This is a genomic window from Rhizobium sp. TAL182 (genome assembly GCF_002117725.1).
GTDB classification, from domain to species: domain Bacteria; phylum Pseudomonadota; class Alphaproteobacteria; order Rhizobiales; family Rhizobiaceae; genus Rhizobium; species Rhizobium esperanzae.
Genome location: NZ_CP021029.1, coordinates 341226 through 456568, shown reverse-complemented (window position 1 = coordinate 456568; position 115343 = coordinate 341226). Strand labels below are relative to the sequence as shown.

Genomic DNA, 115343 nt, shown 5'->3' with positions numbered 1-115343 from the left:
GTATCGAGACCGCGATGATGAGGAGATAATGCTGCGCAAACGGCTCGATCGCGGGTGTCGCGCCGAACAGTAGGAAAGATGGAAGCGCGACGATGGCGACCGCGCATGCCGCGCCGAAGGCGACGCCGGCGGCCAGGCTGATGGAGGCAAGCGTGCTCGCGTATGACCGGTTGCCGGCGCCGAGCGCCCGGCCGACCTCGGTCGCCACGCCGACGCCGATGCCTTCGCCGAAGGCAGCGACCAGCATGAGGATCGGTAGCACGATCATGATCGCGGCGATCTGATCCTCGCCGATCATGCCGACGAAGATCATATTGATCGTGTGATGCGCGGCATTGATCGACAGGCCGAACATGGCGGGCAACCCGAGCCGCAGCAGCAGCCGGAAAAGCTGCGGGCTGGCAAGATCTTCCGGTGCAAGCCGCCGTTTCCGCAGGCTGCCGCTCATCTCGCTCATGTCGTTCATGATGCGGGAACCCAGAGATGATCGCCGAAGAAACGCTCGCGGCTCAGCATCACCAGAAGCGCCCGCTTGTGCGGAAAATCGAAATGCTTGACCTTGGCAAAGCCCGAGCGGTCGAGATTGCGGATCTGCTGCTCGTGGCTGGCGCGCGGCTCGCCGACGATGCGCCTGGTGCGGGGATCGTCCAGAAAGATGAAATGCATCAGCGAGGGGAGCCACGCGCTGATCCATTTCTTGCCGCGATAATCGGGCTCGCCGATCGCCACATGCCATCCGCGATCGTAATCGTCGGCATCGTAATAGGGACCGAGCCGGTTCTCCTTGGCCCAGTAGACTTCGAAATAACCGAAGGGAATGTCGGCGAAACTGCCGATCAGCGGCAGGACATGCGGATCGGCGATCCTCTCTTCCAGGATCTCCCGGTGCTTGTCGATCGAGCCCGCATCCTCCCAGATCGTATTAACCTGCTCGTCGTTCATCCAGCGGTGGAAGACGGCAAGATCGGTTTCGGGGTCGGCCACCCTGAAGCTGATGTCCCGCTCCAGCCAAGGGATGAAGCGCTGGTAGACCGTGCCTTTGGGCTTTGCCGGCCGGCGCGGATGGTAGCGGCCGGCGGTCATCTCCTGCACGGGCGGCAGCGGATAGGACATCTGCGGCAGCCATAGCGAGGGCCATTGCCAGAGGATGGCGGAGTCGAGCCTTCCATCGATGGCTGAAATGTGCCGGGGAAGGCTTGTCTGATGCCCTTCGAAAGCGACCGATTTGATCGAGCGGTCTTGTGCCGTCACCGCTTCGGCGGCCGCCATGAGAAGCTCCGCCGATTGCACGGGATTTCCCTCGTAGAAGGTCAGCGAGGCGATGCCGGCTTCGACTTCGAGGGCGACTTCGTGATTCCCGTACACGGTGTTGAGATGGACGATATTGGGGGCAAGCCTGACATAGCTGCGCGCCTGCAGAGCCCGCCTTTGTTTGGCGGCGTCGAAATCCATGATGTTCTCCGTGATCGGCAGGGCTTTTGATGCTGCGAGCATGAAGCCCGCGCCTGCGCTGATTTGGTAGAATGACGATCCATCCCTGGGCGGATTTAGGGGAAACGAAGAAAAAAATTCTCAGCAATTTTCTAAACTCTAGCAGGGGGGATCCGTCATTTGCGCATGACGTCAATCTCTGCTGGAGCTTCGAATGGACAATCTTGAGCCCCGCGACGATCTCTGGATCGTCGTCCACGACACCGAGCATCATTACTCGGTCTGGCCGCAGGACAAGCGGATTCCGGTGAGCTGGCAGGCGGCGGGTTTTGCCGGTTCGCGCCAGGAGTGCCTCGCCCATATCCGTGACGTCTGGCCCGACCCACGCCCGCTCTCCCTGCGCTCGGCCATGGCAGCCGATGCACGTCTCTGAAAACGTCTGGATGGCAAGATGAACAAGCAGATTACCAATTTCGCCGATGCCCGCCCGACCGATGCTGTGGACACCGTCTTCGAGAGCTTTCCGCTGACGATCGCGCAGAAGCGCATCTGGTCGCTGGAGCAGATCGGCAACTACACGGTCTTTCCCGATCAGGTCATCGGGCTGCGATTGAGTGCCGCGATCGACATCGAGACGATTGCCGGAGCCTGCCGTGCGCTCGTGGCTGAGAATCCGTCGCTTGCTACCCGCTTCCGCCGGCTGGCGGGCGGCCGCATCGAGCAGTATCGCGGCGCATCGAACTCCGTGCCGATGGAAATCCTCGGCAAGGAAGGAGCCGCTCTTTCCCAGGCTGAAGCCCTGGCCGCGCGAAAAGCCTTCCGCGACAAGCGCTTCGATCTTCTGGAAGGACCGGGCGCGCGTATCCAGATCATCCGGCTTGCCGACGGGCAGTCGCTGCTGACGATCGTGTTGCATCCGATCATCTCAGACGACCACGAAAAATCCGTTCTTGCCGGCTCGCTGGCGCGCATTCTCGACGGCGCGCCGGCCGGCGACATGCGCTCGGCGGAAATCTCGGCCGGAACGCGGGAGGAAGAATGGCTGGAGACGGATGAAGCGCGCGAAGCGCTGGCCTATTGGCGCGACACGATCGGTCTCGACTATGCGGCCTCGACCTTTCCCACTCGCTTCAACAGCGGTGGGCTTGCCGGCGTGGCGCGCGCTGAGCATCGGTTTGCAATCGAGCCCGAGCTGTGGGGCAAGCTCGAACGGCATGCGCAGGGCAAAGGATTCCAGGTCGAGCGCGTGCTGCACGCCGCCTTCTGCGCGCTGCTGGCACGCTACAGCGGCAACTATGCTTTGCTGACCGGCCTGCTGGTCGCCCGGCCCCGCACGGAGCATTTCGCCAGCCGCGGCCGCGCCGAACAGGTGCTTCCCCTTGTCCTGCCGCTCGCTTCCCGACTATCCCTCGACGATGTCGTCGCGGCGATCTCCTCGGTGGCGGAGGGGGGGCTTGCCCGCCTCGTGCCGCTGGAGCGCATCACGCAGGAATTGGTGGTCGACGAAGCGGCCGCCCAGGAAGCCGTGGTCAAGGCGCTGTTCGAATTCCGCGAACCCTATCCGGTGCCGAGAGATGCGACGAACCTGGAACCATCAGGCGCGCGCGCCGACAGCGAACTTTCTCTAGTCGTCGAGGCGCGTTCGGACGGCGGCGCATTCGGGCTGATCGATTACGCCCAAGATCTTTACGACGGCACGCTGATCGCCCGCGTCGCCAAGCATTTCCGCCTGGTGCTCGAACAGATCGTCGCGCAGCCAAATCTCCGGATCAAAGATATCGAACTCGTCGGCAGCGACGAGCTCGACTGGTTGTCGGCGCCTTATGAGGACGACGTCGTCAACGATGACCGGCCGGTCCACGAGCTGATATCGGCCCATTCGCGCCGGACGCCTGAGAAGACCGCGATTGTCTATGGCGACGAGGAGTGGAGCCATGGCTGGCTGGAGGCGAGCACCAACCGCCTCGGGCATCGGCTGCGGCAGCTCGGCGTTCGCGCCGAGGTGACGGTCGCGATCTTCATCAAGCGCTCGCCGGAGGCGATCGTCGGCATCCTCGCGACGTTGAAGGCTGGCGGCGCCTATATCCCCGTCGAGCCAGACCATCCGCCGGTGCGCAACCACCACATTCTGCGCGACGGCGGCGTCAAGATCGTTCTCACCCATAGCTGGCTGCGCCATCGGCTGCCGGACGAACTCGATGCCATTATCGTCGAACTCGACAAGCTCGATCTCGACGGCGAGCCGGATACGCCGCTCTATATTCCCACGCACAAGGATCAACTCGCCTATGTCATGTACACGTCGGGATCGACCGGATTGCCGAAGGGTGTCGCCGTCGAGCACGGGCCGCTGACCCACCATCTGCAGAATACCTCGCGCGTCTACGGCATGAGCTCGGAATCCCGCGAACTGCCCTTCCTGCCCTTCAGTTCGGATGGCGGCCATGAGCGGTGGATGAACCCGCTGATGGAAGGCGGCAGCATCATCCTTCCCGACCAGCCGCTGTGGACGCCGGAGGAGACGCTGACGGCGATGCGCAAGCACGGCGCCAACAATGCCAGCATTCCCACCACCTATCTGCAGCAACTGGCGGAATGGGCCGATATCACCGATGGCGCGCCGCCGATGCGGCTTTACTCCTTCGGCGGCGAAGGGCTGGCGCAATCGACCTTCGACCTCTTGTCGCGGGCGCTGAAAGCGGAATGGCTGATCAATGGTTACGGCCCGACGGAAACCATCATGACGCCGATGGTCTGGAAGGTGAGGGCCGGCACCAAGTTCCAGGGCGTCTATGCTCCGCTCGGCCGCGCCGTCGGGCTCAGGCGGGTCTATGTGCTCGATCCCGACCTCAATCTGTGCCCGATCGGCGTGACCGGCGAACTCTATATCGGCGGCGAGGGCATCGCCCGCGGTTATCTCGGCAAGCCGGATACGACGGCGGACCGCTTCATCCCCGATCCATTCTCGAAAGAGGGTGGCCGGCTTTATCGCTCGGGCGACCTGACGCGCTGGCGCGAGGACGGAACCGTCGAATTCGTCGGTCGCGTTGATCATCAGGTGAAGCTGCGCGGCTACCGCATCGAGCTCGGCGAGATCGAAGCGGCGCTGCTGCAGCAGCCCGGCGTCGGCGAAGCCTTGGTCGTGCTGCGCGACGACGATGCCGGTGAAAAGGCGCTGGTCGCCTATGTCGTTCCGAAGAAAGACGAGAGGCTTGACGTCGAGACTGTTCGGTCCGGCCTCGAACGCAGCCTGCCGTCCTATATGGTGCCGGCGGCCGTGGTCGAACTCGAAAAGATGCCGACCAATCCGAACAGCAAGCTCGACCGCTTCGCGCTGCCCGCACCCCAGCCGGTCAAACGCGCCATCGTCGAGCCGGCGACCGCGCTGGAAGAGGAGGTGCTGGATGTCTGGCGCCAGGTTCTCAAGCTGGAAGCGATCAGCGTCGAGGATAATTTCTTTGCCATCGGCGGCAATTCGCTGGGCGCGATCCGCATCCTCACGCAGCTCAGGCAGCGCCGGCCGAAGATCCCGCTCACCGTCGCCGATATCTTCAACAACCCGACCATCCGCGCCTTTGCCGGTGTGATGGAGCAGGGGGAGGAGCGCGATCTCTCCGAGGTAATCGTGCTGCGGGCATCAGGCACTAAACCGCGGCTCTATTGCTTCCCGGGGCTCCTCGTCAGCACCCGCGAATATGTGAAGCTCGTCGATTATCTCGGCGCCGATCAGCCGGCGACCGGCTTCATTTGCCACATGCTGTCCGAGAAGAAGGAAGTCGGGGCGCCTGTTGAAGAGATCATCGAGAGCTATGTCGACTATATCAGGAAGCACAGCGGCGGCGCGCCCTGCACTTTCCTCGGTTGGTCCTGGGGCGGGCTCCTGGCTTACGAGGCCGCCCGCACCCTTGCCAACGAGGTCGACGTCAGGATGATGGCGATGGTCGATGTCTGCGACCTCGGATCGGAATTTGCCATCGGCGCCAAGCCGAGGTTCCGGCCCGGCGAACGCGACATGCTGCACCGGGACGTGCAGGCATGGCTGCAAAAGACGGCGATGCGGCCCGAATGGGACCGGCTGCTGTCGATGATGGACGCCGATACCTACGAGCAATTCCTGCGCTTCGTCGGCGACGAGAAGGACCCGCTTCCCACAGACGGGCCCGACATCAGCAGCCGCGAGCATACGTTCTGGGTGCTGATCGACAATGCCCTGATCTTCCGCAAGCATCGGCTCGTTCCCCATGACGTGCCGATCTATCCCTGGGCGGCCGACGACAGCCTCAATCGCGGCCTCAACCTGATCGATTGGCGCCGCCTGTCGCCGCGGGCGCGCGGGGCCGAAATCATCACCGGCACCAACCATCTGCACATGATCGGGTCTCCCGCCTTCCATTCAAGGCTTGCCCTGCGTCTCAAGGAAACAGAGAAGGATAACGCATGACCGTCGCTTTTACCCGCAGGGATGCCCTCAACGAGCCGCTCGATCTTGCCGGCATCGGCATCGGTCCCTCCAATCTGAGCCTTGCTTGCCTGCTGGAATCCGTGCCCGAGGTCCGCAGCCGCTTCTTCGAGCGGCGCGGCGCCTTCGACTGGCATCCCGGCATGATGATGCCCGGCGTCGAGCTGCAATCGTCCTTCCTGAAGGACCTCGTCACGCCGGTCCTGCCGACCAGCCGGTGGTCCTTCGTCTCCTATTTGGTGGCCCACAAGCGGCTTTACGCCTTCCTGAACGCCAACTACGAGGCCGTTCCCCGACAGGAATTCGCGCGTTACCTCGCCTGGGTCGCCAACGGCGTCGACGGCCTGCGATACGCTACTGACATCCGTGACGTCGAGCACCGTGACGACCGCTTCGTCCTGCGCTTCGACGACGGGCAGGAAGAAGCGAAGAACCTGGTGATCGGCACGGGGGCTTCGCCCTTCGTGCCCGATTGGGCGAAACCCTTCCTCGGGCCCGATTGCTTCCACAACAGCGAGGCCAAATCGCGTCTCAAGGATCTTCGCGCCGCCCGCATCGTCGTGGTCGGCGGCGGCCAGAGCGGCGGCGAGGTGGTCGAGGCGCTGCTTGGCGATCCTGCGGCGATGAAGGAACTGACCTGGATCAGCCGGCGCCACAATTTCGAGCCGATCAACGACACGCCGTTTTCGAACCAGGTGTTCTCGCCGGAATATGTGCAGGCCTATCTGAAGCTCAGCGGCGAGCAGAAGCAGGCGGCGCTGAAGAACTCGATCCTGACCAGCGACGGCCTGTCGATCTCGACGATCCACTCGATCTACCGCCGCCTCTACGCGCTGCGCTACCTCGATCAGAGCACGCTGAACGCATCCCTGTCGCCGAACCGCGACGTGATCCAGATGGAGCGGAACGGCAATGCCTATCGGCTGATCGTCCGCAACCATTTCGACGGCGGGATCGAGGTGCTGCATGCCGATGCGGTGGTGCTGGCAACCGGCTACAGGTTCCGTTTGCCGGATGCGCTCGGCTCGCTCAGCGAAAGGATCAGCCTCGACAGAAACGGCTATCCCACCCTGAACGACGACTACACGATGCAGTGGACCGGCCCGCGGACCAACCGGCTGTTTGCGCAGAATGCCGGCCGATACTCGCACGGCATCGCCGATTCTCAGCTCAGCCTCATGGCCTGGCGCAGCGCCGCCATCGTCAACACGCTTCTCGGCCGGCAGCATTTCGATGCCGAGCCCGACAATGCGCAGCTGGTCTGGGCGACGGAGGCAGCTTCTGCCATGCCGCATCAGCTGCGCGCCGGCTATTCGGACGGCCTGCTCTCGTCCTGAAACATCCGGAGACGAATGCCGGGGGCGCCGGATTGGCAGCGGACGGCCAGCGCGACGACGTGCTGGCTGCCGCTTTCGAGCAGACGGTGATGCCATTGCCGGTCGGGTTCGCCGCTCTGAACCAGGACAGGAATGCCGTCCTGCCAGGAAAAGGAGACGCTGCGGGGATCCCGGCGCAAGCCCACCCCGAGCGCCTTGAGATGGCTCTCCTTGAGCGTCCAAAGGGCAACGGCCGCACGCGGCCGTTCGCCCGCAGGCATTTGATCGAGCCAGCGCCGTTCGTCCAGACTGCAATAGCTCTCCAGCGCCGCCGCTTCGATTTCGGCATCGGCGCGTTCGCAGTCGGTCCCGACGCGCTCGCATTCTGAAGTGATCGCGACCGCCACCAGCCCGTCGGCATTGGAAAGGTTGAACTGCAGCCTGTCGCGGCCCTCGACCGTCAGCTTGCCGTACGCATCCGCCAGCAATACGATCTTGTCAGGCTGCGTTTCGGTATGCGCGCTCAGCAGTTGCCGCAGCAGATAGCGGCCGGCAATGAACGAGGTCCGGTCGCGTTCGAAGCGATAGGTCGCGGCGCGCTCCCGCTCATTCGGTGAAAGCGCCCGCAGCCAGCGCTCCCCATCGCTCCCGTTCTTCGGATATTGCCAGAGCACGACATTTATGGCGGCCGGTGGATTATCTGATCGCTGCATCGGGCCAGTATGCGTAACGCGGCCCGATTGGCAATCGCGGCGGGGTCTACTCCGCGGCTTCGATGAAGCGGTGGCGTTCGTAGAGGAACTTCAGCACGGCTTCGCGGCATTTGAGATATGTCCGGTCGGAGGCGAGTTCGATGCGGTTGCGGGGGCGGGGCATGGTCACGTCGAGCACTTCGCCGATGCGGGCTGCCGGGCCGTTGGTCATCATCACGATGCGGTCGGAGAGCAGTACCGCTTCATCGACATCATGGGTGATCATCACCATCGTGTTGCCAAGCCGGGCGTGGATTTCCATCACCGCATCCTGAAGATGGGCGCGCGTCAGCGCATCGAGCGCGCCGAAGGGCTCATCGAGCAGCAGGATCTTCGGCTCCATGGCAAGCGCGCGGGCAATGCCGACGCGCTGCTTCATGCCGCCCGAGATTTCCGCGGGCCGCTTGTCTCTCGCATGCGCCATCTGCACGAGGTCGAGATTGGCCATGACCCAGTCATGCCGCTCGGCCTTGGTCTTCGTTCGGCTGAAGACCTTGGAGACGGCGAGATTCACGTTCTCATAGACCGTCAGCCACGGCAGCAGCGAATGGTTCTGAAAGACGACGGCGCGTTCCGGGCCTGGCTCGTTGACCTCTCGATTTTCCAGGAGCACGGCGCCTGAAGACACCGGCGTCAGACCGGCGATGAGATTGAGCAGGGTGGATTTGCCGCAGCCGGAATGGCCGATGATCGAGACGAATTCGCCCTCTGATATTGTCAGGTTGATATCCTTCAGGACTTCGGCGCGCACGCCGCCGCGATCGAAATGCTTGTCGATATGATCGAGCTTGAGATAGGCGTTCATCAGAATGGTCCTCAGTTGGCCATGGCGCCGCGGGTGACGAGTTTGCCGAGCGCGGCCACCAGCTTGTCGAGGGCAAAACCGACGATGCCGATATAGGCGAGCGCGACGATGATGTCGGGAAGGCGCGACGAGTTCCACGCGTCCCAGATGAAGAAGCCGATTCCGACGCCGCCGGTCAGCATTTCAGCCGCGACAATGGCGAGCCAGGAGAGGCCGACGCCGATCCTGAGGCCGGTGAAGATGTAAGGGGCTGCCGACGGCAGCATGATCTTCCAGAAGAATTCGAGCTGGTTGAGCCGCAGCACCTCGGCGACGTTGCGATAATCCTGCGGAATATTGCGGACGCCGACGGCGGTGTTGATGATGACAGGCCAGATCGAGGTGATGAAGATGACGAAGATCGCCGAAGGATTGGAATCCTGGAAGGCGGCGAGCGACAGCGGCAGCCAGGCGAGCGGCGGCACGGTGCGCAGCACCTGGAAGATCGGATCGAGGCCGCGCATCGCCCAGACCGACTGGCCGATGATCGCCCCGACGATGACGCCGGCGACAGCGGCGAGGCCGAAGCCGTAAGCGACGCGCTGCAGCGAAACCAGCACGCGCCAGCCGAGCCCGATATCCTGGGAGCCGTAGTTGAAGAACGGGTAGGCGATGAGGTCGTAGCTATCCTGCCAGACCTGGTGCGGCGAAGGCAGAGAGGCGTCCGCCGATGAACAGAGCGCTTGCCACAGGAGGAGGACGAGCGCCAGCACGACGGCCGGCGGAACGACATTTTGAAGTGCGGTCAGCGCCGCACGGCGAAGATCGATCCGCGAGCCTTGCTTGCCGGAGAATGACAGCACCTTCGCCGCCGGGTTGGCGGAGGCGACGATCGAGGGAGTTTCTTTATTTGCCAGGGCGGACATCAGCGCGCTCCTCACGGGAATGGAAGGCCGGCGCGCTGCTCGCGCGCCGGAGGCGGGATCAGGAAACGGCCTTGATCGACAGGCTGTCGAGATAGGCGGAGGAATTTTCAGGATCGAAGACCTTGCCGTCGAAGAAGGTTTCCTTGCCGCGCGACGAGGAGGCGGGAATGTCGGCCGCAGCGACGCCCAGATCCTTGGCGGCCTCGCGCCAGATGTCCTCGCGGTTCACCTGATTGACCAGCGCCTTGATGTCGGTTGTACCAGGCAGATTTCCCCAGCGGACATTTTCGGTCATGAACCAGGTGTCGTGGCTCTTGAACGGATAGGAGGCGCCGTCCTTCCAGAATTTCATATAGAGGTCGGTGGCCTTGGCCTCGCGGCCGTTGCCATAGTTGATGTCGCCCTTGAGGCGGCCGAGCACGTCCTTGGTCGGAACGTTGAACCATTGGCGCTTGCCGAGGATCTCCGCCATCTCGGCCTTGTTGTCCATGCTTTCGCACCATTGCTGCGCCTCCATGACGGCCATCAGCAGGGCCTTGGCGGCGCTCGGATTCTTCTCGATCCAGTCGGCGCGCAGGCCGAGCGCCTTTTCGGGATGCCCCTTCCAGAGCTCGCCGGTGGTCGCCGCGGTGAAGCCGATGCCCTGGTTGACGAGCTGCTCGTTCCACGGCTCGCCCACACAGAAGACGTCCATATTGCCGACCTTCATGTTGGCGACCATCTGGGGCGGCGGCACGACGATTGTGGAAACATCCTTGTTCGGATCGATACCGCCGGCGGCGAGCCAGTAGCGGATCCAAAGGTCGTGGGTGCCGCCCGGGAAGGTCATGGCGGCCTTGACCTCCTTGCCTTCCGCCTTCTTTTTCTCGAAGGCGGCCTTCAGCTTGGACGCATCGAGCTGCACGCCGGTGTCGGCATATTCCTTGGCGACTGAGATGCCCTGGCTGTCGAGATTGAGCCGGGCAAGGATCGCCATCGGCACCGGCTTGTTGTTCTGCGTCACCTTGCCCGTCTGCATCAGGTAGGGGAGCGGCGAAAGGATGTGCGCGCCATCGATGCCGTTGGCTGCGCCGCCGAGCACCAGATTGTCGCGGGTGGCACCCCAGGATGCCTGCTTGGCGACGTCCGTTTCCGGCAGGCCGTGTTTGTCGAAAAAGCCTTTCTCCTTGGCGATGATCAGCGGCGCGGAATCGGTGAGAGCAATAAAGCCGAGCTTGACGCCCTTGACTTCAGGACCCGTCCCGGCCGCAAAAGCGCCGGAAGGAAAGGCAGTCTTGACGGCGCCGATCAGGGCGGCTGCCGCAGTCGTTTTGAGCATGCTGCGGCGGGTGATGCCGGTTGTCGAAATGCCAGTCGTCGAAATCTTTTTCATCTGCAGGTTCCCCTCTGCTTGCTGAGTTCGGACGCAAAAAAACGCCGCCGGCATCTGCGTTCGGAATGGGAGATCCCGGACAGCAAAAACCTTGCGACGTCGGTGTCGAAATCGGCGCCTATGCCGCGCCTCTCTGCCTCAGTCGCCGTTGACTGGGCGTTTGGGAACTTGCAACCCGCGTGCCAATTCAGAGGAGGGCAAGTAACAGCAGGAAGCGAAACAAGAAAATCGGAAATTTCAGAAGTGATTATTTAATGTGCATAAGCAGAATGTGATTACGATTTGTGCGAATGCGAATGCGGGCGTACGCGCGAAGCGCCAAATTTGTGCAGCGCACATAAAGTAGCCACGCGAATTAAGCCCTCCGGATCCGATCGAAGGCTGCACTGTGCGGTCGACTGCCGAAGGCATCAAACGACCCATTATCATGTTGGCGGTCTGACGAATCGCAACGCGGCGGCAGTCTGGCGGCGCCCGCAGCACTGAATTTCCGCGTCCGGCAAAGTCGTAATTCTGCTTATTTTCCAGTAACTTTGAGTGGAGGCGGCTTCGAATTGATCGCGGAAGTAATTGCGCCCACCAGAGATTTTGAAAACCGAACGACTCTCCTCGTTTAGTTAATACTAAATTATCGAATCCGATGGGAAATTTCGCATTAACCGGCAGCGACCGTCCCAAGAGGAGACCCGCATGAAGCGCCCGAGTATCAAGCAAGCTCTCATCCTGAACCTGTCCATCATCAGCATGTTCATACTTGGTCTGTCCTATGTCTCGCTGGACACCATTTCCTCGCTTCGCGCAAATGCCGAACAGGTGGGTACGTTCTGGGTGCATCGGCTGGTGACGGCGCGTGAGATCAAAGCGAACTTTCTTGATCTGAAACTTGCCCACGCCCGGTACTTGCTCGAAGACACCGCGGAGAACGACAAAACCGAAAAGCAGGCGATCGCGGCCGCTTCATCGGGGCTCGATACGGTGGTCGGCGAATACGAAAAGGGCGTGCGCACGGAGCGCGGGCGCCAGTTGATCCATCAGATAAAGCCGGAACTCGACAAATATCGCGTACTGGCGGAGCAAATGATTGCGCTCGAAGATAGCGGCAAGACAGCTGAGGCAGTCCGGCTTTTCAAGGAGAAGATGGAGCCGCAGGCCGAGTTGGTGAACAATGGGGTAGCGGATCTGGTGGCATTCATTCTCAGCCAGACCGAAGGCTTCGTGGCGGCAAGTGATGCTTCCGCGAAATCCGCTTTCATGCTGACTGCTGCGATCGCCTCGCTGGCCTTGCTCGTGGCTATCGCGGGTATCGTCTTTGCGATTTCCGGCATTGCCAATCCGATCCGCAATACGGCGTCCGCCATGAAGCGGTTGTCGGCTGGAGATCTCGACAGCGATATTCCTTATGCCGGCCGTGCCGACGAAATCGGCGAAATGGCCGGCGCAGTTGAAGTGTTTCGTCAGAATGCTCTCAACGTTGTCAGGCTCGAGAAGGAGGCTGCCGAATCCCGCAGCGAGAGCGAGGTGGCGCGCGCCGCAGCCCAGCAGCGTGCCGAACGCGAAGCCGAGCAGTTGCGCTTTGCGACCACCACCTTGGGCGAAGGTCTCCGGCGCCTTGCCGCGGGCGATATATCCTTCCAACTCTCGGAACGATTTGCCGCTGAATACGAAGCATTGCGCGACGATTTCAATACTTCGCTGCGGCAATTGGGCACGACGATCGGCGCGGTACTTCAGACGGTGCACAGCATAGACAACGGCACCGGTGAAATAGCATCCGGGGCCCAGGACCTGTCGAAGCGCACGGAGCAACAGGCGGCTTCGCTCGAGGAGACCGCCGCCGCGTTGGACGAAATTACGTCGAATGTCGCAATGGCGACGAAGCGCACCGAGGAGGCTCGCAACATCTCCGTGGAAGCGAATGTCAGCGCCCAGCGCTCGGCAAGCATTGTGTCGGAGGCAGAGCAGGCCATGCGACGTATCGAGGACAGTTCGCAGCAGATTTCCAACATCATTGGCGTCATCGACGAAATTGCTTTCCAGACGAACCTGCTGGCGCTCAACGCCGGCGTCGAGGCGGCGCGCGCAGGTGAGGCAGGAAAGGGTTTTGCGGTCGTCGCACAGGAAGTCCGCGAGCTCGCCCAGCGTGCCGCGCAGGCGGCCAAGGAAATCAAAGGTCTCATTCAGAAGTCATCGACCGAAGTCGAGCACGGGGTCAAACTGGTTCTCGAAACCGGGACGTCACTGAAATCGATCGGCGAACGCGTTGCCGAGATCAACCGAGCCATGGAGGCGATCGCCACCTCGGCGCGCGAGCAGGCGACCGGGCTTTCCGAGATCAACACGGCGATCAATCACATGGATCAGGCAACCCAGCAGAATGCGGCGATGGTCGAGCAGTCCACGGCCGCCGCCTCTTCGCTAGCCTCCGAAGCAAGCCGCCTGCGCGAGCTGGTCAATCAGTTCCAATTGGATGGTCATAGAGGTCCGGCGAATGCCCAGTACAATAAGCACTCGTTGGAAAGCAGCATGCCGTCGCAGGTGGTCGCTCTGCGGCCCGTGATGCAAAGGTAATTTGTGGCCGTGGAAGGGAAGATTCCCGCTGACGAGACGAGCGGCAGCAGCTTCGGTCGAGCAAATGGTTCGGTTGCGCTTGCCGGGACTTATCAGCAAGATCGGCGCTTGTTCGGCAATGGCTGTTGAGCGGAGATATGCGATTGGTCGGATTACGCCGGCGGGTTGCTCTCGATTAGCACTCTTTAAAATGTTCGATGCGACATTCGGGCGAACGAAACAGCGAGATCGCCTTGAGCAACAAACGATCCAGGACAAATGTCGAGCTTGAGAACCTGCTTCGCCAGCTTGGACTGGCCCTTGAAGCCTCCGGGATTGGGATTTGGCAGCACAACATCCCCAAAAACCAGACGCGATGGGATGAACAGCTCAAATCGATCTATGGCGTTCCGAAAGCGCCGCTCGATGTCATCTGGCTCGACAGTATCCACCCCGACGACCTGGTGCCGACAAACGAGATATTTCTGCGCGCGATCGAAACGAAATCGGATTATGCGTCCGAGTTTCGCATCATTCGGCCGGATGGAGCGACCCGCTATCTGCGTTCGCGGGCTCGTTATTTCGTCGATGCCGCCGGCGACCCATGCTTTGTGGGCGCCGAATGGGATGTGACGGACGACGTGCTTCTCAACAAGGAACTGGAGAGGAGCCGGGCGGAGGCGCGGTTCGCGGCCGATCACGATCACCTCACCGGTCTGTTGAATCGGCGCAGCTTCGATTTCGCCCTGGCCGAACTTTCCAGGCAGGAGAGCGTCGAGGTTGCGCTTCTTCATATCGACGTGGACCATTTCAAGGAGATCAACGACCGCTTCGGGCATGCGGTCGGCGACCTCGTTCTCTGTCACGTCAGTAAAATTCTGCTGGAGGCCATTTCAGCCGGTGACGTCGCGGCACGGCTCGGCGGCGACGAATTCGCTGTCGTCATCACCGAGGACGGGTGCGACAAGACGATAGCTGTGCTCGATCATATTCAGAGACGTCTGGAAAGCCCGCTTCCTGTCGGCGATCAGACGCTCATCGTGCAGTGCTCGATTGGCGTTGCCAGCGCCATGAGCGCCGATTTCGCCAGACTGCTCTCCCAATCCGATCTGGCGCTGTACCATGCCAAACGCAACGGCCGGAATCGGGCCGAGATTTTTTCCGACGAAATGGCGTCGACGCTGGCGAACGAAAGGCAGCTGGCCCAGGATCTGCGGTCCGGGCTGGCGCTCGGCCAAATCCGCCCATTCTACCAGGTGCAGGTCGATGCCAAATCTTTCCGGGTGAACGGTGTCGAAGCTCTGGCGCGGTGGCATCATCCCACTCGAGGAATTCTCGCCCCGGCGCATTTCCTGTCCATCGCCTCGTCGAATGGACTGGTTGCAGAGCTTGACGACGTCGTTCTGAAGGCTGTCCTGTCGGACATGAAATCATCGGCGCTGCTCGAAGGCATCCGCGTGTCTGTCAATCTGTCCGCCGATCGTCTCGACGATCCCGAGCTGGCGGCGAAGCTCGACGTCTATGACATCCCATCCGGTCGATTGAGCTTCGAGCTGATCGAGACGATATTCCTGGACAGCCTGAGTGATCAGGTGCGGCAGAACATCGAGGCGATCAAGTCTTTCGGTATCGCCATCGAAATCGACGATCTCGGGTCCGGACACGCTTCCTTGCTGGGTTTGCTCGAGCTGCGGCCGGATCGGGTCAAGATCGATCGCCAGCTGGTGACGCCGATCCTGCAATCGGTGCCCAGCCGTCGGTTGGTCGGCTCATTGGTCGACATAGCGCGGGCGCTGGATATGGAAGTGATCGCCGAAGGCGTGGAAACGCTCGAGCATGCCAACGTGCTTGCCGCGCTCGGCGTCCACACCCTCCAGGGTTATGCGTTCGGACGACCGCAGTCGTTTGCCGACCTGTCGGCGCGATTGGAGCAGGAGACATTCGATTGCCAGCGGGCCGAAGTTGTTGGGGCCGGTCGATAACGAGTGGTTCTGCGCTTTGCTTAAAAGCGGAGCCGCTCTAGCTTGCTTTCCAGTTCGCATTGTTGGGGATTGACCGCTGAGGCACGACGACTTGGATGATGGACGGACTGTTCAGGTTTTCTTTTGCGGCGTTTATGGCGTCCTGCAGTTCGCCATAGGTGTCCACTTTCCAGCCCCGGCAGCCAAAGACCTCTGCCAACTTGCTGTAATTCCATCGGTGCAGGATGCAGGAATTGTAGAACGGCTTGTTGCCATGGAAAACCGATGCATCGGCAAGCCATTGCTCCACGCCGTAGATGCCGTTGTCCATCACGAAGATGATCGGGTTGAGATTGAAGCGGGTTTGTGTCGAGAGGCATTGAGCGGTCATCTGAAACCCGCCATCTCCGGCAAAGACCAGCAGCCTCTGTTTAGCTTGCTTCGCCAGCGAAACCCCGGTCGCGGCCGGGCCGATATAACCGATCGCCGAATAGGATGATTGGACAATGAAACCGCGGCGAGCCCCCACTTCGAGAAGCAGGCTCCCGAAATAATTCAAACTGGCGTCGGCACCAACGATGGTATTGCCGTCGATCTGCTGCTGAATGAAATCGTAGAAGCCCTGATAGGTGATTTCGCCCGCCGGATTCACGATTGGCGCTTGTCGGGCCGTTTTCGCCGGAAGGCTTTGGGCTTTGCATGTCAGCCTTTTGTCGATCAAGCCGTTGACGAGATCCGCCAGCGAAACCTGTGAGTTGAAGATCGTGCCGTATTTCACCGCATCCCAGGAGGCGAATGCGGTTTTGTCGAGATCGATGGGCCAGCCCAAATCGTTGATATCGGTCAACCAGACGCCCAACGCCAATACGAAGTCGGAGTCTTTGACCAGAGACTGGACATAGGGTGACGACGATTTGCCGTCAAACACGCCGGCAAATTGGACATTGTCTTCCGACAGGATGGCCTTGCTCAGAAGTTCGGTCACGTAGGGAATTTTGAGGTCCCGGATAAGCCGCTCCGCCTGGTCGTGAAGGCCGAACCGGTCGATCTCGACCCCGATCCAGATCAGCGGTTTGGTGGCATTTTGCAATCTTTCGCTGATTTGCGCGATCGACTGATTGAGACTGTCCTCGTCGGATATGTCAGGCGCCGCTTTCAATGCAGTCGACGGGCGCGTGCATTCCAGGTCGACCATATCCTCGAGCAACTCAATATAAACAGGACGTCTTTCCGTGATGCACTGTGTCAGCGCATAATCTATCAGCATTGGCGCAAGATGAGGGCTGTCGATGCGAACAGTAGCGGCCGTGATGTATTCGAACACCTGACGATCCGTTTCGCGCCCGCTGATGAAGTGATGCGAACTATAGCCGGTTTGTTCGAATCTGAGCGTTTTCTGGATGCTTGGCGCACCGTTGATCAGGACGACCGGCACTTTCTCGACGTAGGATCCGGCGATCGCATTTGTCGCACAAAGCGAGCCTGCGGAATAGGTGACGCACAGCGCGCCAATTCCTTTCAGTCTCGCATAGCCGTCGGCCGCATAACCGGCATTCAGTTCATTCACCTCTTCGATGACCTGAATATCGCTTTTCTCGACATAGCTGTTTACCCATTCGATCGAATAATCGCCCGCCACGGAAAACAGGTGTCCCAGGCCCAGTTCGCGAAGTCTGTCGACCAGATATTGTCCAACCGTGTATGTATCGACCATGTTCCGACGGCTCCCCTGTTGAGGACAATTGACGTATATTAGAACTCGCTCGCGTTATCGAATAAGCGCGGTATGTATATGTCGAATATTCCGGGGCATTTTCGCTCGGGAAATCTTTCCAGCAGGAAGCGCTTGAACGCATCATTGGTGAGTCCGTTGCCGGCGGCCTCCATGGCGACGGACAAATATTCTATATTTTTGGCAACCTCGTTTTTGTCAGCCGGGAAGCCGTGACCGGGAAGGAACAGGTCATAGTCGGACAGCAGCATGCCCTGCAAAATCCCGATCCAATGCTCCATGTATTTCGTCAGATAAAGGTGCGTTCCGCTGTAGATCAGGTCTTGCGCAATAAAAACGCCCACATCAGGAAGACCTATGGTGAGGAGAAAATCGATCTCCGTATCAACGACTTCATCAAATACGTATTTGACTCCGTCGATGATCTCGTGGCCGGCACGGACGGTTTTTTCGGGAATGACCAAGCTCGTCGGAGCGAGGTTGCCAAGTTTCCAATGGTCATTCAGGGAACCCTGGCCATGCTGCCTCAGGAACTCCTTCGTTTCCGACAATGCATGAATCGGAATGTCGCTGAAGGCGGCTCCCAGGCCGAACCAATGGTCGGGGTGCCTGTGCGACAGGTAAATCCGGTCGATCTCCTTGCCGAGGCTGTCGGCATAGGCCCTGAATTGCAGCGCATAAGGAACGAGGAATTGCCCATCGACAAGAACAAGCTTGTTCCTGCTTTCGATGATGTGCGTTGCATTGGCGATATTGTCATCCGTGAAAGCTGAAATGAAAGTATGAATACGGACATCGCCTGCTCGCCTGACGATTTTAATGGGATCCGGCAATTGCGTCACCATCGGTATCTCCCTGTTTGAAGGTCGTTTGCTGAGGTTTGACGTTCACCCGGGCATGGCGGAGACTTGGATCCCCAGCATTCCCGGGCTGTTTCCAACATTTGCGCGCCGCAGCGCCATCACGGATGAGATCGACGGCCGTGGGACGCGATCTTTTCCTCCAATGTCCTCAGGGCGGCGCGCGCAACGTCGTAGGCGCTGTCGACGCCCGCCTCCGGCGCATCCTCGCCCGGCCGCCAGAAGCGTCTGCGCGTCATTCGCATCGAGCTCTCGAAGGGGGGAATCGCGTTAAAGACTTCGACGAGATAAGGGCCGGAATAGACCGGCTCGATTTCGTCCAGCATGATCTCCCAGGGAATCCAGCTATCTCTGACCGCACCCCGGTCCGGCGCTGAGATGTGAACGTAATTCAGCCGGTTTTGCTGTACTGCTCGGGCGACATTTTTCCTGAAGATTGCCGGCCCCTGGCTTTCCATCACGACCTGGGCTGTATCGATCGTGACACCACAGACCGGAATGTCGGCGCTTTCGAGAAAATCCAGGGCTTCCGAGACCATGGTCGGCCCGGGCGTTTCCCAATTCTTGACGGGTTCGATGGCGAGCTTCACCCGCTTCTCGGCAGAATATTGCGCCAATTCCCGGAAGATCGAGGCCGCCGCCGCATATCGTGGCTTCATCCAATCCTGGAGCGCGTCGCTCCATATCCCTTCACCGTCATCCGTCAGCGGAAAGATACCATAGGGGTAGAGGAAGGGCCCCGACATGATCGTATTCTCCCCGCCCAGCACCGAGGTGATGTCGACGCGGGATTTGAGATAGGACAAGGCCTGCTTGCGCTGTTCCTCGTAGGGCGAGGTCGGATCGAAGGTCCGCGTGGTCCCCACATTCGTTGTGAACTTCACATCCCGGAAGCCGGCCTGATCGAACGCTCGTCTGAGGCTGATATAGCTTTCGACCTCAGCATGATGACCGACATGGGCCGGTCCTGAGGCGATATGCACATCGAAGCCGGTGTAGCCGATCTCGGTAAGAGCTTTCAGATGTCTGACGAGAACCTGGGTATAGGCCGCGTCATTCGGCCTCAAGTCCGCTGTAAACATAAAGAAGCTGAAATATATATCTCGCCTGCGTGCCTCTTCCATCTTCATCGCTCCAGCTGTGGCTATCCAGGAATGCGTGGTTCAGAGTGATGTCTCGCCCGGCATTGTGATGAGGCGAGATCCGTCCCCCGCCTCCTTCACAGCGTCATCGGGCTGCAACAAACGGTCCGCGCCGGGCTACCATCCAAGCAGCTTGCGCAGATATTCGCGGCCCATTTTCGCGTATTGCAGCGGATTGGCCTTGGCCGGATCCTGCTCCGCCTCGATGCAGATCCAACCGGCGAAATCCGCCTCGGCCAACGCATCGAGGATTTCCGGAAAGGTCTCTATGGAGCCGTCGCCCGGCACGGTGAATATCCCCGCCTCGATCCCTTGCTGGAAGGACAGTTCTCTGTTGTGAATGTTGGTAACCACCTCGGCGCGAATGTCTTTCAGGTGAACATGCTTGATGCGGTGGGCGTATTTTCTGGCCAACGCCAGCGGATCGACACCGGCGGCCGCCTGGTGCGCGGTATCGAGAAGCATGTTGACCAGGCGAGGATCCGTCTCGTCCATGAGCCGGTGGATCGCTTCCGTCTTCATCACCCCGGTTCCGAGATGCGGGTGATAGCAGAGCCGGCGGTTGCGGGCCCTGGCTTTCTCTCCGGCCGCATGCAGGCCTTCGATCAGCTGTTTCCACTGATCCTCGGAGAATTCGGGGCAATTGGGAAACAGGGCAACCGGAAGCGGATTGACCGCTCCGCCAAACTCGGAGACGACAAGATCGGCCCTGCGCGGATCGTCGCTGCCGCCTTCCATGGCTTCGAGGAAGTCGAGCTGAGCATCGACGCTTTCAAGAGTGTGACTATTCATCGCCTTGATGGTGAAGTAAGTGCTCACCCAAGGCTCCGAAATCCGCAATCCCCTGAGTTCGAGGACGGGGCGCAAGATTTTCGGATCCGTCGGATATTTATGGCCGACGCCGCACCCGACATAGCCGGCGAGCGCCATTTCACTCAGAGCCTGCTCGTAGGGGATGCCGATGTCGATGTTGATGAAATCGTCATTCCACCAGAGCGTGGGGATGACGCCGAGCCAGACCTTAGCGGGCGTCAGTCGATGCAGATAATTCGTCATGGCGTTGATCCAGTTCTTTGAGGACAAGCGGAAGTGGCGTCAGCTCAGGTTTTGGAACGGAGGCCGGAGCCGGAATTTTCGGTGGAGAGGCCCAGGAGCCGAAACCCTGCCCCTTGGCGCCTGCAGGGTGAGCTCCGATCGCCTTCCAGAGCAGACCCTCGATATAGGCATCGGGAGAAACGACGAAGGTGGTATTCGCAGGCCTGGGGCCGAAGCGCTCCGTCCAGGCGGAGGACAGCTCGAACCAGGTGCCGGAATACCAGAGCTTGATCAGCGCGCGGGCCACGTCTCCCAGCAATTCATTGCCGAGAATGGTCGTGCGCACGGCGTGGATACGGGCCTCGCTTTCCGGCGGTGGCAGGGCGGTGAAAGCGGTCAGCAGCGCGTCGGTGATCTCGCTGCCGACCACCGTGTCGAGCGTGGCGAGATAGCGTTCCGCCAGGCCGGTTCCCAGAAGATCAAAGTAGGAGAAGGCCGTCAATTCGACGGAAAGACCTAGAAATGGCTCGAAACGGCTGCTCATGCGTTCACCTCCGCCTGCCGGGTGACGGCTGGCTGTTTGATACCGCCGGGGATCTCATAGGTGGGACTGCCATTCTTGCCGGGATGCCCCGGCAGCGGATTGCGGATGAGTTCGAGGATCATGTTGCGGAATTCGAACATCATCGGAACGGCTTCCAGCAGCAGGTTTGGCTGGCCGTTATAGGCACGCGTCAAAAGCTGGAGAAATTCGCCATAGCGCGTGTTGAAAGCGATCGCCGCCTCACGCAGTCCCGAACCTTCGAGTATATCTTTTACTTTCAGGTTCTGTTTTACGGGATAGGCGCCCTCCCAATCGACCTGCAAGTGTGGACCCGTGGGCTGGCCGGGCTGGTCGCCCTTCTGGTAGTAGCGGCCTTTGACCAGTTCCTCGAAACGATAGTAATGGGCCAGTTCGTGGTCGTCATCGTCGTAGATACCGCCGCCGTCGCCCTCGCCCTGTTCGATGATGAGCTCGACGGCTTCCAAGGCAGTCTTCAGATCGGTCACCGGAAACAGCTCGCCGCCGCCGGAGTAATAATATTCCGAGGTGATCTGGCGCGACCTGTCGCCGGTAAAGATGGTTGTGCCCGCCCCATGCGCTTCGGCTTCCAGGTATTTGATACCTTCCGCGATGGCCGAGTAGAACTCGCCGATACTGTAGAAATGGAGATCCTCATGCCTCGGATGGCTGGCAAGCGCGGTGATGTCAGCGGGAGTTTTGCGGTACATCAGGCCCTTTCCGACGAGATGTTTAGGGCGCTGGGCCGGCCGCTCGATTTTCAGGAAAGTCGCCAGCGCCTCACGGCCGAATGCCTGGATGCCGACCTTGAAATCGGTCTCACCGTCAGGCAGGGCGGCCGGATAGCTGGCTACGAAGTCCGGCCTGACAAGATCCGGCTTGCCGCCGATGGCATTGAGAATATTGGCCGCGATCGTCAGATGCAGCATTTCTTCAACGACGATCACGCGCAGAACCTGGGTCGCATCCTGGTTGACGCCGGGCTTGATCGAGTAAAGCGCCGTCAGATACGGCGGAATCGTCGCATGCTCGAGCTGCATCGCCCGGTAGAGAAACTCTTTCAGCTCATCGAGCGTCTTGATACTGTAGGAATCCATGCTCATGCTCCGTGAAAGATAAGTTGGGTGCACTGGCCGACTGTCACTTGCATCGAACCCATAAGTTCGTGCCGCGCTGGATGCCGGTCTTCGTTCAATGCAGAGACTTCAGAATGTCGCGACCGCTTCGGAAGCACATGGCGGCCAGCGTCAAGGTGACATTGGCCGTGCCGATCGTCGGCATGCTGCCGCCGCCCACGAGATAGAGGTTTTCGTGGTCCCAGCTGCGCTGGTTCTTGTCCACGACGGAATTGGTTTTCGTCGTTCCCATGATATGGGTGCCGGCCAGATGATTGCCGCCGCGGATCGCATAGCCTTGTCCCTCATAGGCCACATAGCCGTAATCGCTGGGGGCGTAGTGGGTATGGTCCTGCGCGCCCAGGCGCGTAAAGACGGTGCGCGCAAACTGGCGGCCATAGGCGGCACCCTTCATGGTATATTCCGGAACCGTGAAGGACAGGATGGGCCGCATGTTGCCCAGAGCATCGGTATATTGCGGATCCACCGTGATGCGGTTGCTTTCGACGGGCATGACCTCGATCATGAACGCCAGCAGCAACTGCCGCGAAACCTGGTCGACCATGCCGCGCCGAAGATCCGCGCCGTAGAGGTTGCGATCATCCACCAGTTCCAGAAGGTCGGAGGTCGGCGCACCCGTGGCCCAACCCCAGCCGTCATTATGGATATCGATGGCGAAGGCGGCCTGCTTTTCCCGGAAAGGGCCGTCCCGCAGGTCGACGATACCGCCCGTCGAACTGGTTCCGCGCATCGTGCCGCAGATCTCAGGCATCAGCGCCCAGTTCAGCAGGTAGGCGTGGTCCATCAGATTGCGTCCGACAAGACCGCTGGTGCTGCGCAGGCCGGAGGCCAGCATAAGACGCGCGGTTTCGATGGCGCCTGCCGCAAGCACGAACACCTTGCCCTTGACGGTGATGGTCTCGTGAGCCGGTGAGGCCGGGTCCTTGTAAATCTTGACCTCGAGGGAGCGGACTTTCCCGCTATCCGGATCAATGTTGACCTTCGAAGCGACCGCCTGCGGCAGCAGTTCGACAAGCCGCTCGCCGCCTTTCCCGTTTGCCGCGAACGCCTTGGCAAGCGTTTTGCCGGAGTGGTAGCGCGCTTGCACGGGACAGAGCGGTACGCAGTTGGTGTTGCCCTGGCACCGGCCGCCCTCTTCGACCTGATGCGTATCAACGGCGCCGATTGGACGATAGCCCTTCCCACCGTCATAGGCCGGGTTGGGTATGCCATTGCGACCCTGCGGATAGGGCCTGACCTTCAGGGGATAGGTCTTGTCGTAAAGTTCGACACTGGTGCCTTCGATGCCCTTGTTGACCTGCTGATCCAGATAGGAAAGCGGCAGGCCGCGCATGGGAAAGACATAGTCATCCGGGAAGGTCTGCCCGAGATATTGCTGATCTTCGACATTCGCCGATACACCGATTTCCCGCTCGGCCAGGCGGTAGTCCTCCTCGACTTCCTCAAAGCTCAGCGGCCAGTCAAGCCCGTGCCCAAAAAGCGTGCGCGTCTTGAAATCCGAGCGAAGCAGGCGGGGCGTTTTCGCCTCCCAGTGCATGGTCGTTCCGCCGAAAATACGGGTATATACCGTATCGCTGACATAAGGGCCGGATTGAACGATGTAGTTCGAACTATCGGTTTCTCCCGCCTGCAGCTTGCGAAGCTGCGGGCTGCGGGGTATGGCCGCGTTCGCATTTAGCGGAAAGGGCGACTGGTTGTCCTTGGAGGCTGCCGAATAGAAAGTCGTCAGCAGATTGTCATAGCCTGCCAGAGTGACATTGGAACCGGTTCCGGCTTCAAGGATAAGGACACGTTTGCCCGCTTCCGCAGCCTGCTTGGCAATGATTGCTCCGGAAATGCCGCTGCCGACGATCACGATATCATAGTCGCCCGACTCTGCGGCGGTCTTGGGATCGGCTCTTATTGCCGACTCGAGGGGAAAAAGCACTTTGGTCCTCCATTAATCCCGGAAAGCCGATCAGGGCTTTGCGAACCATGCCGTTCTGGACTCAATCGCGATTTCAGGTCCTACGGGCCTTCCATCGTCATGATTTCGAGCCGCGAGAGTTTCGGGGCTTGGCCTTGGCGGCCGGGGCGGCGGAGCGGGCTCTGACTGCCGAGAGAAAGGAGGCATAGCTCCAGGTCAGGTTCCGGACGCTTTTCTCGTAGCCAACGGTTCCATCGAACTGTTCGCTCAGCTCATAGTGATCGCTGTGATAGACGATGGCGCGCAGCATGGCGTCAGAGGAAGCCCGCAAGGCAGCCGACGCATCGGCGGCGCTGCTGGATGCGCCAAGTCCCAGTTCCGTGAAGAAGGGTTCGGAGAACTGATCGAGGGGGATGGCGCCGCTGGCCTCGATGGCATTGGCAAGCCGATATTGAAACTCGGCGAAGTTGGCGGTGCATAGAGCCCAGGGATGCCCGCCGGTAACCGGAGCCGCCACATCGCCATCGTAATGATCGCCTGGATAGCGCCCGAAGAGCGGTCCGAGCCCCTTGGCCGCGTCGGCGCCATTGACCGGGTAATAGTTCGAAGACGAAGGATCGGCCCACTGGCGCCGCAGGATGGCCGCCGTTGCCAGAAGCTTGGTATCGGTCGGCTCGATCCCGCCATAGCAGACCGAAGAGACGATATCGATGTTCGCGTCGTAACCGGCTTGCTCCGCGGCGTCCAGAATGCTCACATAGAGCTGCCCGTTCCAGTGGGTGGCCAGCTGGCTTTCCAGCCAGGAGACGGCATCGGCCACCCCGGCAGGCACCGCAATGCCGATTGTGTTTGTGGAAATTACCCGGAAAAAGCGCAGCTGTACGGCTCGTGCGAAAAACGAATAGCCCTCATATTCCTCCCAGAGATTTGTGGTCTTGTTCTGGTAAACTTCGAGAAGATAAGAGAGGTTGGCCTCGACTAGTTGTTTGGCGATCGTCTGCGTGGCGCCATCCAGCTGATCGAACAGGGTCAGGATCGCGATCGACTGAATGGCCGGCCCGTCATTCTGCTCCGACCACGGACGAACCTCGCCGGTGATGGTGAAGCAGGCGTGGCCAAGGGTGACGGTCGCGGAATTCTTCGCATTCGCCTGGCAGAGCGCGGCGAAGTTCACGTAGTCGACCAGGCTCGGCAAAACTCCGCCCGGAACGGGCAGCAAGCCGGCAAGCGCGATCTCGATGGCCGTAATGGCCCCGTCGCGGACCCAGTTGAAAACATAGTCCTGGTCGACCCCCGGCGTGTTCGCTGGATAGGAGGGTGCGGCGATGACGCAGCCCGGGGCCGAAAAGACGCCGGGCGATGTGGGATCCTCGATGACATAGCCATCGCTTGTGATGTTGCGCATCATCAGAAGAGAAAAATAGCGCGACAATGCGACCAGATCGGTCTGCGCGAAGGCAGGCCTCGGTTTGACTGTCGGCGCATTGGCGCCGATATGGGCCGGGTTCGCACCCGTCATTGACTGACTCCAAAGCGCAACTGTCATTGACTGACTCCAAAATCGGTTGAGACTTGCCGGGACCAGATCGAGAAAATATTCCGGACCCGGATGGGAGAAATATTGCGGCCGAACGGGCGTTGAGAGTGAACACAAGGTCTCTGCGGCGAGGGGCAGGTTGGCTGGCCGCCCGCCGCCCCGCCCTCGCCGCCGCTGAACCTTTAATTAGAAAGATCGCCGAGGATCTGCTTTTTATCAACCTAAACGTGTTGATCTCAGGTCAAAAAATCTCAGGGAATTGCGCTTGGCGTTACGGGGTGCTCCGGCGGGATGGATTCGACCAGCCCGACGAGATTGGAGCGTGTTGCCGCAGACCGGTTGCGCAACGCCAGTATTATTTGCAATTCCGTGGCGGAGATCGCGCTGTTCCTATGCCAATCCATCGTGCCGCGCCCGAGCAGCAGCCAATCGAGGGAGACATCCAGCAGATCGGCGAGCGCGCAGACGCTTTCCAGCGAGGTATGACCGCCATTCTGCCAGCGTGAGACGGCAGCGACGGACACGTCTAGTTCGGCCGCCAGGGCGTGAACTTTCCGGAACTTGCCGCGGGATATCGCCTCTCGAATACGTTTACCGCGTGCCATGTCGTGGGTCATCAACAATCCTCCCGTTGTTGCGTTAAAATTGGCAATTACCAAGAGCTTTCGATCGACGAACATCAGAAACTTCTTATGGAAGGGGACGGCAAAGCCAAGCACCGGTCAACCTGGTGAAATATCCAGATTGCTCCCGCTCGGCCTCCTGTTGTGAAACGTCAGAACATCAGGAGGGACGGATATGTTGCGGATACTCACCAAAGACATGCTCGAGACCGATCGACGTGCTTTCGATGAAATGTTTCGGGCTCGTGCCGCCGTTTTTCGCGATCGGCTGGGATGGCAGGTCGATGTCCGGGATCAATGGGAGAGGGACCGATACGACGAGGCTGAGGATCCCGTCTATCTCGTCACGCAACGACCTTCCGGCACGCTGACCGGTTCGTTGCGCCTGCTGCCGACCACGGGAGCGACAATGCTCAAAAGCGAGTTCCAGCATTTCTTCGATCAGCCTATCGACGTCGATAGCCCGACGACCTGGGAATGTACTCGTTTTTGCCTTCATCCGCATGCCGGACACATGGAGCAATCGCGCGCAGTCGCCACGGAACTGCTCTCAGGGCTTTGCGATCTTGCGCTCGACACCGGTATCGAGAGCATTGTCGGCGTCTATGACGTCGCGATGGTCGCCGTATACCGCAGGATCGGCTGGAGGCCGACGCCGCTTGCCCGATCCCGGCCCGAGATCGGCAAGCTGTATGTCGGACTATGGGATGTGACGGCGGACAATTGTCGCACACTTCGGGCCAACCTGTCCCGACTTCTGGAGCAAGCCTCTCCCTATCCTGCCGAAGCCCTTGTCGATGGCGGCATGCGGTAAGCGCAGTCGCTGTCCCGCCCGGCATGGGATAGGTCTCGTCGGTCTTTAACCCGTTCTTCATGTCACGCCATGGTTGCTAAAAAATATGCTGTTCTCGGCAGTTGCGAAATGTTACCATTGCGAGCAGTTATGAAATCGCGCAACCACGAGTCCATCTCATGCTGAGCAGTTCTCGTTTTTTCTACTGTCTGGACAGGATCTCCGCAGCGCCGACATTGCAGGATCTGGAAACGACGCTGGACGAAGTCCGCCACATCTATGCGATATCGCACATGGTTCTGCATGTGACCCGCTCCTCGGGGATGGCGGACAGCAATCCATTGCTGATGCTGACCTACCCGCCCGAGTGGGTGAAGCAATATCGTGACCGGGACTACTTCAGTATCGATCCCGTTGTGCGTCTCGGCCGGCGCGGCTTCCTGCCCGTGGAATGGTCCGCATCAAAATGGGATTCAGGCCGAGCCTATGGCTTCTTCAAAGAGGCGATGGCCTTCGGTATCGGCCGGCAAGGCGTTACCCTGCCGGTGCGGGGACCTCAGGGGGAGCGATCGCTGTTTACCGTGACCTCCAATCATCCCGACGCCTACTGGCGGCAGTTCCGGATCGACAGCATGCGCGACCTCCAGTTTCTCGCCCACCATCTCCATGACAGGGTCATGGTGCTGTCGGGCATGAGGGAGATTGCGGATTTTCCGCAATTGTCGCGCCGCGAACTGCAATGTCTTGAAATGACGGCCAGCGGTCTAATGGCAAAGCAGATCTGTGCCCGCCTGTCCATTTCGGTGAGTGCGGTGCAACTCTATCTCGCCTCCGCACGCCGGAAGCTTACTGTCGTCACGACGAGCGAAGCGGTCGCCAAGGCCACGGCGCTCGAATTGATATGAGCGTGGGGATCGCGGTTCAGCGCCGGCTCCGCGTGCGCGTCGCCAGAACGTTGCGGATCGAAAAGCTGGAATGAATCCTGAGGACGCCGGGCAGGGTCGACAGGATCTCCTTGTGGATGCGTTCGAACTCGCCGGCGCTGGCGACCTCGACGCGCAGCAGGTAGTCGGAGCCGCCCGTCATCAAAAAACATTCGCGGATCTCGGGATGCCGGCGGACCGCCGCCTCGAAGCGGTCGAGATGGTCCTCCGTCTGCCGCTCGAGGGTAATGTTGATGATCACGGCGATCATCTCATCGGCATTGCCGGTGTCCACCAGCGCCGTATAGCCACGGATCACGCCTGATTTTTCCATGATCTTGATGCGTCTGAGACAGGCCGACGGCGAAAGGCCGATCTCGGCGGCGAGCTTGGCGTTGCTCATACGCGCATCAAGACGCAACAGCCTGAGGATATTGCGGTCGACCGTGTCGAGGGCGGGCATGACGGTTTCCTTCACATCTTGGCTGATTATGCGAATAATATCCAATACGCGCAATAATCAACGACAAAATCATCGGCAATTTCGCTCATTATTTCATAAGCTTCTGATATCGAGATGGGGTGGACATGGATAGCGATATTTTGGTTTCCCGCGCACGCACCGCGACGATCATGCAGGGAGCCACGGGCTATCTGACGATCGATCTTGCGGCACTCGGCCGCAATTATTTGAAGCTCGCGTCGATGCTGGCGCCGGTCCGCGCGGGAGCCGTCGTCAAGGCCGACGCTTATGGCCTCGGTGCCGAACGGGTCGCCCAAACGCTCTACGATCAGGGCTGCAGGCATTTCTTCGTCGCCCAGTTCGTCGAGGCCGTGAGGCTGCGGCCGGCCCTTGCTGAGAGTGCCCAGATATTCGTGCTGAACGGCTTGCAGCCCGGCAACGAGCTCGCCTGCGCCGAAAGCGGCATCGTTCCGGTTCTCAATTCGCTCGCGCAGTGGCGGCAGTGGTCGGCGACGGCGCGCCGGCTGAAGCGCTGCCTGCCGGCCGTTCTGCAATTTGATACCGGCATGTCGCGGCTCGGCTTTCCCGAGGAGGAGCGAGCCGAATTGGCGGCAGCCCTTCGCGACGGCGCCAATGTCGAAATCCTGTTTATCATGAGCCACCTGGCCTGCGCCGACGACCTGGAGAGCAGCCAGAACGGCGAACAGTTTGCCGAGATGGCGCGCATTGCCGATGAATTTCCGGGCTTCGACATCTCCTTCGCCAATTCCGGCGGTGTCTTTCTCGGCGATGCCTATCATGGCGTACTCGCCCGCCCGGGCATCGCCCTTTATGGCGGCGCACCGAATGCCGGCGGCACGAACCCGATGGAACCGGTCGTCAGGCTGGACGTCGCCGTCGTGCAGACGCGCACCGTACCTTCAGGCGCCAAGATCGGTTATGGCGGCGCGCATGTGACGCGCAGCGAAACCCGCCTTGCCACCATCGCCGCCGGTTACGCCGACGGCCTGCCGCGCAGTCTCGGCGACTGCGGCGCCGTTTATCACAAGGGCATCCGTCTGCCGATCGTGGGGCGCGTGTCGATGGACAGTGCGACCGTCGATATCACGGCCTTGCCCGAAGGGGCGCTGAACCTCGGGAGCCTTGTCGAAGTGCTTGGCCCCAACCAGACGCTCGAAGACGTGGCTGGCGATGCCGGAACGATATCTTACGAAATACTAACCGGTCTGGGCGATCGTTACGCCAAGCACTATTGCTGAGAGCCGGCCGGCATTGTTCTTGAGGAAATCATGAAAGTCATCGTTCTGGGTGCCGGCATCGTCGGCGTCACATCCGCCTATCAGCTGGCCAAGTCAGGTCATGAGGTTACCGTCGTCGATCGGCAATCCGGGCCGGCGCTGGAGGCGAGCTTTGCCAATGCCGGCGAGGTCTCCTTCGGTTATTGTTCGCCTTGGGCAGCCCCCGGTATTCCCGTGAAGGCCATGAAATGGCTGTTCATGAAACATGCGCCGCTCATCCTGCGCCCGAAATTCGACATGGCCATGCTCGCCTGGATGACGAGGATGCTGTCGAACTGCACCTCGGAACGTTACGCGATCAACAAGAGCCGCATGCTGCGGCTTGCCGATTACAGCCGCATCGCGCTCGCCGAGCTTCGCGCCGAAACCGGCATTGCCTATGACCAACGCATGCAGGGAACCCTGCAGCTGTTCCGCACGCAGCAGCAGCTCGATGCTTCGGCCAAGGACGTCAAGGCGCTCGCCGCCGACGGCATTCCCTATGAGGTACTGGACCGCGACGGCTGTATTCGCGTCGAACCGGCGCTCAGGCACGTGCGCGACAAGATCGTCGGCGGGCTGCTGACGCCGAAGGACGAAACCGGCGACTGTTTCAAGTTCACCAATGCTCTCGCCGCCAAAGCCGAGGCGATCGGCGTCCGCTTCGCCTATGGGACGACGATCAAGGCGTTGGACGTCGAAGGAGGCCGCGTGCGCGGGATTGTCACCGCTCGCGACCCCGATCGCGACCACGAGCGGATGAGCGCGGAGGCTGTGGTGGTCGCGCTCGGCAGCTATTCGCCGCTGCTGCTCAAGCCCTTTGGCATCAGCCTGCCGGTCTATCCGGTCAAGGGCTACTCCCTCACCATTCCAATCACCGATGCGTCACGCGCGCCGGAATCGACCGTCATGGACGAAACCTACAAGATCGCGATCACCCGGCTCGGCGACCGCATCCGCGTCGGCGGTATGGCCGAAATATCAGGCTACACCAACGATCTCGGTCTCGCCCGCCGCAGCACGCTCGAACATTCCGTCACCGATCTCTTCCCGGGCGGCGATGTTTCCAAGGCTTCCTTCTGGTCCGGCCTGCGCCCGATGACGCCCGATGGCACGCCGGTCATCGGCCCGACCAAGGTCGCCGGCCTGTTCCTCAATACCGGTCACGGCACGCTCGGTTGGACCATGAGCACCGGTTCGGCGCGGCTGATCGGGGATCTCGTCAGCAGCCGTTCGCCTGAAATCGACGCCAAGGACCTTGCAGTCAGCCGATATGGCTGAGCAGGGCAGGACAAAAAGGAATTTGTATTACAATTTAAATCGGCTATGCCAAGCGTAGATCGTCTTGCGGGGGGCACGCATGTCCGTTGATTCCGATAGGCATATTGCCGGCAGTTCAACCCGGCAGCCGGTTCTACCGAGCATGACGGTTCGAGAAACTGCGCGGAGCGGAACGGACGTGGACGAGCTCTCGGACGCATTGTCCACGCCGAAGGCCGCGATCAAGATGACGGCGCAAGGCGATGCGCCCATTGCATATCGCTGCAATTTCATCTCGGTGGACGATGTCAGCGTTGCCGATTGCTCTTATGAAGGCACGATCGTCGGAAAGCGGGACGGGGTCGTCGACAGGATGGCTATATTCCTGCCGACGGAGGGGAATATGACCTTCGGAGGGAAATGGGAGCCGATATATTCGGTGCCCGGTCGAGGTCTGATCCTGGAGCCGGGCGATGCCAGGGGCACCAGCATGTTCGGTCCTCGCAGTCACCTCTGCATGTTCATCGATCAGGCGAGGATCACCAAGCGCCTCACGCATATGTTCGAGCGGACGATCGGCGGCGACCTCGATATTCATCCCGATATCGATCTTACATCAGGTGCGGGGCTGGTACTGCAGCAGATCGTGGCAAATCTTCATGGCGGTCTTTCCGAAAACGGACCGCTGCGACGATCGCCGCTGGCTTTCAACTCCCTCTGTGACGCGGCGATCTATCTGCTCCTGGAAGCCTGTCCCAATCGCTATTCGAACGAGCTGGCGCAGGCGGCCGCGGCGCCGGCCCCGCGCCATGTGAAATGGGCCATCGACTACATGCAGGAACACATTGCCGAGCCGATTTCACTCGACGACATTGCGGCGGCAGCCAAGGTAAGCGTTCGGACTTTGCAGCAGGGCTTCCGTCAGTTCAGGAACACCACTCCGATCGCCTATCTGCATGAAATCAGGATGATTGCCGCCCATCGTGATCTGCTGGACGCCGACTCGACGCAGGCCGTCGCCGATATCGCGCTCAGATGGGGATTTACGCATCTCGGACGCTTTGCCGCCGAATACAAGAAGCGTTTCGGTCAGCTGCCGTCACAGACCTTGAGGGATTGATCGAGGCAGACTGAAGCGCGTCGCCTGCCGCGCTTCAGGTCCTGTTTTTATGCATGTCGTTATCGAAAAACCGCGGGCACTTTTGCGCAACATGCTCTGGCCCATGACCAGCCGCGTTCGCGCGGACGGTCATGGGCACAGCTGAGCTCAGTGTTCGGTCAGAGGTGACGGTCTTCGGCGTGCCTGCGGTCGACCCCATCTGCCCCCCGACTCCTGCTGCGTTAACGATTAACCACCACTTTGGGGTCACGGGGTTAATAAAGATTTACTTCCTTTCAGCGCCGCGCCGAACGTAGTTTCCTTCCCCATGCGTGTGCCGCAGCCGCCCGAGCTTGTCATGTCGATGTTTCCCATCGGCAGGCCTGTTGCAGCCGAATGAAAGGCGTTCGGTCAATTGCCGTCGCAGATCTTCAGACGCCGAGCTTCACAACCTTCGCGTATCAGCTTGATGGAAGCCGCCGGCGTGCAATTCCGGCATGGAAGTTCGCGCCGTGCAGGAGGCCGTCGTCGTTGAAATCATAGGTCGGGTTATGGAGCGGCGGCGAGTGCTCACCATTGCCCAGGAAGACGAAGCAGCCCGGCACTTTCGCGAGGAGCTGCGCGAAGTCTTCCGATCCCGTCATCGGCTTGCTCGCGACGGCAACATTCGACGCGCCGTAGAGATCGCGCGCGACGGTAAGCGCTTCCTCCGTCAGGGCAGGGTCGTTCATCAGAGGGACGAATTCCCTGGTGTAGAAGACCTCGGCCTTGACGTTATAAGTCGTGGCCGTACCCTCGGCGATGACCCGCATCTGCTTTTCGATCTGCTCGCTGATCTCGGAGCGGAAGCTGCGGGCATCGCCGAGAATGCGGGCGAGGCCGGGAAGCGCATTGCGCGTGCCGTCGGTGATCAGTTCGGTGACCGAGACGACGCCGATATCGGCCGGGTCGAGCCGCCTGGAGACGATGGTCTGCAGGTTGGTGACCAGCGCGCAGGCGGCGACGAGCACCTCATTGCCGCAGTGCGGCCGCGCGGCATGGCCGCCGATGCCGGTCAAGGTGATCTCGAAATTGTCCTCGGCCGACATGATCGCTTCCGGGCGCGTGCGGAAATTGCCGACGCCGAGCCCCGGCATGTTGTGGAGTCCGTAGATCTCGTCGAAGGGGAACCGTTCGAAGAGCCCGTCGGCGATCATCGCGAGCGCCCCCTTGCCCCATTCTTCGGCCGGCTGGAAGACGAAGCGCACGGCTCCGTCGAAACCGCCTTCCTCAGCCAGGATTTTTGCCGCGCCGAGCAGCATCGTGGTGTGGCCGTCGTGGCCGCAGGCATGCATGATGTCCGGGTTTCGCGAGCGGTGCGGCAGGTCCGATTGTTCGTTAATCCTCAGCGCATCCATATCCGCGCGCAGCGCAATGGCGCGATTGCTGTTGCCGCGCTTCAGCGTTGCGACGACGCCGGTGCCGCCGACGCCTTCGGCGACCTCGTCGCAGCCGAATTCCCGCAGCTTGGCCGCAACGAAGGAGGATGTCCGCTGCTCCTCGAAACCGAATTCGGGATGGGCGTGGAGATCGCGTCTCCACGCCGTCATCTCGGCATGAAGCGTGTTCCTATCGATGCTCATGCCGGCGCTCCTTCCGTGGCGAGGCGACGGACGACGTCGAGCAGGACGTTGGCGCCTGCGACGAGATCTTCGTCGGCCGTATATTCCCTAGGGTTATGGCTGATGCCGCCGGCGCTCGGCACGAAGATCATCGCCGACGGGGCAATCCTTGCGATCATCTGCGCATCGTGGCCGGCGCCCGATGTCATTCGCCGGCAGGCAAGACCCCGTTCCCGCGCAGCCGTTTCGATGAGCTGTACGATGCTCTGATCGAATTTTACAGGCTCGAAGCGAGCAAGTCTTTCCACGGATATACCGACCTGCTCCTCGGTCGATAGCGTGTCGAGGAAGGTTGCAAGTGCCGCTTCCTCTTCTCTCAGCCGATCTTCGTCGGGATCGCGGAGATCGACCGTGAAGATCGCCCGCGACGGGATCACATTGATCGCGTTCGGTTCGAAACTCATGCAGCCGACCGTGGCGACGGTCGGCGTATTGGACGCTTTCGCCCGCTCACGCAGGAAGGTGACGACCCGAGCTGCGGCGTGGCCCGCATCGCGGCGCATGGAGATCGGTGTCGTTCCCGCGTGGTTGGCGTCGCCGGTAATGGTCACCCGCTGCCAGGAAATGCCTTGAAGATCTTCGACGGCGCCGACCGGAATGCCCTCGCGCTCAAGGACCGGTCCCTGCTCGATATGCAGCTCGATATAAGCGTGCGGCTTAAGGACACCCGGTTGATGCTCGCCGGCGTAGCCGATCCGCTCGAGTTCGCGGCCAAGGATCGTTCCATCGGTGCCGATGGTGGCAAGCGCGGCATCGATATCAAGGCCTCCCGCATAGACCAGAGATCCCATCATATCGGGCGCGTAGCGCACGCCTTCCTCGTTGGTGAAGGCGGCCACGGCGATCGGCCGGGATGGCGCCAGGCCCTCCGCTTTCATCATCTCGATGACTTCGAGCCCCGAAAGCGTGCCGTAACAGCCGTCATAGATGCCGGCGCCGATGACGGTGTCGATGTGCGAGCCGAGCAGAATGGGGGCTTTGTTCGCCACGCCGTCAGGCTTCCAGATGCCGAAAATGTTGCCGATGCGATCGACGGCGACCTCGAGCCCCGCCTCCCTGATCCATGCCACGAATTGGTCGCGGCCGAGCTTTTCCGTATCGGAAGCCGCCAGCCGCACGAGCCGGCCGTCGCTATCCCGGCCGATTTCGCCGAGCGTTCTGATACGTTCGAGAAGACGCGCCGCGTCGATGGATGGCCTGGTCATATCAAGGCTCCTTCGCGGTTCTTGGCGGCGACTGCCGCGGGCGGCAGTCCGGTGATCTCTTCATATTTGCCGGGGTCGGTCGCGCCTTCCGTGTTGACGACGAAGATGCGGGAGCGGCTCTCGATCGAGAGCGCCGCCTTGATCGCGGGATCGGCGGCGGCCTTGATAGCGGCTGCGAGGCCGACGCCGCCGCTTTCGCCGGCGACGATGGCGGGATCACCGGCAACGGGACGGGCAAGGCGGTTCATCATCGCGGTCGCATCCGTCTCGTCCACCGTCATGAAAGCGTCGGCGGCGCGGGAAAGGATCCGCCACGCGACGAGGGAGGGCTCGTAACATTCGAGCATCGCCATGACGGTTGGCTCGCCATGGGCGATCGTCACGGGATGGCCGGCACGGGCGGTCTCGAAGAGGCATGCCGCGCGGGCGGGATCGACGACAGTGAAGACGGGACGCCGCTCCCCGAGCGCGATCGCCAGATGGCCCGCGACCGCCGCGGCAATGCCGCCGACGCCGGATTGAATGAACACATGTGTCGGCGGCTCCGGCATCTGCCGGAGCGCTTCCCGGACGAGTGAGGTATAACCCTGCATCACCAAGCCGGGGATGCGTTCATAGCCCGGCCAGGAAGTGTCGGAAACAATAGTCCAGTCCTTCGCCTCGGCCACGCGGGCCGCCTCACGTACGGAGTCGTCATAGGTTCCCGCAACCCGGATCATCTCGGCGCCAAAGCGGGCGATGGCGGCGACCCGCTCGTCGCTGACGCCGGAATGGACGAAGATTGCGGCTCGCGCCCCGACGAGCTGTGCTCCCTGCGCAACGGAACGGCCATGATTGCCGTCGGTGGCGCAGGCGACGGTCATTCCGCGCGCAATGGCGCGGACTTCTTCCGAATGCAACTCGGCCATATCGACTGCGCGCCCAAGCCGCCGCTCCGCCTCTTGAAGAACGAGGCGGATCACCGCATAGGCGCCGCCGAGCGCCTTGAAGCTTCCGAGACCGAGGCGATGGCCTTCATCCTTGATGTGGATTGCGGCAACGCCGATCTCGCGCGCCAATCCCGGCAGGGCGACGAGCGGTGTTATCGCATGGTCTTCACGGAAGCTGAGGTAGCGCTCCACCTCCTCGGCGCCGGCGATGCCGAGCGTCTTCTCATCGCGTGGATCAAGCGGCTGACGATAGTCGGCGGTTGTGTTCAACAGAAACATGGCAAACCTCGATTTCGTGCGGTTGCTGAACTCTATTGCATCGCTCACGAAAAAGGCGCTGATATTGGGCCGTCAGTTTGCAATTTTGTTTCGTCGGAGTCCCCACTTGAACAAGCGCGTTCAGCACTCGCCGCTCGATCTCTTTGATCGCAAGATCCTCGCCATTCTCCAGCGGGACAACATGACCCCGCAGCGCACGATCGGCGATGCGGTGAACCTGTCCGCGCCGGCCGTTCAGCGCCGGATCAAGCGGATGCGGGAGGAGGGAGTGATCCGGGCGGATGTCTCGGTCGTCGCGCCGGAGGCTGTCGGGCAGTCGATCACGATCTTCGTCGAGGTGGAGGTGATCAGCGAAACCGCCGATCAGATCGAGCGGGCGAAGACGGAGTTCGCAGCCGCGCCGGAAATCCAGCAATGTTATTACGTCACCGGCGAAGCGGATTTCATCCTTGTCATCGTCGTGCCGTCGATGGTTGATTACGAGGCACTCACCCGGCGGCTCTTCTTCGGCAACAACAACGTCAAGCGCTTCCGCACCTTTGTTGCGATGGACCGGGTCAAAGTCGGGCTTGGCGTGCCTCTGGAGTAAGCCGATGCGGCGGCCGGGTCGCCACCGCATCGGCAGGAAACGGAGGGATTATGCCGCGCGCTTCAGTGCATCGCCGATCGTCGAGACGATCGTGTCGATCTGGTCTTTCTCGACGATCAGCGGCGGAGAAAGCGCGATGATATCGCCGGTCACGCGGATCAGCAGGCCCTTCTTGAAGCAATCGACGAAGACGTCGTAGGCGCGGGTTCCCGGTGCCCCGTCACGCGGAGCGAGTTCGATTGCGCCGACCAGTCCGAGATTGCGGATGTCGACCACACCAGGCAGGCCCTTCAGCGAATGGAGGGCGTCCTGCCAATACTCGGCCAGGTCGGATGCACGCGTCAGCAGCCCTTCTTCCTCGTAGATTTCGAGGGTCGCGAGCCCCGCGGCGCAGGCGACCGGATGGCCGGAATAGGTATAGCCGTGGAAGAGTTCGATCGCATTGTCAGGTCCGACCATAAGTCCGTCATGGACCTTACGGCTGGCAAAGACTGCGCCCATGGGGATGGCGCCGTTGGTCAGGCCCTTCGCCGTGGTGACGAGATCGGGTACGACGCCGAAGTAATCCACCGCGAAAGGCGTGCCGAGACGACCGAAGCCGGTGATGACCTCGTCAAAAATCAGCAGGATGCCATACTTGTCGGCGGTGGCGCGCAGTTTTTCCAGATAACCCTTCGGCGGCAGGACAACACCGGCCGATCCCGACATCGGCTCGACAATGACGGCTGCGATGGTTTCGGCGCCATGCAACTGCACCAGGCGCTCGAGATCATCCGCCAGTTCAGCGCCATGGGCGGGCAGCCCCTTCGAAAATGCGTTGCGCTCGATGTCGAGCGTATGGCGCATGTGATCGGCCGGGATCTGAGGGAAGACCCGCCGATTGTTGACGAGACCGCCGACGGAAATGCCGCCGAAGCCGACGCCGTGATAGCCCTTTTCCCGGCCGATGATCCGGGTGCGCGTCCCGTGGCCGATCGCGCGCTGGTAGGCGATGGCGATCTTCAGGGCCGTGTCGACCGATTCCGAGCCCGAGCCGGTGAAGAAGACCCGGTCGAGCTTGGCGTTAGCCCCGCCCGGTGCGTTGGCGGCGAGTTTTGCGGCGAAGTCGAAGGCGATCGGATGCCCCATCTGGAAGGTCGGCGCATAGTCGAGCGTGGCAAGCTGCCGTTCGACCGCCTGGGCGATCTTCCTGCGGCCGTGGCCGGCGTTGCAGCACCAGAGCCCGGCCGTGCCGTCCAGCACCTGGTTTCCATCGACGTCGGTGTAATACATCCCTTCGGCAGCGGCCAGCAGGCGCGGCGCAGCCTTGAATTGCCGGTTGGCGGTGAACGGCATCCAGAAATTTTCGAGTACGGGCGCGTTCGTCTTGCTGATCTGGTCCATCCTGGCCTCCTTTGAAATCGCCTGGAGAATGGCAATTTCCATCCTTCAAACAAGTCCTTTTCTTTGCCGATGTAAGTTATTGAAATTGAACAGAGAAGAAGATAGATTTTGAGGTATTCTGGACAACGCAAACGGATCCATCATGTCAGTCGACATCGGCAGCCGCCTTCGCCATCTGCGCCTCGCCCACAAGCTTTCCCAGCGTGAGCTCGCCAAACGCACCGGTGTGCCGAACTCGACGATCTCGCTGATCGAATCGAACGCCTCCAACCCTTCGGTCGGAGCGCTGAAGCGAATTCTCGACGGCATTCCGATCGGGCTGGCGGAATTCTTCGCCTTCGAACCGGAGCGTCCGAAAAAGGCCTTCTACGCCGCCGAGGAGCTGGTGGAGATCGGCAAGGGCGCCATTTCCTACAAGCAAGTCGGTGAAACCCTGTTCGGACGCAGCCTGCAGATACTGAAGGAATGCTACCAGCCGGGTGCCGACACCGGAAAAATTCCCCTTGTTCACGAAGGAGAGGAGGGCGGGATCGTGCTCTCGGGAAGACTCGAGGTCACGGTCGACGACGAGCGGCGTATCCTTGGGCCGGGCGACGCTTATTATTTCGAAAGCCGGCGCCCGCATCGGTTCCGCTGCGTCGGACCGGTGCCCTGCGAGGTTATCAGCGCCTGCACGCCGCCGACCTTTTAGTTCGATTTCGCAAAAGCGCGCAGTGACTGCGGAAAGACGGTCCCGGAGGCGGACCGATAAACGATCCGCCTCAGGCAATTGATCTTGACTTAGTCGTTCGCCGATACCTTGACACCGAGCACCGTGGGAATGGTGTTCGGCGCGCCCATGGCTGCCCCCACGATCATCGGCACGGGAACCGGCTTTTCCGGGGCGGCGCGGACGGTCAGGCTCTTGGGCCTGTCGAGATAGGTGTCAAGAGCTGCGGATATCTGATTTTGCAGTTCCGGCATGTTGAGTTGCGCCATCATCATCGGAACCAGCGCCTTCAGCGATTGCGCCAGCTCGTCGCCCGTGACGCCTTGCTTGGCGCCGGCATAGTCGAGCGCCTTTTTGGTGATCGAGGCGTCGTCGAAGCGGATCGAGGCGCTGTTGAATGTCAGCTGCTGCATCAGCCCCATCATCGCAAGTCCAGCGGCCTGGTTGGCCTCTTCCTTATTTGGATTGGCTTCGGCTGTCTTGACCGCCTCCTGTAGCGATTTGATGAAGCCGAGCGTATAACCGGAGAAGTCGATGGCGAAGTTCAGCCGGCCGACATTCTTGAAATCGAAAGCATATTCGTCGAGGACAACCTTGCCGCTTTCGACTTCCCAGCTTCCCTTCATCGTCATGGTGCCGTCGAGCGTCGCCAGTCCGAGCTTCTCGATGGCCTCCTTCGCAGCCGCGTCCTCGACCTCAGACAGGTCGGCCTTGAAGCCGGCGACATTGGCATCATAAGTAAAGCCGCCGTCCCGGCGCCCCATGTTTGCCTCGACGCCTTCGATCGCAAACACGTCCTTGCCCTTGATGTTGAGAGCGATTGGCCCGGTGCTGGCGGTTTCATAGAGGAGGATGTCGTCCAGCGTCTCGCCGGTCGCATTGGCGGGAATCGTCAGTCCGGTGAACAGAATCTCCTTGGCGGAAAAGCGCCCTCCCTCCTGGCTGATATCGACATCCGGGAAGGAAAGGCTCTTGGCGTAATAGGCGCCGCCTTCTTTTTCCTCGACGCCCTCGAAGGTGAGGTCGCCGATCTTCAGCGCATCGCCGGGCAGGTTCGCAAATCCCACCTGGACGCCCGTTGCCGTCACCGTGTCGCCGGCGACTTCGGCCTTCTCGAAGGTGATGACCGTGCCGCCGGCATTGGCCGCGGCGCTGAGCTTCTTCATCATATCCGCGCCGTCGAGGGCGAGCGCCGGGCCGGCCAGCGTCAGGAACGCCGTGCTTGCCATCATCAGGTGGAAATTGCGCAGATGCTTCATGGAGATGTCCTTGTGTTGAAAGTAGATGCGGGGGAATACATGGAACATGCGCCGGCGGCGCTCTGCTCGCAGAGCGGCGGGGACGTCACGGTTCGTCAGATCAGCTAATTGGAGGGAATGCGATCGCGATCGGCCGGAACCGGCAGGCCGGAGGCATTCGGCCACCCTGCCGCCGGCGGCCGGGCGAGGATATTTTCTCTAGCAAAAGTAGTTTCGTGACTCATCGTCAGAGCTAAATTGCATTTCTTCGATTATTGCAACCGCGATTTTTGATGGCGGAGCGGAAATCAGTCAGGCTTGGCGGCGACGCCGACGCATTCCAGAATTGTGGTGCGGCAAACACCCGCCTCCCGCTGTGGGCGAGGCTTGGCGCGCCAGTTCTGGTAGGCGATCCGGAATTCGATATCCTTGTAAAAATAGGTCCTGGCCTTTTGTCGCGAGCGGCTCCTGTTCAACGCATCCGCCGTCACTACGACATGGGTGGCAAGCCGTTTGAATTGCCATGGCGGCGTGCGTCGCTCCTTCTCGATCACCTCGACGTATAGGGATCGTCTTCCCCGGGATCGGGAGCCGTGTGGACGGTGGCCCAACGGACGGTCCGAGGTGAGACGGAGAGAATGATGGCGGAAATGGTCGGTCGCTCCACCGGTTCGGCGCGGGCTAAAATCGCCTGGCCCAAAATCGCGGCGACTGTGAAAAGGACGGTAAGGGATGTTCGCTTAGGGTGCATGCGCTTCAGTTGCTGCGGCCCTCGATGCGGGCGAGCACACCGTCGAGTGCCGCGGTCAGCGCAGCAAGGCCGCCCTTCTTGTCGACGTCGGAGAGAACCTGCTCGTTCAATCCGCCCTTGGTGGCGAATTCGCGGCTCAGCGCGCTGAACGGCTCGGTGCCTGGGCTGTTGGCCTTCTGCGCCAGGCTTGCGAAAAGCGGCGCGATGTAGGCATTTGCTTTAGGCCTTTCGAGGCCGCTCTTTTCCAGCCAGCCGGCTGTAGTTTCCATGATGCCGAAATAGGTCGACATCAGTGCGCTCGCCGCCGCGAGCAGATCATATTCCTTTTTAGACTGACACTCGACGGCGGTTCCGAGCGTATCGAACAGCGCCGCGACGGCGGCATCCGGCGGGAGGATGGCGGTGACGCCTTGCCGCTGCGCAACGAAAGGCAGGGGGATGGCCTGGACGAGGTGCACGTCGGTGCCGATCCAATCGAGAAGAGCCTGGCGCTCGGTCGCGGCTACGAGGCTGACGACCACCTGGCCGGTTCTGAACGAAAGCGCCCGTACGACCTCCTCGGCGATCTGCGGACGGATTGCCAGGAACACCATGTCGCTGCGATCGACGACAGTCTGGTTGTCCCCGGCAATCCTGACGGCGGCGAACTCCTCTGCCAATGTCGCGGCAATGTGTGCGCTCCGCGGCGATACGTGGATCTCGGAGGCGTAAGCCGGTGCGGCCAGAAGCCCGCGAACCATCGCTTCGGTGATCGCGCCGGTGCCGACGAATCCAATGCTGTTGATCATCACTGTTACTCCGCAGCCCGCAGCGGTCCCAGCGCGACATCCGTCGTGTAGTTCTCGCGCATGAAGTTGATGAAATTGTCCTGGAACTGGCGCGTATGGGCGTGGGCGAGCTCGTCGGCCAAATCAACGTTCTTGTCCCTGATGGCGTCGAGCATCAGCGTGTGCTCATCGGTCAGCAGATAGCCCTCATGCGTCCGCTCCAGATATTCGAAATGCAGGTGCAGCATGCGCTGGCCCTGCGACAAAAGCTTCTCGTAGAACGAGGCGAGATACTGGTTTTTTCCGGCATGGGCGATCGCCATGTGGAATTCCTTGTTGGCTTCCGACATGGCGAGGTGATTGCCTGTCCTGACCGCCGCCTCGAACGATTTCAACCGCTTGGCGATGATCTTCAGGTCGGCCTCGGTTCTGAGTGCCGCGGCCAGCCGCGTATTCATCCGCTGGGCGATGTCGAGCGCCTCGACATATTTCGGAAAGGTCGCCACTTCGATCGGCGCGACGATCGTGCTGCGGTTGGAAAGCGTCACCACCAGCTCGTCGGCACCGAGTCGGATCAGCGCTTCGCGCACCGGCGAGCGCGACATGTCGAAGCGTTCGGCGAGCGTCATCTCGTCGAGAAGCTGACCGGGCGGCAGAGCGAGCGACAGGATCTCGTTGCGCAGCGTTTCATAGACGCTCTTCCAGCCGGTCCCGCGGATGCGTTTCACTTCCGATTCTTCAGACACTTAAGTCCCTTTCTCTCGACGACAGGTCCATTGGGCCAGAAAAACAGCGTGTCGGCAATGTAATTTTTCCGCTTGACTTTGTCGACACGCTGTTGACATATTCTTGCCAGTCGACACGCAGCCGACAAGAAAACAACAGAAACGGCCAGAGCCGACGAGTGGAACCGCGCGCTTCGCGCACAACAAAAGAGGAATGCCCAATGCTTTCTTTGATAACGTCCGCCCTGCGGGCGCTGCCCGCGCTCGCCCTGATGGCAGGTCTTTCCGCAACCGCCGCCCACGCCCAGACCGCCGAGGGATATTGGCAGGGCGTGCAGAAGGCAGGCGCTTTGCGTTGTGGCGCGGCTGTAGCGCCGCCCTATGTCATGCGCGATCCGGCGACGGGCGAGTACACCGGCTTCTTCGCCGATCTCTGCAAGGAGTTTGCCGACGTCCTCAAGGTGAAGCCTGAATTCGTCGATACGACCTGGGACAATATCGTCGCCGGTCTGCAGGCGGGCAAATGGGATCTGTCGCTCGCGCTTAACCGGACGCCGGCGCGCGCCATGGCCGTGCAGTTCTCGATCCCGGCGATGGAGTACCAGATCTCGCTCGCCTACAATAAAAACAATCCGAAGATCGCGGCCGGCGCCGCTTCGGTGGCCGATATAGACAAGGCGGGCGTAACTCTTGCGGTCATGTCAGGCACGGCCCAAGACAAGGCCATTTCCGCGGCGGTCAAGAACGCCACGATCATGCGCCTGCCCGGCAACGACGAGACCCGCCTGGCGGTCACCTCGAAGCGCGCCGACATCCTGGTCGACGCCTCCGACACCAACCAGCTCTTCACTCAGTCGAACCCGGATTGGGCGGTTGCGCTCAACCCGACGCCGGCCCTTGCCAAACAGGGTGTCGCTTTCGGCCTGCCGCATCAGCTTTCGGCTGCCGACGTCGAAGTGATCAATATCTTCCTCGAAGAGAGGGTCGCCACCGGCCATGTCGACGAGCTGATCCGCAAAGCCGTCGACGAAGTCCTCAAGGGCGCGAAGTAGCCTCGCCGGGGCCGGTGCGACGATCGCCCCGGCCCTTTCAAGCTTCGATCATCGGAGATTGGCCATGACCACGTCCTTCAGCCTTCCCCTCGTGAAAATGCAGGCGCTCCACAAAAGCTATGGCGGCGGCGCAATCCAGGTGCTGAAAGGCATCGACATCGAAATGAAGCCCGGCGAACGCGTCGTCGTCATCGGTCCGAGCGGCGGCGGCAAGAGCACGCTGCTGCGCGTGATGATGGGGCTGGAACAGATCGACAGCGGTTCGATCAGCTTCGATGGCAAGCCCTATATTTCTTCCGACGGTGCGGCCAGCAAGACGCAGATCGACACCAATGTCCGCCGCTCGATCGGCATGGTCTTCCAGCACTACACGCTGTTTCCGCATCTGAACGTCACCCAGAACCTGATCCTGGCGCCCTGCAAGGTGCGCGGAGAGGCCAAGGCGAAAGCCACGGCCCGCGCCCAGGCGCTGCTCGAGCGCTTCGGGCTCGGCGCCAAGGCCAACGCCTATCCGGCCCAGCTTTCCGGCGGTCAGAAGCAGCGCGTCGCCATCGCCCGCGCGCTGATGCTCGATCCGAAACTGATGCTGTTCGACGAAGTCACCTCGGCGCTCGATCCGGAGCTCGTCAGCGAGGTCGAGCAGGTCATCCTGCAGCTCGCCGCCCAGGACATGCCGATGATGATCGTCACCCATGACATGTGGTTCGCCAAGAACATCGCCTCGCGCGTCATCTTCTGCGCCGGCGGCGTGGTCGTCGAGGACGGCCCGCCCGAACAGGTGCTCGGTGCCCCGCGCGAGGAGCGGACCAAGGAATTCATCGACCGCGTCTTCCACATCAAGCAGTAGGAGGGGCAGGCCATGAACTACACGTTCGACTTCCACGCGGTGACGCTTGCGCCGCTCTTGCAGGGCCTGTGGGTTTCGCTGCAGCTGACGGCGGCGGCGAATATCATCGGCATCGTCTTCGGCTTCGCGCTCGCTCTTTTGATCATGAGTCCCTACCGGGCCGTGCGGCTGCCCTTCATGCTGTTCGTCGAGTTCTTTCGCTGCACGCCGGCTATCGTCCAGATCGTCTGGATCTTCTACTGCGTGCCGATGCTGTTCGACGTCTTTCTCGATCAGATGACGATGGGCATCATGGCGCTCGGGCTCAATCTGATGGCGTTCAATGCCGAAGCCTATCGCGCCGCAATCCAGGCGGTGCCGCGCGAGCAGCTCGATGCCGGCATCGCGCTCGGCCTCAATCCGCTGCAGCGGGTGCTCTATATCGTTTTCCCGACGGCCTTCCGCGCCTCGATCCCGGTGCTTCTGACCAATGGCATCGTCATTTTCCAGCAGAGCGCCCTGGTCGCGATCGTGGCGATCCAGGACCTGATGTACCAGGGCAAGACGCTGGCGACGGAAACCTACCGCCCGATCGAGACCTTCACGGTCGTGGCTCTCATCTATTTCGCCGTGTCCTTCCCGATCACCCAGATCGTCGGCCTGCTCGAACGCCGGCGCCAGATCCTCGTCAGCTAGGAGGCCAGCATGATGACGCTCGACTTCTCGATCCTGCTGCGCTTCGAAAACGCGCTGCTGCTCGGCCTGTGGATGACGATCAAGCTGACGATCATCTGCATCGTGCTCGGATGCTCTCTCGGCTTCCTCGTCGGCTTGGCCCGTGCATCGCGCAATCTGGCGCTTCGCGCCATTGCGGGCACCTATGTCGAATTCTTCCGCGGCACGCCGGTCCTTATCCAGCTCTTCTGGATCTTCTTCTGCCTGCCGCTCATCCTCGGCGTCGAGCTTTCGAATCTCGCATCGGGCGTCATCACGCTGACGCTCTACATGGGCGCCATCACCAGCGAAACGTTCCGCGCCAGTCTCAAATCCATCGGCCGGGAGCAGTTGGATGCCTGTGTCGCCCTCGGCCTGCCGCAGAGGGTCCAGGTCGTCAACGTCGTGCTGCCGCAGGCGGTGCTGCGGGCCGTCCCGACGCTGCTGTCGAACTGCGTCAGCCTGTTCAAGGAAAGCGCGCTGGTCTCCGCCGTCGGCATGGCCGACCTGATGTTCGTCGGCCAGAACATTTCGAACAATACCGCCCGTCCGGTCGAAGTGCTGACGGTCGTCGCCCTGATCTATTTCGTCATCGCCTTCCCACTCACGCGGGCGGTCTCCCTCATCGAGGGGCGCATTCTCAAGAAGCTCGCAATCTGAAAACCGTCGTTCCCAGGACAGGAGACATCCCATGAAACTTTCCGGCGTCATGCCCGCCCTCATCACGCCCTTCGACGCGAACAACAGGATCGACTTCAAGGCATTCGAAAAGCTTCTGACGCATCTGCGCGAGGCAGGCGTCACCGGCTGGGTTCCGAACGGGTCGACCGGTGAATATTTCAGCCAATCCAGGGAAGAGCGCCGTGACGTGCTGCAGTTCGTCAAGGAATTTGCCAGGCCGGGCGAAATCCTGATCGCCGGCACCAATGCGCCCGCGACCCGCGAGGTGATCGAGCAGACGGCGATGGCGAGAGATATCGGCTATGACACGGTCCTGCTGGCGCCACCGTTCTATACCCGTCCGACGCAGGCCGAACTCATCAAGCACTATGAAATGGTGCTCGGCGCCGTCGATGTGAGCCTCGTCCTCTATTCCTATCCGGCCAAGGACGGTTCGGACATCAGTTTCGACCTGATGGACCACTTTGCCGATAATCGGCGGGTGATCGGGATCAAGGAAAGCTCCGGCATATTGCAGCGGGCGATCGACATCGCCAGTCGCTATGAGGGCAAGATCCAGCTGGTCAGCGGCTCCGACGACATCGCGCTCGATTTCATGTTCTGGGGCGCGGAAAGCTGGATTTGCGGTCCGTCCAACTGCATGGCCAAGGCCTGCTGCGATCTCGACCGCACGTTCAAATCCGGCGATCTCGACAAGGCGCGCAAGCAGATGAAAACCCTCTATCGGGCGATGAACATCCTCGAAAGCGGCAAGTTCGTGCAGAAGATCAAATATGGCTGCGAGCTTCAGGGCCTGCCTGTGGGGACGTGCCGCGCGCCGCTTGGCGAACTGACGGCGGAGGAAAAGGCCGAGTTCCGGGCGGCGATGGAGCCGATCCTCAACTGGTAGGATTTCTCACATCGATATCGGGATCGGTCAAACCGATCCCGTGTTTTCCATGAGGAGCAGGGAGGCTGAAGCGATGCGATTCAAGAAGGTTCTGTCCGTCGTCGATTGCCATGCGGAAGGCGAGAGCGGCAAGGTGATCGTCGGCGGTGTCGGCCAGGTCAAGGGCAAGACCATGTTCCACAAGCGGACCTATCTCGAAACCCACATGGACGATATCCGCAAGATGGTTCTGTTCGAGCCCCGCGGCGCCGTCTGGCACAACGCCAACATCGTTCTGCCCTCCAATCATCCGGAAGCCGATTTCGGCTATGTGATCCTGGAGACGACGGAATATCCTGTTATGTCGGGTTCGAACACGATGTGCGTGGCGACCGTGCTGCTTGAAACCGGCATTCTGCCGATGCAGGAGCCGGTGACGAATCTGACGCTGGAATCGCCGGCCGGCCTCATTCGGGTTCGCTGTGAATGTTCAGACGGCAAGGTGACGAGTGTCCGGCTCGTGAACCAGCCGGCCTTCTGCTACCATCTCGGCAGCCATATCGAAGTCGAAGGTCTCGGTACTGTTGAGGTCGACATCGTCTATGGCGGCATGACCTATACGATGGTCGATGCCGCGGCTCTCGGCTTTTCGATCGATCCCTCCGAAGCCCGCGACCTTTGCGAGATCGGGCAGAAGCTCAAATTCGCCGCCGCCGAGCAGCTTGCGGTGGAGCATCCCGACAACCCCGCGATCCCCGGCATCACCAACACCCAATTCATGGGACCGCTGCGCCGCGAAAACGGCCAGCTGATTTCCAACAATTGCGTGGTCGTCTCTCCCGGCCGCTGCGATCGCTCGCCCTGCGGCACCGGCTCTTCGGCCCGTCTTGCCCTGCTGCATGCCAAGGGCCTGATCGCGCCCGGCGAAACTCTCATCCATGAATCCATCACCGGAAGCCGCTTCACCTGCGCCATCGACGGGCTGGCGAAGGTCGGAAAATACGATGCCGTCATTCCGGCAATCTCAGGACAGGCATGGATCACGGGCTTCTATCAGATGGGCATGGATCCGACCGACCCCTATCAGGAGGGGTTCACCGTCGCCGACACCTGGATGACTGCTGCTTGGTGTTGAACGATCTGGAATGGATATGAGTGCAAACAAAGCCCCCCTGGTGGTCGTGGGCGCCGGCATCATCGGCGTCGTCATTGCGTATGAGCTGCAAAGGCGCGGGCAAAGTGTCGTGCTGGTGGACAGGGCGGCCCCCGGCATGGGCGCCTCCTACGGCAATATGGCGAGCATCGCCGTCACCGAATTCATGCCGGCCTCGCGCCCCGGCATCTGGGCGCAGATGCCGAAATGGCTGCTCGACCCGGAAGGGCCGGTGCGCATTCGGCCCGGCTACCTGCCGAAACTCGTGCCGTGGTTCCTGAGATTCCTGGCTGCCAGCCGCCCCTCAAAATTGAGGGAATTGGAGGCGGCCGGCGCCGTGCTCTGCCGGCGCGTCTACCAAGACCTGGATGCGCTGCTGAAGGAGACCGGGCTGAAGCATATGCTGACGGCCGAGGGGTGCCTGAGCCTTTATACCGACGAAGCCGAGTTCAGGGCCGATCGCGAGCATATCGAAATCCTGGAGCGCTTCGGCTTCCGGCACGAAATTCTCGGCGGCAATGCCATCCGGGATCTCGAGCCGGCCTTGACCACGAAGATCGGCAAGGCCGTGCTCTTTCCCGACAATCGGTCGATCACCGATCCGCACAAGCTCGTCCTCGCTCTTGCCGAAAAGTTCCTGGCGCTCGGCGGCAGGGTGGTTCAAGGCGATGTCGCCGGTTTCGAGCAAAGCGAGACCGGCGTCTCGGCCCTCCGCCTGGCGGATGGGCGCAGTGTCGAGGCCGATAAGGTGGTGCTTGCGGTCGGCGCCTTCACCGCGAGGCTTTCCGCCCTGCTGCGGGAGCCGATCCCGCTCGAAACCGAACGCGGCTACCACACGCAGATCATGGAACCCGGCATTTCGATGCGCCATTCAATCATCTGGCCGGCGCGCGCCTTCATGGTGACGCCGACGGCGGGCGGCATCCGTGTCGGAGGCACGGTCGAAATGGCCGGTCTCGACGCGCCGCCGGATTATCGGCGCGCAAAGATCCTGGTGAAGCGGGCTCGAGAAGCGTTGCCGGAGCTGAAGGCCGAAGGCGCGACGGAATGGATGGGGCACCGCCCGGCACTGCCCGACACCGTACCGGTCATGGGTCCATCCGCCAAGCGCCGCAACGTCTGGTACGCGACGGGTCATGGGCATCTCGGTCTGACTTATGCCGCCACGACCGGCCGCTTGATGGCCGACCTCGTTACGGGCGTCCAGCCGCCCGTGGACATGAAACCTTATCGCGTCGACCGCTTCTAAGCGCGGCGCTGACGCAAGGCAAAAGGGAGTGAACATGCGAAGCGAACTCTACATTGATGGACAGTGGGTGAAGCCGGTCAAGGGCGGCACCTGCACGGTGACGAACCCGGCAACGGAAGAGGTGATCCAGACGATCGGCGCCGCAACGGCCGAAGATGTCGACCTTGCCGTCAAGGCAGCGCGCCGCGCCTTCGACACGGACGGCTGGCCGAAGTTGACGGGCGCTCAGCGCGCCCGATATCTCCGGGTCATCGCCGATGGCATCCGCGCCCGCCAGGCCGAGATCGCCCGCCTCGAAGTCCTCGACAACGGCAAGCCGTTCCCCGAGGCCGACTGGGACGTCGCCGACGCCGCCGGCTGCTTCGATTTCTATGCGGGGCTTGCCGAACAGCTCGACAACAATCCCGAGGAGACGATCGCGCTTCCCGATCAGCGCTTTACCTCCAAGGCGGTGCGCGAGCCGCTCGGTGTCGCCGGCGCGATTATCCCCTGGAACTATCCGCTGCTGATGGCGGCTTGGAAGGTCGCCCCGGCACTGGCCGCCGGCTGCACGGTGGTGCTGAAGCCCGCCGAGCTGACATCGCTGACGGCGCTTGAACTGGCGGCGGTTGCCGACGAAGCCGGGTTGCCGCCCGGCGTACTCAATATTTTGACCGGCGCAGGGTCGGTCGCCGGCCAGGCGATCATCGATCATAAACAAGTCGACAAGCTCGCCTTTACCGGCTCGGGGCCGGTCGGCTCGAAGATCATGGCGGCCGCCGCCCGCGACATCAAGCGGGTCAGCCTCGAACTCGGCGGCAAGTCGCCTTTCGTCGTCTTCGAGGACGCCGATATCGACAAGGCTGTCGAATGGATCATGTTCGGCATTTTCTGGAACCAGGGCCAGGTCTGCTCCGCGACATCGCGGGTCCTCGTGCAGGACACCATCTACGAGCGGTTGCTCGCGCGGCTGATCGAGGAAACGAAGAAGATCAAGATCGGCAACGGCTTGGACGAGGGCGTTCTGCTGGGGCCGCTGGTTTCCAAGCGCCAGCACGAGCAGGTCGTCGCCGCGATCGAAGCGGCGCGGCAGGCGGGTGCGACGGTCGCCTGCGGCGGAGCCCGCCCGGAAGGATTCGACAAGGGCTATTATCTCCAGCCGACCATTCTGACCGAGGTTCCGCTCGACAGCGCCGCCTGGGTTGAGGAGATCTTCGGGCCTGTCGTCTGCATCCGGCCATTCAAGACCGAAGAGGAGGCGATCGAACTCGCCAATGATTCCCGCTTCGGCCTCGCCGCCGCCGTCATGTCGAAGGACGACATGAGGGCCGAGCGCGTCGCGGCCGCCTTCCGCGCCGGCATCGTCTGGATCAATTGCTCGCAGCCGACCTTCACCGAGGCGCCCTGGGGCGGCTACAAGGAATCCGGCATCGGCCGCGAACTTGGCCGCTGGGGCCTCGACAACTATCTCGAGACCAAGCAGATCACCCGCTTCGTCAGCGAGGATCCCTGGGGCTGGTACATCAAGCCGGAGGCGGCCGAATGAACTGGGACCGCAGCCTCGATCTGTTGCAGGTCCACTGCCAGGGCGAGATCGGCAAGGTCATCATGGCGGGAGCGCCCGAGATACCGGGCGCGACCATGCTCGACAAGATGAACCACATCAACACGGTCGACGACAGCCTGCGCCGCTTCGTCACCTTCGAGCCGCGCGCCAATGTCGCCATGTCGGTGAACCTGCTGGTCGCGCCGACCCGCGCCGATGCCGACGCCGGCTTCATCGTGCTGCAGGCCGACCGCGCTCACCCGATGTCGGGTAGCAACTGCATCTGCGTCGTCACCGCGCTTCTCGAAAGCGGGCGGTTGCCGATGTCAGAGCCGGAGACGGTGGTGCGGTTGGACACGCCCGCCGGCCTGATCGTCGCGCGCGCTGCCTGCCGCGACGGCCGCTGCCTGTCGGTCAGCCTCGACAACGTGCCGAGCTTTGCGGAAGCGCTGGACAGAGAGGTGGATGCGCCGAAATGGGGCCGGCTCAAGGTCGATGTCGCCTTCGGCGGCGTCTATTATGCGCTGGTCGATGTCGACCAGCTCGCCCTCGATATTGCGCCGGCCAATGCCCGGCGGCTGGCGGAGGCAGGCATCGAGCTCAAGGCGCTTCTGGCTAGCCAAGTCTCGGTCGCCCATCCGGTCCTGAGTGGCGTCAACGAAATCGCCTATGTGATGTTTCGCGGGCGCGAGGCTGACGGTGCGGTCAGGACCTGCACGACGCTGCAGCCGGGCCGCGTCGACCGCTCGCCCTGCGGCACCGGCAGCTCGGCCAATCTGGCGACCCTTTATGCTCGCGGTGAGGTCGCCGTCGGAGACTCGAGGACGTCGCGGTCGATCATTGGCGGCGAATTCCTAGCGGAGGCGATCGGCGAAACCGAGGTGGGCGGCCGCCGCGCCGTGTTGCCGAGAATAACCGGCCGGGCCTATGTCTATGGCCGTGAGCAGCTGCGCATGTCCGGCGACGATCCCTTCGCCGCGGGCTTTGCGCTCGCTGACACATGGGGGCCGCAGGTCGGCCTGCTCGGATAGGAGCCTGCAATTGTCTCACCTTCAACCTCTGGCCGGCCAGACTGTCCTCGTCACCGGAGCATCCGGCGGTATCGGCGCAGCCATCGTCGAGCGCCTTTCGGCCGAAGGCGCACGACCGGTCATCCATTACGGCCGTGACAGGCAGCGTGCGGAAGCCCTGCTCGGCCAGCTCGGCGGAAACGGATTGATCGTTCAGGCCGACCTCTCCAGTCCGGACGGCGCCTTCGCGCTTTGGCGCGACGCGCTTTCGGTGGCGGGACGGATCCATGCCGTCGTCAACAATGCCGGGGTCCGCAACGAGATTTCGATCGATGCCGATCCGGCCGACTGGCGGGCGGCCTGGCAGAAGGAGTTTCAGGTGAACTTCTTCGCGGCGGCGATCTCTGCAAAGAGGCGCTCGTGCATTTCAAGCAGCATGGCGGCGGGCGGATCGTCAATATGGCCAGCCGCGCCGGTCAGCGCGGCTACGCAGCCGACGCCATGCCTTATGGGGCGACGAAGGCGGCGCTCACCAATCTGACAAAGTCGATCGCGAGGAGCTTCGGTCGCGACGGAGTGGTCGCCGTCTCCGTCGCGCCGGGATGGGTGCGGACCGAAATGGCCGAGGATTTCGTGGCAAGGCACGGGAAGGAGGCGGCGGTTGGCGATATTCCGATCGGTGAGATGGCCGAGCCGGGCGAGATCGCCGAACTGGTTGCCTTCCTGCTTCGTCCGTCGCAGGCATCGGTCAACGGCGCGACATTCGACGTCAATGGCGGCAGCTACATCAGGTAGAGCAATTCCAGCGGTGCGGCAGCGCTAGTGCGTCCGCAATCGCCTGAGGACAAAGGGAAGGGGTTCGTTATGAAGAGATTTTTGGGCAAGGTCGCCGTCGTGACGGGCGGCGGAGGCGGCATCGGGTCGGCCATCTGCAGGAGGCTGGCCGATGAGGGCGCCTTGGTGGTGGTGACGGACGCGAACGCCGAGGCGGCCGGTGACGTCGCCGCCGGCATAGAGGCCGTTGGCGGATCGGCGATTGCCATCGCGGCCGATATTTCGCGGAAATCGGAATGCGTCGACCTCATCGAGAAAGCCTTTGCGATCAAGGGGCGGCTCGACGTGCTGGTCAACAATGCCGGCATCAACCGGCGCGGAAATCTGCTGGCGCTGTCGGACGAGGATTGGAACACGAGCTTCGCCGTCAACCTCGATTCGATGTTCCATCTCTGCCGGGCCGCACTGCCGCATATGATCGCCGCCGGCGGCGGCGCGATCGTCAATACTGCCTCGCAATGGGGGCTCTACCCGGCGCCGAATCACATCGCCTACAACACGACGAAAGCAGCGGTCGCCGCCTTCACCCAGAATCTTGCCCGCGACTACGCGCCCGACAAGGTCCGGGTCAATGCGGTTTGCCCCGGCGAAATCCATACGCCGATGCTCGAAGCGGGCGTCACCCGCTCCGGCCGGACGATCGCCGATCTCGACAAGCTCGTTCCCTACGGCCGTATCGGCAGGCCGGAGGAGGTGGCAGCGCTCGTTGCCTTCCTGGCATCGGATGAAGCGGCCTTCATGTGCGGCTCACTGGTGGAAATCACCGGAGCGCAAGCCGTGGCTTGAAGCGCCGATCGGCCTTGAGCAATGAGATCGTCTACGATATCCCAAGCATCTTCGCGCCCCGCAGAACAAGAAGGAGCTTGGGCCATGCCTTTCAACACCGCTCAGGTGACCAATCTCGGGAAGGCCCCCACCGCCTCGGATGTCATCCTGAAGTTCATCCGCGATTCCATCGCGGACGGCTCGCTGGATGAAGGCGAGCCGATCCGTCAGGACGATGTCGCCCGCCTGTTCAATGTCAGCAAGATCCCCGTGCGGGAAGCGCTCAAGCGGCTGGAGGCCGAAGGTCTGGTGGAATTCCACCGGAACAAGGGCGCAATCGTTACCAGTGTCTCGGAGCCCGAGATCGCCCAGATCTTCGAGGTGCGAGCGATCCTGGAATCCAATGCCATCAGGCTCTCGATTCCTCATATGACGGAGGAAACGTTCGAAAAGGCGCTCGCCTATTGCGACGCCTTCGCCAAGGAAACGGATGTGGCGCGCTGGTCGGAATTGAACTGGCGGTTTCACAGCTGTCTTTATGAGGACGCGCAACGACCTTTCCTGGTCAACACGATCCGTTCCGTCAACGACCGGCTGGAACGCTATCTCCGGGTGCAATTGACGCTGTCGCACGGCCAGCAGACGGCGGACCGCGAACATCGGCAGATCATCGAAGCGTGCCGGGCGCGTGACGAAGAAAAGGCGGCCGGTCTCGTCTATGCTCACATCATGAGCGCCTGCCAATCCCTCCTCGAACATCTTCCGGCAAAAAAGCCGCGCTGAACGCACCCTGAAATCGATGCCGGTCCGTCAGGCGTCCGCGATCTGCTTGATGGTCTCGAAGACCGCGCGCGGCACTTTCAGGCTCTGGGACGGCGATTTTGGATATTCGATCCCGTCGACGCCAGGTATGAACACGCCGTGTTGCTGGAGCCGGGTTGCCTGGCGATGCGCGCGCTCGACGAGGCCATCGTCGGGGCGTCCGGGCATCATTGCGATGACGGTCAATCCCACCGCCGGGCTGGCGTTTCCCGATCTGAAAGATGGCGTGTCCAGCGACCAGGGGCCTCCGGACAGTCCGGCCGACAGCATTTCCACCATCAGCGCCAAATTGGCGCCCTTGCGCCCGCCGAAGGGAAGGAGAGCTCCGGCCAGTGCTCTTGCGGCATCCCGAGTGTCCATGCCCGTCTCGTCGACCGCCCATCCCTCCGGAATGCTGCGCCCCTCGGCTGCGGCTGCGACGATGTTGACATAGGCCGTTGCGCTCGAGGCCTGGTCGATGATGAGCGGCAGCGAGCCTTCTCCGAGCGGGAAGCCGAAGGCCATCGGGTTCGTGCTGTAGACGGCGGGACCGCCCGCTTTGGCGACCACCATGGCATTTGCATTGGTCGCGGCGATGCCGGCAAGGCCTTCGCCGGCAAGCCGACGAACATAATAGCCCAGCTCTCCCGCGGTGTAGCTGTTCGTTTGCGTGAAGATGGCGACCCCGAAAGTTCGCGCCGCTTCGGCCAGATCGTTTAACGCCAGATCGAAGCCGAGCTGCGCGATACCGCGATCGGCATCGGCGATGAAGAAGGCGGGAAACGGTCGCTCGCAGGTTGGCGTTGGATGGCAGTTGATGCGGCCCTCGCGAAAGCTGTCGAGATAATCCAGCATGTGCGGAAATCCGAGGGTCGCAGGGCCAAAGAGCGCGGCGGACAAGGTGGCGTCCACCAGGGAGCGGGCGGTGGATTGCGCTGCGCCGGCTGCCCGACAGGCCCGTATCGCCAAGGTCTCGGCTTCAGACTGATCGAGTAAAACCTCATCCGACATCTCGGATCTCCATTCGTTGTTTTGTCCTCGGATGCCTTGCGGGCATCCGCCAGCTTTGACGCAGCGTTCAGGCCATGCGGCGTTCTAGCAAAGCAGGCAAACGCCGACAGGCCAAAATGTACAATGGTGTCTATGGCCATCACTTTGGCGATTGACAGGTCTGCATCTTTGGATATCGTATACGATATTACAAAGCAATAGCGATCGCGGGTCATTCGTCAGGCTCTCGCGGACGGGCACGACGGTCGCTTGAGGTAAACGCGCCGAAAAGCTGGCATTGGAGGAAAAAATGGGTTTCAAAAGAACGATCCACGCAGTCGATACCCACGCGGGCACGCCGATGCGCGTGGTCACAGGCGGCATTCCGCATATTCCCGGCAATTCCGTCTATGAGAAGATGAAATGGCTGGAGAGCAACGACGATCAGCTGCGCAAGCTGATGCTGCGCGAGCCGCGCGGCTATCCCGCCCATTGCTGCAACATCATCGTGCCGCCCTGTCACCCGGAAGCCGATGCCGGCTATATCATTCTCGAGCAGGTCGAATATCCGATGATGTCCGGCGGCAATACCATTTCGGTCGTGACCGTGCTTTTGGAAATGGGCATGCTTCCGATGAAGGAGCCGATCACCGAGCTGGTGCTCGAGGCGCCCGCCGGCCTGATCCGCGTCAAAGCGGAATGCAGCAACGGCAAGGTCAAGAACGTCACCTTCAAGAACGTCCCGGCCTTTGCCGCCCATCTCGATGCCGTTATCGACGTGCCGCATCTTGGAAAGGTTACGGTCGATGTCGGCTGGGGCGGCATGTTCTATGTCATCGCCGATGTCAGGCAGTTCAAGGGGCTCGAATTGATCCCGGCGCACGGGCGGGAGATCGCGCGTGTTTCCGCGATGATCCGCCAGGCGGCCATCGAACAGTTGCCGGTTGCCCATCCGCATTATCCCGGCGTCGGCATCACGATCTCGCAGCTGTCGGGGCCAACGGATGATCCGAACGCCGACTGGAAGAACACGGTGACGATGGCGACGGGTGATCTTTCCTGGGACGATCCCGCGACCTGGACGGGAGCGCTCGATCGCTGCCCCTGCGGCACTGGCACATGCGCGAAGATGGCCGTTCTGCATGCGAAGGGCGAGTTGCCGCTCAATCAGGATTTCCGGCATCAGGGGATTCTCGGCAATATCTACACCGGCAGGCTGGTCGAAGAAGCAAGGATCGGTGATAGATCCGCCGTCGTCCCAACGCTGACCGGCACCAGCTGGATCTCCGGCCTGAACACCCTCGTTCTGGACAATGACGATCCCTTCACCGAAGGGTTCACCCCAGGGGACATCTGGGCCTGAGCTAAGGGGCGCGACGCATCGCCTGGGCGATGATCCCGCTTTCGTTTCGGACGTCATGTGTTTACAAGCGCAAGCTGTAAAGATTCGACCGAACGGAGGCATTGATCTTGCATATCGTGCGTCGCGCGCTGTTGGGGTCTCTATGGGCCCTGATCGGCTGGAAACCTTCTTTCGCTATCGACACCAGCCCGGAAACAGTCGCCCAGGAGGAGGCGTCGTCGGTGACACCCCGCCATGTCCTCTGTTTTCTCGGGAGGGATCGCGACCTCAGCCGCTTGTCCGAAGCGGCAGCCCAAGCGATCCGTGATTTCGCCACCGGGTTCAGCGTCGATGAGGACTATTCGCAGGCAGAGCCGGATGACCGCATGAGCCGGTCATTCGATGTCTGCTGGGATCGAGTCGAACCCGATGCATGGAACGAGGCGGACGAGAAAGCCGTCGCCGATCATCAATCCGTCCTCTATGTCCTCGGGCCGAGCATGGCGCGAGCAGACACCGTCGAGGTGTCGATGACGGCCCTGCGCCTCGTCGAGCGGTTGATCGAGGCGGGAGCGGTTGCCGTCAAGGGCGAAAGCGCCGGTATCGCACATGGATTGGATCGATGGAGAGTGCTGATCGGCCAAGGCGTCGAAGCGCAGAAAGCCGGCAATCCGCTCGCCCAGCAGCGCGTCGGCCGGCTGGCCTTCGCGAAGCGGCCGCTCTCGGCGCGGGGATATCTGGAAAGCGTCGGCTTCCATCTCGTGGGGCTGCCGGAGGTTTATGTGCCGGAGACGGCCGGTAGCGAAAGGCAGGCCGTTGCCATCATGGATGCAGTTGCCGACGAGATCGGTAAGCAGGGTCTCGATCCGACGCTCAAGGCGCGGGGCGCAAGCCTCTCCTTTGATTCCACCTATGAAGTGGACGAATTCAAGTTCAATCCCTACGGCATCGTCAGGCTCGCGGGGTGAGCCGGCTCGATCTCGCGGTTATCGGCCTGCGACAGGGCCAAGCGCTGAATCGCCGTTGCAGCGACGCGCTCATATGCATTAGTTGTAACTGATCGTGTCGCTCACGCGTGGGCGATTGAAGAAATGGTGGTCGAAGCTGTAGCCGTTCTGTCCGGTGAAGTTCGAGAAAAATGACGACACCGGTGTCGTCAATGTGTATTGTACCCGCGTCAGCACCACCTGGACGCCCGTCTCCTGGATCTTCGTCGGTATGTCGATCGCGCTTGCCGTGCCGGAAGCAAGCGACGAGGTGTTGAACGCGGCGGACCAGTTGACGGTCGCCTTGCCGCTGTTGTCGACATCATTGACCGTGACCGTAATCGTCAGCCCGGTGGTCTCATAGGGCTGCAGGATGAAGCTCGCCCCGGAAAGAAGCTTGGCGACGTCGGTCTTCGTCCAGGTGCTCTGTTGCGCGATCATATCGCCTGTACTGGAGGCAATCTCGTCTATCTTGCGGCTGACGGTGAGGGCATGGCCGAGATCGACGGTGCCGAACAGCAGCACGATCAGGATCGGCAGCACCAGTGCGAATTCCACGCCCGAAGCGGCCGTGCGGTCGCATGCGAGGCGACCGATGCAGGATCGGGCGAGGCTGAGAAGGGGGAGGTTCCGTTTCATGATCATCTCAAAAGGGCTCATTGCGAAACAGAGCGGAGGACCCAAGGAGATAGCGGCCGTCCGAAAGCTTGGCGCTCGACAGGCTGAAGAAATTGACCGAGGCTTCCCAGGGCAGAAACGCCTGTACCAGAATGTAATCGCTGCCCTTGCCGATATCATAAGTCTCGGTGACGGCGAGATTGCCGCTGTCGTCGATCGGATCAGCGCTGGTGGCGGACGACAGATCGGAAAGCACGCTGACCTTGACGACGAGGCCGCTCGAGCAGCTGAAAGATAGAAGCATGTCGTCGCAAATTTTGCTCTTGAAAGTGGCCAGTGTGATCTTCGATGACGCCACCTCGCCGGTACGGATCATCCGAGAGATTTTATGAACGGAAGCGTCCAGCGAGGAGTTGACGAAGAACATCAGTGACACTTCGATGATGCCGAAGATCATGATGAAGAGCGGCAGGGCCAGGATCGCAAATTCGATCGCAGCCACTCCCTTGCGATCGCCGAGCAGGCGGCGAAGCAGTGCAAAGCGGTTTCTTGCGATCATTGGGTCAGCCGGACGGAAGAGAGATATTGAGTGAAGAGCGTCGACAGGCCCGCCGTGATTTCCGTCGACGACGATGCCGATATGAACAGGCTCTTCGACGATGCGCAGTCGGCAAGCGCGTAGGGAATATAATCGCGTCTCGTAATGCTGGTCGACACGCCGCTGTCCATGGTGCCGCCCCAGGTGCTCTTCCAGTTGGCGCTCGCCATGGTCGAGCCGACGGTCGCGTTATAGCCCCAGTCCGTGGTGATCGGCAGATATTCGGTGTAGAGCACGGCCATCGTGTTGGATTGATTTTTCAGATAGTCGCACCAGGCGGGGTTGAGGGGCGCTACTTTAGGCCAGTACTTTGAGCCATTTGTCACCCATTCACGCTGCGATTGGACACCGTCCGTCAGCAGGAGAACCAGCTTGAGCGGCGAGCCCGAGGAGGTTCCGTCCCCTCCGGCGCCGACTTTCTGTTTGAGGGTCGCAAGGGAAACGTTGAAATAGGTGGCGGCCTTCGAGGTCGCGCTGGTGAGGCCGTAGCTGCTGTCCGCGAGGCGGGTGCGCGCCGTATCCGTGCTCAGAGTCGGGGCGAGAACCTCCGAAAGCGTATCTCCGAGGCTGTATAGCCCGACCTTGATGCGTTCATGATTCTCATCGGATTCGTCGATCATGTCGAGCACTTCGCGCACGGCGTCGCCGGCGACATCGGCGCGCAGTTTTATCTTCTTTTCCTTGCTGTAGTCATAATTGGTCGCGTATGTCGTCTTGCCGATGGTGTGTGAATCGCCCGTGTGGCAGGCGAACTGGCATTTGATGCCGGTATACATGGTCGACTGACCTGACGTCGTTGCCGCCAGCAGCATCGACGGCGATGTGTCGATGACGATATAGACATTGAGATAGGACGTGGCAGGGCCCTTGACGGCGCTTGCCACGCTCACGGGAACGGTCTCGATATTGGCGATCTTCATGAATGTCGTCGGAACGGTGCCGTTCGCCGTCGCCGTGATGTTGTGGTTCAGGGTATCGATGTCGATATCGCCAAGCGTGTAGCTATTGTCCACCTGTGCGTGGAACCAGTCGGCAACCTTCTCTTTGAGAGCGTCGGTATCCTCGGTGTTGTTGATCTGCTTGACCGCTGCGATCAGGGCCGCGTCAAGGTCGCTCTGCATCCTCTGCCGGACATTGTAGCTGCGGATATAGTCGAAGCTCGCACCGACGGCGACGAGCATCGGAACGAGGCTGAGGGCGACGACGATCGCGACGTTGCCGCCCCTATCCCTTCCGAGACTGCGGAGGGCGCTCGTAATTCGAGCAAGTGAGTATGAAAAAGCCGACTGCAAAACACACCGTGACGCAAGACAAAAAATAGCAAAAGCAAGATGTAGCTGGAAAACTTGAGGGTTTGTTAATTTCCCAGTTTCCGGTAGAAGATGCACTGTCGGCACGCCGTTTGCTGCGCTTATTGGACATGGTTGCGAATTATGGATATTCGCTGCGCTGTCGGCGTGTGCGGAGTGAGCCTCTCTCAGCGCTGCATCAGCAGATCGTGCAAGCGTCTTTGAACCTCTTGCGAAGACATGTTCCTGTCGTTGAAAAAGTCTCCCACCACGGCAATCCAGCCTTCCGACATCTAGGTCGGCATGGCCTGCGACTGGGCGCTGACTTCACCCTTCTTGGCCTTGATCATCTCCAATCCGAGCTTGCCGCAATGATCGAGCCCGGACGAAGCGACGTCGGTGCGGACCGGCAGCGATCCCTTGATCCGGCTGAACGCAACCTGATTGTTGCGATCGACATCCGGGCGAAGGCTTCCTGCCCCCCGGTCGCGCCATTGCGATTGGTGAGCGGGAAGGTCTTCTTATAGACATGTCGTTGAAGATGAGAGACACCTCCCATCGCGCACCGCCGAGCGCGACCGGCACGCGTCCCGCAGCCTTGATCCTTTCGGCGGCTTCGACGATCTCGTCGCAGGACTGCGGCACCGAGCGGGCGGGATTTTGCCGACGAAACTATCCACTTTGCGCCGGGATGATCCGTATCGCGCGCCGAAAATTGCAGCGCCGCCGCAGACGGAGCGATCTCTTAATTTTCTGACCGCAGTGTTCCGGGTCGAGCGACGTGCTTGATGTAGCGGATCCGCGCCCCTCAAATGACTTGGGCGGCTTTCTTGGAAGAACACGCAGCCGGTGGATGAGATATCCGGTTGTTACTCATAGTGGTAAACGCATGACGAAGTCCTCGTTCCAGTCGCCTCGGCAGCCCGTCAGTCTTATGCAAGATGGAGAGGGCGAGGGAAAAGGAATGCAACATCAGGATGTCGCAATTGACGGGGAAGCGCTTCTCGAGGCTTTGCTGGGGCCATTCCCCCTTCCGCTTTTTTACAAGAACCCACATGGCCACTATCTCGGCTGCAACAAGGCTTTCGAAGATTTTTGCGGCTACCGACGCGAAGAGATCATCGGGAAAACCGATTTCGATCTCAGTTCGAAACACCTGGCTGAACTCCATTTCGTCGATAATGAGGCGCTCCGCGAAAGAGGTGGAGCCCAGCGTTCCGAACGAAAGATGCTGACCGCGAACGGTGCGGTGCGGAATGTCGTTTTCAACAAGGCGGTGTTGCCAGGGGAAAACGGCGCTCCGTCCGGCCTGATCGGCGCCGTTGTCGATATTACCGAGCACAAGCAGGCGGAGCAGGAACTCAAGAAGGCGCTTGAATTCGCGGAAGGTATCCTCATCGCCATCCCGGATGTTCTTTTCGAGATGGATGAGGACGGCCGCTATCTCCAGGTCTGGACTAGAAGCCCGGAACTGCTGGCTCTACAGAAGGAGATGCTGCTCGGCAAGACGGTCAACGAGATTCTTGCGCCCGATCAGGCAGCCATCGCGATGGAGGCTCTTCGCACCGCCGGCCAGGAGGGCGTTGCCTACGGCCGATGCATCTGCATCGCCCTGCCGAACGGCGAAACGCGGTGGTTCGAGCTTTCCGTGGCGAGACGACCGAGCGCCGATCCGATCGCTGCCACCACGCTCCTGGCATTCTCGCGAGATATCACTGAGCGAAAACAGGCTGAAGACGCCATCAATTCGGTACGGACGCAGTTGCTCAGCGTGCTTCAAACCATGCCCGACATGATCTGGGTCAAGGACATGGATGGGTTCTATCTCCTGTGCAACCACACCTTCGAGCGGCTGACCGGATTGGCGGAAGCCGAGGTTGTCGGAAAGACGGATTTCGACCTCTTCGATATCGAAAGGGCTCGGTTTTTTCGGGAATCGGACAAGGCGGCGATCAGGGCCGGCGAGTGCATCCTCAGCGATGAGGAGTGGGTGGTTTCGCAGGAGAATGGCCAATCCATTCTTCTTGAAACACGCAAGGTGCCGGTCATGGATGCGGCGGGAGAGGTCGTCGGGGTTCTTGGCGTGGCGCGTGACGTGACCGAGCTGAATGCCTCGCGCCAAAAGATCCACCAGATGGCCTTCTACGATCCCTTGACCGCGCTGCCGAACCGGTCGCTGTTCAACGATCGGCTGCGGCAGATGATCACCTCGGCCGGATCGCGGGGCGAGCGCGCCGGCGTGATGCTGATCGACATCGACCATTTCAAGGTGGTCAACGACACGATGGGCCATCCTGTCGGCGACGAGTTGCTCTGCCAGGCGGCCGCACGCCTCAATGCGAGTGTGCGCGATTACGACACCGTCGCCCGTCTTGGCGGCGACGAGTTCGCAATCCTGCTGCCGGATCTCAGGCAAGGCGATAATCTCGGCCGCATCGCCAGCAGCATTCTCGAGAAGTTCAAGGACGGCTTCCTGCTGGATGGCAAGGAGGTCTTCATTTCCTGCAGCGTCGGCATTGCGCTCTATCCCGGTGACAGCGCCGACGCCAATGACCTGGTGAAATACGCGGATTCGGCGATGTATCTCGCCAAGCGCTCGGGGCGAAACAATTTTCGTTTCTATTCCAAGGACCTGACGGCGAACGCCGAGGAACGCATGCGGCTGGAATCGGAATTGCGCCGGGCGATCGAGCGCGAAGAGCTGGAACTGCATTACCAGCCGAAGGTGCTTCTGGACAGCGGCGCGATGGTCGGATCCGAAGCCCTGCTGAGATGGCGCCACGCCGAGATGGGCATGATCCCGCCCGACCGCTTCATTCCGGTCGCGGAAGATACGGGACTGATCGTCGAGCTTGGGCGATGGGTGCTGCGCGAGGCCTGCCAGACCGCGGTCGAATTGAATGCCGGCAGCCAGGCGCCGCACAAGGTGGCGGTCAACCTGTCGGTCAAACAATTCCAATCCGCCGGACTGGTAAAGTCGATCGCCGAGATTCTCGGCGAGACCGGTTGCCGCGCCGAATGGATCGAAATCGAAATCACCGAAAGCCTTCTGCTCGATCAGAAGGACGAGACGCTGCAGACGCTCTCCGAACTTCGCAGCATGGGATTTTCGATCGCCATCGACGATTTCGGCACCGGCTATTCGGCGCTGAATTACCTCGCGCGCTTTCCGATCGACACGCTGAAGATCGACCGGTCCTTCATCAACAGCGCCGACAGGCGCAATGAGGAACTGGTGAAGGCGATTCTCTCGATCGCGCGCTGTCTCGGCCAGAATGTCGTGGCGGAAGGCGTCGAAACCGCCGAGCAGGCTGCCTTTCTCGCCGCAAACGGATGCGGCTCGGCGCAAGGGTTCCTTTACAGCAAGGCAGTGCCGAAAGCGGATATCATCGCCCTGAGGCTGCACTCTCCGGTGGGCGGCTCCAGTCCCAACGAGATGTGGCCTCGCGGGTGAGCGCCCGCCCATCAACTATTCATCGCGGCGGCGCCGGATCGACGTCATCCTCCTGAATTCCACAGGCCCGGCCCCGGTCAGCAAGCCGAGCCTGCAGTCGTGGGTTGCGCTATCCGATTGTCGCAGCTCTGTCCAGTTGGCGCAGCAAAGCCGCAAAGTGAGGTGCGAGACGTGCGAAAGTAGGGATTTGTTAAGGCCGATCCGGCGTTTACTGCCACACGAACAATGCGCAACTCATTGAAATACATGGCGAACTGTTCCGGTTGACCGGCGATGAAGCAGGCCGCAGCCCTTGAGCCATCGGATACGGAGACATGAGCGTTTCCCGTCCTCCAGAATATGAAATAATGAAATGCAAATTGCCGAAATCATCCCTTTTCCAAATTCAGTTTCCAAACTCTCGATAGGCTCCAACGAGTCGCAGGCCACAGGTGAGCCGTCCGGCGCTGCAGACATCGATCAAATGCTTCAGGCACGCGCCCGAATTCGGAAGGTGTTGGATGAACTCGATAGATTGAACGGCGAGCTAAGCCATCTGATCATTGAAGGTTGATAGCGGGCGGCGGAATTCACCGGTCCCGCCGCTTGCCCCATGCACGGAAGAACCTCGCCGTCGGCGCGGGCAAGGTCGAGGGGGTCAGCGCCGCCGTCTGGAATGCTTGATGATTTCGAGAAGGCATACGGCCTGCCTGCCTCGCGTTGCAGCGTCGAAGCAAGCGCGTGCTGATGCCGGATCTCACGATCTCTGGCGAAGGGCTGCGATGACGCGATCGCCCATGGAGGCGCAACGAGCGCCGTCGAAGGGAAACAGCGCGGAGAATGCGCCGGAGAGCTGTTTCTCGATCGACTGGCGCATCAGCCTGCGCGCCCGATGCAGCCGGGTCTTGGCGGTTTCAGGCTTGATGCCGAGATAGGATGCGGCCTCCTCGGTGCTCATGCCCTCGACCTCGCGCAGCACGAAGATGGCGCGAAATTCGTCCGGAAGGTCGTCGACGGCCTGTTCGAGAAGATGCCGCGCCTGGCTTCGCGACAGCTCGCTTTCCGGGTCGGTCGCGGAGAGCGAGGAGGGGAACTGGAGGACTTCGCCGCCCCGCGATGTCGTCTGCATGTCGATTTCCTCAAGCCCGGTGGTATTCTTTCGTGCGCGCACACGGCCCAGCGCCTCGTTGAGCGTTATCCGGGTCAGCCATGTCGAAAGCTCGGCCTCGCCCCGGAATGTCGCCAGATTGGTGAAGGCCTTGACATAGGCGGCCTGCACGACGTCTTCCGCTTCCCAATCGTTGCGGATGATGGCGCGCGCGGTGCGGAACAGGCGCTGATTGTGACGCTGGACAATGGCGCGGGTGGCGGGCTCGTCACCCTGCTTTGCAAGGGACACGAGCTCGGCATCGGGGAGCGCTGATATATTCTGCCGGCGTTGCGCGACCGGAACCGCAATGGCTGTCATGCAAATCTCCGCATTGCTTTGGATCGGAGCCCGGCCTTACGGCCGGACGTCCAGTTTGCCCGTCATGGCGGGATGAAAGCGGCAATAGAAATCGACCGCTCCCGCTCGGCCGACCGTCATCCGCGCCTCCGATTTCGGCGGCAGATCTACATCGAAGCTCTTGTCGCGAGCCGTCGCCGTATGCCGGAATATATCATTGTTTCGCCAGACGATCACATCGCCGACATGCAGCTCGGCAGGCGGCGCACCGAATTTCATGCCTGCGATGGTGACCTGATATTCCGCCGCTGAGGCGACTCCGCTGCTTGTCCAGAGCAGCGCCAACAACAGCGGCGCCAATTTCATCAGCGATCCCATCGCGACCCTACTTGATCATCGAAGCGAGATGCTCGGCATGCGTCTGGTGTTGCTTGAACAGGGTTAGGCCCGTTTCCAGCAGCGATTTCAGCTCCTTGTTCTGAGCCGAAGGGATCAGCACCTTGGCAAGGGCATCGTTGACCGACTTGTGATAAGCGACTTCGTTTTCGACATAGGCCTTGTCGAAGGCTGCACCGTCGAGGGCGTCAAGCGTCTTCAGTTCCTTGCTCGCCTGGGTCGAGAGCGACTGGCTGATCTTGTTGTCCTCAGGCGTCACCTTCAGCTTCTTCACGAGGGCGAGCGCCTGGTCGTTGACGGCCTTGTGGTCGCGCTCCATGGTTTTGGCGAATTCGATGACCTCGGCATTCTTGCTTTTCTTCAGCGCCTGCTCCGCGGCGGTGACATCGATCTGCCCGGCCGTATAGGCGATATGGGCGATCTGAGGGTCGGTCGGCTTGGCATCGGCGGCGATCGAGGCCGTGCCGAGCAATGCCGCGATGAAGGTTGCGCCGAGAATTCGTTTGAACATGATCTGTCTCCTATGTCGGATGAATGCGAGCATTGGATGCAGATCGATCGAAAAGGTTCCCGGATATTTTCGCAGGGGAAATGGTTGTCGGGCCGCTTCAGTTGTCGCCGATGAAGCGCTGGAGCACGATCGCGTGGTTGTGGTGTGGATCTTTTGCCGCATAGAGAAGTGTGACGTCGTCCGATTCCCCGATCCGGCGTCCGAGCTCCTCCACAGCTGACGAGTTCTTTCTGAGCTCGTCGCAATAGCGGCGCTGGAACTCGCTCCATTTGGCGGGATCGTGGCCGAACCATCGGCGCAGCGCCGGACTTGGCGCGATCTCCTTCAACCAGACATCGACGGCCGCCTCCTGCTTCTTCAGGCCGCGCGGCCACAGCCTGTCGACCAGAATACGCGTGCCGTCCTTGTCTTCTTTCGGCTCGTAGATTCGTTTGATGTGCAAGGCCATCTGCTCACCCGCTATGAAGGTAATTCAGAACGAATACGCCGATGCAGGATTTGGTTCCACTCATGGCCTATGGTGCCAATTAGTCACACTGTACTGCCTCTGAGCTGTCACAGTTGATTTTTCGCGTGCAACTGCGTCAACCGCCGCCGTTTCCAGGTACGTTTAGGTCAGCGCGCCCTATGACTCACCGACAGGCGCATCACCTCGCATCAGGCCAAGCGATTTCAGGTCCTCCCACAGCTCGTGAGGGATATGTGTGTTCCGCGCGCGTTCGTTTGACGCCACTTGATCGATCGACTGGCCACCCGGGATGATAGAAACGACAGCCGGATGGAAGAGCGGAAAGTTGAGAGCCGCGTCTGAGAGGGCGACATTGTATTTCAGACAGACGTGCTCGATGCGCCCGACTTTATCGAGGATGTGTGACGGGGCGTCAGAGTAATTATACTGCGCGCCAGCAACCGGGCCTGTCGCGAGTATGCCGGAATTATAGGGCCCGCCGAGCACGATGCCGATATTGCGGGCGACGCACAGGGGAAGAAAGGATTCCAACGCCTCCTGCTCGAGCAAAGTATATCGTCCAGCAAGAAGAAACAGATCGAAGTCGCCACGCTCGGCAAGCGTCTGGCACATCTCCCACTCGTTTATCCCGCCACCAATGGCTTTCACCACTCCCTGGTCGCGTAGTGAGGTCATCGCCTGATACCCACCGCTCATGAATTGCTCGACATAATGGTCACAGGCCGCCGGGGTGCCGTGATTGAAGACATCCAGATCGTGCACGAACAGGATATCGAAGCTGTCGAGCCCGGTGCGCTCGAAAGAGGCTTCGAAAGATCGCATGATGCCATCGTAGCTATAGTCAAAAACCTCTCGGCGATTGGGAGTATCGAAGAATTTGCCGATGCCGGTCCGCTGTTCGGGTCGGCAGACCTTGAGGAGCCGGCCGACTTTTGTCGACACGACGAAGTCTTTACGCTGTTTCGTTGCGAGGAAGCGGCCAACCCGCCTCTCTGCGAGGCCAAGTCCATAGAGCGGCGCGGTGTCGAAGTAGCGGATGCCGTATTGCCAGGCTGCATCCAATACCGCTGCCGCCTCCTCATCGGTTATCGCCTGATAAAGATTGCCGAGCGGCGCGGTGCCGAACCCCAATTCCGTAAAGGTAAGCCCGCCGTCTCCCCTGCGATCCCAATGTCGCGTCTTCATGTCAAGTACCCGCATCCCATTCGTTTACCGTTCGTGCCCGACACTGCATTCTAACCAATAACGCTTCTGGGTGGAATCGAAGCTAAAATGACAAACCTTGGTCTGCGATGGCGTCTGCGATGGCCCGGGCAAGGGTGCCAACCCAGCGAGCATCCGTAGACGAGCGCGATATCCGGTGCATTAGCCGGTGAATGGCGCATCCAGCTGCCCGATTTAACGAAGCCCAAACCACTCTGTCGTATGACAGGGTTGTTACATGGTTTGGAAGGTGGACCCAACGCGGTGAATGGCATCTGGACGCAATTTGGTGGCAACCTTTCCTTCGTGTCTCTGGCAATGTCGCTCTGGGCGCTTTTTTCGATCCAGTTTCAACGTCATTCCTTCAGGCAGGAGAAGATCGCCTTCGGGATAATAGCCGGCGGCGCCTCCATCGGATCCATATTGCTGGCAATTGAATTCCATCCCGGCATCTATATCGACCTGCGTTTTTCGCCGCTGGCATTGGCCGGCATGTTTGGCGGGCCGATTGCGGCGGCCTTTGCCGCGTCGATGGCGATCGCCTTTCGTTTTGCCGTCGGCGGCACGGCGATGGTCGATGGAATCATCACAATCGCATTTGCAACCAGCGTCGGCGTGGCCGGCCATTTCTGGACTCGCAAGAGATCTCCCGGTTTCGCAGACGTTGTTCTGCTGAGCCTCGCCCTCGGCGGCGCGCTGGTCGCATCGATGGCTCTGCTTCCCACTCTGGTGACCGCTCATGTGCTGGCCGGCGTCGGTTTTCCGCTGACGGCCTTGAATTGTCTGGCGACCGTGCTGGGCGGCTTTGTCCTCTTGAAGACGCAGCAATGGGAACTCGAACGAAGCATCCTGGTGACGGCATTTTCGCAATCGCCGGACTATCTCTATGTGAAGGACCGAAACAGCCGGTTCATTACCGTCAATGAAAACATGACGCAGCTCTTCCGTTTCAGAACGACGGCGGAGATGACCGGATTGTCGGATTTCAATCTGATGTCGCAGCCGCTCGCTGAAGAATTGTATCATCTCGAGCAGCAGGTCATGGAGACAGGGACGCCGCTGATCGACTCCAACGAGCGGATCGAAGGCCGCTTCCTGCTCGCTTCCAAGGTGCCACTCAGGGACAAGCAGGGACGGATCATCGGTCTTGCGGGCGTGACGCGCGATGTGACCGAGCGCACAGCACTGGAGCGGGAGCTGCGCGAAAGCAAGAACCTGCTGTCGCATGCGATGGCGAACATGTCCGATGGCATCGCCATGTACAACAGCAAAGGCTTTCTTGTCTTTTGCAACGAACAGTACCGCAACGCCTTTCCGCTCTCCGGAGATGCCCGCGTTGTCGGCGCGCATATCAGCGACATCCTGCGCCGCGTCGTCGAAACCGGCGAGCGGCCTGCTATCGCAGAGGGTAATCTGGAAGAGTGGATCAAGACCGCCAGCGCGACCCTGCACAGCAATAAGGATGAGGAGATTCAGCTTCACAACGGTGATTGGCGCAGCATCCGCACAAGGATTGCCGGAGACGGCACGGCGATGGCCGTCGTCTCGGACATCACAGCGACAAAACAGGCGGAAATCGCGCTCAGGCTGTCGGCGGAGCAATTGAAGAATCTTGCCGAGACCGACGGGCTCACCGGCATTGTCAATCGCCGCGCTTTCGACGAGGCCTTCGCACGCGAGACGGCGGGCAGCACCAGGAAAAATACGCCTTTCAGCCTGCTGATGGTCGATATCGACCGCTTCAAAGCCTATAACGATACCTATGGCCATCCCGCCGGCGACCAATGCCTGCGCGTCGTCAGCAAGTGTCTGCGCCAGTCCGTCAGTCGGCCTGCGGACATCGTTGCGCGCTACGGCGGAGAGGAATTCGCCGTATTTCTTCCCGACACCAGCGCCAAGGGGGCGATGATTGTTGCCGAACAATTCGCGCGTCGCCTGGCCCAGGAGAATATCATTCATTCCGGCAATGAGTTCGGCCGGGTCACCGCCAGCATCGGCATATCCTGCGCCACAGGCGCGACCCTGCGGACCAGCCCGAATCGGCTATTGGCAGAGGCCGACGCCGCGCTCTATGAGGCCAAGACGCAAGGTCGCAACCGTATTCTGGCGCATTCCCGCGAGAACGGGCATGCCCTGAAGGAAACCGGTTAGAAGCTACGCGCTTCAGCTCTCTCGATAGGTTTCTTCTATCGAGTCATCATTCGTACGCCCTTGATGTTTAGCGCCCTTCGTCAATACAGGGCGCATGGACACAAAATTCATTGGGAAGAAATCGGCGGCAGCCGGCGGCTGGGGCGCTCTGAAAAGCTGCGGCAAACAATTGCTGCAAAGCGGCATGCCGGTCTCGGGGGCGCGGACGATGCTGAAGGCGAACCAGCCGGACGGCTTCGATTGCCCGGGCTGCGCGTGGGGCGATCCGGAACACGGCTCGTCGTTCGAATTTTGTGAAAACGGCGTGAAGGCCGTCGCCTGGGAGGCGACGGAAAAGCGGGCGACACCCGCCTTCTTCGCGGCGAATACGGTCTCTGAGCTTCGCCGGCTGTCGGATTACGAACTGGAACTCAACGGCCGCCTCACGCATCCGATGCGTTACGATGCTGCGAGCGACCGTTATCTGCCGGTGGCGTGGGAGGATGCTTTTGCCGAGATCGGCAGCATTCTGAAGGGCCTCGAGAATCCCAATCGGGCGGAGTTCTATACGTCCGGCCGCGCCAGTAACGAGGCTGCCTTCCTCTATCAGCTGTTCGTGCGCATCTATGGCACCAACAATTTTCCCGATTGTTCCAACATGTGTCACGAGGCAAGTGGAATAGCCCTGAACCAGGCGATCGGCGTCGGCAAGGGCACCGTGCTTCTGGAGGACTTCGAGGAGGCCGATACGATCTTTGTGATCGGCCAGAATCCCGGCACCAATCATCCCCGAATGCTCGGCGACCTGCGCCGGGCGGCGACGCGGGGCGCGCGGATCGTCGTTTTCAATCCGATCCGCGAGCGCGGGCTGGAGCGTTTCTCCGATCCGCAGGACAAGATCGAGATGCTGCGCGGCGGCGCGACCGATATCGCCGGCCTCTATCTGCAACCGCAGCTCGGCGGCGACATGGCCGCTGTGCGGGGAATGGCAAAGGCGGTGCTGGCCGCGGAAGACGCTGCGGTTGCCGCCGGTCTGCCACCGGTTCTCGATCATGCATTCTTGGCCGAACATTGCGCCGGGTTTGCGCAATACCGGGCATTAGTCGAGGCGACGGCCTGGGCTGATATCGAAGACCAATCGGGACTAAGCCGACAGGAGGTCGAACAGGCGGCCGATGCCTATATCAGGGCCGAACGGGTCATCTGCACCTGGGCAATGGGTGTGACCCAGCACCTGCATTCGGTGGCGACGATCCGGGAGATCGCCAACTTCATGTTCCTGCGCGGCAATATTGGCAAGCCTGGCGCCGGTCTTTGCCCGGTTCGCGGCCATTCCAACGTCCAGGGTGACCGGACCGTCGGCATCAATGAAAGGCCTGCGGACGGTTTCCTCGATGCGCTGGAGAAGCATTTCGGCTTCTCCGTGCCTCGTGACCATGGCCACAATGTTCTTGCCGCGATCGGGGCGATGCTTGACGGCTCGGCCGAGGCCTTCATCGGGCTTGGCGGCAATTTTGCCCGTGCGACGCCCGACAGCGCACTGGTCGAAAAAGCGCTTCGCCAGCTGAAGCTGACGGTGCACATCGCCACCAAACCCAATCATTCACATCTGATGCCCGGCCAGGCGTCCTTCATTCTGCCCTGCCTCGGGCGTACCGAGATGGATCTGAACGCTGCCGGCAACTCTCAACTCGTCAGTGTCGAAGATTCGATGAGCATGGTGCATGGATCAGCCGGCATCAACCGTCCGGCCTCGCCGCATCTCCTCTCTGAGGTCGCCATCATTGCCGGCATTGCGCAGGCAACGGTCGGCTCCTCCGTGGCCGACTGGGCAGAACTGGCCGACGACTACGACCGCATCCGCGATCATATCGAGGCGACCATTCCCGGCTTTGAAAACTACAATGCCCGCCTGCGCAAGCCGCGCGGTTTCCATCTGCGCAACCCGGCCGCCCATCGGGAGTGGCAGACGCCGGCAGGCAGGGCATCATTCTCTTGCCAGCCGCTTCCTGCGGAGACCGTGCACCAGCGTGCGCGAAGGGGCGAGGGGCGTTTCGCTCTGCAGACGTTCCGGTCGCATGACCAATACAATACGACGGTCTATGGTCTCGATGACCGATATCGCGGTGTCTACGGAGAGCGGCAGGTTATCTTCATTCATCCGGCGGATCTGAAGGCGATGAATGCCGAGGCCGGGGACCGTGTCGACGTGATCGGCGAGTACGATGACGGCATCGAGCGTATCGCCGGGGATTTCCGCTTCGTGCCCTATGATATTCCGCGGGGCAGCATTGCCGGTTACTACCCTGAACTGAACGTGCTCGTGCCGCTTGGCAGCGCCGGCGAGGAAAGCGATACGCCGACCTCGAAATCGATCATGGTTGCCTTGCGCAAGCGAGACGCCGCGTGAGCAACGAGGCTATCGGCGCAGACCGGTTTCTTGCCCTTGTCGCTGCGGCGCAGGATAGGGACATTGGACTGACCTCCGTACAAGCCGGTCTGCTCGTCGCTGCCGAGCTCGGGATCGCGTTCGACAGCCGCTCCTTTGCGCGCATGCTGGGGATCGCGCATGCCCTTGTGTTGCGGGACCTCAGCGCTCTGGCGGAGCGTGACGATATGCTTCAAATCGTCAATCGGGATCCGAGGACGATGCGAGTGCATTACAGCTTGGCCGCGCTCTAAAAGACAGAAGGTGCAGGAGCGAAGCTTAAGAATCGCCGCGCGCTTCAGCTGGAAGTTACCGGCGACTTACGCGCTTCCTCGTTTCGGAGGGATATTCGCCATAAGTCGCCTTGTAGACCGCGGAAAAGCGGCCGAAATGAAAGAATCCCCATTTCAGGCAGACGGCCTTCATCGTCTCCTTGCACTCGGGATCGAGCAGATCCCGGCGCGCCGCGCGCAGACGAAGCGTTAGTAGGTAAGCGGCGGGGGACGTTCCCTTGAATGCGCGGAAACCGGTTTCGAGTGCTCTGCTGGAGACGCCGGCCGCTTCCGCCACCTTTGGCATGGTGATCGGCTGATCGATATTGGCCTGCATGAACTCGATCGCCCTGCGCACATGCTTCGGAGCAATCAGAGCGGGTCCCTTTTCAAGGAAGTGCGACAGCCGGTGCGGCACCATGCGTACGACGAGATCGGCGAGCGCCTGCGTCATGTGCGCCATGGCGATCGGCGACTGCAGCAGCGGGCCGTCATCGCGCATCCCTGATATGATTGTTTCGGTGAGATTGTCGATCGTCCGGCCGGCCGGCGTCGACAGATCCAGTTCGGGCAGAAGGTCGAGCGAGCCGCTGAACGGCATTTCGAACGTCTGGCCGATCGTCTGGAGGATGACGGGCCAGTTGATCAGCAATTCGTCGATGACATTGCCTTGCCCATGCATGAGAACGCTGTCGGGTTCGAAATTATTGTAGAGAAGCAGTTTGCCTTGCCCGGCCTCAGCCTTGCGCGCCCCATAGGTAACTCCCATGCCGCCGCGACGCGGCACGACGAGCGACAGATACTCCGCCGTGCTGACAGTCGGCTCGACGTTGAATTGGAACTCCGCCTCATGATAGCCCGTCAGCAGGACGGCGCTCTCGGCCACGGAAAAATCTAATCCCCAATGAAAGTCCTTGGCGCGGCCGACAGGCTCGGCATCAAACGCGCCGAAAGCGCCGCCGAGGGTTTCCACCATGTTGTCGAAAGACGAACCGTGGAATCGGAAGGAGAATGGCTGGGCGCTGTTTTCCGTCATACTTTCCCCCTTTATTTCATCTGGCGCCGGACACGGCGTGATGCCTCGGCCGCATCGTCGGCGTGGGCGTCGCCGAGCTCATCTTTCTTCTCGCGGCTTTCAGGATCCGATGCAGGGCATGATGAACGAGGCGTGGCCGTATATTAGCGAATAAGAGGCGAAAGCGCAGTAAGGAGGCAGCGAAGCGGGCAGATTTCAAGGTGATGCGGGCGTCGGTATCGCTGGATAACGCAAGCCGGTCCGGGCCGAGCCTGAGCCTGGCCGGCGTCGGAAATACAAACCTTTTAAATGCCTTATCTAAAAATCCCATCTGGTGGATCTTCCTAGCCGGTCGGCAGGAACTGACAGAAGCGGCAGCACTTGGCAAGGTCGCGGGGCTGCTGCTTTGATGGTAATCCGGTGATGAAACGTTTAGCCATCCTGCGCAGATGGCGCGTTTGGGTGCGCCATCCGAAAGTCGCCTGCCGAAGGTTCTAAAGTGGACCGCTCGAGATAGCCTTCGGCAGGCTGACAGGCAGTTGGCATACGCACGGGATGGGGTGCGTATGGATGTAATCCCCTTCCACCATTTTGGGGGTGATCGATGGAGGGGAGCTTCCGGACCGTAAGCCATCATGGCTCCGGTCGGATCTACTTTAGTGTTCCGTAGCGATGGAGCAATTGTCGGGCACCGATATTGTCGGCCAATCGGCTTTTCGTGACGCAGTCTGGACTGGTCCTGCGCAAAACGTATAGGCTTGGCGCTGTCTGCCCCTTCTTTTCAAGGCACGGGATCAAAGCTCCAAATCCGACTCACGCCAGAAATGAGGGACCACGCTGCAGTCATCGGGACGAAAATTCCGCGGGTCAGTATGGTGGCGGGATGAGCCTGCATCGGCTCGACCACGATCATCCCGGCGCCGTCGATGGCGCGCCGGCGTGACGTGCTGGTCACGCGGCACGCCGTTCTCGGCCGTGTTTGCGGTACGCGTGCCGAAGACGATCCTGTTGCGCAAGCTGCGCCCGCGCAAACTGACCGGCGAAAACAGACGCGGAAAAGCTTCGACATGGTGGTCCCTCAGGCAGCCGGCTTGCCCGTTGCAGTGCGTGTGACGCGCCGAACGTCAATGTCGCCGGGCAACCGAGAGGCGTACGTGGAGCTTCAGAGCGCCACTGAAAGGGCACTGTCGCGCTGGGGAGCCACCTCCTGCGAATTCACCATTGCGCCTGCGAGCTGGCGGAAGGTGACGAGGCCCAAGGTTTCTCCCGACGGGGAAACCACCCTGGCATTGTCGTCCGGCGTCGAGGCCAGCATCCGGACGGCCTCTTCCACCGTCGTGCCGGCTGCGATCGTCGGCCCGTTTGCCGCCGCGGCGGAATGGAGCGGCGTCATGACGGCTTCGACATGGACGACCCGGCCGCGATTGACCTCCTTGACGAAGTTGGCGATGTAGTCGTCCGCAGGGCGCAGCACGATATCCTGGCTGGTGCCCTGCTGGATGACCTCGCCGTCGCGCAGGATCGCGATCTGATCGCCCAGCCGCAAAGCCTCGTCGAGATCGTGGGTGATGAAGACGATGGTCTTCTTGATCTCCTTCTGAATGTCGAGAAGGACCGTCTGCATATCGGTGCGGATCAAAGGGTCGAGGGCCGAATAGGCCTCGTCCATCAGAAGCACCGGTGCGTCGTTGGAGAGCGCCCGCGCCAGACCGACGCGCTGCTGCATGCCGCCGGAAAGCTGATTGGGGTATTTCTGCTCGAAGCCCTTCAGCCCGACGCGCTCGATCCAGCGCATGGCGACGTCGACGGCCTTCGCGCGCTCCATACCCTGCACTTCGAGACCGAACATGGTGTTGTCGAGAACGTTGCGGTGCGGCAGAAGCGCGAACTTCTGGAAGACCATAGCCGTCTGCTGCCGGCGGAACGTCCGCAATTCTGTTTCGTTCATCTTTACGACATCGACGCCGTCGACGAGCACCTCGCCGGCAGTTGGGTCGATCAGCCGGTTGATATGGCGGATCAGCGTCGACTTGCCCGATCCCGAAAGGCCCATGACGACCTGGATGCAGCCGGAGGGCATCTCGAGATTGATATCCCGGAGGCCGAGCACGTGGCCGTACTTCTGATTGAGCTCGGTCTTCGTCAGGCCCTTCTGCACCGCATCGACATGGGCGGCGGGGTTGGGCCCAAAGATCTTGTAGAGGTTGCGGATCTTGATACCGCCGAAATGATTCTCAGCCATGGACGGTCTCCCGATGTTTCTGGAGCCTTTTGCCATATGCCTGGCTGACCCGGTCGAAGATGATAGCGATGCCGACGATGGCAAGGCCGTTGAAAATGCCCAGCGTGAAGTACTGGTTGGCGATCGCTTTCAGCACCGGCTGGCCAAGGCCCTGGACGCCGATCATCGAGGCGATGACCACCATGGCGAGCGCCATCATGATCGTCTGGTTGATGCCGGCCATGATGGTGGGAAGCGCCAGTGGCAGCTGCACCTTGAAAAGCTTCTGCGCTCTCGAGGTGCCGAAGGCATCTGCGGCCTCGAGCACGTCCTTGTCGACGAGCCGGATGCCGAGATCGGTGAGCCGGATCATCGGCGGGATCGCGTAGATGACGACGGCGATCAGACCGGGCACCTTGCCGATGCCGAGCAGCATGACGACGGGGATGAGATAGACGAAGCTCGGCATCGTCTGCATCACGTCGAGGATCGGATTGACGATGCGCTGCAGCCGGTCGGAGCGCGCCATCAGGATCCCGATCGGAATGCCGATAGCGATGGAAAGCACCGTGCAGACGAAGATCATCGAGACCGTCCGCATCGTGTCGTCCCACATGTCGAAATAGCCGATCAGCATCAGGGTCACCAGACAGCCGGCGACGATCTTCAAGCTGCGGCTCGCAAACCAGGCAATGACCAGGATGATCAGGGTAATGATCGGCCACGGCGTTTGCGTCATGAATCGCTCGGCAGCGATGAGGAAGTGCTGCAGCGGGACGAAGAGGCTTTCGATGCCGTCGCCATAGCTGCGCGTAAATCCGCGAAAGCCGTCATCGATCGCTTTCTTCAGGTTGCGAAGCGCGTCGTCGTTCATGTGCGGGAATTTATAAAACCATTCCATCTCGGTTCCCCTTTCGTCAAACAGCCGTGGCAGTCTTTTGATTTTGTCGGCGCGTGAGAAGCGGTGCGCTTTTGGCGCACCGCAATTTTGGCTTAGAGAGCAGCTTCGATCTTCTTGGCTGCCTCAGGCGAGACCCACTTGGTCCAAATGTCCTTGTTTTCTTCCAGGAAGTGCTTGGCGCCGTCTTCGCCGGTCGCCTGATTGTCCGTCATCCAAGCCATCAGCTTGTTGACGGTGTCGTTGCTCCAGGAGCGCTTCTTCAGATAGTCCATGACCTCAGGCCCAACCTTTTCGGAGAAAGGCTTGGCAACGAGAGTCACGACGTGATCGACTGGCCATGCCGCCGGCTTCGGATCGGGGCAGTCGGCAACCGTGATGCAGCGCTTCCATTCGGCAGCATCTTCCGGCACGCCGGCTTCGAGCTTGACCATCTGATACTTGCCGAGCAGCGCGGTCGGAGCCCAGTAATAGCCGACCCAGCCTTCCTTGCGCTCGTAGGCCTTGGCGATCGAACCGTCGAGACCGGCGGCAGAGCCGGTGTCGACGAGGGTGAAGCCCGCCTTTTCGGCATCAAACGCCTTGTAGAGCTGCGAGGTGACGACCGTGCCGCCCCAGCCCTGCGGGCCGTTGACGATGGCGCCCTTCTTCGCGTCTTCCGGATCGGGGAAGAGTTCCGGATGCTTCAGCGCATCGCCGATGGTCTTGATGTCGGGATGGGCGTCGGCGAGATATTTCGGTATCCACCAGCCCTGTACGCCGCCATCCGGCAGCGGCGAGCCGACCTGCACGATGCGGCCTTCTTCCGTGCCTTTCTTGACGACATCCGGCAGCAGGTCGATCCAGGCTTCCGGGGCGATATCAGGCTGACCCTTTTCGGCCATGGAGGTGATCGTCGGGACGGTGTCGCCGACGGTGATGTCGGCGCTGCAGCCGTAACCTTCGTTCAGGATGAACTTGTCCAGGTTGGAGAGAACTTCGGCGCTCTGCCAGTTCATGCTGGCGATGGTGACGCTGCCGCATTCGGCGGCGCTGGCGAAAGACGCGCCGCCGAGCAGGCCGAACGTCAAACATGTCGATGCAAGTAGTTTCTTCATTCTCGTTCCCTCTATTTAGCGGCTGATCTAGCTAGACGGGGTGCCGCAGTACCCGCCCTCAACGGTTGTCAGGAAACAGCTCCCATACTCACCGATTTCTTGAATGCTGCCGATAGTCCTTCTGTCACCGCAGCGTCGAACCCGGCGGCGCGCATGCCTTCGATGGCTGCCGCGGTGGTGCCGCGATAGTCGAGAAAGGTTTGAACGACGCCGTCGGGACAGTCGCTGCGGCGCTCCAGCAGCCGGCCAGCGCCTGATATCACCATATTGACGGCGCGGCGCGCAACCTCGGCCGGCAGGCCGCGGGCGACGGCATCGCGCATCATGGCGGCGGCGAGCAGCGCCGGGAATGCCGGCCCGGAGCCGGAAAGGCCTGTGAGATAATCGATGTCGCTTTCCCTTGCGACCTCGTCCTCAGATCCGCAGGTTTCGAAGATCGCGCGGACGACGGCGCGATCGTCGCTAGTGATGTCGTTCGCGCCGATCCAGGGGGTATAGGATCTCCCCACTTCGGCAGCGGCATTCGGCAGGGCGCGGACAACGCGGCCTGTCTTGTGGCGCTCCGAGAGGACGCCCAGGCGAATGCCGGCCATGACCGAAATCACGAGCTTGTCGGAAGCATCGAGCGCGAGTGGATACCAGTCATCGGGGCGGATGGAGAGAAGGATCACATCCGAGCGGTCGGCAAGTTCCTGGCTGTCGGTGGTCCAGAAGGAATCCGGGAAACGGTCGGGCTGCCGGCTGCGATAGGAGAGGCAGAGATTTCGAGGGTCGATCAGGCCGGATTCGAGGATCGAGCCGGCAATGGCCCCGCCGAGCCAGCCGCCACCACCAATTATACCGATCCTCAAGGAAACGCTCATCTCGGCTTCCTCAGCCGGGCCTATAGCTATGCCGCGCGAAGAAGCGATCGAGCTCCCTCTGCTGCGGCACTTCGCCCGTGTAGATCGCAATATATTCCGGAATCCGTTTCATGCGGATGGCGAGTTCCTCCTTCGACTGCATGGAGATATAGCCGATCTGAACGAGATAAGTTGTCCGCGCTCTGACATCTGATGTCGTTTCTGGTACCCCGAACCGCATAAACATTCGTTTAAGCGCCTCCAGCCGGATCTGATCGGCCTTGTGGACCTCGGCCAGAAGCTCGTCCGACTGCAGCGCCCAACTGCGCACGGCAAATTCGAACTTGGCGTCGAAGAGATCGGTGTTCAGCCAGCAATCGAAAACGTTGAGCATCGCTTCGGCCAGCGACTCCGCATAGGCTTCGGACTGCTTGACGATATTGCCGGTGTTTTTATCGCGCCAACGCGCCACCAGCGCGCTCAACAGTTCCTCCCGATCCTTGAAAAACCAGTAGAAGCTCGTTCGCGAGAGATTGAGCTTCTTTGCGAGCGGCAGAATTTTCACCGAGTCAACGCCCGACTCGAGCAGGGAATGGTAGGCTGCTTCGAGCCATCCCTCCTGCGATCCGCGCCAGCCAGTGTCGTTCAAAGCCTGATCCATGAATTAACTCCTATCAAATTACGACACGGCGCACAAGAAAAATGTACATATGTGTCGAAAATAACGACCCGTCTGTTTTCTTCGTTGACACCTATGTACATTGCGCATAGCGTTCCGTTGTCGTTTTTAATCCGGAACCACGGCCCATGTCGAATGATCCTCTCCTTCAGCCTTACCAGCTCAAGCATCTGAAGCTGCGCAACCGTATCATCGTGACCTCGCACGAACCGGCCTATCCGGAAGACGGTATGCCGAAGGAAAAGTATCGCGCCTATACGGTGGAGCGGGCAAAGGGCGGCGTGGCCCTGACGATGACGGCGGGTTCGGCGGCCGTCTCCAAGGACAGCCCGCCGGTCTTCAACAACCTGCTCGCCTATAAGGACGAGATCGTCCCGTGGATCAGGGAAATGACCGATGCGGTGCACGAGGAGGGGGCGGCGATCATGATCCAGCTCACCCATCTCGGCCGGCGCACGCGCTGGGACAAGGGCGACTGGCTGCCTGTTGTGGCGCCGTCGCATCATCGCGAGGCTTCGCACCGCGCCTTCCCGAAGAAGATGGAAGACTGGGATATCGAGCGCATCATCAAGGATTTCGCCGACGCGGCCGAGCGCATGAAGGCGGGCGGCATGGACGGTGTCGAGCTCGAGGCCTATGGCCACCTCATCGACCAGTTCGTGTCTCCGCTCACCAATGAGCTCGATGGTCCCTATGGCGGTTCGCTCGACAATCGTCTGCGCTTCTGTTTCGACGTGTTCAAGGCGATCCGGAAAAGGGTAGGCGACGAGTTCATTCTCGGCCTGCGCTATACGGCCGACGAATGTCTTCCCGGCGGCACGGGCAAGGCCGAAGGCCTCGAATTCTCCAAGCGCCTGAAGGAAAGCGGCCTCATCGATTACCTGAATGTGATCCGCGGCCATATCGACACCGACGCGGGCCTGACCGACGTAATCCCGATCCAGGGCATGGCGAATTCGCCGCATCTCGATTTCGCCGGCGAAATCCGCGCCGCCACCCAATTCCCGACCTTCCATGCGGCGAAGATCCCCGACGTCGCAACCGCGCGCCACGCGATCGCGGCCGGCAAGGTCGACATGGTCGGCATGACCCGCGCCCACATGACCGACCCGCATATTGTCCGCAAGATCATCGAGAAACGGGAAGAGGATATCCGCCCCTGCGTCGGCGCCAACTACTGTCTAGACCGCATCTATCAGGGCGCCGCCGCCTATTGCATCCACAATGCCGCCACCGGCCGCGAACTGACCATGCCGCATATCCTTGATAAGGCCGATGTAAAGAAGAAGGTCGTTATCGTCGGCGCCGGTCCGGCCGGTCTCGAGGCGGCGCGGGTTGCCGGGGAACGCGGCCACAAGGTGGTCGTTTTCGAAGCGGCGAACAATCCCGGCGGCCAGATCCGCCTCACCGCCCAGAGCGAACGCCGCAGGGAGATGATCAGCATCATCGACTGGCGTATGAGCCAGTGCGAAAAATACGACGTGACCTTCCACTTCAACAGCTGGGCGGAAGCCGACACGATTGAAGCCGAAAACCCCGATGTCGTTATTATCGCGACCGGCGGCCTGCCGCATACCGAGGTGCTTTCGACGGGCAACGAGCTGGTGGTCTCCTCATGGGACATCATCTCCGGCGACGTGAAGCCCGGCACCAACGTGCTGATTTTCGACGATGCCGGCGACCATGCCGGCCTTCAGGCGGCGGAATTTCTCGCCAAGGCGGGCGCCAAGGTCGAGATCATGACGCCCGACAGGTCCTTCGCGCCTGAGGTCATGGCGATGAACCTTGTGCCCTATATGCGCTCCCTTCAGAAGCATGACGTGACCTTCACCGTCACCTATCGCCTGGAAGCCGTCGAGAAGAGCGGCAATCAGCTTGTTGCCCATGTCGGCAGCGATTACGGCGGGATTGCCAAGCAGAGCAGCTACGACCAGATCGTCGTCAATCACGGGACCATTCCGCTCGATGAGCTCTATTTCGAGCTGAAGCCCAATTCGAGCAACCTCGGCGAGATATCGCATGACCAGCTCCTGGCCGGTGAACCGCAGTCGGTCGTTCGCAATCCCGAGGGCAAATTCCAGCTGTTCCGGATCGGCGACGCTGTCGCTGCGCGCAACACGCATGCCGCCGTGTATGACGGCCTGCGCATCGCGAAGGATATATGATTGCGGCAGAGGCCACCGGCTGGCAGGCCTAAAATCGTCCTGTTCTAAAGCGTGTCGCGATCTTTCGGATTCGCTTGTCACGCTTTAGGTCTTTGTTTTTACGCATGTCTTTTATCGCAAAACCGCTGCACACTTTTGCGAGACATGCTCTAGGGAGGGATGGCATGAGTTTACGCGGGGGGAGCCTGCAGCTTTTCTTGGACACAGCGTCTCAGGCTTTCCAGGCATTTGCGATAGCCCCGGAGGCCCGACGCTCGATACGGCAGTTTGTCGCAACGCTGGAGCAGCCGGGAACCGCACGTGCCGGCGACGGAAGCCGGTTGCCGGTCTGCGCTTACCTTGATGTGGCGCTCGCGATTGATACCTCCTATGATCCTTCGCTGGGGCGATTGGTCGAGGCGTTCAAAGGCATCGAGCCAATGCTTGAATGGCGTCGGCGCACCAAGTATGACCACTCGGCGAGCGACAATTTTGCCGATGGGCATGCCAATGCGATGATCATCGGCCCCGGCGGACTTGAGGAGCGGAGCGACCTGTGGCTCGGGGTGACGTTGATGGCGCCGCATGTGCGCTATCCCGATCATGATCATGCGCCGGAGGAGGTCTATCTCGTGCTTTCCGAGGGGGAGTTCAAGCAGGGGGAGGGGAACTGGTTTTCGCCCGGCATCGGCGGATCGTTCTATAATGTCCCAGGGATCAAACATGCCATGAGGTCGGTCGATACGCCGCTTTTCGCCTTCTGGGCGTTGCTTGCCGATCGACCGCACCAGTGGCGCGATGAGCAGGTTTAAACCTTGCAGCGCCCTGTGCGCGTCTGAAAAGACGTCCGGCGCTGTAGGGATCAGCATTCGGAATAACAAAGGGGATTGCAAATGAAGATTCTCGTGCCCGTCAAGCGGGTTGTCGACTACAACGTGAAGATCCGGGTGAAGCCGGATGGTTCGGATGTCGAGCTTGCCAATGTGAAGATGTCGATGAACCCGTTCGACGAGATCTCGGTGGAAGAGGCGCTGCGGCTGAAGGAAGCCGGCAAGGCGGAAGAAGTGGTGGTGGTGTCGATCGGTCCGGCCAAGGCCGAGGAGACGCTGCGCACCGCGCTCGCCATGGGCGCCGACCGGGCGATCCTGGTCGAGACCGACGAGCAAGTCGAGCCGCTCGCCGTCGCCAAGATCCTGAAAGCGGTGGCCGATGCCGAACAGCCGGGTCTTGTCATCGTCGGCAAGCAGGCGATCGACGACGATTCCAACCAGACCGGCCAGATGCTGGCGGCACTGCTGGGTTCGGCCCAGGCGACCTTCGCCTCGAAGATCGAGATCGGCGACGGCAAGGCGACGGTCACCCGCGAGGTCGACGGCGGCCTGCAGACGATCGAGATCAAGCTGCCGGCGGTCGTGACCACCGATTTGCGCCTGAACGAGCCGCGTTATGCCTCACTGCCGAACATCATGAAGGCGAAGAAGAAGCCGCTCGACAAGAAGGCTCCTGCCGATTTCGGCGTCGACACGACGCCGCGGCTGAAGGTGTTGAAGACCGAGGAGCCGTCCGGCCGCAAGGCCGGCGTCAAGGTCAAGTCGGTCGCCGAACTCATCGACCGGCTGAAGAACGAAGCCGGCGTGCTGTAACGGGCAAGAACAGGAGCAACTATCATGACCATTCTTCTTCTGGCCGACCATGACGGCAATCACCTTTCCGACCAGACCGCCAAGGCACTGACCGCAGCAAGCCAGATCGGCGCCGACGTGCATGTGCTGGTTGCCGGCAAGGCTGCCAGAGCGGCGGCCGATGCGGCGGCAAAACTTTCCGGTGTGACCAAGGTGCTGCTCGCCGAAAGCGACGCGCTTGCCAACAATCTCGCCGAACCTCTGGCCGACCTGATCGTCTCGCTTGCCGGTTCCTACGACACGATCGTCTCGGCCGCCACCTCGGTCGGCAAGACCGTGCTGCCGCGAGTGGCCGCCCTGCTCGATGTCGCCCAGATCTCGGAGATCATCGAGGTCGTCAGCCCCGATACCTTCAAGCGACCAATCTATGCCGGCAATGCCATCCAGACGGTGCAGGCAAGCGACGCCAAAAAGGTGATCACCGTGCGCACCGCCTCCTTCGCCTCCGCGGCTGATGGCGGTTCGGCAACGGTCGAGGCGATCCCGGCCGTCTCCGATCCGGGCCTGTCGCGTTTCGTCTCCGATGCGCTGTCGGCTTCGGAACGTCCGGAACTGACCTCGGCCAAGGTCATCATCTCCGGCGGCCGGGCGCTCGGCTCGGCCGAGAAGTTCAGGCAAGTCATCCTGCCGGTTGCCGACAAGCTCGGTGCTGCCGTCGGCGCATCGCGAGCGGCCGTCGATGCCGGTTATGCCCCGAACGACTGGCAGGTCGGCCAGACCGGCAAGGTGGTGGCGCCCGATCTCTATATCGCCTGCGGCATCTCCGGCGCCATCCAGCATCTGGCCGGCATGAAGGATTCCAAGGTGATCGTCGCCATCAACAAGGACGAGGAGGCGCCGATCTTCCAGGTTGCCGACTATGGCCTCGTCGCCGATCTGTTCGACGCACTGCCGGAATTGCAAAAGGCGCTCTGAGCGAGGGGGACCGAACGTGGCGCGCATGGCGGGACGTCCAATCAGACCTGGTGCCGACCTTCTCCTGAACGATGAGGAAAAGCCGGCCTATATCAGGCTGCACGACATCGGCAGGGAACGGCGTCCCCGGCCGCTGCAGGAATTTCTCAACGATATCGGTGGGCTGATGCTATCGGCCGACGCTCCCGCCGTGGCCAGTTTCGTTGCGGGCAAGGTCCTTCAGAGGCTGCTCAAGACAGGCAAGGTGCACCCGGAAGGAGGCCCTCTTCCCGGTGTGCCCGAGGGATTGGATGAGGCCATCAGTCATCTGGCGAAGTCGGGACGGAAATACGAGGCGATCGCCGGCCAGTTCAAGAGCCTCGCCGACAGGCTGCTCTGGAGGCGCGGCCGCACCGGCCCGTTTGCCAGCCTCAACTTCGGCAATACGCACTCCCACGCCGTTCTGGTCGGTCCTGGCGGCATGGAGGAGCGCGCCGATCTACGGGTCGGCGTGATCTACATGGATCGCTACACCCGCTTCCCCGATCATGTTCAGACCCAGCCGCGCGCCTTCATTCTGCTTTCGCCAGGAGAAATCTGCCTTGGTGATTCCCAGTGGTTTTCTGCCGCGACCGGAACGGTCTTCGCAAATGATGCCGGACAATCCTTTGCGATAAGATGTACGGCCCAGCCGCTTCTTGCGGTGTGGTGTCAGGTCGAGCCCGGATGATCGAGGTGAGGCCGAGGCAGATCGTTTCGATCGCGCGGTCGTATCTTCGCATATTTTAACAACCGAATTGAATTAACAGGAGGGATTATCAAATGGACGTTCGCGCCGCCGTAGCCGTTCAGGCCGGAAAACCGCTTGAAGTGATGACCGTGCAGCTGGAAGGGCCGAAGGCCGGCGAAGTGCTGGTGGAGGTCAAGGCGACCGGCATCTGCCACACCGACGATTTCACCCTGTCGGGAGCCGATCCGGAAGGCCTGTTTCCGGCGATCCTCGGCCATGAGGGCGCCGGCATCGTCGTCGATGTCGGCCCGGGTGTGACCTCGGTCAAGAAGGGCGACCACGTCATTCCGCTTTATACGCCCGAATGCCGCGAATGTTATTCCTGCACGTCGCGCAAGACCAATCTCTGCACCGCCATCCGCGCCACCCAGGGTCAGGGTCTGATGCCGGACGGCACCTCGCGCTTCTCGATCGGCAAGGACAAGATCCATCACTATATGGGCTGCTCGACCTTTGCCAATTACACGGTGCTGCCGGAGATCGCGCTCGCCAAGATCAATCCGGACGCGCCCTTCGACAAGGTCTGCTACATCGGCTGCGGCGTCACCACGGGCATCGGCGCGGTGATCAACACCGCCAAGGTCGAGATCGGTTCGACGGCGATCGTCTTCGGGCTCGGCGGCATCGGCCTCAACGTGCTGCAGGGCCTGCGCCTTGCCGGCGCCGACATGATCATCGGCGTCGATATCAACCCGGATCGCAAGGCCTGGGGCGAGAAGTTCGGCATGACGCATTTCGTCAATCCGAAGGAGGTCGGCGACGACATCGTTCCCTATCTGGTCAACATGACCAAGCGGAATGGCGACCTGATCGGCGGCGCCGACTACACCTTCGACTGCACCGGCAACACCAGGGTGATGCGCCAGGCGCTGGAAGCTTCGCATCGCGGCTGGGGCAAGTCGGTCATCATCGGCGTGGCCGGCGCCGGCCAGGAGATCTCCACCCGGCCGTTCCAGCTGGTGACCGGCCGCAACTGGATGGGCACCGCCTTCGGCGGCGCGCGCGGCCGCACCGATGTTCCGAAGATCGTCGACTGGTACATGCAGGGCAAGATCCAGATCGACCCGATGATCACCCACACCATGCCGCTCGACGACATCAACAAGGGCTTCGACATGATGCACAAAGGCGAGAGCATCCGTGGCGTGGTGGTCTACTGAGCCATGAAAACCCTCTCGATCGACAAGTCTTACGGCGGCACTCAGGGCGTCTACGTCAGCCGCTCCGAAGCCTGCGACTGCGACATGACCTTTGCGGTCTTCGTGCCGCCGCAGGCGGCCGAAGGCAAGCGCCCGGTTCTGTGGTACCTGTCCGGCCTGACTTGCACGCATGCCAATGTCATGGACAAGGGCGAATATCGGCGGCTTGCCGCCGAGCTCGGGCTGATCATCGTCTGCCCGGATACCAGCCCCCGGGGCGATCACGTTCCGGACGAACCGGACAATTGGCAGTTCGGCAAGGGCGCCGGCTTTTACGTCGATGCCACCGAGCCGCCGTTTTCGGCGAATTATCGCATGTACAGCTACATCACCGAGGAGCTGCCACGGCTATTGGCTGCGGAATTTCCTGTCGACATGGATCGCCAAGGAATTTTCGGCCACTCGATGGGCGGACATGGCGCGATCACTATTGCGCTCAAGAATCCCGACCGCTTCCGGAGCTGCTCGGCCTTCGCGCCGATCAGCCACCCCTCGGTTTCCGGCTGGTCGAAACCGGCCTTGCGGAAATATCTCGGAGCCGACGAAAAGACCTGGCGGGCCTATGACACCTGCTCGCTGATCGAAGATGGGCATCGCTTCGCCGAGCTCCTCGTCGACCAGGGAACGGCGGACAGCTTCCTGGAGGACGGCTTACGTCCCGACGAGCTCCGGCAAGCATGCGAGGCGGCAGGCATTCCGCTCAGGCTGCGCATGCAGGAAGGCTACGGCCATTCCTACTTTTTCATTTCGACATTCATGGAAGACCATCTGCGCTGGCACGCGCAGAGGTTGGGGAACTGATTTTAACGAGCTCGGCCGGGCATAACGCAAACGGCCAGGGAGGGAAGGAGAGAAGCAATGAGCAGCATAGCCATTCATCCGGCAGTGGATTCAGGCTTTCGAGCGACTGACGCTGCTTTCACAGGCGGGACGCTCGTGTGCAAGTGCACGAGCAATCCGGTAAAGGTCAGGATCAAGGGTGATATCGCCCACAATCACGCCTGCGGCTGCACCAAGTGCTGGAAGCCCGAGGGTGCTGTCTTTTCGGTCGTGGCGGTCGCTCCGACCGAGAGCGTCGAAGTGCTCGAGAACGGCGACAAGCTCGCCGTCGTCGATCCCGCTGCTCTGATCCAACGGCACGCCTGCAAGCAATGCGGCGTGCATATGTATGGGCCGGTCGAGCGCGAACACCCCTTCCAGGGATTGTCGTTCGTCCATCCGGAGCGCTTCCAGGAAACCGGCTGGGCAAAGCCGACCTTTGCGGCCTTCGTGTCGTCAATCATCGAAAGCGGCTTCGATCCCGCCAGGATGGATGCGGTCCGGGCGCAGCTGAAGGCGTCGGGTCTGGAGCCCTATGATTGCCTGTCGCCCGGCCTGATGGACTATATCGCGACCTGGACTGCCAAGAAGAACGGCGTGCTTGCCGCTTAAAGCTCCCCGGGGAGCGCCGACCCCGGCGCTCCCCGATCATTGGACGACCAATGTCCCATGACGGCCGCGCTCGGCCGCTTCCCACACATTGCTATCCACCATCAGCTTGACCGCGCCCTCATTGAGCGTCGCGCGCCCGGAATCCTCACGTTTACGGACGGCTTCGCGTTCGATCACGGCAAACTTTCGTCGCGCCGAAAGAATTGTGTTTTTCTCGAATACGAATTGTGTACGCAGAGTACACAATTATTGACTCCTGCTGGAAGGCGTGTCATCTTCCCGGCAGTAGAGCAACGAATGGCCGGAGATCGACGATGGCGAAGACACCCAAGAGCAATCTCTACGAAGATTTGAAACGCCAGATCCTGACGATGGAGCTGGACCCGGACGCCGATCTGGACGAGGCCAGTTTGAGCGAAAGATACGGGCTGTCGCGGACGCCGGTGCGGGACATATTCCGCCGCCTTGCCGGTGAAGGCTATATCGACATCCGCGAGAACAGGGGTGCACGGGTCATCCCGATGAACCACTCCACGCTGCGCAATTTCTTCCTCGTCGCGCCGATGATTTATGCGGCGATCGGTCGTCTGGCCGTGCAGAACTTCAAGCCCGCGCAGCTGTCGGACCTGAAGCAGACGCAGGAGCGGTTTCGCGCCGCCAGCGAGAACATGGACGCTCTGGCGATGGTGCTGGAGAATAACCGCTTTCACGAAATTTTCGGCGAGATGTCGGGCAACGTCTACATGCAGCCGAGCCTCGGCCGGCTGCTCATCGACCATGCGCGCATCGGTCATACGTTCTTCCGGCCGAGAAACGAGGACATGCGGCGGCGGCTTCGATTGGCCGTCGAGCATCATGACGGCTTTATCGCAGCGCTCGGCGCTCACGATGAGGATGCCGTCGTCGACCTCGTTTTCGAACACTGGGAATTGTCCCGCGAGAACATGGAGATGTTCATCGCTCCGCAAGGCCTCAAGGCGGACGCCTTCGTCGGCGGTCCCGCCACGCAATTATTGGAGAAATCATCGTGAAATTTGAGGGGATTTATACACCGGCGGTGACGCCGCTCGATCAAAATGGGCACATCGACCGACCCGCATTCGCTGCCGTGCTCGAGTCGCTGATCGAGGCGGGCGTGCACGGCATCATCGTCGGCGGCTCGACGGGCGAATACTACGCCCAGAGCAGCCAGGAACGTTACGAACTTGCAGCCTATGCCAAGGCAGTGATCGGCACACGGCTGCCGCTCATCATCGGCACCGGCGCCACGCGGACCGAAGATTCGGTTGAATACGCAAAATCGGCAAAGGAAATCGGCGCTGATGCGATCCTGGTATCGTCACCGCCCTATGCGCTGCCGACCGAACGCGAAAACGCCGTGCATGCGCTGACGGTCGACCGCGCCGCGAACCTGCCGATCATGCTCTACAACTACCCTGCCCGGATGGGTGTGGTGATGGGCGAGGAATATTTTTCTCGCGTCGGCAAGTCGAAGAACGTCGTCGCCATCAAGGAAAGCTCCGGCGACATGGGCAATCTTCACCTGCTCGCCCGGAAGTTCCCGCACGTCTCGCTCTCCTGCGGCTGGGACGACCAGGCGCTCGAATTCTTCGCCTGGGGTGCGAAGAGCTGGGTCTGCGCCGGCTCCAATTTCCTGCCGCGCGAGCATGTCGCCCTCTATGAGGCCTGCGTCGTCGAGAAGAACTTCGACAAAGGCCGGGCGATCATGAGCGCGATGCTGCCGCTGATGGATTTCCTCGAATGCGGCAAGTTCGTCCAGTCGATCAAGCACGGCTGCGAGATCATCGGCCTGAAGGTCGGCCCGGTACGCGCGCCGCTGCGCGGACTGAACTCCGAAGAGAAAAGAACCCTTCAGACCGTCGTTTCCACGTTGAAGCGCACGGTCGGCCAGATCACGTCGGGAGCCAACCATGCATGAACCTTTGACCGCCGCCGAATACAAGGCACTCGCCAAAGAACTCCATCTGCCAACCAATGCCTTCATCGACGGCGCGTACCGTCCGGCGAAGTCGGGCAAGACCTTCAAATCAACCAATCCCGCAACCGGCGAACTCCTCGCCGAGATCGCCGCCTGTGATACAAGCGACGTCGACTATGCGGTCGCCAAGGCCCGCGAAGCCTTCGACGATGGCCGTTGGCGTCAGCTGACGCCTGGCGCACGCAAGGAAACGCTGCTCAAGTTCGCAAAGCTGCTGGAGCGCAATCGTCACGAGCTTGCCGTCATGGAAAGCCTCGACAGCGGCAAGCCGGTCCGCGAGTGCCAGACCGTGGATGTCCCCGACACGATCCACACGATCCGCTGGCATGCCGAGCTGATCGACAAGCTATACGACAACACGAATTCCGTCGGCCCCAATGCGCTGGCGATGGTGGTTCGTGAACCTATCGGCGTGGTCGCTTGCGTCCTGCCATGGAACTTCCCGCTGCTGATGCTGGCCTGGAAAATCGCGCCGGCGCTTGCCGCGGGCTGCTCGGTGATCGTCAAGCCCGCCCAGGAAACCACGCTGACGACGCTGCGTGTCGCCGAATTGGCGCTCGAGGCCGGCATCCCGGCAGGCGTTTTCAATGTCGTCACCGGCAGCGGCAAGGATGTCGGCGAACCGCTTGGCTTGCATATGGATGTCGACATGGTCGCCTTTACCGGATCGACCCCCACAGGCCGTCGCTTCCTCCACTATTCTGCCGATTCCAACCTCAAGAAGGTGGTGCTCGAATGCGGCGGCAAGAACCCGGCCGTGGTGCTTGAAGACGCTGAAGATCTCGATCTCGTCGCCGAGCAGGTGGTCAACGGCGCCTTCTGGAATATGGGCGAGAACTGCAGCGCATCCTCGCGCCTTATCGTTCACGCCAGCATCAAGGATGAACTCCTCAAGCGGATCGGCGCCTATATGCGCGAGTGGAGGACCGGCGATCCGCTCGATCCGGAAAACCGCATCGGCGCGCTCGTCAGCAAGAGCCATTTCGACAAGGTGAGGTCGTTCCTCGACGACGTGAAGAGCGAGAAGCTTTCGCTGGCCTTCGGCGGGCAAACCCAGGACGGCGTCTTCATCGAACCCACGGTGGTTGACGGCGTCACGCCTGCCAGCCGCCTGTTCAAGGAGGAGATTTTCGGGCCGATCCTGTCGGTAACGACATTCGAGACCCTCTCCGAAGCCGTGGCTCTCGCCAACGACACCAATTACGGTCTGACCGCGTCGGTCTACACGGGCAGCCTGCGCAATGCGATCCGGGTGTCGCGGGATATCCGTGCGGGTCTGGTCACCGTCAACTGCTTCGGCGAGGGCGATGCGAGCACACCGTTCGGCGGCTACAAGGAGTCCGGCTTCGGCGGCCGCGACAAGTCGATCTTCGCCCACGACAATTACTGCGAGCTCAAGACCATCTGGATCGACGTATCCGAACGATCTGTCGACGAGACGATCCGATGAGCCGTCATGTGATCAAGCACCTGCCGACGGATACCGGCGTCTCGGGATGGGAGGCGACCAGCGAGCGCGCCTTTCCCGTGACGGCGCTTGAACACGACATCACCGCCGACTGGCTGATCATCGGCGGGGGATTTGCCGGCCTGTCGGCGGCCCGCCGCCTTTCGCAGTCGCGGCCCCAGGAAAAGATTGTCATCCTGGAGGCGCGCGAACTCGCCAAGGGACCGGCCGGCAGAAATTCCGGCTTCATGATCGACGTGCCGCACAATCTGTCGTCGGGCGAATATTCGGTCGCCGACGAAGCGGCGACGAAGGACGAGATTCGCCAGAACCGTCTGGCGATCTCCTTTGCCGCCGACGCCGCAGCCGAATACGGCCTCTCCGCGGAGACCTTCGATCCGGCGGGCAAGGTGAATGCCGCGGCTTCCGAGCGGGGGCTGGGGCTCAACGACAACTATCGGAAGTCGCTCGAAAAGATCGGCGAGGAACATCGTGTTCTTGACGCTGATCAGATGCGGGAGATGACAGGCTCGCGTTACTATCTCGGCGGGCTCTACACGCCTGGTGCCGTGATGATCCAGCCCGCCGATTATATTCGCGGCCTGGCACACGGGCTTTCCTCGAAAGTCACGATTCACGAGCATTCGCCGGTTCTGGAGCTTGCGCGCGATGGCCGAACCTGGAAGGCGAAGACCGCGCGTGGTTCCGTTTCTGCGGCCAAGGTCATTCTGGGTGTAAACGGCCATATTCAGAGCTTCGGCCACTTCCGGGGCCGGCTGATGCACATCTTCACCTATGCGTCGATGACATCGGCCTTTTCCCAGAATGAATTCGGCGGCGATGTCACCGGCGTCGATCGCTGGGCGCTGCTGCCGGCCGATCCGATGGGCGCAACGGTGCGCAAGATCACCAAGAATGGGCTTTCGCGGATCGTCGTCAGGACCAGGTTCACCTACGACCCGAGCCTCAAAGTATCGGAGAAGCGGGTCGCCGGCATCGCGGCCGAACAGCGCCGCTCGTTCGATGCCCGGTTCCCCGGGCTGGAGCGCCTTCCGATGGAATACAGCTGGGCGGGTGCGCTTTGCCTCAGCCGAAACCATGTGCCGGCGTTCGGTGAGGTCGAGGAAGGGCTCTTTTCCGCCTGCTGCGAAAACGGTCTCGGCACCGTCAAGAGCACCTTTGCCGGCATGATGGCCGCAGATCTTGCGACAGGAGCCGCAAGCCCCGAGCTCGACACATACAAGAACCAGCCGGAACCGACGAGATTGCCGCCCGAGCCCATTGCATGGCTCGGAATCAACTCGGTCATCCGCTTTCAGGAATTGCGAGCCGGCCGCGAGGGGTGATCCCTCGGCCGGCGCAATATGAAGACTGCCGTCCGCAGGCTTCAATGAGAATGGGAACGAAAACCAGGAGTAACAACAATGAAGGCTTTATGGAAGGCGCTTTGCGCCGCTGCGGTGATCGGGATGAGTATCCTGCCTGCCCGCGCGGAAGAGAAGACGATCAATCTGGGCACGATGGCATGGGAAGACCTGACCCCCATCACCGGTATCACCAAGAAGGTTCTTGAAGACGCCGGTTACACCGTGAAGGTCACCGAATTCTCCGAATGGGGCATTGCCTATGCCGCTCTTGCCAAGGGCGACATCCAGGCACTCACCTCGCAGACCGACTACGTCGCGCAAGATTATTGGGACAAGAACAAGAACCGCCTGGAGAAGATTTCTCCGGTGTCGCACGGCCTTTATCAGGGCGTGGCCGTTCCGAAATATGTTCCGATCGACTCGCTCGAACAGCTCAATGAAAACGCCGACAAGTTCGGCGGCAAGATCATCGGCATCGAACCGGGCGCCGGCCTGATGCGCGATACCGCGAATGCGGTCAAGGAATACGGCCTCAAGCTCCAGCTCGTCGAAGGCAGCACGGCTGCGATGACGGCGGCGCTGAAGTCTGCCTACGACCGTCAGGAATGGATTGCGGTGACGATCTGGGAACCGTCGTGGATGGTCCAGAAGTACGAGGTCAAGTACCTCAAGGATCCGAAGGGCGTCTTCCCGCCGCCGCAGAGCTACTACTGGATCGGCCACAAGGGCTTCTCGGAAGAGTACCCGCATGCCCGCGAAGTCATGGCCAGCGTCTACGTGCCGATCGCCGACATCACCACCATCAACGGTGCAGTCAAGGACGGCAAGACCATGGACCAGGCCGTGCAGGATTGGATCGGCGCCCATGCCGACCTGATCAAGCGTTGGGAAAACATCAAGAAGAAGTGAGCACCTCCTGGCCGCCCGAGCCGTCGGGCGGCCATCTTGAAACCTAATGAGAAGCCAGCGCCATTGGCTCAAAGGGGATCGCTATGAAAACCGTCAATATCGATGCCAAGGATGTCCTGATCGATTGCCAATCCCTCTGGAAGGTCTTCGGAGGTAAGTCCGCTGCGGCGATGAAATCGATCAAGGAGCGCGGCCTCGGCAAGAAAGAGGTCCTGCAGGAGTTCAATTGCGTCGTCGGCGTCTCCAATGCGAGCATTCAGGTCCGGCGCGGCGAAATCTTCTGCATCATGGGACTGTCGGGAAGCGGAAAATCGACGCTCATTCGCCTTCTCAACAAGCTGATTACGCCGAGTTCCGGCAAGGTTCTCGTCAAGGGGCGCGATCTCGCCAGCCTGTCGCCGGTCGATCTCCGGCAGATGCGCGCCAAGAATATCGGCATGGTGTTTCAAAGTGTCGCTTTGCTGCCGCACCGGACAGTTCTAGAAAATGCGGCCTTCGGCCTCGAGGTCCAGGGAATTGGAAAGGCGGAGCGAAACAAGACCGCCGCGGCCGCCCTCGAGAAAGTCGGCCTCGCCGACTGGCTGAGCCGTTATCCCAGCGAACTTTCCGGCGGCATGCAGCAGCGCGTCGGCCTTGCCCGCGCGCTCGCTTCCGATCCCGAGATCATTCTGATGGACGAACCGTTCAGCGCGCTCGATCCGCTGATCCGGCGCCAGCTTCAGGACGAATTCCGCCAGTTGACGAAAGCGCTCGGCAAGTCCGCCGTCTTCATCACCCATGATCTCGACGAAGCGATCCGCATCGGCGACCGCATCGCCATCATGAAGGACGGTGTCATCATCCAGACCGGCACGGCCGAGGAAATCATCCTCAACCCGGCCGACGCCTATGTCGCCGAGTTCGTCGCCGGCATATCCCGCCTGCATCTGATCAAGGCGCATTCGGTCATGCGCAGCGTTGCCGAATTCCAGCAGGGCGCTGCGAATTCGGATATCGCATCGCTGGCGCGCACGACGCCGGACGCCGACATCGACGAGCTGATCTCTTTGACGATGCAGTCGGACCGCGACGCCATCGCCGTGGTGGATAATGATCGGGTGGTCGGCGTGGTTACACCGCGCAGCCTCCTGATGGGCGTCAAGGGAACCTCCGCCCACGATCTGACGGCGGCGTGATCCCAACTGGAGGTATTGATATGGATACTTCAGCCTTCACCGACCTTTTCGACGAATGGACGGACTCCGCGCTCGAATGGGTGAGCGACAACGGGGAATTCCTGTTCGACTATATCAGACAGCTTCTTGAGGGTCTCTATGACGGCATCCTCTGGCTCCTGGAGCTTCCGCCGTTTTACGTGGTCGCCCTGATCGTGGCGCTGATCGGCTGGCGGCTGGTCAATGTCTGGTTCGCGCTCCTCAGCGGCGTCGCGCTGGCGCTCTGTTTTTCGATGGGGCTGTGGCCGGAGACGATGAGCACGCTGGCTCTGGTCCTGACTGCCACCACGATCGCCCTGGCGATCGGCATTCCGATCGGCATTGCCGCCGGCTTCTTCACGGCTCTCGATCACTTCATGGAGCCGGGCCTCGATCTCATCCAGACGATGCCGCCGTACATCTACCTGCTGCCGGCAATCGCTTTGCTCGGTTACGGGCCGGCGACGGCGCTGATCGCCACAGTGATCGTTGCCGTGCCGCCGGCCATCCGCCTGACGTCTCTTGGCATCCGCATGACGCCCAAGGAGTTCATCGAGCTCGGCGAGGCACTTGGGATGACGCCGGGGAAGATGTTTTTCAAGATCCGCCTTCCCTTTGCACTGCCGAGCATCATGGCGGGCATCAACCAGAGCCTGATGATGGCTTTCGGTATGGTCGTCATCGCCGGCATCGTCGGCTCCGGCGGGCTCGGAGAGACGATCTATGGCGCGATCAGGACGCTCGATATCGCGACCTCGATCAATGCCGCGATCGCAATCGTGGTACTAACCATGGTGATTGACCGGATAACCCAGAGTGCTGCCCGGCTGGGAACAGGGAGGAAGTCATGAATCCTGCGGACCTGCAGTTTTCGCCGGGCGCTTTCCTGGCCCCGGCCGTCGATTGGCTCAACACCAATCTTCATCCGCTGTTTGCGGCCATCAGCACCGTGGTCGAAACGGTCCTGTCGGCAATCGAGACGGCACTCCTCTTCGTGCCGCCTTATGCTCTGATCGCTATCATCATCCTGCTGGCATTCTTCGCCGTCAGCCTGCGCGCCGCCATCCTCGCTGGCCTTTGCCTCGGCTTCTGCCTTCTTGTCGGGCTGTGGACGGCGTCGATGCAGACGCTTTCGCTGGTGACCGTCGCCGTCGCGATTTCCGTTCTCATCGCCTTCCCGATCGGCGTGCTTTGCTCGCGCTACAAGACATTGGAGGCTGTGGTGCGCCCGGTTCTCGACGTGATGCAGACCGTGCCGCCATGGGTCTATTTGATCCCTGCGGTGATGATCTTCAGCCTCGGGCGGGTGCCTGCCATCATCGCCACCATCGTCTACGGCATTCCGCCGATGCTGCGACTGACGACGCTGGCTTTCAACCAGGTACCGAAGGTGTTTATCGAGCTCGGCAGCGCCATCGGCGCGCCGCCCCGCTCGATTCTCTGGAAGATCGAAATTCCGCTCGCCAAGCAGACGCTGCTCGTCGGCCTCAACCAGTGCATCCTTCTGTCGCTTGCCATGGTCGTGCTCGCCGGCCTCGTCGGCGCAGGTGGTCTCGGCGCGGAAGTGACGCGGGGCCTGACGCGCATGGAGATGGGGCTCGGCCTGAGAGCAGGCCTGGCGATCGTCGCAGTCGCTCTTCTGCTCGATCGGCTGTCCCGCGGCCTGCTCGACCGCGGCAGTCTGCCGAAGGCGAGATGAGCAAGGAGATGGTGGAATGAGACACAGCTTCTTCTGCATCGATGCGCACACCTGCGGCAACCCGGTTCGTCTCGTTGCCGGCGGCGGCCCCCTGTTGCCGCACGTGCCCATGGGCGAACGACGCGAGATCTTCGTCCGTGACCATGACTGGGTGCGCAAGGCGCTGATGTTCGAGCCGCGGGGGCATGACATCATGTCGGGCTCGATCATCTATCCCGCCTATCGGCCCGATTGCGACTTCGCTGTCCTGTTCATCGAGGTGAGCGGCTGCCTGCCGATGTGCGGCGCCGGCACCATCGGCACCGTCACCGCCGCAATCGAGGAAGGGCTGGTCAAGCCGCGCGAGCCCGGAAAGGTCGCGATCGAGACGCCGGCGGGCAGGGTCGACGTAACCTATAAGGAGAAGGATGGATATGTCGATTCCGTCCGTCTCCACAACGTCGCGAGCTATCTCCATGACGCCGATGTCGCGGTGGATGTGCCCGGAATGGGCCGCCTGCGCGTCGATATTTCCTATGGCGGCAATTATTATGCAGTCGTCGAGCCACAGGAGAACTGGAGCGGACTCGACGGCATGAGCGCATCCGACATCGTCGCCTGCAGCCAGAGGCTCAGGACAGTGCTTGCCGATATCTGCAATCCCGTTCATCCCGACGATGCCAGGATATCGGGCGTGCATCACGCGATCTGGTGCGACCGGCCGGTGAACGACGTGTCGGATGGGCGCTGCGCGGTCTTTTATGGGGAAAAGGCCATCGATCGCTCGCCGGGCGGCACCGGCACCTCAGCGCGCATGGCGCAGCTGCATGGAAAGGGACGGCTTACCGTCGGATCGAGCTATCGTCATGAAAGTCTGATCGGAACCATCTTCGAGGGGCGGGTGGAGGCCGAGGCAAACGTCGGGCCTTATCGCGGCATTCTCCCAAGCATTGGAGGCTGGGCGCGGGTCATCGGCCACAACACCATTTTTGTTGACGACCGCGATCCGCTGGCGCACGGTTTTCAGATCAGATGAGCGCATTCAGGAACGGTGATGAGATGAATATGCGACCTGGGCAGCATCGGCAGGCAGACGGCGCCGCAAAACCCGCCGCCCGGCTTAAGGTTGGTTTCGTTCTGTCGCGGTCGTTCACGCTGTCCGCCTTTGCGCTGTTCGTGGATACGCTGCGGCTTGCCAGCGACGAGCAGGACCGTTCCGGAAGAGTGCTTGCCGACTGGCAGGTGATCGGCAGCACGCGGCACCTGATCACTTCGAGTTGCGGCGTCCAGGTCGCTCCGACGTCGGACTTCGTCGATCCCACACGTTTCGATTACATCGCCGTCGTCGGCGGCCTTCTGAGCGTGGAGAACCCCGTCGATCAGCAGACCATCACCTTCCTCAAGCAGGCGGATGCCAAGAAGGTGCCGCTGATCGGCGTATGCACCGGTACGTTCATCCTTGCCGCGGCGGGCCTGATGAAGCGGCATGAATCCTGCGTCAGCTGGCTGCATTACAAGGAATTTCGCGAGCGCTTTCCCGATCTCAGTGTTCGCTCCGACCGGCTCTTCAATCTCGATCGCCAGCGCGGATCCTGCGCCGGCGGCAGCAGCAGTGCCGATATGGCGGCGCTGCTGGTCAGGAAATACATCAGCCGCGATGCCGAACGAAACGCGCTTGAAGTGCTGCAGATCGAGAAGGCTCGCGCTCCGGCCGACATTCAGCCCCGGCGTCCGCTCTACGACGATTATGACGATGCCCGCGTCAAGGCGGCGATGATCACCATGGAGCAGTTCGTCGACGGCAGTATGCCGATCGAGAAGCTCGCCGCCATGGTCGGGCTATCCAGGCGCCAGCTGGAGAGAATCTTCATCGAGAAGACCGGTATGTCGCCCGCCAAGGCCTATAATCGTGTCCGCATGGAGCGGGCAAAATCGATCCTGGCTCAGTCGAAGGCGCCGCTGATCGAGATCGCGCTCGATGTCGGCTTCGAAAACGCCTCGCAATTCACGAGGACGTTCAAGCGCACATTCGGGCAGACGCCCTCGCAGCATCGCGCGGCCGCTGCGAGAGCGCACTGAACATAGCGACCGTTCAGATATCTTCCCACGGAAAGCTGTCCAGCCGCTCCGCGCCCGTCGCTGTGATCAGGGCCTGGGTCTCCAGCTTGATGCTTTCGGAGCCGGCCTCGGCGATCAGGCTTTCGACGTTCAGCACCATGCCTTCCTCGATGATGCCGCTGAAATCGGGATCGAAATCCGGATGCAGCAGCACCCCCGGCCACTCGTCCGCCATGCCCGTCCCGTGCAGGGCGAGCGTATAGCGATAAGGCTGGTATTTCTCCGGAATCCGCCACGACAATTCGTTGAATTCGCCGAAGGTCATTCCTGGCCTGATGACGGAAAGATTGTGCTCGATCTGATCCCTGGCTGCCGCGTAGAGCTCCTTCTGCTTGGCGTTCATGGCGACATGGCCTGCCGTCCATGAGCGCGAGAGATCGGCGCAATAGCCGTAGGGGCCGATCATGTCGGTATCGAAGGAGATCATCTCGCCGCGCTTGATGACGTAGTCCGAACATTCCTGATACCAGGGATTGGTCCTCGGACCCGCGGTCAGCAGCTTGGTTTCGAGCCACTCGCCGCCGCTGCGCGCATTTTCGAAGTGCAACTCTGCCCAGATCTCCCGCTCGGTGCGGCCGGGCTCCGAAATTTCGTACATCCGCGCCATGCCGGCTTCGCAGACACGGATCGTCCACCGCATCAGCTCGATCTCCTCGGCGCTCTTGATCGATCGCGCCCGTTCGGCCAGTTCCTGGCCGTCGAGCAGCATTAATCCGCGTTCCCTGAGTTCGAAAGCGCCTGCCGGCTCGAGCCGGTCCACCGCGATGCGCCTGTTGCCGCCATTGCCGGTGACGAGGGCGGCGATCTCGTCGGCCCAGGCTTTGATCCGGGGCTCCGTGAGGTTTCCTGCCGTGAAGAATGTCCACGACTTCGCCGTCCGGATTTCATCGATGCCGGGCAGCCCGTCATTGACGTGTTCGGCGCCTTCGAATTCGAAGAGGATCGCCGGACCGTCGGTGAGGATCAGGGCGTAGCGCGACGGATTGTGCATCGTCCAGATGCTCATGTTCGAGGAATCGAAAGCGTATCGGATGTTGACGGGATCGTAGAGCAGCAGGGCGCCGCAGTCCCACTCGCGCATCTTCAGCCGCAGCCGCTCCAGCCGGTAATGGCGCGCCCGGTCGAGCGTTGCGGCCGGCACGGGGCTGATCAAAGGCCGGTCAGCTCCCTCGGGATTGAGATAGGCCTGCTTTCTCTCGTCCTTGAAAACCGTCGAGCCGGACGGCTCGGCGGAACAGCTTTCGTCTCGCAGCATCCGAGTCGATCCTTCTTGTCCGTGAATGGCGTGGGGTGAGCGAGCGCTCAGCGCTCGATGACGAGATCGCTGAGCGGCTTGGAGCAGCACGGCAGGAAGAAACCGGCGTCGATCTCGCGTTGCCGGATACCACCATTATGGTTCATCTCCACCGAGCCGGACACGAGCTTCGACTTGCAGGTCCCGCAGACCCCGTTCGAACACGAGGAGGGCAGGCGGACGCTGCCTTTCTTTGCGGCTGAAAGCACGGTCTGGTCTGACGGGACTTCCAACGTTTTCTTCTGTTTCGAGAATTCGACCTGGAAAGTCCTTGCCGTCGGCTGTGCTTCGACGTCGAGGACCGGCTCGTCGATGACCGCGGCGTCGAAGCTCTCTTCGATATAGTTTTCTGCCGGCACCCCGAGAGCCGCCGTGATCGAACGCGCCGCTGCCATGAACGGCGCGGGACCGCAGCACATGACGACGCGTTCGGCGATGTCGGGAACGGCAAGCTTGAGGAATTCCGGCGAGATCCGGCCGGTCAGCCCTGGCCATGATAATTCGCCGGCGACCGTCTCGGGAAGAAATTGGAGACGCAGTCCCTTCATCCTCGCTGCGAGCCCCGAAAGGTCCTGGCGAAAGATCAGATCGGCAGGGGTTCTCGCCGCGTGCAGGAAGACGATGTCCGACACTTCGTAGCGGTCTGCCAGATCACGCGTGATCGACATCACAGGCGTGATGCCCGAACCTCCGGAGAGGAGCAGAAGCTTGATCTTATCGCCCTTGGGCCGGATGAAATGACCAAGCGGTCCCTGACCCTTGACGGTCATGCCTGGCGCCATGTGGTCGTGGAGCCAGTTCGATATCCTGCCGCCTGGCACACGCTTGACCGTCACCGTAAAGGCGTTCGTTCGATGGGGCGACGACGAGATGCTGTAGCAGCGCGCCTCGCCATCCGAACCCGTGGGGAACTCGAACAGAAAGTACTGGCCGGCATCGAAGTGGAAATGCTTGCCTTCGGGCGACGCGAACGTGAAGCTTTTCACGTCATGCGTCTCCTGATGGACGTCGAGACAGACGAGGGTCTCGTCGGTCTCAGGGTCCCAGATCTGCTGCGCGCTCTGGCCTAGGCGCATGGATGTGAGATCAATACCCATGAGCGCGCATCCGGTCGATGTACCAGGTGGCGAACTTGTCGAGGTTCGTCTCGGAGAAGCGGGAATAGGGGCCTGGCTGATAGGCGGGATCGAGAGCGCCGGCATGGGAACGGGCGACGAGGTCGGCGTCCTGGTCCGTCGTTGCGATCCAGACATCCGTCAGCTTGTCGAGGTCGTAATCGACCCCTTCGACGGCGTCCTTGTGCACCAGCCACTTGGTCCTGACCAGCGTCTTGCCTGCCGAGAGCGGAATGACGGTTGCCACGACCGCATGGTCGCCCATGAAGTGGTTCCAGCTGTTATGACCCCACAGATGCGTGTCGCCGAGATCCTTGCGGGTCATCTGCCCGAGCAGCTTGGAGGATGCAGCGGTGGCGTCATGGGTCTGGGACTCGCCGGCGCCTGCTATGATCAGCCGCTGTGTGCGGAAGTTTGTGGCGCAGTCGGTAAGCTGCTCGATGGCAGCCGAGGGGAAACCGTCGGCCTCCCAAGCCTGCGTGCGTTCCTCGTAAAGCCGGAAATGCTCCTCCGCCTGCTCACGGTCTTCCGGGCTTAGCGTTTCCGGATCGAAGCCGAAGTCGAGATCGACGAAGGAGACGCAGAGCTCCGGGTGGTTGGCGGAGCAATGGTAGCATTCGCGATTGTTTTCCATCGTCAACTTCCAGTTGCCGTCCTCGATGACATCGGTCTGGTGAGCGATCTTGGCGTTGCGGATGTCGTAGGGAGCGAGGCGCTCGACCATCGCCTGTTCGAGGCCGGCAATATCCTCGGGCGGATTGTCGGAGAGGCAGACGTAGATCAGGCCGCCGATCGATTTGAAGATGACCGGCTTCAGGCCGCGACAGTCCTTGTCGAAATCCTTGCCCATATGAGGGGCGTAGCTGAGTTCGCCGGTCAGTTCATAGGTCCAGGTGTGGTAGGGACAGACGAGCTTCGAAACGATCGTCTTGCCCGCATCGAGAAGGCGGGAGCCGCGATGGCGGCAGACATTGTGCAGCACGCGGATTTCGCCTTCGTCGTCGCGCAGCAGGATCAGGCTCGTCTTGCCGATATCGATCACCGTGGCGTCGCCCGGCTCGGGAACGTCACAGTCGAGGCCGACGCAGATCCAGTGCTTGTGGAAGAAGACGTCGACATCCGCTTCGAACACGTCTTCGCGGATATAGAGGCCGGCCGGCAGCGAATGGCCTTCCGCGCGGGAGTCGAGCAGCGCCGAAATGGAAGAAGGAAGCCTGTTTAGCATGAGAACCTCTTATGTGAGAGTTTCCCTAGATTGCCCTTGCAGCACTTGTCTTTCAACGGCATAAAAAATCACGCTCGCATAATATTTTCTCATGTGAAGAGGATTTCGAGATGCAGTTTCGAAGACGGCTTCCATCGCTGACGGCGCTGGTGACGCTGGAAGCGGTGCTGCGCCGGAAAAGCTTCACCACGGCTGCCAGCGAACTCGGCGTCACCCAAGCGGCCGTCAGCAGGCAGATCGCCGCCTTGGAGGAGGAACTCGGGCAGCCGCTCTTCCTGCGCAAGCACCGGGCGATCGAGCCGACGGCGGCCTGCGTGAGCCTCGGCGCGACGCTGGCCAAGAGTTTCGCCGATATCGCCGAGAGCGTGGAGGCGATCCAGTCGCGCAGCCAGGACGTGGTGACGATCGGCGCTACAGTCGCCTTCTCCTCCTTCTGGCTGCTGCCGCGGCTTGCCGAATTCCGCCGGGCCAATCCCGGTATTCTGGTGCGGGTGATATCCCAGGATAATCCGATCACTCTTGATGGCGGAGAGATCGACGTGGCGATCCGGTACGGCGTGCCTCCCTTCAGCGACGGAACCGTCATTGCCTCGCGCGGCGACGTCGTCTGCCCGGTCTGCTCGCCCGACCATCTCAAGCGCCGGGGAGATGGCCCGCTCGGCTCCGCCGATGAATTCATCGAAACGGATGTGGTCGATCGTTCCTGGTATGGCTGGGCGCAATGGGTGTCGCTGACCGGCGGCAATATCGAGGTCAAGCCGTCGCTTCGCTTCAATCACTACACCGAAAGCATCGCGGCGGCGCGCGCGGGGCAGGGGATCGCTCTTGGATGGCGCATGCTGATTGGCACCTTTCTGGAGGACGGAACCCTGGTGCCCGCCTCGCAAACCGAGCTTGCAGCCGAAGGCCGCTACAACGTGATCGTGCCGATCAAAGCCAAGCGCAGCCATGCGAGCGATCTCGCCGCCGCCTGGCTGACGGCCTCGCTGCACGGCTGATCAGAGGCCGAGCCCCGGAGTTGACGTCCGGTGAACCCCCTTGGGGACAAAGGCGAACTGGTCCGCGAGGCCGAGGAAATCGGCCGCCAGGTGAATGACCGAAAGCCACATCTCCGTTCCCTGCAGGCTCGCTTCGCCGCCGTCGGCGAACGGGAAACCTTCGCCATCCCGCCATCTGTCGAGCGCCCTGGAGATCAGGCCGCGCGCGATCGCCTCGCCGTCGGTCCGGCGATAATCGGTCTGCCGCCCGATCAGCAGCAGCGGATGGATCGTATCGAGCAGGTTGCAGGCATTGTATTTCTCGGCAACGAAGCCTTTGTGGTTGCGGTAATTCAGGTGAACCGTCTCGATCGCTGCATGCGGATGCGGAAGCGGCATGCCGAACTGTGCATAGGTCCCGCGCGTCAGGCGATAGAAGCCGTTCACCGGCTGGAGCCATCCTTCCGCCACCGTCGGCTCGCCCCAGAGGCCGGAGACGCTGCCGGCATTGCGGTTCAGCCACTCGAAGAGCGCCTGCCGTGGCCCTTTGATGCCGAAATGCCTGGCGTTGAAGTACATGGCGGTTCCGATGGCATCGACGACGCTGCCGGCGTGCCACGCCCGGCTCGACCAGGGCAGGGCGTTCAGCCATTGCTCCAGCTCTTCGGCGTCGAGCTGCACCGCCTGGATCGGGTGCCGTGGCCCGGAGCCAAGCAGTTCAAGCGCATAGCCGACCGAAAGCACGTTGTAGAGTGCCTTCGGATCCTCCCGCAACGCCCGGCCATGCCCGGGCGAATGTTCTTCCGGGAAAAGGCCGGTCTCCCGATCCTGCAGGCCCTGGAGACGCTCGACGGTCTGCGACAGATCGAATCCGGGCGGCAGATGCCCGAAGCCGGCCGCGATCTCGATGGCATCGCAGAGATGCCGGATCGCCGGGCGCCTGACGCCGTCCGCTTCCAGCGATTCATAGCCTTCGGGTGTTTTCCAACGGCCAAGAATATCGGGCCATTGCTCTTTCGCCTTCTGACCGAGCCTGCCCAGCCGATTTTCGATCTCTGCGATGCCGGATTTTCTGGCCGGCGCGCCTCGGCTGCGCAGCACTTTTGCCGGTACACCGCCGGCAATCGCTAGCGCAGGAATGTCTTGCGTGACCACCGCTCCGGCGGCGATCACGGCGCCGTTGCCGATCGTGACGCCATCGAGGATCACGCAATTGGCGCCGATCCAGACATCGTCGCCGATGACGATGCCGAGGCTGACGACGCCCTGGCGATGGATGGGCCGATCGGGATCGTCGAAGCCATGATTGAAACCGACAATCGATGCATGCGAGGCAATCCGCACGCCATTGCCGCAGGTCACCTTGCCGGAAACGCAGGCAAAAGGATTGACGCTGCAATCGTCGCCGAGGACCACGTCGCCCCGCACGAGCGCGTGCCCGGCAATCCAGGACCGCTCGCCCATTGTCAGGCTTTCGGTGAAGATCGCGGCCTCTTCGGCGATATAGGAGGTCTCGGCCAAATCGGCGGCGCAGGCTTGCCGAAGCGCTGCCTTGCGGGCGAGATGAGCGGGATGGTCGAGATCCGCCGCGATGCGTTCCCAGGGAAGGTATTGCAGCCGGCGCGCTTCCCTCTGTTCGCTCGCCGAGCCTTGCGGACTATTGGCCTGATCCATTTTGACCCTCACCTGCGCTTCAGTGGCCGAATATTGGCTTGGCGTAACGGTCGGCAACCCCGCCGTTCACGGAAGGCTCGACCCGAATTTGTCCCAGCCTTCCTTGATCGTCTCCATCGCGACATTGGTCGAAGTGTTGGCCACATGCGGCAGCGTCGAGATGCGTTCGCCGAGGACGCGGCGGTAGCGGCCGATATCGCGGGTGCGGATCTTCAGGAGATAGTCGAACCGGCCGGCGATCATGTGGCACTCTTCGACTTCTCTGATCTTTTTGATGGCCTCGTTGAAGCTCTTCAGCGCATCCTCACGGGTATCGGAAAGTTTCACTTCGACGAAAGCGATGTGGTCGAGCTGCATTTTCGCGGGGTTGAGGACGGCTTTGAAGCCTTCGATATAGCCGTCGTTGATCAGCCGCTTGAAGCGGATCTGGCAAGGCGTCTTCGAAAGCCCGACGCGCGCCGCGAGATCGGTGATCGACAGCCTGCCATCCTCGGCCAGCGCCGCGAGGATCTTTCTGTCGAACTGGTCCAAATCACTAAATGTCTCGGTTTCTGCGGCCATATGAACTCTTGGCGATCGTCTTATAAGTTCATACAGCTTAAAAATGGCTAAAATCAAGTGAGATCGCGATTTGCGGCTGTGATAGATTGTGCGTCGGCAAATGAGAGGAAGGCGTGAGCGTCTGGCGCATTGCCGGGATCGGCAGCGGCGCCGCACCACAGGGGGATCTTGGATGCACGGGAAACAAATCGATGACGATCAGAAGCCGGACTTGCTCATTCACTACAGGCCGGTGGCGATAAGAGCGGTTGCGGCCGCATTCACCCTCAAGCGTGACAAGTCGGAGGCGCGCCCGCTTCGCGAGACGGAATATTCCGGTCCCGCTTTTCTGGACGATGCACTCTGGGATGACGAGCCAGGTGTTCCATTTATCCGCTAAACAGATTTTGATCGAACAGGGACTCCCATGTTGAACGCAGCGATCGACCCCGCATCCTCCAAAGAACCCGCCGGCGGCGTGCCGTTCGCCGCCTTTGCCCCGCCGATCCGGCCGCAATCGGACCTTCGCCAGGCCATCACATCAGCCTACCGCCGACCGGAAACCGAATGCCTGCCGCCGCTCGTTGCGGCCGCGCGCGTTTCCGAGGCGAAGCGCTATGACATCCGCAGCACCGCTCGCACGCTGATCGAGGCGCTGCGCGCCAAGCACAAGGGCACCGGCGTCGAAGGACTGGTGCAGGAATATTCGCTTTCCAGCCAGGAAGGCGTCGCGCTGATGTGCCTTGCCGAGGCACTGCTGCGCATTCCCGATACGGATACCCGCGACGCGCTGATCCGCGACAAGATCGCCGAGGGTAACTGGACCTCGCATATCGGCGGCGGCAAATCGATGTTCGTCAACGCCGCCACCTGGGGTCTCGTCGTCACCGGCAAGCTCACCTCGACGGTCAACGACCGCAGCCTGTCGGCGGCGCTGACGCGGCTGATCGCGCGCGCCGGCGAGCCGGTCATCCGCCGCGGCGTCGATATGGCGATGCGCATGATGGGCGAGCAGTTCGTCACCGGCGAAACAATCGAGGAGGCGCTGAAGCGCGCTCGTCCGCTGGAGGCCAAGGGCTTCCGCTATTCCTACGACATGCTGGGCGAGGCGGCGACGACCGCAGCAGACGCCGAGCGCTATTTCAACGATTACGAGAAGGCGATCCATGCCATCGGCAAGGCGGCGGCTGGGCGCGGCATCTACGACGGCCCGGGCATTTCGATCAAGCTTTCGGCTCTGCACCCGCGTTATGTGAGAGCGCAGGCCGACCGGGTGATGAGCGAGCTGCTGCCGAAGGTCAAGGCGCTCGCCGTTCTGGCCAAGAGCTATGATATCGGCCTCAATATCGATGCCGAGGAAGCCGACCGGCTGGAGCTGTCGCTCGATCTTCTCGAAGAACTCTGCTTTGCTCCGGAACTTTCCGGCTGGAACGGGCTCGGCTTCGTGGTGCAGGCCTATGGTAAGCGCTGCCCCTTCGTGCTCGACTATATCATCGATCTCGCCCGCCGCTCCGGGCGCCGGATGATGGTGCGTCTCGTCAAGGGCGCCTATTGGGATGCGGAGATCAAGCGCGCCCAGCTGGATGGTCTCGACGACTATCCGGTCTATACCCGCAAGATCTATACGGACGTCGCCTACATCGCCTGCGCACGCAAGCTGCTTGCCGCCGCCGATGCCGTTTTCCCGCAGTTCGCCACCCACAATGCGCAGACGCTGGCTGCGATCTATCATCTCGCAGGGCCTGATTTCGCGGTCGGCAAATACGAATTCCAGTGCCTGCACGGGATGGGCGAACCGCTCTATGACGAGGTCGTCGGCAAGGAAAAGCTCGACCGGCCCTGCCGCATCTATGCGCCTGTCGGAACGCATGAGACGCTGCTCGCCTATCTCGTCCGCCGCCTTCTCGAAAACGGCGCCAATTCCTCCTTCGTGCACCGCATCTCCGATCCGAACGTCTCGGTCGAGGCGCTGATCGCCGATCCGGCTGAGACCGTCGCGGCCATGCCCGTCGTCGGCGCCCCGCATGTGCAGATCGCGGCGCCCAAGGCTCTTTACGGCAGCGCACGCGCCAATTCGAGCGGCCTCGATCTCTCGAGCGAAATCACGCTTTCGGACCTGGCGGAGACGCTTGCCTCCACGGCTGTCGCGCCCTGGCATGCGCTTCCGATCCTCGCTGACGGCTCCACGGACGGCGTGACGCGCGATGTCCCCAATCCCGCCGATCACGGCGACGTCGTCGGCACGGTGACCGAGCTGAAGGTCGAGGAAGCCGCCCGCATCGTTGCGATGGCGGCCGAATATGCGCCGCAATGGGCGGCTGTGCCGCCGGCAGAGCGCGCCGCCTGCCTCGATCGGGCGGCCGATATCATGCAGGCCCGCATCAAGGTGCTGATGGGCATCATCATGCGCGAAGCCGGCAAATCCGCCGCCAACGCGGTCGGTGAAGTACGCGAAGCGGTCGATTTCCTGCGCTATTACGCCGATCAGGCGCGCAAGACTCTCGGCCCGTCGCATCTTCCGCTCGGCCCGATCGTCTGCATCAGCCCGTGGAATTTCCCGCTGGCGATTTTCACCGGCCAGGTTGCTGCAGCCCTCGTCGCCGGCAATCCGGTGCTGGCGAAGCCGGCCGGCGTGACGCCGATCATCGCCTCGGAGAGCGTCAAGATCCTCCACGAAGCAGGTGTGCCGGTCGGCGCGCTGCAATTCGTGCCCGGCAGCGGCCGCCTCGGCGCGGGCATGGTCGGAGCGCAGGAAACGGCCGGCGTCATGTTCACCGGCTCGACCGAAGTGGCGCGCATGATCCAGGCGCAACTTGCCGAGCGCCTGTCAGCGACCGGCAAACCGATCCCGCTGATTGCCGAAACCGGCGGCCAGAACGGAATGATCGTCGATTCCTCCGCACTGGCCGAACAGGTCGTGGCCGACGTCGTGACATCGGCTTTCGACAGCGCCGGCCAGCGCTGCTCGGCGTTGCGCGTTCTCTGCCTGCAGGACGACGTCGCCGACAGGACGCTCGCCATGCTGAAGGGCGCTTTCCGTGAATTGACGATCGGCCGCACCGATCGGCTGAGCATCGATGTCGGGCCAGTCATCAACGACGGCGCCAAGGCGGAAATCGACCAGCATATCGAAGCGATGCGCCGCGCCGGCCGCAAGGTGGAGCAGCTGCCGCTGCCGCAAAGCGCAGCAAAAGGCACCTTCGTTCCGCCGACGATCATCGAGATCAAGTCGCTTTCGGACTTGACGAAGGAGGTCTTCGGTCCGGTCCTGCATGTTGTCCGCTTCAAGCGGAACGGCCTCGATCGGCTGATCGACGATATCAACGCCTCGGGCTACGGCCTCACATTCGGGCTTCACACCCGGCTCGACGAAACGATTGCCCATGTGACGAGCCGCATCAAGGCCGGCAATCTCTACGTTAACCGCAACATCATCGGCGCGGTCGTCGGCGTGCAGCCTTTCGGCGGTCGCGGCCTGTCGGGAACCGGCCCGAAGGCCGGCGGTCCGCTCTATATCGGCCGGCTGGTGCAGCGCGCGCCAGTGCCGCCGCAGCAGGATTCCGTTCATACCGACCTCGCCCTTCGCGATTACATCGTCTGGCTCGACAAGAAAGGCTTGACGGCGGAAGGGGAGGTGGCGCGCGGCTATGCGAGCCGCTCAGCGCTCGGCCTCGAACGTGAGCTCACCGGCCCCGTCGGCGAACGCAATCTCTACGCGCTCCATCCTCGCGGCCGCATCCTGCTCGTTCCGCAGACGGAAGGGGGGCTGCATCGCCAGGTCGCCGCCGCCCTTTCCACAGGCAACCACGTCGTCGTCGACGCGGGTTCGATATCGAAGTCGGTTCTGGCGGATCTTCCGGCGGCTGTGGCCGGCCGCCTTTCCTGGACATCGGATTGGGAAAAGGACGGGCCGTTTTCCGGTGCGCTCGTCGAAGGAGATCGCGACAGAGTTCTTGCCGTCAACCGGAAGATCGCCGCGCTGCCCGGTCCGCTTCTCTTGGTTCAGGCCGCGACGAGCGAGGAACTGGCGAGCGACCCGGAAGCCTATTGCCTCAACTGGCTGCTGGAGGAAGTGTCGACCTCGATCAACACCGCCGCTGCCGGCGGCAATGCCAGCCTGATGGCGATCGGCTGAGTGGGCAGGGTGAGCGCGGAAATATGCGCTCTCCAGGCCTCCGGCCCAAGGCTACAACTCCTCTTTCGTCATGCTCTGGCTTGTTCCATGGCTGTCCGATTCGCGTTGCGATTGCCCCTCACCCTCACCCTCTCCCCGTTCTGTCGGGGAGAGGGGACGTGCACTACGAGACGCTGTGAGGGAACGGAGAGGCTGCGGCATATCCCCTTCGCCCCGTTTACGGGGAGAAGGTGCCGGGGCTGGTTTCGTCGATCTCCGGTGTCGGGATGTCGCCTGAGATTGAACTCCTGCTCGTGTCTCAATTCGCAGGAAGCGTCTGCAGTGGCACAAGGCCGAGGATGACGTCGAGTAAAGAGCGAGGTTTATCAGCGAGCCTGAGGAGGCAGAAAAATGGAGCCTCGGTTACGCATTTGGCGACTCCGAACGAACTCGACACTATTGACCATTTTTTTAGCAGTTGCGGCTATCGTCGCGCCATCAGGCGTGACCATTCCTGGGGGCGGGGCTTTCTTATGGCATTGATTGATCGACTGTTGCAGCGTATGCGGATCGTCACGAAGGTTCTCTTCTTCGTGGTGCCTCTGATCGTCCTCATAGCGGGCATCGGGCTTTTCGGCTATTTCACCGCCGGCACGCTCAAGGGCCAGATGACCCTGACGCGGCAGACGATCGACACGCTTTCCAGTTTCCAGCAGCTCAGATCCTCGCTGACGGCCTTTACCGATCTTCCGACGGCGGCCACGCGCGACCGGCTGATCGCCGGCATCTCGGATCAGGAGAAGGGGGCTGCGACGCTCGATGCCATGCTGATCGATCCGTCGCAGAAGCAGCAGATCTCGGCGGTGCGCGACCTCGGCGGCAAGATGCAGGGTAGCGCCGACGCGCTCTGGGCCGTGGCACAGGAGCGCACGAATACCGAACAGGCGATCGATCAGGCTGTGGCGCAGCTTTTCAAGGAAAGCCAGACCGCCCGCAAGCAGCTCGACGTCCTTCAGGATCAGGCGAACGGAAAGGAAGCCTTCGTCCGGGCGCTTCTTCTCGATGCCTCCGCCTACAAGACTATCGCCCAGCGCATTGCAAAATTGCGCAAGGCAACAGCGCAGGCGACTGCCCCCGCCGATATCGCCGGCGCTCTCGGCAGCCTCCTGCCGCCGCTGGTCAAGGAGGTCGGCGGCAGCGCCGCAGTCGCCTCCGACAAGGCCCAAAGCCAGATTGCCGCGCTGAAGCCGGTGCTGGACAAGCTCGCGGCGATGGCCAAGGACAGCGCCAACCTTACGCTCGAGGGCTATGCTCCGGTCGACCAGGATCTGCAAGGCGTCGAGGAGAAGTTCGTCAAGCTCGCCTCGGGCAATGCGGATACCGCAATCGAGCGTTTTGTCGGCATGGATGCGAACATCGGCACGCTTCGCTCAATGGTGGCGATCGTCAGCACCGCTTTCAAATCGATCGACGATCTGCGCCTGCACCTGAGTGAACTGAACAGACGGGTCGATACCGAAGCCCGGGACGCCGTTCTCGCCGATCTCAAGGCGCTGCGCGAAAGCGCTGCACAGCTCGTACCCTTGAGCGGTAAAAATGCCGCCTTGCAGGACCTTGCGAAGAAGATCGAGCCATCCCTCGCCACGATCGAAAAGGACACGTCGCTGCTGATATCGGTCGCAGAACGGTGGCGGGCAGAGAGGGGGGCGGCAACCGAACTCGTGGCCGCTGCAAGCCATACTCTGGAGCAATTCGTCAGCACTGCGCAGGAGAGCGGCAAGGACATCAGCCAGCGTTCGGCCACGATGTCGCTCGCGGCGATGATTGCCGGCACGGTGCTTGCGATCATTGGCGGCCTCATGCTGATCGAAACGCTGCGCGCACCGCTGAAGCGGATCACCCAGACGATGACGAGACTTGCCGCCGGCGATCTCAACGTGCCGATCGGCGACGGCAAGCGTGGCGACGAGATCGGTGATATGATCCGGTCCGTGACCGTCTTCCGCGACCAGGCGCTCGAAAAGACAAGGCTCGAAGAGGTCGCTGAAACGAACAGGGCGCGCGACGAACAGGAACAGGCCCGCCGCGCCGCCGAGCAGGCGCGCATCGAAGCCGAGCAGAGCGAGGCCCTGGACGCACTGTCCGACATGCTCGGCAAGCTTGCCGACGGCAACCTCGCCGCCGTGATGAGCGAGGAGCTGGCTGCCGATTATGTCGCAATGGCCAGGACCTACAACCAGGCGATCGATGCGCTTCGCCGCACACTCGCCGAGGTTCGCAACACCACCTACGAAATCGCCGAGGGCAGCACCAATCTTTCGGGTGCGGCCGACGATCTGGCGCGGCGCACGGAACAGCAGGCGGCCGCTCTCGAAGACAGTTCACGTGTGCTTGGCGAACTCACCGCCAGCGTGCGCACGACGGCGGAAAACGCCCACCAGACCTCGCTTTCCGTCGCCGAGGCGCATCGGCAGGCGGAGCATTCCGCTGCCGTCGTCGCCATGGCCGTTGACGCCATGGACGCCATCAACCGTTCGTCGGACAAGGTCTCCAGCATTATCGGTGTGATCGACGAGATCGCCTTCCAGACCAATCTTCTCGCCCTCAATGCCGGCGTCGAGGCGGCGCGGGCAGGTGAGGCGGGCAGAGGTTTTGCCGTCGTGGCCCAGGAGGTGCGCGAGCTTGCGCAGCGGTGCGCCAAGGCTGCCCGCGAAATCAAGGATCTCATCTCCAACAGCGCATCGCAGGTTGGCACTGGCGTCAGGCTCGTCGAGGAGACCGGCCAGGCGCTTTCGGCGATCATGGAGCATTTTACCTCCATCAACGGGCTGGTGCAGGTCATCTCGACGGCCACCAGCACGCAGTACAAAGGCATCGACGAGGTCAACAGCGCCGTCCGCGACATTGAGCATATCACGCAGCACAATGCCGCCATGGTGGAGGAAAACACCGCCGAAATTCACAGGCTTCGGCAGCAGGTGGAACTGCTGAATGAACGGATCTCCCGCTTTCAAACCGCCGACGGCCGCAGGGCTTCCTCTGCCGTGAGCCCGCGGATGGCCGTGGCCTCTTGAGTGGCCCGACCTTCGGGTCTTTTGCGCGGCACGCGGAGATCTAAAGAGTGAGAGAGTCCTTTGGGGGTCCGCACGGACGCACGGCGCTCTAGAAGTCGGCGACCTTGCCCCAGGCGGAGGCCGCGAAGCGATTGGGATGATAGGGCCTGGGATCGACGATCGGCTCATCGCCGGCGACGATGTCGGCGATCAGATGACCGGCGCCGGGTCCGATGCCGAAGCCGTGGCCGCTGAAGCCCGCAGCGAAGATGAAACCTGGAAGCGTGGCGATTTCGCCGATCGCCGGCACGCCGTCCGGCGTGCTGTCGATATAGCCTGCCCAGGCGGCGTTGATTTCGGTGTTCTTCAAGGCGGGCAGCAGCTTGAGCGCCCGTGAATGCGTCAGGGCAATGGTAGCCTGGTCGACCGCCGGGTCGAGGATGCGCATGCGCTCCATCGGCGTCGGCCTGTCGAGCCGCCAGCGTGCCAGAGATTCATGGCCCGAGCGATATCCCTCCAGTCCGCCGGGTGCCAGACTCCGCCAGCGGCGAGCGAACATCGGCAGGAACTGCGGCGCGAAACGAAACTGCTGCGCCGTGGGATCGACGCGGCCGCGGCCGCTGATCGCCAGCGTGTAACCGCCATCGCCGCGACGTGTCACCGATACCGCTGATGTATGCAGCGCATCCGGCAGGCCGGGTGCTCCCGGCGAAACTGACAGGATCGACGAGCGGATCGAGGCCTGCGGAAATCGAATGCCGAGCTGGCGGCAGAAGGACGAGGCCCAGGCGCCGCCGGCCAGGATCGCGATTTTTGTCCGGATGGTGCCATGCTCCGTGACGACGCCTGAAACTCTGCCGCCTTCAATCTCAAGGCCGCGGGCCGCAGAGGATTGATGCACCGTGCCGCCGAGCTTCAGGATCGCACGCGCGACGGCAGGCGCGGCTCTTCCAGGATCGGCGGTGCCGTCGGTCGGCGAAAAGACCCCGCCTTTCCATGCGGTGCCGGTGGCCCGTCCGCGTTCGGTGGCTTCCGCGCCGCTTAGCATGTGCGTCGTGACGCCGACCGATCGGGCGAAATCGCGCCAGCGGGCCCAGCCGGAAAGTTCTTCCTCGCTATTGCTGAGATAGAGGAGACCGCAACGGCGGAAGCCGGTGTCCTCGCCGGTTTCGGTGGCGAAGCGCTCCCACAGATCGAGGCTCTTCGTCGACATCGGTAATTCACGGGCATCGCGGTTCTGCTGCCGGCACCAGCCCCAGTTGCGGCTCGATTGTTCCGCCCCAACAAGGCCTTTCTCGACGAGGGCCACCTTCAATCCGCGCCTGGCCAGATAATAGGCCGCGAAAACGCCGACGATGCCGCCGCCGATCACGACCGCATCGGCGGCAGCGGGCAGCTGCGTTGTAGTTTCGACACGCGCGAGCGGTGCGGGCATGGCATGGTCTCCGTTTCAGACCAGTCTAGCGGATTCACCGCTGCGACTTTGCCGGAGATCATCAGGCGGCAGCAGAAGATTCCGTCTTGCGGGCCAGCCAGCAGCCATTTGTGCTTCGGCATGTCCTGCAATCCGGTCGACACCCCTTTGTGATGTGTTAAGCTCGACGCTCAAAAGGCTGCAGCATAATCTGCTGCGCCGTTGGCGATCTCGAGCAAGCGAAGGCGCGTGTGATGATGAAACTCGACCGGATCGACATAAAAATTCTCTACGAACTGCAGAAGAATGGCCGCGTCACCAATGTGGAGCTCGCCGAGCTGGTCAATCTGTCGCCGAGCCCCTGCCTGATGCGGGTGAAGAAGCTGCAGTCGGAAGGTTATATCGAAGGTTATTCGGCTCAGATCAACGTCAGCAAACTCGGGCAGACGCTGACCGTGTTCACCGAGATTACCCTCAAAAACCATCGGCAGATCGACTTCGCCCGCTTCCTCGGCGCGATCGAGAAGGTCGACCAGGTGATCGAATGCCATCTGGTTTCGGGCGGCTATGATTATCTGCTGAAATTCGTCACCGCAGGAATAGACGAATACCAGACGATCATGGAACGGCTCACCGATATGGACGTCGGCATCGATAAATATTTCAGCTTCGTCGTGCTGAAATCTCCGATCATCAAAGCGCATATGCCGCTGACCACTTTATTTCCACATTAGAGAGCGCGGATCGCCCCGGCATGTATGATCCGCACTTGCCCTCCTCGGTGACAGCTGTCGCAACAGTCCGCAGGTGTGGCTGGGTCGTGGAGAGATTTCGAAATTTACGACTGAAACAAAGGCCTTATTCGGTAACGCCGACTTCCGCATCGCCTTCATCTCGGATGACACCACGACCCATCCCAGAGGCAGGCCGGGACGGTCGAGGCCATTGGCAGCCCGTACTGCTCAGCTGTCGCGCTCGGAAACAGTCCAACCCTCGCCTCGTAGATCAGAACCGCCTCTCAAAGAAGGAAGATGACATGTCACTGTTGGTCACCATCGACACCAATCCGGATTTCGCGCTAAAGGACGCGGTCCTGGGCCGGAGCGTCTGATTTCGGGCAATCCCTTTTTCAAGACCTGGGCCCTGGCGAGCATCATTCGATCAAAGGCACCACCTACGAATTCTGCCATATTATTTCGGGCCTCGTAGAAATCGAGGAGAAGGGCGGCGAGACGAAAACCTATCGGGGTGGTGACAGCTTCGTCATGAAGCCCGGTTCGTTGGGGTTTGGCGTACTATTGAGACCGTACGCAAGATCTACGTTTGTGTTTACGAGTGACAGCAGATCTCAGGTGCGCCCACTAGAATAAAGGCGCACCTGAGAATTCCAGATGAGGCGACTTCAGAAACCTGAACCGACGTTACTACAGCGCCTCGCGTAAACATCCCCGAACGGACATACCGAAGTTTGGACATTCACTCGTCCAAGAAGCCGACGATGCTCTTGGTTTCGCTAAACTCGTGCAGTCCGAACTTGCCGTACTCCCGACCGTTGCCTGATTGCTTGTAGCCGCCAAAAGGGGCGGCGCTGTCCCAGGCGCAGCTGTTGAGGCGAACAGTGCCGGCGCGCAGCCTGCCTGCGAGCGCCCGCGCTTCTTGCGGATCTCCCTGAATGTAGGCCGCCAGACCGTAGGGGCTGTCGTTGGCGATCGCGATCGCTTCCTCTTCGCTATCATAGCCGATGATCGACAGTACCGGGCCGAAGATCTCCTCTCGTGCGATCGTCATCTGATTGGTGACGCGGGCAAACACGGTCGGGCGCACGTAATAGCCGGAATTGAGATGCGAAGGGCGCCCAGGACCACCGGCGACGAGCTCCGCTCCTTCCGCGATGCCGCGTTCGATCAGCGTCTGGATCTTGTCGAACTGGGCGCCGCTCGCGACCGGTCCGAGGTCGGTGCGTGGATCCGAGGGCGGGCCGACGACGAGCGCAGCTGCTTCCCTCGCAGCGATCAAGCCTGCTTCCTCCATTCGCAACGCCGGCACCAGCATCCGCGTTGGCGCGGTGCAGGTCTGGCCGGAATTGCCGAAGCACCGGCGTACGCCAGCGCTGACCGCGGCGGCGAAATCGGCGCTGGGCAGGATGATGTTCGGCGACTTGCCGCCGAGTTCCTGATGCACTCGCTTGACGGTCGGTGCCGCCGCCTGTGCCACGGCAATGCCGGCCCGCGTCGAGCCGGTGAAGGACACCATATCCACATCCGGATGGCTGGCCAGTGCGGTTCCGACAGTAGGTCCGTCGCCTTGGACGAGGTTGAAGACGCCTTTCGGCACGCCGGCCTCATCCATGATCTCGGCGAAGATCACGGCACTGAACGGAGCGATCTCCGATGGCTTCAGGACCATAGTGCATCCCGTAGCGAGCGCTGGAGCGACCTTGCAGGCGATCTGATTGAGCGGCCAGTTCCAGGGGCTGATCATCGCGACGACCCCGATAGGCTCGTGTACGATGCGGGTAGAGCCCTGCATGTAGTCGAAGGCAAAAGTCTCGATGGCCTTGATCGTCTGCTCGAAATGGGTAGCTCCGATACCGGCCTGCTCTGCCCGGGCCA

Annotated in this window: 100 protein-coding genes and 3 pseudogenes (2 of these 103 cut by a window edge); 55 read left to right on the top strand and 48 right to left on the bottom strand. The window is 61.3% G+C overall.

Features of this window, described 5'->3' with window-relative positions; translation table 11 throughout:
* Both Tal182_RS31205 and Tal182_RS31200 read right to left on the bottom strand, forming a co-directional pair.
* Window positions 1-466: the beginning of an MATE family efflux transporter gene (locus Tal182_RS31205; protein WP_085862056.1), read on the bottom strand. 953 nt of this gene lie to the left of the window's left edge; 466 of the gene's 1419 nt are visible here — the first part of the coding sequence; the start codon lies at window positions 464-466; its stop codon lies beyond the left edge, outside the window.
* Entirely contained in the window at window positions 463-1452 is a 990-nt protein-coding gene (locus Tal182_RS31200) for a GNAT family N-acetyltransferase (protein WP_206426558.1), read from the bottom strand. The genes Tal182_RS31205 and Tal182_RS31200 overlap by 4 nt, the downstream gene beginning before the upstream one ends.
* A 193-nt stretch (window positions 1453-1645) precedes the next feature.
* Here Tal182_RS31200 and Tal182_RS31195 point away from each other — a divergent pair, with 193 nt between their 5' ends.
* The 3 genes from Tal182_RS31195 to Tal182_RS31185 are packed head-to-tail and all read left to right on the top strand — an operon-like array spanning window position 1646 to window position 7227.
* Window positions 1646-1864: an MbtH family NRPS accessory protein gene (locus Tal182_RS31195; protein WP_085862054.1), complete on the top strand. Its 219-nt coding sequence runs from the start codon at window positions 1646-1648 to the stop codon at window positions 1862-1864.
* A gap of 18 nt (window positions 1865-1882) precedes the next feature.
* Window positions 1883-5872, top strand: coding sequence for a non-ribosomal peptide synthetase (locus Tal182_RS31190; RefSeq protein ID WP_085862053.1), 3990 nt, complete (start codon window positions 1883-1885; stop codon window positions 5870-5872).
* Window positions 5869-7227, top strand: coding sequence for a SidA/IucD/PvdA family monooxygenase (locus Tal182_RS31185; RefSeq protein ID WP_085862052.1), 1359 nt, complete (start codon window positions 5869-5871; stop codon window positions 7225-7227). The genes Tal182_RS31190 and Tal182_RS31185 overlap by 4 nt, the downstream gene beginning before the upstream one ends.
* On the opposite strand, the gene Tal182_RS31180 is transcribed toward Tal182_RS31185, so the two are convergent.
* From Tal182_RS31180 to Tal182_RS31165, 4 genes are read right to left on the bottom strand one after another with little or no spacing between them, the layout of a single operon-like run.
* Window positions 7200-7919 (bottom strand): 4'-phosphopantetheinyl transferase superfamily protein, encoded by a 720-nt coding sequence (locus Tal182_RS31180; RefSeq protein WP_085862051.1) that lies wholly within the window; start codon window positions 7917-7919, stop codon window positions 7200-7202. The genes Tal182_RS31185 and Tal182_RS31180 overlap by 28 nt on opposite strands.
* 46 nt (window positions 7920-7965) lie before the next feature.
* A complete protein-coding gene (locus Tal182_RS31175; RefSeq protein WP_010021888.1) occupies window positions 7966-8763 on the bottom strand; it encodes an ABC transporter ATP-binding protein in 798 nt (265 codons plus the stop codon).
* An 11-nt stretch (window positions 8764-8774) separates the two neighbouring features.
* On the bottom strand, window positions 8775-9668 hold the full coding sequence (gene ntrB, locus Tal182_RS31170; RefSeq protein WP_085862050.1) for a nitrate ABC transporter permease: 894 nt from the start codon (window positions 9666-9668) through the stop codon (window positions 8775-8777).
* Between the two features lie 58 nt (window positions 9669-9726).
* Window positions 9727-11040, bottom strand: a complete 1314-nt coding sequence (locus Tal182_RS31165) for a CmpA/NrtA family ABC transporter substrate-binding protein (RefSeq protein ID WP_085862049.1) — start codon at window positions 11038-11040, stop codon at window positions 9727-9729.
* 690 nt (window positions 11041-11730) lie between these two features.
* On the opposite strand from Tal182_RS31165, the gene Tal182_RS31160 reads away from it, so the two are divergent.
* On the top strand, window positions 11731-13608 hold the full coding sequence (locus tag Tal182_RS31160) for a HAMP domain-containing methyl-accepting chemotaxis protein (protein ID WP_085862048.1): 1878 nt from the start codon (window positions 11731-11733) through the stop codon (window positions 13606-13608).
* Window positions 13609-13805: 197 nt separating this feature from the next.
* Window positions 13806-15569 (top strand): EAL domain-containing protein, encoded by a 1764-nt coding sequence (locus tag Tal182_RS31150; RefSeq protein ID WP_085862046.1) that lies wholly within the window; start codon window positions 13806-13808, stop codon window positions 15567-15569.
* 37 nt (window positions 15570-15606) lie between these two features.
* Here Tal182_RS31150 and Tal182_RS31145 read toward each other — a convergent pair whose 3' ends face one another.
* The 9 genes from Tal182_RS31145 to Tal182_RS31105 all read right to left on the bottom strand — a co-directional run bounded on the left by Tal182_RS31145 (window position 15607) and on the right by Tal182_RS31105 (window position 26075).
* Window positions 15607-17262: a thiamine pyrophosphate-dependent enzyme gene (locus tag Tal182_RS31145; protein ID WP_085862045.1), complete on the bottom strand. Its 1656-nt coding sequence runs from the start codon at window positions 17260-17262 to the stop codon at window positions 15607-15609.
* 38 nt (window positions 17263-17300) lie between these two features.
* Entirely contained in the window at window positions 17301-18125 is an 825-nt protein-coding gene (locus Tal182_RS31140; RefSeq protein ID WP_085862044.1) for an MBL fold metallo-hydrolase, read from the bottom strand.
* 116 nt (window positions 18126-18241) lie between these two features.
* A complete protein-coding gene (locus tag Tal182_RS31135; RefSeq protein WP_206426554.1) occupies window positions 18242-19270 on the bottom strand; it encodes a TIM barrel protein in 1029 nt (342 codons plus the stop codon).
* A 129-nt stretch (window positions 19271-19399) separates the two neighbouring features.
* Entirely contained in the window at window positions 19400-20338 is a 939-nt protein-coding gene (gene iolE / locus Tal182_RS31130) for a myo-inosose-2 dehydratase (protein ID WP_085862043.1), read from the bottom strand.
* On the bottom strand, window positions 20304-20861 hold the full coding sequence (locus Tal182_RS31125; RefSeq protein WP_085862042.1) for a hypothetical protein: 558 nt from the start codon (window positions 20859-20861) through the stop codon (window positions 20304-20306). The genes iolE and Tal182_RS31125 overlap by 35 nt, the downstream gene beginning before the upstream one ends.
* Window positions 20858-21976 carry a ferritin-like protein gene (locus tag Tal182_RS31120; protein ID WP_085862041.1) on the bottom strand — a complete coding sequence of 373 codons (1119 nt, stop codon included), beginning with the start codon at window positions 21974-21976 and terminating at the stop codon, window positions 20858-20860. The genes Tal182_RS31125 and Tal182_RS31120 overlap by 4 nt, the downstream gene beginning before the upstream one ends.
* A gap of 94 nt (window positions 21977-22070) precedes the next feature.
* The gene (locus Tal182_RS31115; protein ID WP_085862040.1) at window positions 22071-23942 is read right to left on the bottom strand and encodes a GMC family oxidoreductase; all 1872 of its coding nucleotides are present in this window, start codon (window positions 23940-23942) and stop codon (window positions 22071-22073) included.
* Window positions 23943-24039: 97 nt separating this feature from the next.
* A complete protein-coding gene (locus tag Tal182_RS31110) occupies window positions 24040-25467 on the bottom strand; it encodes a glycoside hydrolase family 15 protein (protein WP_085862039.1) in 1428 nt (475 codons plus the stop codon).
* A gap of 242 nt (window positions 25468-25709) precedes the next feature.
* Window positions 25710-26075: a helix-turn-helix domain-containing protein gene (locus Tal182_RS31105; protein ID WP_085862138.1), complete on the bottom strand. Its 366-nt coding sequence runs from the start codon at window positions 26073-26075 to the stop codon at window positions 25710-25712.
* A 181-nt stretch (window positions 26076-26256) separates the two neighbouring features.
* On the opposite strand from Tal182_RS31105, the gene Tal182_RS31100 reads away from it, so the two are divergent.
* A complete protein-coding gene (locus tag Tal182_RS31100; protein ID WP_085862038.1) occupies window positions 26257-26895 on the top strand; it encodes an acyl-homoserine-lactone synthase in 639 nt (212 codons plus the stop codon).
* A 158-nt stretch (window positions 26896-27053) separates the two neighbouring features.
* Window positions 27054-27779 carry a LuxR family transcriptional regulator gene (locus Tal182_RS31095; RefSeq protein WP_085862037.1) on the top strand — a complete coding sequence of 242 codons (726 nt, stop codon included), beginning with the start codon at window positions 27054-27056 and terminating at the stop codon, window positions 27777-27779.
* 16 nt (window positions 27780-27795) lie between these two features.
* Here the strand turns inward: Tal182_RS31095 and Tal182_RS31090 are convergent, their stop codons facing one another.
* Window positions 27796-28260: an Lrp/AsnC family transcriptional regulator gene (locus Tal182_RS31090; protein WP_085862036.1), complete on the bottom strand. Its 465-nt coding sequence runs from the start codon at window positions 28258-28260 to the stop codon at window positions 27796-27798.
* 125 nt (window positions 28261-28385) lie between these two features.
* On the opposite strand from Tal182_RS31090, the gene alr reads away from it, so the two are divergent.
* The 3 genes from alr to Tal182_RS31075 all read left to right on the top strand — a co-directional run bounded on the left by alr (window position 28386) and on the right by Tal182_RS31075 (window position 31917).
* On the top strand, window positions 28386-29519 hold the full coding sequence (alr, locus tag Tal182_RS31085) for an alanine racemase (RefSeq protein ID WP_085862035.1): 1134 nt from the start codon (window positions 28386-28388) through the stop codon (window positions 29517-29519).
* Window positions 29520-29549: 30 nt separating this feature from the next.
* A complete protein-coding gene (locus Tal182_RS31080) occupies window positions 29550-30818 on the top strand; it encodes a D-amino acid dehydrogenase (RefSeq protein WP_085862034.1) in 1269 nt (422 codons plus the stop codon).
* Between the two features lie 79 nt (window positions 30819-30897).
* On the top strand, window positions 30898-31917 hold the full coding sequence (locus Tal182_RS31075) for an AraC family transcriptional regulator (RefSeq protein WP_085862033.1): 1020 nt from the start codon (window positions 30898-30900) through the stop codon (window positions 31915-31917).
* Window positions 31918-32357: 440 nt separating this feature from the next.
* Here Tal182_RS31075 and Tal182_RS31070 read toward each other — a convergent pair whose 3' ends face one another.
* The 3 genes from Tal182_RS31070 to Tal182_RS31060 are packed head-to-tail and all read right to left on the bottom strand — an operon-like array spanning window position 32358 to window position 35970.
* Window positions 32358-33518 carry a M20 aminoacylase family protein gene (locus Tal182_RS31070; RefSeq protein ID WP_085862032.1) on the bottom strand — a complete coding sequence of 387 codons (1161 nt, stop codon included), beginning with the start codon at window positions 33516-33518 and terminating at the stop codon, window positions 32358-32360.
* Window positions 33515-34762, bottom strand: a complete 1248-nt coding sequence (locus Tal182_RS31065) for a Zn-dependent hydrolase (protein WP_085862031.1) — start codon at window positions 34760-34762, stop codon at window positions 33515-33517. Before Tal182_RS31065 ends, Tal182_RS31070 begins: the two co-directional genes overlap by 4 nt.
* Window positions 34759-35970 (bottom strand): diaminopropionate ammonia-lyase, encoded by a 1212-nt coding sequence (locus Tal182_RS31060; RefSeq protein WP_085862030.1) that lies wholly within the window; start codon window positions 35968-35970, stop codon window positions 34759-34761. Before Tal182_RS31060 ends, Tal182_RS31065 begins: the two co-directional genes overlap by 4 nt.
* Before the next feature lie 106 nt (window positions 35971-36076).
* On the opposite strand from Tal182_RS31060, the gene Tal182_RS31055 reads away from it, so the two are divergent.
* The gene (locus tag Tal182_RS31055; protein ID WP_245344916.1) at window positions 36077-36559 is read left to right on the top strand and encodes an Lrp/AsnC family transcriptional regulator; all 483 of its coding nucleotides are present in this window, start codon (window positions 36077-36079) and stop codon (window positions 36557-36559) included.
* Between the two features lie 48 nt (window positions 36560-36607).
* Here Tal182_RS31055 and Tal182_RS31050 read toward each other — a convergent pair whose 3' ends face one another.
* Entirely contained in the window at window positions 36608-37942 is a 1335-nt protein-coding gene (locus tag Tal182_RS31050; protein ID WP_085862137.1) for an aspartate aminotransferase family protein, read from the bottom strand.
* 142 nt (window positions 37943-38084) lie between these two features.
* Here Tal182_RS31050 and Tal182_RS31045 point away from each other — a divergent pair, with 142 nt between their 5' ends.
* Window positions 38085-38633 (top strand): cupin domain-containing protein, encoded by a 549-nt coding sequence (locus Tal182_RS31045; RefSeq protein WP_085862028.1) that lies wholly within the window; start codon window positions 38085-38087, stop codon window positions 38631-38633.
* An 89-nt stretch (window positions 38634-38722) separates the two neighbouring features.
* Here Tal182_RS31045 and Tal182_RS31040 read toward each other — a convergent pair whose 3' ends face one another.
* From Tal182_RS31040 to Tal182_RS31025, 4 genes are all read right to left on the bottom strand, one after another.
* Window positions 38723-39910, bottom strand: a complete 1188-nt coding sequence (locus tag Tal182_RS31040) for a hypothetical protein (RefSeq protein WP_085862027.1) — start codon at window positions 39908-39910, stop codon at window positions 38723-38725.
* 287 nt (window positions 39911-40197) lie between these two features.
* Window positions 40198-40443, bottom strand: coding sequence for a DUF5086 family protein (locus Tal182_RS33065; protein WP_245344911.1), 246 nt, complete (start codon window positions 40441-40443; stop codon window positions 40198-40200).
* A 202-nt stretch (window positions 40444-40645) separates the two neighbouring features.
* Complete coding sequence (locus Tal182_RS31030) at window positions 40646-41431, bottom strand: pyrroline-5-carboxylate reductase (protein ID WP_094299138.1); 786 nt, start codon at window positions 41429-41431, stop codon at window positions 40646-40648.
* 2 nt (window positions 41432-41433) lie between these two features.
* Window positions 41434-42153 (bottom strand): GntR family transcriptional regulator, encoded by a 720-nt coding sequence (locus Tal182_RS31025; protein WP_037146392.1) that lies wholly within the window; start codon window positions 42151-42153, stop codon window positions 41434-41436.
* 200 nt (window positions 42154-42353) lie between these two features.
* Here Tal182_RS31025 and Tal182_RS31020 point away from each other — a divergent pair, with 200 nt between their 5' ends.
* From Tal182_RS31020 to Tal182_RS30965, 12 genes and pseudogenes are all read left to right on the top strand, one after another.
* Window positions 42354-43184: a transporter substrate-binding domain-containing protein gene (locus tag Tal182_RS31020; protein WP_064807825.1), complete on the top strand. Its 831-nt coding sequence runs from the start codon at window positions 42354-42356 to the stop codon at window positions 43182-43184.
* A gap of 64 nt (window positions 43185-43248) precedes the next feature.
* The gene (locus tag Tal182_RS31015; protein ID WP_085862025.1) at window positions 43249-44031 is read left to right on the top strand and encodes an amino acid ABC transporter ATP-binding protein; all 783 of its coding nucleotides are present in this window, start codon (window positions 43249-43251) and stop codon (window positions 44029-44031) included.
* A 12-nt stretch (window positions 44032-44043) separates the two neighbouring features.
* Window positions 44044-44706 carry an amino acid ABC transporter permease gene (locus Tal182_RS31010; protein WP_085862024.1) on the top strand — a complete coding sequence of 221 codons (663 nt, stop codon included), beginning with the start codon at window positions 44044-44046 and terminating at the stop codon, window positions 44704-44706.
* A gap of 9 nt (window positions 44707-44715) precedes the next feature.
* The gene (locus tag Tal182_RS31005; protein WP_206426553.1) at window positions 44716-45384 is read left to right on the top strand and encodes an amino acid ABC transporter permease; all 669 of its coding nucleotides are present in this window, start codon (window positions 44716-44718) and stop codon (window positions 45382-45384) included.
* A 31-nt stretch (window positions 45385-45415) separates the two neighbouring features.
* Complete coding sequence (locus Tal182_RS31000) at window positions 45416-46294, top strand: dihydrodipicolinate synthase family protein (RefSeq protein WP_085862023.1); 879 nt, start codon at window positions 45416-45418, stop codon at window positions 46292-46294.
* Between the two features lie 73 nt (window positions 46295-46367).
* On the top strand, window positions 46368-47408 hold the full coding sequence (locus Tal182_RS30995; protein ID WP_085862022.1) for a proline racemase family protein: 1041 nt from the start codon (window positions 46368-46370) through the stop codon (window positions 47406-47408).
* A gap of 16 nt (window positions 47409-47424) precedes the next feature.
* Window positions 47425-48675, top strand: a complete 1251-nt coding sequence (locus tag Tal182_RS30990) for an FAD-dependent oxidoreductase (RefSeq protein WP_085862135.1) — start codon at window positions 47425-47427, stop codon at window positions 48673-48675.
* 34 nt (window positions 48676-48709) lie between these two features.
* Complete coding sequence (locus Tal182_RS30985; protein WP_085862021.1) at window positions 48710-50200, top strand: aldehyde dehydrogenase family protein; 1491 nt, start codon at window positions 48710-48712, stop codon at window positions 50198-50200.
* Entirely contained in the window at window positions 50197-51231 is a 1035-nt protein-coding gene (locus Tal182_RS30980) for a proline racemase family protein (RefSeq protein WP_085862020.1), read from the top strand. The genes Tal182_RS30985 and Tal182_RS30980 overlap by 4 nt, the downstream gene beginning before the upstream one ends.
* A gap of 10 nt (window positions 51232-51241) precedes the next feature.
* A pseudogene (locus Tal182_RS30975) lies at window positions 51242-52005 on the top strand (SDR family oxidoreductase).
* Window positions 52006-52074: 69 nt separating this feature from the next.
* Window positions 52075-52830, top strand: a complete 756-nt coding sequence (locus Tal182_RS30970) for an SDR family NAD(P)-dependent oxidoreductase (RefSeq protein ID WP_085862019.1) — start codon at window positions 52075-52077, stop codon at window positions 52828-52830.
* 84 nt (window positions 52831-52914) lie between these two features.
* A complete protein-coding gene (locus tag Tal182_RS30965; RefSeq protein ID WP_085862018.1) occupies window positions 52915-53592 on the top strand; it encodes a GntR family transcriptional regulator in 678 nt (225 codons plus the stop codon).
* Window positions 53593-53619: 27 nt separating this feature from the next.
* Here Tal182_RS30965 and Tal182_RS30960 read toward each other — a convergent pair whose 3' ends face one another.
* Window positions 53620-54621 carry an Ldh family oxidoreductase gene (locus Tal182_RS30960; protein WP_085862017.1) on the bottom strand — a complete coding sequence of 334 codons (1002 nt, stop codon included), beginning with the start codon at window positions 54619-54621 and terminating at the stop codon, window positions 53620-53622.
* A gap of 289 nt (window positions 54622-54910) precedes the next feature.
* On the opposite strand from Tal182_RS30960, the gene Tal182_RS30955 reads away from it, so the two are divergent.
* Both Tal182_RS30955 and Tal182_RS30950 read left to right on the top strand, forming a co-directional pair.
* On the top strand, window positions 54911-55963 hold the full coding sequence (locus Tal182_RS30955) for a proline racemase family protein (RefSeq protein WP_085862016.1): 1053 nt from the start codon (window positions 54911-54913) through the stop codon (window positions 55961-55963).
* A gap of 107 nt (window positions 55964-56070) precedes the next feature.
* A complete protein-coding gene (locus Tal182_RS30950; RefSeq protein WP_085862134.1) occupies window positions 56071-56910 on the top strand; it encodes a hypothetical protein in 840 nt (279 codons plus the stop codon).
* A 78-nt stretch (window positions 56911-56988) separates the two neighbouring features.
* Here Tal182_RS30950 and Tal182_RS30945 read toward each other — a convergent pair whose 3' ends face one another.
* The 4 genes and pseudogenes from Tal182_RS30945 to Tal182_RS33060 form a co-directional block, all read right to left on the bottom strand.
* Window positions 56989-57573, bottom strand: a complete 585-nt coding sequence (locus tag Tal182_RS30945) for a TadE/TadG family type IV pilus assembly protein (RefSeq protein WP_085862015.1) — start codon at window positions 57571-57573, stop codon at window positions 56989-56991.
* A gap of 1 nt (window position 57574) precedes the next feature.
* On the bottom strand, window positions 57575-58105 hold the full coding sequence (locus Tal182_RS30940) for a TadE/TadG family type IV pilus assembly protein (protein ID WP_085862014.1): 531 nt from the start codon (window positions 58103-58105) through the stop codon (window positions 57575-57577).
* Window positions 58102-59436, bottom strand: coding sequence for a TadE/TadG family type IV pilus assembly protein (locus Tal182_RS30935; RefSeq protein ID WP_085862013.1), 1335 nt, complete (start codon window positions 59434-59436; stop codon window positions 58102-58104). The genes Tal182_RS30940 and Tal182_RS30935 overlap by 4 nt, the downstream gene beginning before the upstream one ends.
* Window positions 59437-59621: 185 nt before the next feature.
* Window positions 59622-59947: pseudogene (locus Tal182_RS33060) on the bottom strand (carbohydrate ABC transporter substrate-binding protein); the annotation flags it as partial.
* A gap of 450 nt (window positions 59948-60397) precedes the next feature.
* Here Tal182_RS33060 and Tal182_RS30925 point away from each other — a divergent pair.
* Entirely contained in the window at window positions 60398-62887 is a 2490-nt protein-coding gene (locus tag Tal182_RS30925; RefSeq protein WP_245344909.1) for a bifunctional diguanylate cyclase/phosphodiesterase, read from the top strand.
* Between the two features lie 352 nt (window positions 62888-63239).
* The gene (locus tag Tal182_RS30920) at window positions 63240-63440 is read left to right on the top strand and encodes a hypothetical protein (RefSeq protein WP_064807795.1); all 201 of its coding nucleotides are present in this window, start codon (window positions 63240-63242) and stop codon (window positions 63438-63440) included.
* A gap of 183 nt (window positions 63441-63623) precedes the next feature.
* On the opposite strand, the gene Tal182_RS30915 is transcribed toward Tal182_RS30920, so the two are convergent.
* The 5 genes from Tal182_RS30915 to Tal182_RS30895 form a co-directional block, all read right to left on the bottom strand.
* Window positions 63624-64334: an RNA polymerase sigma factor gene (locus Tal182_RS30915; RefSeq protein WP_085862011.1), complete on the bottom strand. Its 711-nt coding sequence runs from the start codon at window positions 64332-64334 to the stop codon at window positions 63624-63626.
* A 36-nt stretch (window positions 64335-64370) separates the two neighbouring features.
* A complete protein-coding gene (locus tag Tal182_RS30910; RefSeq protein ID WP_085862010.1) occupies window positions 64371-64691 on the bottom strand; it encodes a cupredoxin family copper-binding protein in 321 nt (106 codons plus the stop codon).
* 7 nt (window positions 64692-64698) lie between these two features.
* A complete protein-coding gene (locus Tal182_RS30905) occupies window positions 64699-65220 on the bottom strand; it encodes a DUF4142 domain-containing protein (protein ID WP_064807790.1) in 522 nt (173 codons plus the stop codon).
* A gap of 97 nt (window positions 65221-65317) precedes the next feature.
* Entirely contained in the window at window positions 65318-65668 is a 351-nt protein-coding gene (locus Tal182_RS30900; protein WP_085862009.1) for a DUF488 domain-containing protein, read from the bottom strand.
* Window positions 65669-65845: 177 nt separating this feature from the next.
* Window positions 65846-66874: an aldo/keto reductase gene (locus tag Tal182_RS30895; RefSeq protein ID WP_064807992.1), complete on the bottom strand. Its 1029-nt coding sequence runs from the start codon at window positions 66872-66874 to the stop codon at window positions 65846-65848.
* Window positions 66875-67114: 240 nt separating this feature from the next.
* On the opposite strand from Tal182_RS30895, the gene Tal182_RS30890 reads away from it, so the two are divergent.
* The 3 genes from Tal182_RS30890 to Tal182_RS30880 all read left to right on the top strand — a co-directional run bounded on the left by Tal182_RS30890 (window position 67115) and on the right by Tal182_RS30880 (window position 71704).
* Complete coding sequence (locus tag Tal182_RS30890) at window positions 67115-69043, top strand: diguanylate cyclase (protein WP_085862008.1); 1929 nt, start codon at window positions 67115-67117, stop codon at window positions 69041-69043.
* 94 nt (window positions 69044-69137) lie between these two features.
* Window positions 69138-71432 carry an FdhF/YdeP family oxidoreductase gene (locus Tal182_RS30885; protein WP_085862007.1) on the top strand — a complete coding sequence of 765 codons (2295 nt, stop codon included), beginning with the start codon at window positions 69138-69140 and terminating at the stop codon, window positions 71430-71432.
* Window positions 71429-71704 carry a hypothetical protein gene (locus Tal182_RS30880; protein ID WP_085862006.1) on the top strand — a complete coding sequence of 92 codons (276 nt, stop codon included), beginning with the start codon at window positions 71429-71431 and terminating at the stop codon, window positions 71702-71704. Before Tal182_RS30885 ends, Tal182_RS30880 begins: the two co-directional genes overlap by 4 nt.
* Before the next feature lie 55 nt (window positions 71705-71759).
* Here the strand turns inward: Tal182_RS30880 and Tal182_RS30875 are convergent, their stop codons facing one another.
* The 6 genes from Tal182_RS30875 to Tal182_RS30845 all read right to left on the bottom strand — a co-directional run bounded on the left by Tal182_RS30875 (window position 71760) and on the right by Tal182_RS30845 (window position 78456).
* Window positions 71760-72758 (bottom strand): AraC family transcriptional regulator, encoded by a 999-nt coding sequence (locus Tal182_RS30875; protein ID WP_085862005.1) that lies wholly within the window; start codon window positions 72756-72758, stop codon window positions 71760-71762.
* 1141 nt (window positions 72759-73899) lie between these two features.
* Window positions 73900-74979 (bottom strand): glycine betaine/L-proline ABC transporter ATP-binding protein, encoded by a 1080-nt coding sequence (locus Tal182_RS30865; RefSeq protein ID WP_085862003.1) that lies wholly within the window; start codon window positions 74977-74979, stop codon window positions 73900-73902.
* Window positions 74972-75859: a proline/glycine betaine ABC transporter permease gene (locus tag Tal182_RS30860; RefSeq protein ID WP_064812854.1), complete on the bottom strand. Its 888-nt coding sequence runs from the start codon at window positions 75857-75859 to the stop codon at window positions 74972-74974. The genes Tal182_RS30865 and Tal182_RS30860 overlap by 8 nt, the downstream gene beginning before the upstream one ends.
* A 92-nt stretch (window positions 75860-75951) precedes the next feature.
* Entirely contained in the window at window positions 75952-76953 is a 1002-nt protein-coding gene (locus Tal182_RS30855; protein ID WP_085862002.1) for an ABC transporter substrate-binding protein, read from the bottom strand.
* A 68-nt stretch (window positions 76954-77021) separates the two neighbouring features.
* Window positions 77022-77816: a pyrroline-5-carboxylate reductase dimerization domain-containing protein gene (locus Tal182_RS30850; protein WP_085862001.1), complete on the bottom strand. Its 795-nt coding sequence runs from the start codon at window positions 77814-77816 to the stop codon at window positions 77022-77024.
* A gap of 10 nt (window positions 77817-77826) precedes the next feature.
* Window positions 77827-78456 carry a TetR/AcrR family transcriptional regulator gene (locus tag Tal182_RS30845; protein WP_085862000.1) on the bottom strand — a complete coding sequence of 210 codons (630 nt, stop codon included), beginning with the start codon at window positions 78454-78456 and terminating at the stop codon, window positions 77827-77829.
* A gap of 146 nt (window positions 78457-78602) precedes the next feature.
* Here Tal182_RS30845 and Tal182_RS30840 point away from each other — a divergent pair, with 146 nt between their 5' ends.
* The 8 genes from Tal182_RS30840 to gfa all read left to right on the top strand — a co-directional run bounded on the left by Tal182_RS30840 (window position 78603) and on the right by gfa (window position 86614).
* On the top strand, window positions 78603-80639 hold the full coding sequence (locus Tal182_RS30840) for an NADH:flavin oxidoreductase (RefSeq protein ID WP_085861999.1): 2037 nt from the start codon (window positions 78603-78605) through the stop codon (window positions 80637-80639).
* A gap of 164 nt (window positions 80640-80803) precedes the next feature.
* Entirely contained in the window at window positions 80804-81430 is a 627-nt protein-coding gene (locus Tal182_RS30835; RefSeq protein WP_085861998.1) for a dimethylsulfoniopropionate lyase, read from the top strand.
* An 81-nt stretch (window positions 81431-81511) separates the two neighbouring features.
* Entirely contained in the window at window positions 81512-82261 is a 750-nt protein-coding gene (locus Tal182_RS30830) for an electron transfer flavoprotein subunit beta/FixA family protein (RefSeq protein WP_085861997.1), read from the top strand.
* A 24-nt stretch (window positions 82262-82285) separates the two neighbouring features.
* Window positions 82286-83215 (top strand): electron transfer flavoprotein subunit alpha/FixB family protein, encoded by a 930-nt coding sequence (locus tag Tal182_RS30825; RefSeq protein WP_085861996.1) that lies wholly within the window; start codon window positions 82286-82288, stop codon window positions 83213-83215.
* Between the two features lie 16 nt (window positions 83216-83231).
* Window positions 83232-83924, top strand: coding sequence for a dimethylsulfonioproprionate lyase family protein (locus Tal182_RS30820; RefSeq protein WP_064807761.1), 693 nt, complete (start codon window positions 83232-83234; stop codon window positions 83922-83924).
* 92 nt (window positions 83925-84016) lie between these two features.
* A complete protein-coding gene (locus Tal182_RS30815) occupies window positions 84017-85144 on the top strand; it encodes an S-(hydroxymethyl)glutathione dehydrogenase/class III alcohol dehydrogenase (RefSeq protein ID WP_085861995.1) in 1128 nt (375 codons plus the stop codon).
* 3 nt (window positions 85145-85147) lie between these two features.
* A complete protein-coding gene (fghA, locus tag Tal182_RS30810) occupies window positions 85148-85984 on the top strand; it encodes an S-formylglutathione hydrolase (RefSeq protein WP_085861994.1) in 837 nt (278 codons plus the stop codon).
* A gap of 57 nt (window positions 85985-86041) precedes the next feature.
* Window positions 86042-86614, top strand: a complete 573-nt coding sequence (gene gfa / locus Tal182_RS30805; RefSeq protein ID WP_085861993.1) for an S-(hydroxymethyl)glutathione synthase — start codon at window positions 86042-86044, stop codon at window positions 86612-86614.
* A 36-nt stretch (window positions 86615-86650) separates the two neighbouring features.
* On the opposite strand, the gene Tal182_RS32510 is transcribed toward gfa, so the two are convergent.
* The gene (locus Tal182_RS32510) at window positions 86651-86791 is read right to left on the bottom strand and encodes a hypothetical protein (protein ID WP_164517835.1); all 141 of its coding nucleotides are present in this window, start codon (window positions 86789-86791) and stop codon (window positions 86651-86653) included.
* A gap of 137 nt (window positions 86792-86928) precedes the next feature.
* Here Tal182_RS32510 and Tal182_RS30795 point away from each other — a divergent pair, with 137 nt between their 5' ends.
* From Tal182_RS30795 to Tal182_RS30750, 10 genes are all read left to right on the top strand, one after another.
* Entirely contained in the window at window positions 86929-87645 is a 717-nt protein-coding gene (locus Tal182_RS30795; RefSeq protein ID WP_064807754.1) for a GntR family transcriptional regulator, read from the top strand.
* Window positions 87642-88553 carry a dihydrodipicolinate synthase family protein gene (locus Tal182_RS30790; protein WP_085861991.1) on the top strand — a complete coding sequence of 304 codons (912 nt, stop codon included), beginning with the start codon at window positions 87642-87644 and terminating at the stop codon, window positions 88551-88553. The genes Tal182_RS30795 and Tal182_RS30790 overlap by 4 nt, the downstream gene beginning before the upstream one ends.
* On the top strand, window positions 88546-90063 hold the full coding sequence (locus tag Tal182_RS30785) for an aldehyde dehydrogenase (protein ID WP_085861990.1): 1518 nt from the start codon (window positions 88546-88548) through the stop codon (window positions 90061-90063). The genes Tal182_RS30790 and Tal182_RS30785 overlap by 8 nt, the downstream gene beginning before the upstream one ends.
* Window positions 90060-91406: an FAD-binding oxidoreductase gene (locus tag Tal182_RS30780; protein WP_085861989.1), complete on the top strand. Its 1347-nt coding sequence runs from the start codon at window positions 90060-90062 to the stop codon at window positions 91404-91406. Before Tal182_RS30785 ends, Tal182_RS30780 begins: the two co-directional genes overlap by 4 nt.
* A 78-nt stretch (window positions 91407-91484) precedes the next feature.
* Window positions 91485-92336 carry a glycine betaine ABC transporter substrate-binding protein gene (locus tag Tal182_RS30775; protein WP_085861988.1) on the top strand — a complete coding sequence of 284 codons (852 nt, stop codon included), beginning with the start codon at window positions 91485-91487 and terminating at the stop codon, window positions 92334-92336.
* Between the two features lie 83 nt (window positions 92337-92419).
* Window positions 92420-93511 (top strand): glycine betaine/L-proline ABC transporter ATP-binding protein, encoded by a 1092-nt coding sequence (locus Tal182_RS30770; protein ID WP_085861987.1) that lies wholly within the window; start codon window positions 92420-92422, stop codon window positions 93509-93511.
* A gap of 20 nt (window positions 93512-93531) precedes the next feature.
* Window positions 93532-94380, top strand: coding sequence for a proline/glycine betaine ABC transporter permease (locus tag Tal182_RS30765; protein WP_085861986.1), 849 nt, complete (start codon window positions 93532-93534; stop codon window positions 94378-94380).
* Entirely contained in the window at window positions 94377-95228 is an 852-nt protein-coding gene (locus tag Tal182_RS30760) for an ABC transporter permease subunit (RefSeq protein ID WP_085861985.1), read from the top strand. Before Tal182_RS30765 ends, Tal182_RS30760 begins: the two co-directional genes overlap by 4 nt.
* Before the next feature lie 16 nt (window positions 95229-95244).
* Window positions 95245-96243 (top strand): 4-hydroxyproline epimerase, encoded by a 999-nt coding sequence (locus Tal182_RS30755; RefSeq protein ID WP_085861984.1) that lies wholly within the window; start codon window positions 95245-95247, stop codon window positions 96241-96243.
* A gap of 29 nt (window positions 96244-96272) precedes the next feature.
* Window positions 96273-97286, top strand: coding sequence for a GlxA family transcriptional regulator (locus tag Tal182_RS30750; RefSeq protein ID WP_011428696.1), 1014 nt, complete (start codon window positions 96273-96275; stop codon window positions 97284-97286).
* 13 nt (window positions 97287-97299) lie between these two features.
* On the opposite strand, the gene Tal182_RS30745 is transcribed toward Tal182_RS30750, so the two are convergent.
* Genes Tal182_RS30745 through Tal182_RS30735 form a run of 3 tightly spaced genes read right to left on the bottom strand, consistent with a single transcriptional unit; the run spans window position 97300 to window position 100959 of the window.
* Window positions 97300-98580, bottom strand: a complete 1281-nt coding sequence (locus tag Tal182_RS30745) for a Xaa-Pro peptidase family protein (RefSeq protein WP_085861983.1) — start codon at window positions 98578-98580, stop codon at window positions 97300-97302.
* A gap of 47 nt (window positions 98581-98627) precedes the next feature.
* Window positions 98628-99695 (bottom strand): hybrid-cluster NAD(P)-dependent oxidoreductase, encoded by a 1068-nt coding sequence (locus Tal182_RS30740; protein WP_206426557.1) that lies wholly within the window; start codon window positions 99693-99695, stop codon window positions 98628-98630.
* Window positions 99696-99705: 10 nt separating this feature from the next.
* Window positions 99706-100959 carry an aromatic ring-hydroxylating dioxygenase subunit alpha gene (locus Tal182_RS30735; protein WP_085861981.1) on the bottom strand — a complete coding sequence of 418 codons (1254 nt, stop codon included), beginning with the start codon at window positions 100957-100959 and terminating at the stop codon, window positions 99706-99708.
* A 110-nt stretch (window positions 100960-101069) separates the two neighbouring features.
* On the opposite strand from Tal182_RS30735, the gene Tal182_RS30730 reads away from it, so the two are divergent.
* Complete coding sequence (locus Tal182_RS30730; RefSeq protein WP_085861980.1) at window positions 101070-101957, top strand: LysR substrate-binding domain-containing protein; 888 nt, start codon at window positions 101070-101072, stop codon at window positions 101955-101957.
* Here the strand turns inward: Tal182_RS30730 and Tal182_RS30725 are convergent, their stop codons facing one another.
* Both Tal182_RS30725 and Tal182_RS30720 read right to left on the bottom strand, forming a co-directional pair.
* Window positions 101958-103610 carry an acyltransferase gene (locus Tal182_RS30725; protein ID WP_085861979.1) on the bottom strand — a complete coding sequence of 551 codons (1653 nt, stop codon included), beginning with the start codon at window positions 103608-103610 and terminating at the stop codon, window positions 101958-101960.
* 66 nt (window positions 103611-103676) lie between these two features.
* A complete protein-coding gene (locus Tal182_RS30720; protein WP_085861978.1) occupies window positions 103677-104171 on the bottom strand; it encodes an Lrp/AsnC ligand binding domain-containing protein in 495 nt (164 codons plus the stop codon).
* A 172-nt stretch (window positions 104172-104343) separates the two neighbouring features.
* On the opposite strand from Tal182_RS30720, the gene Tal182_RS30715 reads away from it, so the two are divergent.
* The 3 genes from Tal182_RS30715 to Tal182_RS30705 all read left to right on the top strand — a co-directional run bounded on the left by Tal182_RS30715 (window position 104344) and on the right by Tal182_RS30705 (window position 111338).
* Complete coding sequence (locus Tal182_RS30715) at window positions 104344-104550, top strand: hypothetical protein (RefSeq protein WP_085861977.1); 207 nt, start codon at window positions 104344-104346, stop codon at window positions 104548-104550.
* 27 nt (window positions 104551-104577) lie between these two features.
* Entirely contained in the window at window positions 104578-108285 is a 3708-nt protein-coding gene (putA, locus tag Tal182_RS30710; protein ID WP_085861976.1) for a trifunctional transcriptional regulator/proline dehydrogenase/L-glutamate gamma-semialdehyde dehydrogenase, read from the top strand.
* A gap of 512 nt (window positions 108286-108797) precedes the next feature.
* Window positions 108798-111338: a methyl-accepting chemotaxis protein gene (locus Tal182_RS30705; RefSeq protein WP_085861975.1), complete on the top strand. Its 2541-nt coding sequence runs from the start codon at window positions 108798-108800 to the stop codon at window positions 111336-111338.
* An 88-nt stretch (window positions 111339-111426) separates the two neighbouring features.
* On the opposite strand, the gene Tal182_RS30700 is transcribed toward Tal182_RS30705, so the two are convergent.
* Window positions 111427-112752 carry an FAD-binding oxidoreductase gene (locus tag Tal182_RS30700; RefSeq protein WP_085861974.1) on the bottom strand — a complete coding sequence of 442 codons (1326 nt, stop codon included), beginning with the start codon at window positions 112750-112752 and terminating at the stop codon, window positions 111427-111429.
* A gap of 236 nt (window positions 112753-112988) precedes the next feature.
* Here Tal182_RS30700 and Tal182_RS30695 point away from each other — a divergent pair, with 236 nt between their 5' ends.
* Window positions 112989-113465 (top strand): Lrp/AsnC family transcriptional regulator, encoded by a 477-nt coding sequence (locus Tal182_RS30695; protein ID WP_064807989.1) that lies wholly within the window; start codon window positions 112989-112991, stop codon window positions 113463-113465.
* 302 nt (window positions 113466-113767) lie between these two features.
* A pseudogene (locus Tal182_RS30690) lies at window positions 113768-114070 on the top strand (cupin domain-containing protein).
* A 137-nt stretch (window positions 114071-114207) separates the two neighbouring features.
* Here the strand turns inward: Tal182_RS30690 and Tal182_RS30685 are convergent.
* Window positions 114208-115343 carry the 3' portion of an aldehyde dehydrogenase family protein gene (locus tag Tal182_RS30685; protein ID WP_085861973.1) on the bottom strand. 292 nt of this gene lie beyond the right edge of the window, so the window shows 1136 of its 1428 coding nt (coding positions 293-1428); its start codon lies off the right edge, out of view — the gene reads right to left on this strand; it ends in the stop codon at window positions 114208-114210.

Excerpts from the sequence above, each read along its gene's own strand:
- Tal182_RS31200 (WP_206426558.1), bottom strand. The coding sequence starts at position 1,452 with ATGGATTTCGACGCCGCCAAACAAAGGCGGGCTCTGCAGGCGCGCAGC.
- Tal182_RS31195 (WP_085862054.1), top strand. The coding sequence starts at position 1,646 with ATGGACAATCTTGAGCCCCGCGACGATCTCTGGATCGTCGTCCACGAC.
- Tal182_RS31190 (WP_085862053.1), top strand. The coding sequence starts at position 1,883 with ATGAACAAGCAGATTACCAATTTCGCCGATGCCCGCCCGACCGATGCT.
- Tal182_RS31185 (WP_085862052.1), top strand. The coding sequence starts at position 5,869 with ATGACCGTCGCTTTTACCCGCAGGGATGCCCTCAACGAGCCGCTCGAT.
- Tal182_RS31180 (WP_085862051.1), bottom strand. The coding sequence starts at position 7,919 with ATGCAGCGATCAGATAATCCACCGGCCGCCATAAATGTCGTGCTCTGG.
- Tal182_RS31175 (WP_010021888.1), bottom strand. The coding sequence starts at position 8,763 with ATGAACGCCTATCTCAAGCTCGATCATATCGACAAGCATTTCGATCGC.
- ntrB (WP_085862050.1), bottom strand. The coding sequence starts at position 9,668 with ATGTCCGCCCTGGCAAATAAAGAAACTCCCTCGATCGTCGCCTCCGCC.
- Tal182_RS31165 (WP_085862049.1), bottom strand. The coding sequence starts at position 11,040 with ATGAAAAAGATTTCGACGACTGGCATTTCGACAACCGGCATCACCCGC.
- Tal182_RS31160 (WP_085862048.1), top strand. The coding sequence starts at position 11,731 with ATGAAGCGCCCGAGTATCAAGCAAGCTCTCATCCTGAACCTGTCCATC.
- Tal182_RS31150 (WP_085862046.1), top strand. The coding sequence starts at position 13,806 with ATGCGACATTCGGGCGAACGAAACAGCGAGATCGCCTTGAGCAACAAA.
- Tal182_RS31145 (WP_085862045.1), bottom strand. The coding sequence starts at position 17,262 with ATGGTCGATACATACACGGTTGGACAATATCTGGTCGACAGACTTCGC.
- Tal182_RS31140 (WP_085862044.1), bottom strand. The coding sequence starts at position 18,125 with ATGGTGACGCAATTGCCGGATCCCATTAAAATCGTCAGGCGAGCAGGC.
- Tal182_RS31135 (WP_206426554.1), bottom strand. The coding sequence starts at position 19,270 with ATGAAGATGGAAGAGGCACGCAGGCGAGATATATATTTCAGCTTCTTT.
- iolE (WP_085862043.1), bottom strand. The coding sequence starts at position 20,338 with ATGACGAATTATCTGCATCGACTGACGCCCGCTAAGGTCTGGCTCGGC.
- Tal182_RS31125 (WP_085862042.1), bottom strand. The coding sequence starts at position 20,861 with ATGAGCAGCCGTTTCGAGCCATTTCTAGGTCTTTCCGTCGAATTGACG.
- Tal182_RS31120 (WP_085862041.1), bottom strand. The coding sequence starts at position 21,976 with ATGGATTCCTACAGTATCAAGACGCTCGATGAGCTGAAAGAGTTTCTC.
- Tal182_RS31110 (WP_085862039.1), bottom strand. The coding sequence starts at position 25,467 with ATGACAGTTGCGCTTTGGAGTCAGTCAATGACGGGTGCGAACCCGGCC.
- Tal182_RS31105 (WP_085862138.1), bottom strand. The coding sequence starts at position 26,075 with ATGACCCACGACATGGCACGCGGTAAACGTATTCGAGAGGCGATATCC.
- Tal182_RS31100 (WP_085862038.1), top strand. The coding sequence starts at position 26,257 with ATGTTGCGGATACTCACCAAAGACATGCTCGAGACCGATCGACGTGCT.
- Tal182_RS31095 (WP_085862037.1), top strand. The coding sequence starts at position 27,054 with ATGCTGAGCAGTTCTCGTTTTTTCTACTGTCTGGACAGGATCTCCGCA.
- Tal182_RS31090 (WP_085862036.1), bottom strand. The coding sequence starts at position 28,260 with ATGCCCGCCCTCGACACGGTCGACCGCAATATCCTCAGGCTGTTGCGT.
- alr (WP_085862035.1), top strand. The coding sequence starts at position 28,386 with ATGGATAGCGATATTTTGGTTTCCCGCGCACGCACCGCGACGATCATG.
- Tal182_RS31080 (WP_085862034.1), top strand. The coding sequence starts at position 29,550 with ATGAAAGTCATCGTTCTGGGTGCCGGCATCGTCGGCGTCACATCCGCC.
- Tal182_RS31075 (WP_085862033.1), top strand. The coding sequence starts at position 30,898 with ATGTCCGTTGATTCCGATAGGCATATTGCCGGCAGTTCAACCCGGCAG.
- Tal182_RS31070 (WP_085862032.1), bottom strand. The coding sequence starts at position 33,518 with ATGAGCATCGATAGGAACACGCTTCATGCCGAGATGACGGCGTGGAGA.
- Tal182_RS31065 (WP_085862031.1), bottom strand. The coding sequence starts at position 34,762 with ATGACCAGGCCATCCATCGACGCGGCGCGTCTTCTCGAACGTATCAGA.
- Tal182_RS31060 (WP_085862030.1), bottom strand. The coding sequence starts at position 35,970 with ATGTTTCTGTTGAACACAACCGCCGACTATCGTCAGCCGCTTGATCCA.
- Tal182_RS31050 (WP_085862137.1), bottom strand. The coding sequence starts at position 37,942 with ATGGACCAGATCAGCAAGACGAACGCGCCCGTACTCGAAAATTTCTGG.
- Tal182_RS31045 (WP_085862028.1), top strand. The coding sequence starts at position 38,085 with ATGTCAGTCGACATCGGCAGCCGCCTTCGCCATCTGCGCCTCGCCCAC.
- Tal182_RS31040 (WP_085862027.1), bottom strand. The coding sequence starts at position 39,910 with ATGAAGCATCTGCGCAATTTCCACCTGATGATGGCAAGCACGGCGTTC.
- Tal182_RS31020 (WP_064807825.1), top strand. The coding sequence starts at position 42,354 with ATGCTTTCTTTGATAACGTCCGCCCTGCGGGCGCTGCCCGCGCTCGCC.
- Tal182_RS31015 (WP_085862025.1), top strand. The coding sequence starts at position 43,249 with ATGACCACGTCCTTCAGCCTTCCCCTCGTGAAAATGCAGGCGCTCCAC.
- Tal182_RS31010 (WP_085862024.1), top strand. The coding sequence starts at position 44,044 with ATGAACTACACGTTCGACTTCCACGCGGTGACGCTTGCGCCGCTCTTG.
- Tal182_RS31005 (WP_206426553.1), top strand. The coding sequence starts at position 44,716 with ATGATGACGCTCGACTTCTCGATCCTGCTGCGCTTCGAAAACGCGCTG.
- Tal182_RS31000 (WP_085862023.1), top strand. The coding sequence starts at position 45,416 with ATGAAACTTTCCGGCGTCATGCCCGCCCTCATCACGCCCTTCGACGCG.
- Tal182_RS30995 (WP_085862022.1), top strand. The coding sequence starts at position 46,368 with ATGCGATTCAAGAAGGTTCTGTCCGTCGTCGATTGCCATGCGGAAGGC.
- Tal182_RS30990 (WP_085862135.1), top strand. The coding sequence starts at position 47,425 with ATGAGTGCAAACAAAGCCCCCCTGGTGGTCGTGGGCGCCGGCATCATC.
- Tal182_RS30985 (WP_085862021.1), top strand. The coding sequence starts at position 48,710 with ATGCGAAGCGAACTCTACATTGATGGACAGTGGGTGAAGCCGGTCAAG.
- Tal182_RS30980 (WP_085862020.1), top strand. The coding sequence starts at position 50,197 with ATGAACTGGGACCGCAGCCTCGATCTGTTGCAGGTCCACTGCCAGGGC.
- Tal182_RS30970 (WP_085862019.1), top strand. The coding sequence starts at position 52,075 with ATGAAGAGATTTTTGGGCAAGGTCGCCGTCGTGACGGGCGGCGGAGGC.
- Tal182_RS30965 (WP_085862018.1), top strand. The coding sequence starts at position 52,915 with ATGCCTTTCAACACCGCTCAGGTGACCAATCTCGGGAAGGCCCCCACC.
- Tal182_RS30960 (WP_085862017.1), bottom strand. The coding sequence starts at position 54,621 with ATGTCGGATGAGGTTTTACTCGATCAGTCTGAAGCCGAGACCTTGGCG.
- Tal182_RS30955 (WP_085862016.1), top strand. The coding sequence starts at position 54,911 with ATGGGTTTCAAAAGAACGATCCACGCAGTCGATACCCACGCGGGCACG.
- Tal182_RS30945 (WP_085862015.1), bottom strand. The coding sequence starts at position 57,573 with ATGATCATGAAACGGAACCTCCCCCTTCTCAGCCTCGCCCGATCCTGC.
- Tal182_RS30940 (WP_085862014.1), bottom strand. The coding sequence starts at position 58,105 with ATGATCGCAAGAAACCGCTTTGCACTGCTTCGCCGCCTGCTCGGCGAT.
- Tal182_RS30925 (WP_245344909.1), top strand. The coding sequence starts at position 60,398 with ATGCAACATCAGGATGTCGCAATTGACGGGGAAGCGCTTCTCGAGGCT.
- Tal182_RS30920 (WP_064807795.1), top strand. The coding sequence starts at position 63,240 with ATGCAAATTGCCGAAATCATCCCTTTTCCAAATTCAGTTTCCAAACTC.
- Tal182_RS30915 (WP_085862011.1), bottom strand. The coding sequence starts at position 64,334 with ATGACAGCCATTGCGGTTCCGGTCGCGCAACGCCGGCAGAATATATCA.
- Tal182_RS30910 (WP_085862010.1), bottom strand. The coding sequence starts at position 64,691 with ATGGGATCGCTGATGAAATTGGCGCCGCTGTTGTTGGCGCTGCTCTGG.
- Tal182_RS30905 (WP_064807790.1), bottom strand. The coding sequence starts at position 65,220 with ATGTTCAAACGAATTCTCGGCGCAACCTTCATCGCGGCATTGCTCGGC.
- Tal182_RS30900 (WP_085862009.1), bottom strand. The coding sequence starts at position 65,668 with ATGGCCTTGCACATCAAACGAATCTACGAGCCGAAAGAAGACAAGGAC.
- Tal182_RS30895 (WP_064807992.1), bottom strand. The coding sequence starts at position 66,874 with ATGAAGACGCGACATTGGGATCGCAGGGGAGACGGCGGGCTTACCTTT.
- Tal182_RS30890 (WP_085862008.1), top strand. The coding sequence starts at position 67,115 with ATGACAGGGTTGTTACATGGTTTGGAAGGTGGACCCAACGCGGTGAAT.
- Tal182_RS30885 (WP_085862007.1), top strand. The coding sequence starts at position 69,138 with ATGGACACAAAATTCATTGGGAAGAAATCGGCGGCAGCCGGCGGCTGG.
- Tal182_RS30875 (WP_085862005.1), bottom strand. The coding sequence starts at position 72,758 with ATGACGGAAAACAGCGCCCAGCCATTCTCCTTCCGATTCCACGGTTCG.
- Tal182_RS30865 (WP_085862003.1), bottom strand. The coding sequence starts at position 74,979 with ATGGCTGAGAATCATTTCGGCGGTATCAAGATCCGCAACCTCTACAAG.
- Tal182_RS30860 (WP_064812854.1), bottom strand. The coding sequence starts at position 75,859 with ATGGAATGGTTTTATAAATTCCCGCACATGAACGACGACGCGCTTCGC.
- Tal182_RS30855 (WP_085862002.1), bottom strand. The coding sequence starts at position 76,953 with ATGAAGAAACTACTTGCATCGACATGTTTGACGTTCGGCCTGCTCGGC.
- Tal182_RS30850 (WP_085862001.1), bottom strand. The coding sequence starts at position 77,816 with ATGAGCGTTTCCTTGAGGATCGGTATAATTGGTGGTGGCGGCTGGCTC.
- Tal182_RS30845 (WP_085862000.1), bottom strand. The coding sequence starts at position 78,456 with ATGGATCAGGCTTTGAACGACACTGGCTGGCGCGGATCGCAGGAGGGA.
- Tal182_RS30840 (WP_085861999.1), top strand. The coding sequence starts at position 78,603 with ATGTCGAATGATCCTCTCCTTCAGCCTTACCAGCTCAAGCATCTGAAG.
- Tal182_RS30835 (WP_085861998.1), top strand. The coding sequence starts at position 80,804 with ATGAGTTTACGCGGGGGGAGCCTGCAGCTTTTCTTGGACACAGCGTCT.
- Tal182_RS30830 (WP_085861997.1), top strand. The coding sequence starts at position 81,512 with ATGAAGATTCTCGTGCCCGTCAAGCGGGTTGTCGACTACAACGTGAAG.
- Tal182_RS30825 (WP_085861996.1), top strand. The coding sequence starts at position 82,286 with ATGACCATTCTTCTTCTGGCCGACCATGACGGCAATCACCTTTCCGAC.
- Tal182_RS30815 (WP_085861995.1), top strand. The coding sequence starts at position 84,017 with ATGGACGTTCGCGCCGCCGTAGCCGTTCAGGCCGGAAAACCGCTTGAA.
- fghA (WP_085861994.1), top strand. The coding sequence starts at position 85,148 with ATGAAAACCCTCTCGATCGACAAGTCTTACGGCGGCACTCAGGGCGTC.
- gfa (WP_085861993.1), top strand. The coding sequence starts at position 86,042 with ATGAGCAGCATAGCCATTCATCCGGCAGTGGATTCAGGCTTTCGAGCG.
- Tal182_RS30795 (WP_064807754.1), top strand. The coding sequence starts at position 86,929 with ATGGCGAAGACACCCAAGAGCAATCTCTACGAAGATTTGAAACGCCAG.
- Tal182_RS30785 (WP_085861990.1), top strand. The coding sequence starts at position 88,546 with ATGCATGAACCTTTGACCGCCGCCGAATACAAGGCACTCGCCAAAGAA.
- Tal182_RS30780 (WP_085861989.1), top strand. The coding sequence starts at position 90,060 with ATGAGCCGTCATGTGATCAAGCACCTGCCGACGGATACCGGCGTCTCG.
- Tal182_RS30775 (WP_085861988.1), top strand. The coding sequence starts at position 91,485 with ATGAAGGCTTTATGGAAGGCGCTTTGCGCCGCTGCGGTGATCGGGATG.
- Tal182_RS30770 (WP_085861987.1), top strand. The coding sequence starts at position 92,420 with ATGAAAACCGTCAATATCGATGCCAAGGATGTCCTGATCGATTGCCAA.
- Tal182_RS30765 (WP_085861986.1), top strand. The coding sequence starts at position 93,532 with ATGGATACTTCAGCCTTCACCGACCTTTTCGACGAATGGACGGACTCC.
- Tal182_RS30760 (WP_085861985.1), top strand. The coding sequence starts at position 94,377 with ATGAATCCTGCGGACCTGCAGTTTTCGCCGGGCGCTTTCCTGGCCCCG.
- Tal182_RS30755 (WP_085861984.1), top strand. The coding sequence starts at position 95,245 with ATGAGACACAGCTTCTTCTGCATCGATGCGCACACCTGCGGCAACCCG.
- Tal182_RS30750 (WP_011428696.1), top strand. The coding sequence starts at position 96,273 with ATGCGACCTGGGCAGCATCGGCAGGCAGACGGCGCCGCAAAACCCGCC.
- Tal182_RS30745 (WP_085861983.1), bottom strand. The coding sequence starts at position 98,580 with ATGCTGCGAGACGAAAGCTGTTCCGCCGAGCCGTCCGGCTCGACGGTT.
- Tal182_RS30740 (WP_206426557.1), bottom strand. The coding sequence starts at position 99,695 with ATGCGCCTAGGCCAGAGCGCGCAGCAGATCTGGGACCCTGAGACCGAC.
- Tal182_RS30735 (WP_085861981.1), bottom strand. The coding sequence starts at position 100,959 with ATGCTAAACAGGCTTCCTTCTTCCATTTCGGCGCTGCTCGACTCCCGC.
- Tal182_RS30730 (WP_085861980.1), top strand. The coding sequence starts at position 101,070 with ATGCAGTTTCGAAGACGGCTTCCATCGCTGACGGCGCTGGTGACGCTG.
- Tal182_RS30725 (WP_085861979.1), bottom strand. The coding sequence starts at position 103,610 with ATGGATCAGGCCAATAGTCCGCAAGGCTCGGCGAGCGAACAGAGGGAA.
- Tal182_RS30720 (WP_085861978.1), bottom strand. The coding sequence starts at position 104,171 with ATGGCCGCAGAAACCGAGACATTTAGTGATTTGGACCAGTTCGACAGA.
- Tal182_RS30715 (WP_085861977.1), top strand. The coding sequence starts at position 104,344 with ATGCACGGGAAACAAATCGATGACGATCAGAAGCCGGACTTGCTCATT.
- putA (WP_085861976.1), top strand. The coding sequence starts at position 104,578 with ATGTTGAACGCAGCGATCGACCCCGCATCCTCCAAAGAACCCGCCGGC.
- Tal182_RS30705 (WP_085861975.1), top strand. The coding sequence starts at position 108,798 with ATGGCATTGATTGATCGACTGTTGCAGCGTATGCGGATCGTCACGAAG.
- Tal182_RS30700 (WP_085861974.1), bottom strand. The coding sequence starts at position 112,752 with ATGCCCGCACCGCTCGCGCGTGTCGAAACTACAACGCAGCTGCCCGCT.
- Tal182_RS30695 (WP_064807989.1), top strand. The coding sequence starts at position 112,989 with ATGAAACTCGACCGGATCGACATAAAAATTCTCTACGAACTGCAGAAG.